Annotated in this window: 110 protein-coding genes, 1 other RNA gene, 1 pseudogene and 4 other annotated features (2 of these 116 running past the window's edge); of the genes and pseudogenes, 11 read left to right on the top strand and 101 right to left on the bottom strand. The window is 37.3% G+C overall.

The window, feature by feature from the left end; genetic code table 11:
* The 7 genes in view from yqeK to ASO14_RS05375 are tightly spaced (at most 48 nt apart) and all read right to left on the bottom strand, a layout consistent with a single transcriptional unit that may run on beyond the window.
* Positions 1 to 357, bottom strand: partial view of a bis(5'-nucleosyl)-tetraphosphatase (symmetrical) YqeK gene (gene yqeK, locus ASO14_RS05405; RefSeq protein ID WP_068452529.1) — the 5' portion only. 201 nt of this gene lie to the left of the window's left edge; 357 of the gene's 558 nt are visible here — the first part of the coding sequence; it begins with the start codon at positions 355 to 357; its stop codon lies beyond the left edge, outside the window.
* Positions 326 to 916 (bottom strand): nicotinate-nucleotide adenylyltransferase, encoded by a 591-nt coding sequence (locus ASO14_RS05400; RefSeq protein ID WP_068452527.1) that lies wholly within the window; start codon positions 914 to 916, stop codon positions 326 to 328. The genes yqeK and ASO14_RS05400 overlap by 32 nt, the downstream gene beginning before the upstream one ends.
* Positions 917 to 926: 10 nt before the next feature.
* Positions 927 to 1,232 (bottom strand): ribosome assembly RNA-binding protein YhbY, encoded by a 306-nt coding sequence (yhbY, locus tag ASO14_RS05395; protein WP_068452524.1) that lies wholly within the window; start codon positions 1,230 to 1,232, stop codon positions 927 to 929.
* Between the two features lie 5 nt (positions 1,233 to 1,237).
* Positions 1,238 to 2,071: a shikimate dehydrogenase gene (gene aroE / locus ASO14_RS05390; protein ID WP_068452521.1), complete on the bottom strand. Its 834-nt coding sequence runs from the start codon at positions 2,069 to 2,071 to the stop codon at positions 1,238 to 1,240.
* 13 nt (positions 2,072 to 2,084) lie between these two features.
* Positions 2,085 to 3,188, bottom strand: a complete 1,104-nt coding sequence (yqeH, locus tag ASO14_RS05385) for a ribosome biogenesis GTPase YqeH (RefSeq protein WP_068452519.1) — start codon at positions 3,186 to 3,188, stop codon at positions 2,085 to 2,087.
* Positions 3,188 to 3,709, bottom strand: a complete 522-nt coding sequence (locus ASO14_RS05380; protein ID WP_068452516.1) for a YqeG family HAD IIIA-type phosphatase — start codon at positions 3,707 to 3,709, stop codon at positions 3,188 to 3,190. Before ASO14_RS05380 ends, yqeH begins: the two co-directional genes overlap by 1 nt.
* A gap of 48 nt (positions 3,710 to 3,757) precedes the next feature.
* Positions 3,758 to 4,543, bottom strand: a complete 786-nt coding sequence (locus ASO14_RS05375) for a phosphatidylserine decarboxylase (protein WP_068452514.1) — start codon at positions 4,541 to 4,543, stop codon at positions 3,758 to 3,760.
* A gap of 99 nt (positions 4,544 to 4,642) precedes the next feature.
* Here ASO14_RS05375 and pssA point away from each other — a divergent pair, with 99 nt between their 5' ends.
* Complete coding sequence (pssA, locus tag ASO14_RS05370; RefSeq protein ID WP_068457299.1) at positions 4,643 to 5,167, top strand: CDP-diacylglycerol--serine O-phosphatidyltransferase; 525 nt, start codon at positions 4,643 to 4,645, stop codon at positions 5,165 to 5,167.
* A gap of 160 nt (positions 5,168 to 5,327) precedes the next feature.
* On the opposite strand, the gene mtnN is transcribed toward pssA, so the two are convergent.
* From mtnN to cymR, 20 genes are all read right to left on the bottom strand, one after another.
* Positions 5,328 to 6,020, bottom strand: a complete 693-nt coding sequence (mtnN, locus tag ASO14_RS05365) for a 5'-methylthioadenosine/S-adenosylhomocysteine nucleosidase (protein ID WP_068452512.1) — start codon at positions 6,018 to 6,020, stop codon at positions 5,328 to 5,330.
* Positions 6,021 to 6,095: 75 nt separating this feature from the next.
* Complete coding sequence (locus tag ASO14_RS05360) at positions 6,096 to 6,740, bottom strand: DUF1510 family protein (RefSeq protein WP_068452510.1); 645 nt, start codon at positions 6,738 to 6,740, stop codon at positions 6,096 to 6,098.
* A gap of 213 nt (positions 6,741 to 6,953) precedes the next feature.
* Positions 6,954 to 7,430, bottom strand: a complete 477-nt coding sequence (gene greA, locus ASO14_RS05355; RefSeq protein WP_068452507.1) for a transcription elongation factor GreA — start codon at positions 7,428 to 7,430, stop codon at positions 6,954 to 6,956.
* Between the two features lie 103 nt (positions 7,431 to 7,533).
* The gene (gene udk, locus ASO14_RS05350) at positions 7,534 to 8,172 is read right to left on the bottom strand and encodes a uridine kinase (protein ID WP_068452504.1); all 639 of its coding nucleotides are present in this window, start codon (positions 8,170 to 8,172) and stop codon (positions 7,534 to 7,536) included.
* 1 nt (position 8,173) lies between these two features.
* Entirely contained in the window at positions 8,174 to 9,448 is a 1,275-nt protein-coding gene (locus ASO14_RS05345) for a peptidase U32 family protein (RefSeq protein WP_068452498.1), read from the bottom strand.
* A gap of 13 nt (positions 9,449 to 9,461) precedes the next feature.
* A complete protein-coding gene (locus tag ASO14_RS05340; RefSeq protein ID WP_068452496.1) occupies positions 9,462 to 10,391 on the bottom strand; it encodes a peptidase U32 family protein in 930 nt (309 codons plus the stop codon).
* A gap of 5 nt (positions 10,392 to 10,396) precedes the next feature.
* A complete protein-coding gene (locus ASO14_RS05335) occupies positions 10,397 to 11,029 on the bottom strand; it encodes an O-methyltransferase (RefSeq protein ID WP_068452494.1) in 633 nt (210 codons plus the stop codon).
* 207 nt (positions 11,030 to 11,236) lie between these two features.
* Positions 11,237 to 12,361, bottom strand: coding sequence for an endolytic transglycosylase MltG (mltG, locus tag ASO14_RS05330; protein WP_068452489.1), 1,125 nt, complete (start codon positions 12,359 to 12,361; stop codon positions 11,237 to 11,239).
* Positions 12,362 to 12,531: 170 nt separating this feature from the next.
* Positions 12,532 to 12,801 carry a DUF1292 domain-containing protein gene (locus tag ASO14_RS05325; protein ID WP_068452485.1) on the bottom strand — a complete coding sequence of 90 codons (270 nt, stop codon included), beginning with the start codon at positions 12,799 to 12,801 and terminating at the stop codon, positions 12,532 to 12,534.
* 25 nt (positions 12,802 to 12,826) lie between these two features.
* Complete coding sequence (locus tag ASO14_RS05320) at positions 12,827 to 13,105, bottom strand: DUF1292 domain-containing protein (RefSeq protein WP_068452481.1); 279 nt, start codon at positions 13,103 to 13,105, stop codon at positions 12,827 to 12,829.
* A gap of 36 nt (positions 13,106 to 13,141) precedes the next feature.
* Positions 13,142 to 13,420, bottom strand: coding sequence for a DUF1292 domain-containing protein (locus ASO14_RS05315; RefSeq protein WP_068452478.1), 279 nt, complete (start codon positions 13,418 to 13,420; stop codon positions 13,142 to 13,144).
* Positions 13,421 to 13,434: 14 nt separating this feature from the next.
* Positions 13,435 to 13,854, bottom strand: coding sequence for a Holliday junction resolvase RuvX (ruvX, locus tag ASO14_RS05310; protein ID WP_068452475.1), 420 nt, complete (start codon positions 13,852 to 13,854; stop codon positions 13,435 to 13,437).
* Positions 13,854 to 14,123, bottom strand: coding sequence for an IreB family regulatory phosphoprotein (locus tag ASO14_RS05305; protein WP_068452472.1), 270 nt, complete (start codon positions 14,121 to 14,123; stop codon positions 13,854 to 13,856). The genes ruvX and ASO14_RS05305 overlap by 1 nt, the downstream gene beginning before the upstream one ends.
* Before the next feature lie 264 nt (positions 14,124 to 14,387).
* Positions 14,388 to 17,045, bottom strand: coding sequence for an alanine--tRNA ligase (gene alaS / locus ASO14_RS05300; RefSeq protein WP_068452469.1), 2,658 nt, complete (start codon positions 17,043 to 17,045; stop codon positions 14,388 to 14,390).
* A 71-nt stretch (positions 17,046 to 17,116) separates the two neighbouring features.
* Positions 17,117 to 17,338, bottom strand: a binding site (T-box leader).
* Between the two features lie 57 nt (positions 17,339 to 17,395).
* The gene (locus ASO14_RS05295; protein WP_068452466.1) at positions 17,396 to 18,181 is read right to left on the bottom strand and encodes a GNAT family N-acetyltransferase; all 786 of its coding nucleotides are present in this window, start codon (positions 18,179 to 18,181) and stop codon (positions 17,396 to 17,398) included.
* Positions 18,182 to 18,289: 108 nt separating this feature from the next.
* Positions 18,290 to 20,755 carry an SF1B family DNA helicase RecD2 gene (gene recD2, locus ASO14_RS05290; RefSeq protein ID WP_068452463.1) on the bottom strand — a complete coding sequence of 822 codons (2,466 nt, stop codon included), beginning with the start codon at positions 20,753 to 20,755 and terminating at the stop codon, positions 18,290 to 18,292.
* Positions 20,756 to 20,772: 17 nt separating this feature from the next.
* Entirely contained in the window at positions 20,773 to 21,438 is a 666-nt protein-coding gene (locus tag ASO14_RS05285) for a tetratricopeptide repeat protein (RefSeq protein WP_068452460.1), read from the bottom strand.
* 16 nt (positions 21,439 to 21,454) lie between these two features.
* Complete coding sequence (gene mnmA, locus ASO14_RS05280; RefSeq protein ID WP_068452457.1) at positions 21,455 to 22,576, bottom strand: tRNA 2-thiouridine(34) synthase MnmA; 1,122 nt, start codon at positions 22,574 to 22,576, stop codon at positions 21,455 to 21,457.
* Between the two features lie 18 nt (positions 22,577 to 22,594).
* Positions 22,595 to 23,740, bottom strand: a complete 1,146-nt coding sequence (locus tag ASO14_RS05275; RefSeq protein ID WP_068452454.1) for a cysteine desulfurase family protein — start codon at positions 23,738 to 23,740, stop codon at positions 22,595 to 22,597.
* A 14-nt stretch (positions 23,741 to 23,754) separates the two neighbouring features.
* Positions 23,755 to 24,174 carry a cysteine metabolism transcriptional regulator CymR gene (gene cymR, locus ASO14_RS05270; protein WP_068452451.1) on the bottom strand — a complete coding sequence of 140 codons (420 nt, stop codon included), beginning with the start codon at positions 24,172 to 24,174 and terminating at the stop codon, positions 23,755 to 23,757.
* A gap of 131 nt (positions 24,175 to 24,305) precedes the next feature.
* Between cymR and ASO14_RS05265 the strand changes: the two genes are divergently transcribed.
* A complete protein-coding gene (locus tag ASO14_RS05265) occupies positions 24,306 to 25,592 on the top strand; it encodes a replication-associated recombination protein A (RefSeq protein ID WP_068452447.1) in 1,287 nt (428 codons plus the stop codon).
* A 30-nt stretch (positions 25,593 to 25,622) separates the two neighbouring features.
* On the opposite strand, the gene ASO14_RS05260 is transcribed toward ASO14_RS05265, so the two are convergent.
* From ASO14_RS05260 to ASO14_RS05230, 7 genes are all read right to left on the bottom strand, one after another.
* Positions 25,623 to 26,861, bottom strand: coding sequence for an ABC transporter permease (locus tag ASO14_RS05260; protein WP_068452444.1), 1,239 nt, complete (start codon positions 26,859 to 26,861; stop codon positions 25,623 to 25,625).
* A complete protein-coding gene (locus ASO14_RS05255) occupies positions 26,854 to 27,753 on the bottom strand; it encodes an ABC transporter ATP-binding protein (protein ID WP_068452440.1) in 900 nt (299 codons plus the stop codon). The genes ASO14_RS05260 and ASO14_RS05255 overlap by 8 nt, the downstream gene beginning before the upstream one ends.
* Before the next feature lie 130 nt (positions 27,754 to 27,883).
* The gene (locus ASO14_RS05250) at positions 27,884 to 29,293 is read right to left on the bottom strand and encodes a phytoene desaturase family protein (RefSeq protein WP_068452437.1); all 1,410 of its coding nucleotides are present in this window, start codon (positions 29,291 to 29,293) and stop codon (positions 27,884 to 27,886) included.
* A complete protein-coding gene (locus ASO14_RS05245) occupies positions 29,290 to 30,375 on the bottom strand; it encodes a glycosyltransferase family 2 protein (protein ID WP_068452434.1) in 1,086 nt (361 codons plus the stop codon). The genes ASO14_RS05250 and ASO14_RS05245 overlap by 4 nt, the downstream gene beginning before the upstream one ends.
* Positions 30,369 to 30,977 (bottom strand): 1-acyl-sn-glycerol-3-phosphate acyltransferase, encoded by a 609-nt coding sequence (locus tag ASO14_RS05240; protein WP_068452431.1) that lies wholly within the window; start codon positions 30,975 to 30,977, stop codon positions 30,369 to 30,371. The genes ASO14_RS05245 and ASO14_RS05240 overlap by 7 nt, the downstream gene beginning before the upstream one ends.
* Positions 30,958 to 31,689, bottom strand: a complete 732-nt coding sequence (locus ASO14_RS05235; protein WP_068452428.1) for a carotenoid biosynthesis protein — start codon at positions 31,687 to 31,689, stop codon at positions 30,958 to 30,960. The genes ASO14_RS05240 and ASO14_RS05235 overlap by 20 nt, the downstream gene beginning before the upstream one ends.
* Complete coding sequence (locus tag ASO14_RS05230) at positions 31,676 to 33,226, bottom strand: phytoene desaturase family protein (RefSeq protein ID WP_068452425.1); 1,551 nt, start codon at positions 33,224 to 33,226, stop codon at positions 31,676 to 31,678. The genes ASO14_RS05235 and ASO14_RS05230 overlap by 14 nt, the downstream gene beginning before the upstream one ends.
* A 206-nt stretch (positions 33,227 to 33,432) precedes the next feature.
* On the opposite strand from ASO14_RS05230, the gene ASO14_RS05225 reads away from it, so the two are divergent.
* Complete coding sequence (locus ASO14_RS05225; RefSeq protein WP_068452422.1) at positions 33,433 to 34,323, top strand: MerR family transcriptional regulator; 891 nt, start codon at positions 33,433 to 33,435, stop codon at positions 34,321 to 34,323.
* 488 nt (positions 34,324 to 34,811) lie between these two features.
* Here ASO14_RS05225 and ASO14_RS05220 read toward each other — a convergent pair whose 3' ends face one another.
* The 14 genes and pseudogenes from ASO14_RS05220 to hisS all read right to left on the bottom strand — a co-directional run bounded on the left by ASO14_RS05220 (position 34,812) and on the right by hisS (position 50,453).
* Complete coding sequence (locus ASO14_RS05220) at positions 34,812 to 35,576, bottom strand: tRNA threonylcarbamoyladenosine dehydratase (RefSeq protein ID WP_068452419.1); 765 nt, start codon at positions 35,574 to 35,576, stop codon at positions 34,812 to 34,814.
* A gap of 133 nt (positions 35,577 to 35,709) precedes the next feature.
* Positions 35,710 to 36,405, bottom strand: coding sequence for a glucosamine-6-phosphate deaminase (locus ASO14_RS05215; protein WP_156422333.1), 696 nt, complete (start codon positions 36,403 to 36,405; stop codon positions 35,710 to 35,712).
* Between the two features lie 12 nt (positions 36,406 to 36,417).
* On the bottom strand, positions 36,418 to 36,867 hold the full coding sequence (locus tag ASO14_RS05210) for a BadF/BadG/BcrA/BcrD ATPase family protein (RefSeq protein WP_068452415.1): 450 nt from the start codon (positions 36,865 to 36,867) through the stop codon (positions 36,418 to 36,420).
* A gap of 268 nt (positions 36,868 to 37,135) precedes the next feature.
* Positions 37,136 to 37,460, bottom strand: a pseudogene (locus ASO14_RS05205) (PTS sugar transporter subunit IIB).
* 754 nt (positions 37,461 to 38,214) lie between these two features.
* Entirely contained in the window at positions 38,215 to 39,924 is a 1,710-nt protein-coding gene (gene ptsP / locus ASO14_RS05200) for a phosphoenolpyruvate--protein phosphotransferase (protein ID WP_068452411.1), read from the bottom strand.
* 1 nt (position 39,925) lies between these two features.
* Positions 39,926 to 40,195 (bottom strand): HPr family phosphocarrier protein, encoded by a 270-nt coding sequence (locus tag ASO14_RS05195; RefSeq protein WP_068452408.1) that lies wholly within the window; start codon positions 40,193 to 40,195, stop codon positions 39,926 to 39,928.
* Positions 40,196 to 40,214: 19 nt separating this feature from the next.
* Positions 40,215 to 40,931, bottom strand: a complete 717-nt coding sequence (locus tag ASO14_RS05190; RefSeq protein WP_068452405.1) for a sugar isomerase domain-containing protein — start codon at positions 40,929 to 40,931, stop codon at positions 40,215 to 40,217.
* 4 nt (positions 40,932 to 40,935) lie between these two features.
* Positions 40,936 to 41,658, bottom strand: a complete 723-nt coding sequence (locus ASO14_RS05185) for a GntR family transcriptional regulator (protein ID WP_068452402.1) — start codon at positions 41,656 to 41,658, stop codon at positions 40,936 to 40,938.
* 13 nt (positions 41,659 to 41,671) lie between these two features.
* Positions 41,672 to 42,829 (bottom strand): N-acetylglucosamine-6-phosphate deacetylase, encoded by a 1,158-nt coding sequence (nagA, locus tag ASO14_RS05180; protein ID WP_068452399.1) that lies wholly within the window; start codon positions 42,827 to 42,829, stop codon positions 41,672 to 41,674.
* A 73-nt stretch (positions 42,830 to 42,902) separates the two neighbouring features.
* On the bottom strand, positions 42,903 to 44,846 hold the full coding sequence (nagE, locus tag ASO14_RS05175) for an N-acetylglucosamine-specific PTS transporter subunit IIBC (protein WP_068452396.1): 1,944 nt from the start codon (positions 44,844 to 44,846) through the stop codon (positions 42,903 to 42,905).
* Between the two features lie 184 nt (positions 44,847 to 45,030).
* Positions 45,031 to 46,830, bottom strand: a complete 1,800-nt coding sequence (locus ASO14_RS05170) for a hypothetical protein (RefSeq protein WP_068452394.1) — start codon at positions 46,828 to 46,830, stop codon at positions 45,031 to 45,033.
* An 89-nt stretch (positions 46,831 to 46,919) separates the two neighbouring features.
* Positions 46,920 to 47,102: non-coding RNA, 6S RNA (gene ssrS / locus ASO14_RS05165), on the bottom strand.
* A gap of 276 nt (positions 47,103 to 47,378) precedes the next feature.
* Positions 47,379 to 49,166 carry an aspartate--tRNA ligase gene (gene aspS / locus ASO14_RS05160; protein ID WP_068452392.1) on the bottom strand — a complete coding sequence of 596 codons (1,788 nt, stop codon included), beginning with the start codon at positions 49,164 to 49,166 and terminating at the stop codon, positions 47,379 to 47,381.
* Positions 49,167 to 49,181: 15 nt separating this feature from the next.
* The gene (hisS, locus tag ASO14_RS05155; protein WP_068452390.1) at positions 49,182 to 50,453 is read right to left on the bottom strand and encodes a histidine--tRNA ligase; all 1,272 of its coding nucleotides are present in this window, start codon (positions 50,451 to 50,453) and stop codon (positions 49,182 to 49,184) included.
* A 75-nt stretch (positions 50,454 to 50,528) separates the two neighbouring features.
* Positions 50,529 to 50,772 (bottom strand) — a binding site (T-box leader).
* Positions 50,773 to 51,018: 246 nt separating this feature from the next.
* Here hisS and ASO14_RS05150 point away from each other — a divergent pair.
* Positions 51,019 to 52,617, top strand: coding sequence for an N-acetylmuramoyl-L-alanine amidase family protein (locus ASO14_RS05150; RefSeq protein WP_068452388.1), 1,599 nt, complete (start codon positions 51,019 to 51,021; stop codon positions 52,615 to 52,617).
* Between the two features lie 51 nt (positions 52,618 to 52,668).
* Here ASO14_RS05150 and dtd read toward each other — a convergent pair whose 3' ends face one another.
* The 13 genes from dtd to ASO14_RS05085 all read right to left on the bottom strand — a co-directional run bounded on the left by dtd (position 52,669) and on the right by ASO14_RS05085 (position 67,942).
* Positions 52,669 to 53,106, bottom strand: a complete 438-nt coding sequence (gene dtd, locus ASO14_RS05145; protein ID WP_068452385.1) for a D-aminoacyl-tRNA deacylase — start codon at positions 53,104 to 53,106, stop codon at positions 52,669 to 52,671.
* Between the two features lie 18 nt (positions 53,107 to 53,124).
* Positions 53,125 to 55,320, bottom strand: coding sequence for a RelA/SpoT family protein (locus ASO14_RS05140; protein WP_068452382.1), 2,196 nt, complete (start codon positions 55,318 to 55,320; stop codon positions 53,125 to 53,127).
* Between the two features lie 177 nt (positions 55,321 to 55,497).
* Complete coding sequence (locus ASO14_RS05135; RefSeq protein ID WP_068452380.1) at positions 55,498 to 56,010, bottom strand: adenine phosphoribosyltransferase; 513 nt, start codon at positions 56,008 to 56,010, stop codon at positions 55,498 to 55,500.
* 7 nt (positions 56,011 to 56,017) lie between these two features.
* Positions 56,018 to 58,354: a single-stranded-DNA-specific exonuclease RecJ gene (recJ, locus tag ASO14_RS05130; RefSeq protein ID WP_068452377.1), complete on the bottom strand. Its 2,337-nt coding sequence runs from the start codon at positions 58,352 to 58,354 to the stop codon at positions 56,018 to 56,020.
* Between the two features lie 103 nt (positions 58,355 to 58,457).
* Positions 58,458 to 59,201: a prepilin peptidase gene (locus tag ASO14_RS05125; protein ID WP_068452374.1), complete on the bottom strand. Its 744-nt coding sequence runs from the start codon at positions 59,199 to 59,201 to the stop codon at positions 58,458 to 58,460.
* A gap of 13 nt (positions 59,202 to 59,214) precedes the next feature.
* Complete coding sequence (locus ASO14_RS05120) at positions 59,215 to 59,997, bottom strand: hypothetical protein (protein ID WP_068452370.1); 783 nt, start codon at positions 59,995 to 59,997, stop codon at positions 59,215 to 59,217.
* Positions 59,994 to 61,532, bottom strand: a complete 1,539-nt coding sequence (gene pilM / locus ASO14_RS05115; RefSeq protein ID WP_068452367.1) for a pilus assembly protein PilM — start codon at positions 61,530 to 61,532, stop codon at positions 59,994 to 59,996. The genes ASO14_RS05120 and pilM (ASO14_RS05115) overlap by 4 nt, the downstream gene beginning before the upstream one ends.
* 85 nt (positions 61,533 to 61,617) lie before the next feature.
* A complete protein-coding gene (locus tag ASO14_RS05110) occupies positions 61,618 to 62,058 on the bottom strand; it encodes a prepilin-type N-terminal cleavage/methylation domain-containing protein (protein ID WP_068452364.1) in 441 nt (146 codons plus the stop codon).
* 63 nt (positions 62,059 to 62,121) lie between these two features.
* Complete coding sequence (locus ASO14_RS05105; RefSeq protein WP_231726982.1) at positions 62,122 to 62,586, bottom strand: prepilin-type N-terminal cleavage/methylation domain-containing protein; 465 nt, start codon at positions 62,584 to 62,586, stop codon at positions 62,122 to 62,124.
* Positions 62,587 to 62,675: 89 nt separating this feature from the next.
* Positions 62,676 to 63,881, bottom strand: a complete 1,206-nt coding sequence (locus tag ASO14_RS05100; RefSeq protein WP_068452359.1) for a type II secretion system F family protein — start codon at positions 63,879 to 63,881, stop codon at positions 62,676 to 62,678.
* Positions 63,878 to 64,921 carry a type IV pilus twitching motility protein PilT gene (locus tag ASO14_RS05095; RefSeq protein ID WP_068452357.1) on the bottom strand — a complete coding sequence of 348 codons (1,044 nt, stop codon included), beginning with the start codon at positions 64,919 to 64,921 and terminating at the stop codon, positions 63,878 to 63,880. The genes ASO14_RS05100 and ASO14_RS05095 overlap by 4 nt, the downstream gene beginning before the upstream one ends.
* 16 nt (positions 64,922 to 64,937) lie before the next feature.
* Positions 64,938 to 66,596 carry a GspE/PulE family protein gene (locus tag ASO14_RS05090; RefSeq protein WP_068452354.1) on the bottom strand — a complete coding sequence of 553 codons (1,659 nt, stop codon included), beginning with the start codon at positions 66,594 to 66,596 and terminating at the stop codon, positions 64,938 to 64,940.
* Positions 66,597 to 66,613: 17 nt separating this feature from the next.
* On the bottom strand, positions 66,614 to 67,942 hold the full coding sequence (locus ASO14_RS05085; RefSeq protein WP_068452349.1) for a VanW family protein: 1,329 nt from the start codon (positions 67,940 to 67,942) through the stop codon (positions 66,614 to 66,616).
* A 221-nt stretch (positions 67,943 to 68,163) separates the two neighbouring features.
* Between ASO14_RS05085 and ASO14_RS05080 the strand changes: the two genes are divergently transcribed.
* From ASO14_RS05080 to ASO14_RS05070, 3 genes are read left to right on the top strand one after another with little or no spacing between them, the layout of a single operon-like run.
* Positions 68,164 to 68,622 (top strand): type IV pilus modification PilV family protein, encoded by a 459-nt coding sequence (locus ASO14_RS05080; RefSeq protein WP_068452346.1) that lies wholly within the window; start codon positions 68,164 to 68,166, stop codon positions 68,620 to 68,622.
* Between the two features lies 1 nt (position 68,623).
* Positions 68,624 to 69,106 (top strand): type II secretion system protein, encoded by a 483-nt coding sequence (locus tag ASO14_RS05075; protein WP_068452343.1) that lies wholly within the window; start codon positions 68,624 to 68,626, stop codon positions 69,104 to 69,106.
* A gap of 3 nt (positions 69,107 to 69,109) precedes the next feature.
* Positions 69,110 to 70,912 (top strand): pilus assembly PilX N-terminal domain-containing protein, encoded by a 1,803-nt coding sequence (locus ASO14_RS05070; RefSeq protein ID WP_068452340.1) that lies wholly within the window; start codon positions 69,110 to 69,112, stop codon positions 70,910 to 70,912.
* An 87-nt stretch (positions 70,913 to 70,999) separates the two neighbouring features.
* Here the strand turns inward: ASO14_RS05070 and ASO14_RS05065 are convergent, their stop codons facing one another.
* From ASO14_RS05065 to ruvA, 9 genes are all read right to left on the bottom strand, one after another.
* Complete coding sequence (locus ASO14_RS05065; RefSeq protein ID WP_068452337.1) at positions 71,000 to 72,685, bottom strand: S8 family peptidase; 1,686 nt, start codon at positions 72,683 to 72,685, stop codon at positions 71,000 to 71,002.
* 113 nt (positions 72,686 to 72,798) lie between these two features.
* Positions 72,799 to 75,084: a protein translocase subunit SecDF gene (secDF, locus tag ASO14_RS05060; protein WP_068452334.1), complete on the bottom strand. Its 2,286-nt coding sequence runs from the start codon at positions 75,082 to 75,084 to the stop codon at positions 72,799 to 72,801.
* 169 nt (positions 75,085 to 75,253) lie between these two features.
* The gene (locus tag ASO14_RS05055; RefSeq protein WP_068452331.1) at positions 75,254 to 75,550 is read right to left on the bottom strand and encodes a post-transcriptional regulator; all 297 of its coding nucleotides are present in this window, start codon (positions 75,548 to 75,550) and stop codon (positions 75,254 to 75,256) included.
* A gap of 16 nt (positions 75,551 to 75,566) precedes the next feature.
* Positions 75,567 to 75,725, bottom strand: a complete 159-nt coding sequence (locus ASO14_RS14960) for a hypothetical protein (RefSeq protein WP_156422332.1) — start codon at positions 75,723 to 75,725, stop codon at positions 75,567 to 75,569.
* A gap of 286 nt (positions 75,726 to 76,011) precedes the next feature.
* The gene (gene yajC / locus ASO14_RS05050) at positions 76,012 to 76,290 is read right to left on the bottom strand and encodes a preprotein translocase subunit YajC (RefSeq protein WP_068452329.1); all 279 of its coding nucleotides are present in this window, start codon (positions 76,288 to 76,290) and stop codon (positions 76,012 to 76,014) included.
* Between the two features lie 45 nt (positions 76,291 to 76,335).
* Positions 76,336 to 77,481, bottom strand: a complete 1,146-nt coding sequence (tgt, locus tag ASO14_RS05045; RefSeq protein WP_068452320.1) for a tRNA guanosine(34) transglycosylase Tgt — start codon at positions 77,479 to 77,481, stop codon at positions 76,336 to 76,338.
* 3 nt (positions 77,482 to 77,484) lie between these two features.
* Positions 77,485 to 78,531 (bottom strand): tRNA preQ1(34) S-adenosylmethionine ribosyltransferase-isomerase QueA, encoded by a 1,047-nt coding sequence (gene queA / locus ASO14_RS05040; protein ID WP_068452317.1) that lies wholly within the window; start codon positions 78,529 to 78,531, stop codon positions 77,485 to 77,487.
* 19 nt (positions 78,532 to 78,550) lie between these two features.
* Positions 78,551 to 79,555, bottom strand: coding sequence for a Holliday junction branch migration DNA helicase RuvB (gene ruvB, locus ASO14_RS05035; protein WP_068452314.1), 1,005 nt, complete (start codon positions 79,553 to 79,555; stop codon positions 78,551 to 78,553).
* A gap of 13 nt (positions 79,556 to 79,568) precedes the next feature.
* Positions 79,569 to 80,189: a Holliday junction branch migration protein RuvA gene (ruvA, locus tag ASO14_RS05030; RefSeq protein ID WP_068452311.1), complete on the bottom strand. Its 621-nt coding sequence runs from the start codon at positions 80,187 to 80,189 to the stop codon at positions 79,569 to 79,571.
* 192 nt (positions 80,190 to 80,381) lie between these two features.
* Here ruvA and ASO14_RS05025 point away from each other — a divergent pair, with 192 nt between their 5' ends.
* Positions 80,382 to 80,915, top strand: a complete 534-nt coding sequence (locus ASO14_RS05025; RefSeq protein ID WP_068452306.1) for a transcription repressor NadR — start codon at positions 80,382 to 80,384, stop codon at positions 80,913 to 80,915.
* A gap of 37 nt (positions 80,916 to 80,952) precedes the next feature.
* Here ASO14_RS05025 and pheA read toward each other — a convergent pair whose 3' ends face one another.
* The 17 genes from pheA to pilM (ASO14_RS04940) all read right to left on the bottom strand — a co-directional run bounded on the left by pheA (position 80,953) and on the right by pilM (ASO14_RS04940) (position 93,325).
* Positions 80,953 to 81,822, bottom strand: coding sequence for a prephenate dehydratase (gene pheA, locus ASO14_RS05020; protein WP_068452303.1), 870 nt, complete (start codon positions 81,820 to 81,822; stop codon positions 80,953 to 80,955).
* Between the two features lie 15 nt (positions 81,823 to 81,837).
* Positions 81,838 to 82,293, bottom strand: a complete 456-nt coding sequence (locus tag ASO14_RS05015; protein WP_068452300.1) for an ACT domain-containing protein — start codon at positions 82,291 to 82,293, stop codon at positions 81,838 to 81,840.
* A 20-nt stretch (positions 82,294 to 82,313) separates the two neighbouring features.
* A complete protein-coding gene (obgE, locus tag ASO14_RS05010) occupies positions 82,314 to 83,603 on the bottom strand; it encodes a GTPase ObgE (protein ID WP_068452297.1) in 1,290 nt (429 codons plus the stop codon).
* A 3-nt stretch (positions 83,604 to 83,606) separates the two neighbouring features.
* Positions 83,607 to 84,143, bottom strand: a complete 537-nt coding sequence (locus ASO14_RS05005; RefSeq protein WP_068452294.1) for a Spo0B domain-containing protein — start codon at positions 84,141 to 84,143, stop codon at positions 83,607 to 83,609.
* Positions 84,144 to 84,303: 160 nt separating this feature from the next.
* The gene (gene rpmA, locus ASO14_RS05000) at positions 84,304 to 84,597 is read right to left on the bottom strand and encodes a 50S ribosomal protein L27 (RefSeq protein ID WP_068452291.1); all 294 of its coding nucleotides are present in this window, start codon (positions 84,595 to 84,597) and stop codon (positions 84,304 to 84,306) included.
* 13 nt (positions 84,598 to 84,610) lie between these two features.
* Positions 84,611 to 84,952 carry a ribosomal-processing cysteine protease Prp gene (locus ASO14_RS04995; protein ID WP_068452288.1) on the bottom strand — a complete coding sequence of 114 codons (342 nt, stop codon included), beginning with the start codon at positions 84,950 to 84,952 and terminating at the stop codon, positions 84,611 to 84,613.
* A gap of 22 nt (positions 84,953 to 84,974) precedes the next feature.
* Entirely contained in the window at positions 84,975 to 85,283 is a 309-nt protein-coding gene (gene rplU, locus ASO14_RS04990; protein ID WP_068452285.1) for a 50S ribosomal protein L21, read from the bottom strand.
* Between the two features lie 13 nt (positions 85,284 to 85,296).
* Positions 85,297 to 85,369 (bottom strand) — a sequence feature (ribosomal protein L21 leader region).
* A gap of 156 nt (positions 85,370 to 85,525) precedes the next feature.
* Positions 85,526 to 86,323 carry a septum site-determining protein MinD gene (gene minD, locus ASO14_RS04985; protein ID WP_068452281.1) on the bottom strand — a complete coding sequence of 266 codons (798 nt, stop codon included), beginning with the start codon at positions 86,321 to 86,323 and terminating at the stop codon, positions 85,526 to 85,528.
* 1 nt (position 86,324) lies between these two features.
* Complete coding sequence (locus ASO14_RS04980) at positions 86,325 to 86,996, bottom strand: septum site-determining protein MinC (RefSeq protein WP_068452278.1); 672 nt, start codon at positions 86,994 to 86,996, stop codon at positions 86,325 to 86,327.
* Positions 86,997 to 87,014: 18 nt separating this feature from the next.
* Positions 87,015 to 87,542, bottom strand: coding sequence for a rod shape-determining protein MreD (gene mreD, locus ASO14_RS04975; protein ID WP_068452275.1), 528 nt, complete (start codon positions 87,540 to 87,542; stop codon positions 87,015 to 87,017).
* On the bottom strand, positions 87,542 to 88,444 hold the full coding sequence (gene mreC, locus ASO14_RS04970; RefSeq protein WP_068452271.1) for a rod shape-determining protein MreC: 903 nt from the start codon (positions 88,442 to 88,444) through the stop codon (positions 87,542 to 87,544). The genes mreD and mreC overlap by 1 nt, the downstream gene beginning before the upstream one ends.
* Before the next feature lie 16 nt (positions 88,445 to 88,460).
* Positions 88,461 to 89,480, bottom strand: a complete 1,020-nt coding sequence (locus ASO14_RS04965) for a rod shape-determining protein (protein ID WP_068452268.1) — start codon at positions 89,478 to 89,480, stop codon at positions 88,461 to 88,463.
* A gap of 93 nt (positions 89,481 to 89,573) precedes the next feature.
* Positions 89,574 to 90,266: a RadC family protein gene (radC, locus tag ASO14_RS04960; RefSeq protein ID WP_068452265.1), complete on the bottom strand. Its 693-nt coding sequence runs from the start codon at positions 90,264 to 90,266 to the stop codon at positions 89,574 to 89,576.
* Entirely contained in the window at positions 90,263 to 90,832 is a 570-nt protein-coding gene (locus ASO14_RS04955; protein WP_068452262.1) for a hypothetical protein, read from the bottom strand. Before ASO14_RS04955 ends, radC begins: the two co-directional genes overlap by 4 nt.
* A 221-nt stretch (positions 90,833 to 91,053) precedes the next feature.
* Positions 91,054 to 91,755, bottom strand: coding sequence for a hypothetical protein (locus ASO14_RS04950; protein ID WP_068452259.1), 702 nt, complete (start codon positions 91,753 to 91,755; stop codon positions 91,054 to 91,056).
* A complete protein-coding gene (locus ASO14_RS04945) occupies positions 91,755 to 92,348 on the bottom strand; it encodes a hypothetical protein (protein ID WP_068452256.1) in 594 nt (197 codons plus the stop codon). The genes ASO14_RS04950 and ASO14_RS04945 overlap by 1 nt, the downstream gene beginning before the upstream one ends.
* Complete coding sequence (pilM, locus tag ASO14_RS04940; protein ID WP_068452253.1) at positions 92,345 to 93,325, bottom strand: type IV pilus biogenesis protein PilM; 981 nt, start codon at positions 93,323 to 93,325, stop codon at positions 92,345 to 92,347. Before pilM (ASO14_RS04940) ends, ASO14_RS04945 begins: the two co-directional genes overlap by 4 nt.
* Before the next feature lie 360 nt (positions 93,326 to 93,685).
* Between pilM (ASO14_RS04940) and ASO14_RS04935 the strand changes: the two genes are divergently transcribed.
* The gene (locus ASO14_RS04935; RefSeq protein WP_068452250.1) at positions 93,686 to 95,230 is read left to right on the top strand and encodes a hypothetical protein; all 1,545 of its coding nucleotides are present in this window, start codon (positions 93,686 to 93,688) and stop codon (positions 95,228 to 95,230) included.
* Positions 95,231 to 95,301: 71 nt separating this feature from the next.
* On the opposite strand, the gene ASO14_RS04930 is transcribed toward ASO14_RS04935, so the two are convergent.
* Positions 95,302 to 96,546, bottom strand: coding sequence for a bifunctional folylpolyglutamate synthase/dihydrofolate synthase (locus ASO14_RS04930; protein ID WP_068452247.1), 1,245 nt, complete (start codon positions 96,544 to 96,546; stop codon positions 95,302 to 95,304).
* A 95-nt stretch (positions 96,547 to 96,641) separates the two neighbouring features.
* Between ASO14_RS04930 and ASO14_RS04925 the strand changes: the two genes are divergently transcribed.
* Together ASO14_RS04925 and ASO14_RS04920 are read left to right on the top strand one after the other, a co-directional pair.
* On the top strand, positions 96,642 to 97,508 hold the full coding sequence (locus ASO14_RS04925) for an ATP-grasp domain-containing protein (RefSeq protein WP_068452244.1): 867 nt from the start codon (positions 96,642 to 96,644) through the stop codon (positions 97,506 to 97,508).
* A gap of 7 nt (positions 97,509 to 97,515) precedes the next feature.
* Positions 97,516 to 98,337 (top strand): ATP-grasp domain-containing protein, encoded by an 822-nt coding sequence (locus tag ASO14_RS04920; protein ID WP_068452242.1) that lies wholly within the window; start codon positions 97,516 to 97,518, stop codon positions 98,335 to 98,337.
* A gap of 141 nt (positions 98,338 to 98,478) precedes the next feature.
* Here the strand turns inward: ASO14_RS04920 and ASO14_RS04915 are convergent, their stop codons facing one another.
* From ASO14_RS04915 to ASO14_RS04855, 13 genes are all read right to left on the bottom strand, one after another.
* Positions 98,479 to 101,127 (bottom strand): valine--tRNA ligase, encoded by a 2,649-nt coding sequence (locus ASO14_RS04915; protein WP_068452239.1) that lies wholly within the window; start codon positions 101,125 to 101,127, stop codon positions 98,479 to 98,481.
* Positions 101,128 to 101,193: 66 nt separating this feature from the next.
* Positions 101,194 to 101,407: a binding site (T-box leader), on the bottom strand.
* 100 nt (positions 101,408 to 101,507) lie between these two features.
* Positions 101,508 to 102,800, bottom strand: a complete 1,293-nt coding sequence (gene hemL, locus ASO14_RS04910; protein ID WP_068452236.1) for a glutamate-1-semialdehyde 2,1-aminomutase — start codon at positions 102,798 to 102,800, stop codon at positions 101,508 to 101,510.
* Positions 102,801 to 102,802: 2 nt separating this feature from the next.
* On the bottom strand, positions 102,803 to 103,786 hold the full coding sequence (hemB, locus tag ASO14_RS04905) for a porphobilinogen synthase (protein WP_068452233.1): 984 nt from the start codon (positions 103,784 to 103,786) through the stop codon (positions 102,803 to 102,805).
* A 1-nt stretch (position 103,787) separates the two neighbouring features.
* The gene (locus ASO14_RS04900) at positions 103,788 to 104,546 is read right to left on the bottom strand and encodes a uroporphyrinogen-III synthase (RefSeq protein ID WP_068452230.1); all 759 of its coding nucleotides are present in this window, start codon (positions 104,544 to 104,546) and stop codon (positions 103,788 to 103,790) included.
* Positions 104,536 to 105,468 (bottom strand): hydroxymethylbilane synthase, encoded by a 933-nt coding sequence (gene hemC, locus ASO14_RS04895; protein WP_068452227.1) that lies wholly within the window; start codon positions 105,466 to 105,468, stop codon positions 104,536 to 104,538. The genes ASO14_RS04900 and hemC overlap by 11 nt, the downstream gene beginning before the upstream one ends.
* An 18-nt stretch (positions 105,469 to 105,486) precedes the next feature.
* On the bottom strand, positions 105,487 to 106,317 hold the full coding sequence (ccsA, locus tag ASO14_RS04890; RefSeq protein WP_068452224.1) for a cytochrome c biogenesis protein CcsA: 831 nt from the start codon (positions 106,315 to 106,317) through the stop codon (positions 105,487 to 105,489).
* Positions 106,318 to 106,403: 86 nt separating this feature from the next.
* Positions 106,404 to 107,768 carry a glutamyl-tRNA reductase gene (gene hemA / locus ASO14_RS04885; protein ID WP_068452221.1) on the bottom strand — a complete coding sequence of 455 codons (1,365 nt, stop codon included), beginning with the start codon at positions 107,766 to 107,768 and terminating at the stop codon, positions 106,404 to 106,406.
* A gap of 145 nt (positions 107,769 to 107,913) precedes the next feature.
* On the bottom strand, positions 107,914 to 108,519 hold the full coding sequence (locus ASO14_RS04880; RefSeq protein ID WP_068452218.1) for a precorrin-2 dehydrogenase/sirohydrochlorin ferrochelatase family protein: 606 nt from the start codon (positions 108,517 to 108,519) through the stop codon (positions 107,914 to 107,916).
* 62 nt (positions 108,520 to 108,581) lie between these two features.
* On the bottom strand, positions 108,582 to 109,163 hold the full coding sequence (yihA, locus tag ASO14_RS04875; RefSeq protein ID WP_068452215.1) for a ribosome biogenesis GTP-binding protein YihA/YsxC: 582 nt from the start codon (positions 109,161 to 109,163) through the stop codon (positions 108,582 to 108,584).
* Between the two features lies 1 nt (position 109,164).
* Positions 109,165 to 111,492: an endopeptidase La gene (gene lon / locus ASO14_RS04870; RefSeq protein WP_068452212.1), complete on the bottom strand. Its 2,328-nt coding sequence runs from the start codon at positions 111,490 to 111,492 to the stop codon at positions 109,165 to 109,167.
* 108 nt (positions 111,493 to 111,600) lie between these two features.
* On the bottom strand, positions 111,601 to 112,869 hold the full coding sequence (clpX, locus tag ASO14_RS04865) for an ATP-dependent protease ATP-binding subunit ClpX (RefSeq protein ID WP_068452210.1): 1,269 nt from the start codon (positions 112,867 to 112,869) through the stop codon (positions 111,601 to 111,603).
* A 208-nt stretch (positions 112,870 to 113,077) separates the two neighbouring features.
* Positions 113,078 to 114,364: a trigger factor gene (tig, locus tag ASO14_RS04860; protein WP_068452206.1), complete on the bottom strand. Its 1,287-nt coding sequence runs from the start codon at positions 114,362 to 114,364 to the stop codon at positions 113,078 to 113,080.
* 105 nt (positions 114,365 to 114,469) lie between these two features.
* On the bottom strand, positions 114,470 to 115,343 hold the 3' portion of the coding sequence (locus ASO14_RS04855) for a tetratricopeptide repeat protein (protein WP_068452203.1). The gene runs 125 nt beyond the window's last position; only the last 874 of its 999 coding nucleotides appear in the window; its start codon lies beyond the right edge, outside the window; it ends in the stop codon at positions 114,470 to 114,472.

Below are 115,343 nucleotides of genomic sequence, written 5' to 3'. Positions count from 1 at the left end.
CAAGTTACTTGAACCTGCTCGTCCTGTCGTATGATAGCGAATCGCATGCAACACATCTTCATCTTCAATATGAAATTCTGTTTTTGCCACGTAAGCTCCAACAGGCCCATGCCATAATTCATGATGATACGCTAACAATGTAGGATCCATTTGCTGTTCTTCAATCACCTGTTTCATCCAATCGCGGTTGGCATACTTACATACATCATGTAGAATACCCGCAATCTCTGCCTTCTTTACATCTTCACCAAAACGTGCTGCGAGTTTCATCGCCGTATCAGCCACACCAATCGTATGAATATAACGTTTTTCAGGCATACGGTCTTTAATGGCTGCTAGTAGCTGTTGTCGTTCCATATAACCCTTCCTCTCGTATATAGTGTTCGACTTTCTGTGGTAACAGATAACGAACGGACTGATTATTTTTTAGACGTCTACGTAAAAGAGTAGATGATACATCGATAATTGGCGCTGCTACATGTATGACTGGTAATTCACTTTTACCCTCTGTTCCTGGGCGATCAACACCAACAAAATGAACGAGTTTAAGTAAATCCTCAATGCGATACCATGTATGAAGCGAATCGACCATATCGCCTCCGATGATAAAATAGAAATCACAATCTGGCTCGCGTTCTTTTAAAACTTGCAACGTCTCAAAGCTATACGACTTACCGCCTTTTTGAATTTCATACGGTTCAAGTTTAAACTTGGCATGATCTTCAATGGCAAGGGCTGTCATGTGTAAACGTTGTTCGCCTGTCGCACCATTCGGTTCTTCTTTATGCGGCGGAATCGCATTTGGCATAAAACGTACTTCGTCTAAGTCAAGTGCTTGTAATACTTCATTCGCCATCAATAAATGTCCAACATGTGGTGGATTAAACGTGCCTCCCATAATTCCTATTTTCTTCATCATCTTCACCCTACTTTGCTTTTGGTAATTCAATGCGACGGTTTTCGCGTTTTGGTGCTTCTTTATAAAGCACGACTGTTAAACCGATTAATTGAACTAATTCTGCATCTGTTCCTTCTGCTAATTCAGCTGCTACATCGCGCTTATCGAATTCACAGTTATCTAAAATACGCACTTTAATTAACTCACGTACGCGTAAAGCTTGTGTAATTTGCACGAGCATCGCTTCATTTACGCCGCCTTTACCTACTTGGAAAATCGGGTCTAAATGATGTGCCTCTGCACGTAAAAAACGTTTTTGTTTACCTGTTAACATAATAATTAATTTCCTCCTAAATGTGTCAACAACTGCTCTTTCACAGCTGTTGGGTCGGGACTTTGCTTCGTCCAATATTCAAAGGCAAGGGCACCTTGATGAATGAACATACCTAAACCCGATACAATCGTTGCACCCTTGTCTTGTGCTACCTGTAATAAAGGCGTCATTAATGGATTATACACAATATCTGCAACAATTGCTGATGATTTTAACTTTTCAAGTGAGAAAGGTATCGTCACCTGACTATTTTTCATACCAGCAGGTGTTGTTTGAATCAGAATCGCGTACTCATCCAATTGTTCACTTGCTGTATTTAACGAAATCGCTTGTGCTGGAATTGTTAATTCAGCGCAAATTTGCTGTGCTTTTTCAACTGTACGATTACAAATCGTTACATCTGTATAGCCTATTGACTCAAGTGCAAACGCAATTCCTCGCGCTGCACCACCAGCCCCAATCAACAATACCTTTTTATGTCTTTTCGCATCGCCAATGACTTCTTCTAACGAACGAACAAATCCTAAACCATCTGTATTGTAGCCCTTTAAACGTCCATCTTCTAAGCGAACAACCGTATTGACTGCGCCCATTTTTTCAGCTGTTTCATCTAAAGCATCTAAAAATGGTCGAATTTTTTCTTTATGTGGAATCGTCACATTAAAACCGCTAATTCCAAGTAATTTCATCGAAGCAACAGCCGCTTCTAAATCTTCTTCTTTCACATGAATCGGCAAATAAGTCGCGTCGATTCCGAGTTGTTGAAACCATTCATTATGCATCATTGGCGATAAAGAATGTCCAATTGGATCTCCAATGACTGCGTACCACTTTTTCATGTCAAAATACCCCCTAAATGAGTGACGGACGAACTTGTACTTCTACGCCTTCTGGTGCATAAGCTGCAATCACGACATTTGGATCTTGTACAGTAATCCAACCTAAACCTGAAAAGACGATATCTGTTTTACCTTCTTTAATCGAAAATTCATGACGTACTAAACGAGGAAGTTGGTCGATGAATTCAGCAGTTGGTGGTGCTAATAATTCACCTTTGTGATTCTCATACAATTCATCTGCCTTTTCTAATTTTGTACGGTGAATTGTTAAATCATTCGCTACATAAACTGTGAAGGCTGAACGCTCTCCTTTGATAAAGTCAAAACGTGCTAATGCACCTACAAACAATGTTTGCTCTGCATTCAACTGGAATGTTTTCGGCTTGATTTCTTTTTTTGGCATAATATATTTTAATTCAGATGAATCTAAATGATGTGCCATTTGATGATGATTAATAATTCCTGGTGTATCATAGATTCCTTTTTCGTCATCCAGTGGAATTTCAATCATATCAAGCGTCGTTCCCGGGAAGTGTGATGTTGTAATCACATCGCCATGCCCTGTAGCCGTCTTAATAATGCGATTAATGAATGTTGACTTCCCTACATTCGTACAACCTACCACATATACATCTTCTCCACGTCGGTATGTGTCGATTGCTTCCATCGCTTCATCCATACCAAGACCTTTATGTGCACTCACAAGTAATACATCAACTGGTTTTAAGCCTAACTTCTTCGCTTCTTGCTTAATCCAATGTACCACTTTTTTCTTATTCACAGACTTCGGCAATAAATCCACTTTATTCGCAATTAATAATACTGGATTCGAACCAACGAATCGGTGTAAACCTGGTAACCAACTACCATTAAAATCGAAAATATCAACGATTTTTACGATTAGACCATTCTGTGTACCTAAGCCATTTAAAATGCGTAAAAAATCATCATCTGTTAAAGAAACAGGTTGAATTTCGTTATAATTTTTCAAACGGAAACAGCGTTTACAAATTACGTCTTCCTTTTCTAATGAAGATGCAGGTGCATAGCCCGGTGCTTTTGGATCCTCTGTTTGTATTTCTGTTCCGCAACCAATGCAGTGTAACTTTTCTTCCATTATGATTGTTCCTCCCAAGTTGGTATTCCTTTTTTGTCTAAATACTTATAGACTCTTTTTTCAATCGCACGATTAAACTTCGTCACAAAACCATCTGAGTTCGCGACTGGTTTGACAAGCATCGTATAAATTTTCATACGATTTGCGCCCATCATATCCGTTAACATTTGATCTCCTAGCATTAATACTTGATTTACGGGTAAATGTAAAGTAGATAATGCTTCTTTAAAAGCGCCTGTCAATGGCTTACGCGCACGGTAAATATAAGGCAACTCAAGCGGTTCTGCAAATTTTTTCACGCGATCTTCCGCATTATTTGAAGCAATGATGACACGAATGCCTGCTTCTTTCATTGTTTTCAGCCACTGTTCGACTTCAGGCGTCGCTAAAGCACGATCCCATTCAATTAAGGTATTGTCCAAATCTGTAATGATTCCTTTAATACCTAAAGCTTGTAACTTTTCAGGTGTTAAATCTAAAACAGAACCGACAAATTCCTTTGGCATAATTAATTTATACAAATGATGTTCTCTCCATTTTCAATTGATTTTTCATTTTACCTCATAAGATTATAACATATTACAAAAGGCTTCTCCCACCTGTATATGTGCACCTTGTTGAACATTTGGTAAAAATTCAACGGATTTTTCTTCAAATAACATTACAACGGTTGAACCGAATGCAAAATAACCAATCTCTTCGCCTTTTGCCCATCTAGTAGATGTATTGGTTAATTGAATGGTATTAACGAACATCGCACCTACTTTAATGACTGCCACTGTATCATCATATTTTGTTTTTAGTTCTGTGACCATACGGTAGTTTCCTGAAATCGGCTTTCTACCATACTTTAAACCGGCTTGATTTACAGGATAGCTATTATTCCCTAAAATGTATTGGCGCTCAATTTGACCATCTACAGGGCTGTGTACGCGGTGATAATCTGCAGGACTTAAATAGAATACAATATATTGCCCATTTTTGTAGCGCTGTGCATTGTCATGTTTACCTAGAAGCTCATCTAATTGATAAACCTGCCCTTTTACAGTAATGGATGTATTTTGTGTAATAACACCGAATGATTCAATTTTAGAATCTGCTGGACTTGTCATCACATCTAAGCGACCATCAACCGGACGAGCACTCGATTTTAGCTCTCTCGTAAAAAATTGTTGTAAAGTTGGGAAAGAATCGACTTTTTTTGAAACTTCCTGGGTATTAATATCGTATATATGGATATATGACTGGATGAATCGTTTGCTAATTTTGGAGTTCATCATTGTTTTTAAAAGATGCGATGACCACTTCTTATTCGTGAGTTCAATCGCAGTTTGGTACAGTTTCTTTTTGAGCATAATTATGCCTCCGATTTTTTTAATGATTTACAGTTGATATCTTAAAGACTTATAATAGTCTAATATTGAATAAAATTAAAGGAGTGTTGTCCATTGAATATGGTGGATATCACAGTAAAGAAGATGAAAGCAAATCTAGCGAACCTCATCACCCTTGGAAACATCTCATTCGGTGGTGCAGCGCTAATGGCTACAATCAATGAATCATACGGTTACGCGGTCTTATTTATTCTTATTGCTGCTTTGCTGGATCGATACGATGGTAAAGTCGCACGAAAATATAATCTAGAATCAGAGCTTGGTAAACAACTCGATTCGATGAGCGACATTATTTCGTTTGGTGTAGCACCTGCAGTATTAATGTATGAAGTTGAATTGACCGCTTACGGTAACTTAGGCATGGTCATCGCGGTATTATATATCGCTTGTGGTGCATTCCGACTTGCTCGATTCAATGTTACTGAATCAAATGGTTATTTCACTGGACTACCGATTACGGCTGCCGGAGCAATCTTAACCATCTCGTTTTTCTTCTCGCCATGGTTATCAACGGCTTTCTATGTCGTATTGTTCCCATTACTTGCGATTTTAATGATTAGTAATTTCTCATTGAAGAAAGTGTAAATAAAGCGAAAGTTATGCCTCTTAGGTGTGACTTTCGTTTTTTTGTTATACTATTCTATTGTATCTTCTTTCCATTATTTATACGAAAGAAAATTGAATTTGTTTCATGAAAGTTCACAAAAAAATGAGCCACGTCTTTTCAGTACGTGACCCCATTATCTTATAAACTTTTAATTGTTTCTAATACAACTTGTGTCGAATGCTTTGCAGCTACTGGTAAAAATTCATCAAAGCTAATATTCGATTCTTTACCTGCGATATCCGATAACGCACGAATCACAACGAATGGTGTACCGAATTGATAACATACTTGTGCAACTGCTGCTGCTTCCATCTCAACAGCTTTCATTGTTGGGAACTGCTTACGAACGACTTCCACACGTACAGGATCATTCATGAATGCATCACCTGTTGTAATTAAGCCCGTCGCTGCTTGGTGTTCACCAATCTTTTGAACTGCTAATTCTGCTGCTTGCATTAAGTTTGCATCTGATTTGAATGCAGGTGGCATTTGAGGTACTTGACCAATCTCATAACCAAAGATTGTTGCATCAACGTCGTGATGGCGTACTTCATCTGAAATAACGATTGCACCTACTTCTAAATTCTCATCATATCCACCAGCTGAACCTGTGTTAATGACAACATCTGGTTTGAACTCATGTAAAAGAATTGTTGTAGACATGGCTGCATTCACTTTACCAATACCACTCTTTAAAAGGACTACATCTTTACCTTCGTATGTACCTTCTGTATATTCTGAGTTTGCAATGACTGTTGTTTTTGGATTTGAAATGGCTGCACGTAGTAACTCCACTTCTTCTTCCATTGCACCGATTACGGCAATTTTCATCGTTTGTTCCGCCTTCCATAGAAAAAATACGTTCTATCTTACATTACAGACTATTTGAAAATCCGTCAATGCCAATTAATAAGCACCTTGTAGTTGATTTAGCACTTCTACTTTTTCTGGTTTCCATCCTTTTTTTGCTACCCATTTTAAAGATACACGATATTTTTTCGTTTGATCTTTTGAAGATACTGTGATAATTGATGCATCTGCTGATCCATTACCTTTCGCATACCAAAGAATCCAGTCTTCTTCTTTAAGACCTGTAATATTTTGAACAGCTTGTAATTTTTCATTCCAGTCAACTGTACCCGCACTATAACTTGATACGTGCATTGTTGTACCATCATCTTGTTGCGCTGTTTTATATGGCTTCCATTCCTTATCTTCAATTACTTCATCAACAATTGCCTCATCTGATTTTGATACTTTAACCGTATCACTTTTTTTCAGTTCTTCCACATCTTTTACGACAGTTGGTTTAACTGTTTTTTTCTTTTTAACAGGTTCTTCCTCTTTAGGCGTCTCTTTTTGGGGTTGAGCTGTTACAGCTTCTTTTTCTGGCTCTTTCGCCTTTTGTTGTTCTTCACCGCCCGAAAAAATAATACCAGCTACTAAAATAATTAAACCGACAACAAGTGCGATTAAATAATTTAAAATACGGTCGCCTTTTTGTTTACTCGTCATATGTTTTTTTGAACGATATCTTCTTTGTTCTTCCATACTTTCACCTCTTAGTTACCGTCATAATAGCATATTTAATGAAAATATGCTTTCTGTTTGAATACGTTGTTAGCAAATTGAAATATTTTAAAGGTTGCATAACATATTTTACATTCATAAGACGTTTTTTTAGATAAAGAGTTCTTTATTAAAAAAGACTGAGACCTATGTGTTATAAAACACAATTTGTCCCAGTCTTTTTTCTATTACTTCTTATTTAATCGATACGATACGAACGTCCATATCGCCACCAGGTGTATTGATTTTTACTACATCATCAACCTTACGACCTAGTAAAGCTTTAGCGATTGGTGAATCGTTTGAAATACGTCCTTCGAATGGATCTGCTTCTGCTGAACCAACGATTGTGTATTCTTCTTCATCTTCGTCTGGAAGTTCTACGAATTTTACTGTGCAACCGATTGTTACTGTATCGCGTGCATCTGAACCTTCTTCGATAATCATCGCATTACGAATCATTGTTTGTAATAAAGAAATACGTCCTTCTACAAAACCTTGCTCATCTTTTGCTGCATCGTATTCCGAGTTCTCAGAAAGGTCACCGAAACCACGTGCGATTTTAATGCGTTCTACAACCTCTTTACGTTTTGTCGTAATTAGGTACTCTAATTCTTCTTCTAATTTTTGCTTACCCGCTGCTGTCATTGGGTATTGTTTTTCGTTAGACAATACAATCCACTCCTTAAGTACGATATAAAAATACTATGTCGCCATTCGTAACGAACGCGACATAGTGATTTCTCATTAACTTCTGTTAATCATTACCATGATATTACACAATGGTGTCAGATTCAACAATTGTTTTTATTTTTGTAACCATTAAATCGATTGCGACTTCATTTTGACCGCCTTCTGGGATAATAATATCCGCATAACGCTTCGTCGGTTCGATGAATTGATTATGCATTGGACGAACAACTGATAGGTATTGTTCAACAACTGAATCAATTGAACGACCACGCTCATTAATATCACGTAAAATACGACGAATGATGCGTAAATCTGAATCGGTATCAACGAATAATTTAATATCCATTAAGTCACGTAAACGTTCATCTGCTAATACAAGAATACCTTCTAAGATAATTACGTCTTGTGGTTCAATATGCTCTGTTTCTTTTGAGCGTGTATGCAAAGCATAATCATAGATTGGCTTTTCAATTGGCTCACGATTCAATAACTTTTCAATATCTGCAATTAATAAATCGGTATCGAATGCATTTGGATGGTCATAGTTTGTTTCAAGACGTTGTTCAAACTCCAAATGACTTTGATCTTTATAATAATAATCTTGTTCAATCACGACAAGGTTATGGTTTTTAAATACTTCATGAATTGCGTGTGTCACACTCGTTTTACCAGAGCCTGAACCTCCTGCAATTCCAATGACAACCGGTCTCTTTTTTGTCATCTTAGCGCATCTCCTTACGAATCATATCATGTGCATTCACTTTATGCTCACATTTGAAACGAACAATTTGTAGTGGATGTCTTGCTGCATCCAATGATTCGCCTTGTTCATCAAAGATTTCTTCTACAACGATTGTAAAGTTCTCAATCGCTGGACCGAAGAATTCGATTTCGTCGCCTGGTTTGAAGTAATTACGTTGTTGCAATGTAACCATTTGTGTTTCTTCATCGTAATCAAGTACCATACCACAGAAGTCGTAGTTTGTTTGTTTACCATGAACGCCAAACATTTGTTGTTCATAACTTGGTTCGCCTTCGAAGAATGAAGAAGCTGTTTCACGATTTGCACATTTATCTAATTCTTCTAACCATTCACGTTTGATGACAAAGTTTTCTGGGTCTGCACAATAAGCATCAATTACTTTACGATACACCGTTACAACTGTTGCGATATAGTGAATTGACTTCATACGACCTTCTACTTTTAATGAGTCGATGCCTAGTTCGATAATTTTTGGAATCGATTCAATTAATTTTAAGTCTTTTGGACTCATCGCAAATGCTTCTTTTCCTTCTTCGAATAACGGCTTTTCTTCGCCATCTTCTACTGCATATAAATCATAATCCCAACGACATGATTGGCAGCAACCGCCGCGGTTTGAGTCACGCGCTGTCATATGGTTTGATAATACACAACGTCCTGAATAAGCGATACACATCGCACCATGTACGAATGATTCGATTTCGATATCTACTTTTTCTTTCATTAATTGAATTTCTTCAGCACCTGTTTCACGTGCTAATACAACACGTTCTAAGCCCTGTTCTTTCCAATATTGAACTGCTTTCCAGTTCGATAGAGATTGTTGTGTACTTAAATGGATTTCAAGCTTTGGTGCGACTTCTTTACATGTTTCGATAATTAATGGGTCAGCTACGATAATTCCTGTAATGCCAACGCCTTCTAATGCTTGTAAATAATCTTCTAAACCGTCCATATTTTCATTATGCGCAAAAATATTTGTTGTTACATAGATTTTCGCACCATAACGGTTAGCAAATTCAACACCTTCTGCCATCTCTTCGATTGAGAAGTTCCCTGCATTTGAACGTAGTCCAAACTCTTGTCCACCGATAAATACCGCATCTGCTCCATAATGTACGGCAATTTTTAATTTTTCCAGATTCCCAGCAGGTGCTAACAGTTCTGGTTTCTTCGTAATGACACGCTTGCCATCAATGATTTCTGAAATACGATCATTTATAATAGTCGTCATGTTACGTCTCCTCCTAATAAACTGTTTCTTTGAAGTAGAATCCAGTATCTAACGGACGTAATTCTGGTTGAATCTCTTCAATTTTTTCAAGTAAGTCTTGCTTCATATCTTCGTATGCATCTTCTGACTCCATGTACGCATCAATCGCTTGACGGTAGCAAGCTGTTACTTCAACTGCATAGTCATCTGAGCATAGAACCGAATCAAATTTAAATGAATCAACGCCTGCTTCAAATAATTCATTCAGTTCATCAATAATACATACATCATTCGGACTGTAAATGTGTGTACCATTTAAATCTTCATAGATTGGGTATTTATTTTCACGTTCTTTATCATGTAAAAACATATTTTTCGCTTCTTTACGATTTTCAACTTCCATCGCTTTATCTTGGAATAAGAAGTAGTTGCCTAAAAGCGGACGTTTTGATTGGAACATACATGTCATACCATGCACAAGTACTTCAATCTCAACTTCTGCGTTTTCTTTAATCTCTACAACTTCTTCCATGCTTAATTCACGAGCTAAATACGCGCGTGTTGCACCGCGTTTACCCCAGTAATTCGCTTGGAACCAGTTTGTAGAAATTGTTTCTGCATCCCAGTGAAGTGGAATTTCACAATTTGCTTCTCGGCGTGCAATAATAACAGCTGGATCGCCGAATACGATACCGTCTACATGTAATTCCGTTAGTTTTTCCATATAAGGAGCTAAATCATCGACACGATCATTATGATAAATCGCGTTCATTGCAACATAGACTTTTTTGCCTGCTGCATGAATCATTTTTGTTGCTTCTGCTACTTCTTCAATTGAAAATTCGCCTGCTAAACGCAAACCAAATTTTTGTTCACCAATTAAAAAAGCATCTGCACCAGCTTCAATCAAACGTGCTACGTGTTCAACTGAATGGGGTGTTACAAGTAATTCTGGTTTTTTCATGTTGGTCACCTCTTAATACAAATCAATAAACCATCGCCTACTGGGAAGAAAGTTGATTGATATTGCTCATTTTGAATAATCCATTCCGCAAATTGATGAAGGTTTCGAATCATCGTTCTTTTACGTTTTGGTACATCTTTCATGTCTAAATCTGATAGACCGTGCATATACATATTATCAATGTATAAAATGCCCCCTTGTTTGACAAGTGGACTATATTGATCAAAGAATTTTTGATATTGGCCTTTTGCCGCATCAATAAAAACAGCATCAAAAGATGGATATTTGCTTGCAATGTCCACTTCTAACGCGTCACCCTCGATTAATGTGATATTTTCTTTTACATCGGAACGTCCGATAAATGCTTTTGCATATTCAATGCGTGCTTCATCTCTTTCAATCGTTACAATATCAACATTTGGTACAGCTTGTGCCATACGAATTGCTGAGTAACCAATCGCGCTACCTACTTCTAAAATTGATTTCGGTTGTTGAATTCTTAGTAACTGTAATAAGTTTTCAATCGCTGAAAGCTGCATAATCGGTATGTAATTTTCAGCCGCAAACTGTTCCATTTCAATTAAAAGTTCATCTCGTTTAGGTATGAAGGATTGAATATAGGCATCTGAAATTTCCATCTGCTATTCCTCCTTAATTATATACAAAACACACTTTATCCTAACATAAAAGTATTTTAAAATCTAGATTTCAACCTTGCAAATCCATAATTTCATGCTTTTTCGACAAAGTTTTGAAAAGAAAACAACATTAAAAAAATCTAGACGATGTTCATTCATCATCTAGATTTTTATATTAACGCTATCTATGAGGCTAAAATAGCATCATTATTTTTGCGATTTGATGTACTTGGCTACATTATTTTGATGCTCTGAATACGTTTCAGCAAAGTGATTATTACCATCTTTATCTGCAACAAAGTATAGATATTTTGTTTTCGCAGGGTCAACCGTTGCATCAAGTGATGCACGTCCTGCATTCGCAATTGGGCCTGGTGGTAGACCTTTATTCAAGTACGTATTATACGGGTTTTTCACTTCTAGATCTTTATACAGCACGCGGTCTTTATGCTCACCAAGCGCATATAAAACGGTTGGGTCTGTTTGAAGTGGCATACCTTGCTCAATACGGTTATTGAATACACTTGCAATCGTTTCACGGTCTGTTTGTGCTGTCGCTTCACGTTCAAGAAGTGAAGCAAATGTTAAGAACTCGTGCGGTGTCATGCCTAATTCTTTTAATTGCGGTTCATATGAACGAACAATCGCATCTGTTTGTGCAATCATCTTTTCAACAATTTCTTCTAAAGTTGGTTTCTTCGTGAAGAAATCATACGTAGATGGATATAAGTAACCTTCTAACTTGTAGCGAATATCTTTTCCATTGATATCTTTCGTTACTGTTTCTGGATACTTCGCTTTCATCTCTTTAATGAATTTTTCATTCGTTACGAGTTTCATAAACTCTTTTGATGTATAGTCTGTATTTTTCGCGATAATATTACCAATTTGATCGAGCGTTAATCCTTCTGGTATCGTAATTTGTAAATCTGCTTTACGATATACTTTACCCGTTTTTAACGATTTGATAATATCATCAATCGACATAGATGGTGGAATTTGATACGTTCCAGCTTGGAAACCAGAAGCATTTTTAAACTTTGTATAATATTTGAAGATTTTCGCATTACGAATAACGCCTTTATCTTCTAAAGTTTGTGATATCGTATCAATATTCGAACCGATTGGCAATTCGATTTTTACTGCTTTTTTATTATCTGGATCTACTGGTTTTAAAGCATTTGAAATATAAAAATAACTACTAATACTCCCAATTAATGCAATAGCAATAATAGCGATTCCCACGTACATCACAATTTTTCGGACTATTCTTTTTTCATGGCGTTGCTCTTGTAATCTCTTTAATTGATCATCGGGCAATTTTGGATCCACACATAATCCTCCTTCATATCACTCTCATCCTGACTCTTATGTAAAGTCACAACATGTTCATATTACTTGATTCTCTCTTTTTTTTCAAAAATATTTTATACGATTCAAAAAATCCGCCCCTATTATCTGCACTTTTCATAAGCACAAAACAATATTGGACGGACTTTCTTTTACAGACTCATAATTGTATTGACTACTTCTTCAATCATTGCCCATTCTTCTTCAGTTTCGATTTCGTATAATTGCTCGCCGCTACCATCTTCATTTTCGATGACTTCTGCTGCTTCAATTTGAATATCGTCTTCTTCTGTATCTTCATAAAACACGATATACGTTGAATCTGAATCGTCTGGTTCAATGCGCGTTAGAATCGTATAGACAACCTCATTGCCATCTTCATCTAATTCCGTAAAGAATTGACCACTATAATCTTGAGACATGAACATTCACCTCGTTTTGTAAGGACTATTCTTCTTCGTCAGCTAGCTCAGATAAGACGCTCTCGATGAATTCCCATTCTGCATCTGAATCGCTCTCGATTCCAACTAAACGGTCGCCTTCTTCGTCTTCTACAACGATTGCTGCTTGTACTTCTACAGGCTCGTCTGAATCGCTATGTTCTGCAAAAAGAACGTATTCTTTTTCGAATTCTTCTGAGTATACGCGTGTGATGACAGCATATACGATTTCGTTTCCGTTTTCATCAATTGCTACAATATGTTCATGGTTGTGTTCTTCTGACATATTAAAAGCCTCCCTTATGGTTGTTGAAATAGTGAATTATTCTTCGTCGTCTAATTGCTCAAGAATGTCTTCTAAGTAAGCCCATTCTTCTTCTGATTCGATTGGTTGTAATTCGCCATCTTCACCATTTTCTGCTGGTGTGAATGATGAAGCCATGATTTGTACATAACCTTCTTCATCCTCTGAACCGATTTCGCTGTATAATACGAAGTTTTTACCAAATTCTTCTGATTCTACGATTGTAAGAATCTCACAAAGAATTTCGTTCCCTTCCTCGTCTACTACTGTAATTGTGTTTTGTTTTTCATTTGTCATACTCTCATTCTCCTCTAAAAAGATTTGCGGTCTAAATATCCTTGTAAAATCATACTTGCAGCCATCTTATCAATGACCTTTTTACGATCTTTACGACGAACATCCGCTTCAATTAGCACGCGTTCTGCGGCCATCGTTGTCAGTCTTTCATCCCATAGTGTAACGGGAAATCCAAACTCCTGCTCTAACAGTGTAGCATAACGCTGTGATGCTTCTCCACGCGGACCCACTGTATTGTTCATGTTTTTTGGAAAACCAACGACAAATTCCTTCACATCGTATTGTTTTACGAGTTCACGAATTCGTTCCATACCAAACTTTTCATTCTCTTCGTCGATTTTAATCGTTTCAATCCCTTGAGCAGTCCAGCCAAGTGCATCGCTTACAGCTACTCCGATTGTTTTAGAACCGACATCTAAACCCATTACTCTCATTATTTTGCCTCGTTATTCTTTTTAATATAAAATTTCACAAGCTCTTCTAAAATTTCATCTCGTTCAAGCTTGCGAATCTTTGTACGAGCATCTTGATGACGTGGAATATATGCCGGATCGCCCGAAAGCAAATAACCCACCATTTGATTGATTGAGTTATACCCTTTTTCTTCTAGTGCTGCATGAACATGAAGCATCGTTTCGCGAACTTCTTGTTCCATAGGTTCTTCGGGAAAATTAAATTTCATCGTTTGATCAAACTTACTCATGCTAAGCACCTCACAGTAAAGTTAAGTAGTGTACTACTCTTTCAACTAGTATAACTTATTCCCTGTTCGTTTGAAACTCATTTTGCCCATTCGCTATGAAATAATTACTAGTGGCAAGAAAATAAGGTTTAAAAAGCATTGTTTTCCTGTTTGTTCCACCGTTTTTGGCTACTTATTTTTATAACGTCATCTGTTTTTACTACATCATAGAAAAAAGCCAGTTCTCAAACAGTTGCCTAAGAACTGACTTCTTCTATTCATTAATTATTTTGCTAATGTTTCATAAACAGATGCAAGTGCTGCATCCAGTTGATTCGCATCTTTTGCACCAGCCATCGCCATATCTGGGCGACCGCCACCTTTACCACCACATTGTTCTGCTACTGCTTTGACAATGTTTCCTGCATGGTATTCTTTTCCTGCGATTTCTTTTGTTACACCTGCACATAGCATTACTTTATCGTCTGCTACTGCACCTAAAACGATCACCGCATTTGACATTTTCGCTTTTAAATCATCCATTAGTTGACGTAATTGGTTATTATCTTTCGCTTCTACGCGTGTTGATAATACTGTTACACCATTGATGTCTTTTGCATTCGCTAGAATATCACCTGCTTGTGCTGCTGCCATCTTCGCTGATAATGATTCATTTTCACGTTGTGCATCTTTTAAATCATGTTGTAATGATTCAATACGTGCTGGTACGTCTTTTGGATTTGATTTTAAAGCGTGTGCTGCTGCTTCTAATGTGTGTTGTTCTTCCTTCACTGCAAAGTATGCTGCACGACCTGTTACAGCTTCAATACGACGTGTTCCAGCGCCAATACCGCCTTCTGAAACAATTTTGAATAAACCAATTTCAGATGAACGTTTTACGTGAATACCACCACATAATTCGATTGAGTAATCTGATACTTGAACAACGCGTACAACATCACCATATTTTTCACCGAATAATGCCATTGCGCCCATTGCTTTTGCTTCGTCAATTGGCATTTCTTCGATGATTACTTCGATATCATCCCAAATTTTTTCGTTTACTGCACGTTCAATTGCTTCAATTTCTTCTTTTGTTGTTGCACCGAAGTGTGAGAAGTCAAAACGTAAACGATCTGGACCTACATATGAACCTGCTTGGTTAACGTGGTCACCTAAAATATCTTTTAATGCACGTTGTAATAAGTGTGTCGCTGTATGGTTTTTCACGATTAAGTTACGTTCTTCGCGATTTACGCTTGCAATCACTTCATCTTCTACATTCATTTCACCAGACTCTACTACAACTGTATGCAATGACTGACCGTTTGGTGCTTTTTGTACGTCTTTTACAAACGCTGTGAATGCATCATTTGAAATCGTACCGTGGTCCGCTACTTGTCCACCCATTTCTGCATAGAAAGGTGTTTCAGTTAAAATCACAAGTGCTTCTTCACCTTCAGAAACAGTTTTTACTTCTTCGCCGTTTGCAACGATTGCTGTAATAACTGTTTCTGTTTGTAATGTATCGCCACCTACGAATGTAGAAGCTTGTTTTAAGTTTGCTAACACTTCTGATTGTACTTTCATTGAGTCAACATCTTGACGTGCTTCACGTGCGCGTGTACGTTGTTTTTCCATCTCAACTTCAAAGCCAGCTTCGTCCACTGTCATCCCAACTTCAGCAGCGTACTCTTCTGTTAATTCTACTGGAAAACCGTATGTGTCATATAGACGGAATGCATCTGCACCTGGAATAACCATTTCGCCTTTTTCTTTTTGCGTTGCAACAACTTCGTTGAAAATTGCTAAACCATCATTTAATGTTTCGTGGAAGCGCTGTTCTTCATTTTTAATTACACGTTGAATGAACGCTTCTTTTTCTTTTACTTGTGGGTAGAAATCTTGCATGATTTCACCAACAGTTGGTACTAATTCAAACATGAACGGTTTTTCGATACCGATTTGTTTTGCATAACGTACTGCACGACGTAATAAACGACGTAATACATAACCGCGACCTTCATTTGATGGAAGTGCGCCATCACCAATTGCGAAAGCAACCGTACGAATATGGTCAGCGATGACTTTGAATGGTGTATTTACATCTTCTTCTGTACCAAAAATTTCACTTAATTCAATTTCGCCAGGACGCATGTAGCGACGGTTTGCGAATTTTTCAATTGTTTCAATGATTGGCATGAATAAATCTGTGTCATAGTTTGTTGGAACATCTTGCATAACCGACGCAACACGCTCTAAACCCATACCTGTATCAATATTTTGCTTTGGTAGTGGTGTATATGTGTGATCTGGATTATGGTTGAATTGAGAGAATACTAAGTTCCAGATTTCTAAGTAGCGTTCGTTTTCGCCACCTGGATATAATTCTGGATCTTTTGGGTCGTTTCCGTACATTTCGCCGCGGTCATAGAAAATTTCTGAGTTTGGACCCGATGGACCTTCACCGATATCCCAGAAGTTTCCTTCTAAACGAATCAGACGTTCTTCTGGAATGCCAATTTCGTCTTTCCAAATGTTATATGCTTCTGTATCTTCAGGGTGAATCGTAATAGATAATTTTTCACCGTCGAACCCTAACCATTCTTTTGACGTTAAGAATTCCCATGCGTAATGAATTGCTTCTTTTTTGAAGTAATCACCGATTGAGAAGTTCCCTAACATTTCGAAGAATGTATGGTGACGTGCTGTTTTACCAACGTTTTCAATATCGTTTGTACGAATCGCTTTTTGTGCATTTACGATACGTGGGTTATCTGGAATAACCGAGCCATCAAAATATTTTTTTAATGTAGCTACACCTGAGTTAATCCATAATAATGACGCATCATTAATTGGAACAAGTGGCATACTTGGTTCTTGTTTGTGCTGTTTTTCAACGAAGAATTCGATATACTTACGACGAATATCTGAAGCTTTCATGTGTGTTTCCTCCTAAAATTTAAATGCGATGAAGTGCTTTTCAAACAAAATAAAAAGTCCCCATCCCTATGGAAAGGGACGAGAACTGTCAATTCGTTTTCGTGGTACCACCCTAATTTATAAAAAGTATCAAGCAACACTTTTTATCTCTTAGCACTATAACGTAGTGAACGGCAGGGATTAACTGCACTCTGGAATAGCTTTCCGTTATCAATCGTGAAGGTTTTTTCAGCCATGAAACCTCTCTCTTAACACAATCAGTATAACGTACTCTTTTCCGTCATCGTGTTCAATTATTCTACTGCTGATTATAAAATAAAGTCGCTTAACCTGTCAATGCCCGCATCCTATTAAAAGTTATGCATTCCCCAGTAACCAATCGGTTCAAATCCAATGCGCTCGTAAATCTTTCCTGCTTTCGGGTTATCGTAGAACAAACAAACTACCTTATCTTCTGCTAGTAATTCCTCACACATTCTATAAAGAAGTGCTGTCGCATATCCTCTTTCTACATAATCAGGATGCGTCGCTACACCGACAATCATCGCTGACTGTAAATTTTCCGCTGCCGTTGAGGCAACCGAAACAATTTGATCATCTTCCCAAAGCGCATACGTACGACCTGTTTGATTTTCAATCGTTCGAACCATTTGTTCCTCTGTTGTCGTACTATTTGCAAACTCTGGTATTTGTTGTAATAATGCACGGTGCTGTGGAATATCTTCTACAGTTGTTTTACGAATTGTAAAACGGTGTGGTGGTGCTTCTCCGATTAGTGCTGTACATTTTGCATAGTGCATCTTACCTGAGCGTTTAGGCGTTTTTTCAATTAAAGGATATAAAGACGTTAAAATATCGTACATACCAGATAAACCTAACAGTTGTTCATCTGTATTCACAATACGAGCGAAGCCTTCTACATCATATGTTCCTTCTGCATACATCACATACATATGGTCGTAGTTTAAAAGCAGTGCAATCAACTGCTCATCTTGAAATTCCCCGTAAAGTTGTTGTATGTCAGAGTCGTATCCATACGCCTCCAAGTCACCAATAATGAATAAATTCTCTGCTGGCTTTTTTCCAATCAACTGCAGTACTTGTTGATGGTCTTGTTCTGTCAATTGTCGAATCATTTCATCATCCCCTTTTAAAGTTCCAACGATTATATCACCACATGGATTAAAATGGAAATAAAAACACCTAAATCGATTTATAACAAATCAACTTAGGCGTTCTTCAATTTATTCATTTTCTAGTAACTCTTGTTGTACTTCAATTAAAAAATCACTTGGTTTACAACCATCCATACCAATCATTGGCGAGATGTCCATAAAATTGTCCATCGTTAGAACAAATGTATTGCGTTGAATCATCTCATCATTCGTTTCTTCTACTTCTACTTTTTGTTCAGTAGCTTCTTTTTCAGCAATTTGTTCAGATGTTTCACCAAGGCGCATCGCAAGTGTTGTCTGCCTTAAAACATCTGCATCATTTTGAATACCACGTAAAAATGTATCGGGTTCTCCGCACAAAATCAAAAAGTTTTTCGCACGTGTCAGACCTGTATAAAGAAGATTCTTTCGTAACATCTTGGCATAACTTCTTACAACGGGCATGATGACCATTGGGAACTCACTACCTTGTGATTTATGAATCGAACAACAATAGGCAAGTGTAATTTGATTTAGATCGGAGCGTTCATACGTTACTTCAATACCATCAAATGACACGATGACAACGTCTTGTTTTTCCGTCGTCTCTTTCGCTTTTAAAATCGAAATAATTTCGCCCATATCCCCATTAAAGACATTACTATTCGGCTGATTGACAAGTTGCAACACTTTGTCGCCAATACGGTACGTTGTGTCACCAAAGACAATCTCTTTCGTCTTCGCATTCTTTTTCGGATTGACAAACTCTTGAATCATTTTGTTCAATGCATCAATTCCGGCATCTCCTCTATACATCGGCGCTAGTACTTGGACATCGTGAATTGAGAATCCTTTTTTAAGCGCGGAACCAATCACTTGTTGAACGACGCTCGCAACTTGATTCGTATAGGCAGGGATAAAGGAGCGGTCTTTTGTTTTCTCGGTTAAATTCGTCGGTTGCTCTCCCATTTTCATCTGATGCGCCAACTCAATAATAGACGAGCCATCTGCTTGACGATACACATCGGTTAATTCGACCGTTGGAATCGCTTTTGAAGCGAGTAAATCTTTTAGCACTTGCCCCGGACCTACAGGCGGTAGCTGATCTTGGTCACCAACGAATACAATTTGACAGTGGTCATTTAATGCACGTAGTAATTGATGTGCGAGCCACGTATCAACCATCGACATCTCATCGACAATAATTAATTTACCACCGATTTCTCGTTCTGTTTCTTCGTCTTTATCTTGTCCATTAAAGCCAAGTAGACGGTGAATCGTCTGTGCAGGTAAGCCTGTCGATTCACTTAAACGCTTCGCGGCACGACCTGTTGGTGCAACAAGAATAATGGGGAATTCTTCGTCTTTTTTACTATATTCTTTCGGATCAAGTGATAATCCATGTAACTCTGCAAATACATCAACAATCCCACGTACAACGGTTGTTTTCCCTGTACCTGGTCCCCCTGTTAAAATCATAACCGCACTATTAATAGCTGTCTCAATCGCATGGATTTGTGTCGTCGCATAGGTCACACCAAAGCGTTCCTCTGCGTCACCAATCCATGTGCGAATTTCAGAAAGTGGAAATGCTGATTGTTGCTCATTCTTCTCTTTTAACTGCAAAATCTTTGACGCAATTCCCACCTCTGAATAATAAAGAGACGGTAAATAGAGACGTGTCTCCTCACCACATAACTGTCCATTTTCACCAAGACGAATAATCGCTTGTGAAATCTCTTCGTAAGTGAGTTGGATAGGCTGACTTTGTTCCAAAAGAGCTTTTGCTTGTGGAATAACCTGTTCAGCAGAGACATAGGTATGTCCTTCTGAAATCGATGCTTGATTAATAATATGTAACACTGCTGCTTCAATACGGTCTGGATGCTTTCCTTCAATTCCTAAAATAGCGCCTAAATCATCTGCACGCTGAAAACCCACTCCTTCTACATCTTGAATGAGTCGGTACGGATTTTCTTGTAAGAGTTGAAGTGTATCATCTAAATAGAGCTGATAGATTTTGATTGCTAATTGTGCGCCAAAACCCCATTCGCCTAATTTAATCATAATACGGTCCATCCCTAGATTTTGTTGGAGTACAAGTCGCAATGTCTCTTTCTTTTCTTCATTTAAACGCGGAATACCATCCAAAGATGAAGGATCTTGAATGATGACCTTAATTGCATCCGCTCCCAATTGATCGACAATGATTTTTGCTGTTCGTTGTCCGATTCCTGGGAATAAATCGCTTGATAAATACGAGATGACACCTGCTTCAGTTGCAGGAATCTCTTTTTCAAATGTTTCTGCTTTGAATTGTGTGCCGTATTTCGGATGGGTTGTCATACGCCCTGTAAAACGATAGAGCGCATCCTCTACTACCTTTGGAAAATATCCAGCGACAATCACTTCTTTTTCTTGGTAATCTGTATTCGTCTCTTGAATTTTCACTTTCACAATTGAAAATAAATTTTCTGCATTATGAAAAATAGAGACGACAGGTCGACCTACTACGAAAAATGGTTCATTCGCAAATAGTGAAAGATTTTCAGTCAACACTGTCCCCTCCTTTTTTATTGGTTATTCTTCTTTTGCTCAAGCATATCGTAAATATAACGCGCTTGATCAAATTCAGGTTGTAATGTGTAAGCTTGTTTTAAATGATACTGTGCATCTTTAATATTATCTGTAGAAACTGCAAATAATACACCTAAGTTATAATGTGCATCTGCATTATTCCAATCTTCATCGATAATATGACGCAGTTCTTTTTCTGCTTCTTCAAACATTTCTAATGAACACATTAAAATCGCAAATGATAAACGAATTTGTAAATCCTCTGGTGCTAATTCTGCTGCACGCTGTAAATAAGGAAGTGCTAGTTTCGTATTCCCACTTGCTTCAAGTGATTTTCCAAGCATGAAGTAAGCATCTGCCCCTTCAATGCCTTTACGAATTGAACGCTCATAAATTTTTGCCGCTTCTTCAAAACGCTCATTATTGTAATAAAGATTCGCTAAACCATAATAAGCAGTCGCTGCATCTTCATCCAATGTAATAGCTTTTTGGAAAAAGCGCTCTGCACGTTCTGTATCATCCATTGAAGCGAGTAGATTACCGAAGTTAATGTAGCCAATCGCTTCTTCAGGATTTGCTTCGATTGCTTCAGTAAATGCTTTTGCTGCATCTTCAAAACGCTTTTCTTGCATCGCTTTGATGCCTTCTTCATTATGATTCACAAAAATCCAACTCCTATTACCCTACATATGTTAATTTTTCACCGTTTTTAAATACTTCATCAATTGTACCGCCACCGATACACTCATCACCATCATATAATACAACCGATTGTCCTGGTGTAATTGCACGTGTTGGTTCTGAGAATGTCACAGACCAATCACCATTATCTAGTAATGTTACATCTACAGGCACATCTGTTTGACGGTAACGGAACTTCGCTGTGCAGCTAAAGTGCTTGTCGAATGTACGATTCGTTGTAAAGCTTGTTTTCACAGCCGTTAAGCTTGTTGAATATAACAAGTCGTTATGGAAACCTTGTCCAACTAATAAAACATTACGCTCTAAATCTTTACCAACTACAAACCAAGGCTCACCGTCTCCACCGATTCCTAAACCATGACGTTGACCTAATGTGTAATACATTAAACCGTCGTGTTTACCCATCACTTTACCATCAAATGTTTCCATATTACCTGGTTGTGCTGGTAAGTACTGGCTTAAGAATTCTTTGAAGTTACGTTCACCGATGAAACAGATCCCTGTTGAGTCTTTTTTCTTCGCTGTCGCAAGTCCTGCTTCTTCTGCAATTTCACGTACACGCGGTTTTTCTAAATCACCGATTGGGAACATAACATGTGATAATTGTTCCTGTGATAATTGATTTAAGAAGTATGTTTGATCTTTATTATGGTCCACACCACGTAACATTTTCACGCCATCTTCTGTTTGTTCAACGCGTGCATAGTGACCTGTTGCAAGATAGTCTGCACCTAACTTTAATGCATGTTCTAAAAAGGCTTTAAATTTAATCTCTTTATTACACATTACATCTGGATTTGGTGTACGTCCTGCTTTATATTCTTCTAGGAAGTATGAGAATACTTTATCCCAGTATTGTTTTTCAAAATTGACAGCATAATAGGGAATCCCAATTTGATTACATACTTTAATGACATCTTCATAGTCTTCCGTTGCTGTACATACGCCATTCTCATCTGTATCATCCCAGTTTTTCATGAAGATACCGATAACATCATAGCCTTGTTTTTTTAATAGGTACGCTGCTACAGACGAGTCAACGCCACCCGACATCCCTACGACAACACGTGTTTTTGAGGGGTCTTTTACTTCATTCATTTTCTTCTCACCTGATTTCTATACATTCGCTAATCTTTGTACAATATCTACTGTACGTTTTGCAGCTTCTGCTACTGTATCATCTGTTAGCCCATATCCGAAACTAAAACGAATCGAATTACGCAATTCTGCAGAATCTTTTCCAAACATCGCAACTAAAACATGTGATGGATCAATTGAACCTGCTGTACATGCTGAACCACTTGATACCGCAACACCAGCCATATCTAAATTGACAAGGAATGACTCTACATCCATTCCTGCAAAGCTTATATTCAATACATGCGGTAGACCATTTTCGACTTGCCCATTAACTTTAAAATGAATCCCACTCGCTGTAAAGATGTCTACTACGATTTGTTGATATTTTTTCAACTGTGTACGTTTTTCATCCATTGTTGCCTGTGCAATTTCGACTGCCTTAGCAAACCCAACAATCCCTGGAATATTTTCTGTACCCGCACGACGTTTACGTTCTTGCTCCCCACCTAAAATCAGTGGTTGCAAAGGCGTATGTTCTCGTTGATATAAAAATCCGACACCTTTTGGACCATTCAACTTATGCGCTGAAGCAGATAATAAATCAACTTTTAACTCGTCTACATTGATTTTTTCAAGTCCAAATGCTTGCACTGCATCCGTATGGAATGTCGCTTGATGTTCAGTTAATAATGCACCAATTTCTGCAATTGGTTGTATAGAACCTACTTCATTATTACCTGCCATAATCGTAACGAGAATCGTATCTGCGCGAAGTGCTTGTTCTACATCTGCAACTGATACAACTCCCTGTTCATTAACAGGTAAATAGGTCACTTCAAAACCTTCTGTTTCAAGCTGTTCACATGGATGTAATACCGCATGATGTTCAATTGCTGTTGTAATAATATGACGACCTTGCGCTTTTTTCGCATAGGCTGTTCCGCGAATCGCTAAATTATCTGCCTCCGAGCCACCACCCGTAAAGATGATTTCATTATCTTTGGCTTGAATAGATGTTGCAATCACATGACGTGCATCATCTAAATATTTTCGTGCATGGCGACCAAGCTGATGGATACTTGATGGATTACCAAATACCTCTGACATCACTTCTGTCATCACTTGAATCACTTGTGGATGCATCGGTGATGTTGCCGCATGGTCTAAATAGATTTCGTTCATGAAAAAAATCTCCTTTAAATATAGAACATAAAGTTTTCATCTGTGTTTTCGTCTGTATATTTCGCTAAATCTTCCAGACTTGTTGTATCCAAAACTGTTTTTACAGCATCGCGAATACGCATCCATAACTCACGTTGTGGTGGTGCTTCATTTTCGATTCCTTCTACAGGTTGAATCGGGCCTTCTAATACTTTAATCACATCTGCTGTTGAAATCAAATGTGGTGGCTTCGATAACATATAACCACCGTAAGCACCACGTACACTCTTGACTAAACCCGAGTTACGAAGTGGTGATACTAATTGCTCTAAATAAGCTTCTGATAAATGATTATCTGCGGCGATTTGACGCAGTGGAATTGGTCCTTGTCCGTACTGTTTTGCTAACTCAATCATAATTGTAAGCCCATAACGGCCTTTTGTTGAGATCTTCACTCGTATGCACCTCATCTAAATTATAAATTCTTTATCGTTAAATTATAACATATTACCACCCATCGTACTTGGTTTTGCTATACTATTATTTATTATGTAACATTCTTATTTAAGGAAAGGAGCAGATGATTATGCCGAATGAACCGCTTGCCTACCGTATGCGACCACAAAATATAGAAGAAATTGTTGGACATGAAGACGTGATTGGACCTAACACGCATCTCTATAAAATGATTCAAAAAGGACATGTACCGTCTATGCTCCTCTACGGAAATCCAGGTATTGGCAAAACATCAATTGCTTATGCTATTGCAGGAAGTGTATCTATTCCTTTCTTTGCATTAAACGCCACACGCGCTGGAAAAAAAGATGTCGAAGGAATTGTAGCGGAAGCTCATTTTTCAGGTCAAGTGATTTTATTTTTAGATGAAATTCATCGTTTTAATAAATTACAACAAGATACGTTACTGCCACATGTCGAAAATGGTTCGATTATTTTAATTGGTGCAACGACCGAAAATCCATTTCACGACGTGAATCCCGCCATCCGTTCTCGTTGTGGTGAGATTAAACAATTAAAACGACTGACAACTAAAAATCTAGAACAATTAATCCGACAAGCATTACAAGACGAAAAGCGTGGGCTTGGGCGTTATAACATTCAAATCACAGAAGAGCAAATTCACCAAATTGCACAGGCTGGGAATGGAGATGCGAGAAAAGCATTAAATTTATTAGAGTCTGTTTACTACGCTGCTGATGAAGAAGATGACGTAGCAATCGTAACAGATAAATTAGTCGCACAACTCGCTGAAAAGATTGGTTTATATGGAGATGCGAAAGGTGATCAATTTTATAATTTATTATCCGCTTTACAAAAATCCATTCGCGGTAGTGATGTCAACGCCGCACTTTATTATTTAGCGCACTGTTTAGAAAATGGCGACTTAATCGCAGTGAACCGAAGACTACTCGTCATTAGTTACGAAGATGTCGGCTTAGCTGACCCACAAGTCGGACCTCATGTGTTAGCAGCTGTTCAATCGGCTGAACGCCTTGGTATGCCAGAAGCACGCATTCCACTTGCGCAAGCTGTCATCGAAATGTGCCTCGCTGAAAAATCAAACTCTGCGATAAGTGCCATTGACGCCGCAATCCATGATATCCATACAGGCAAAACCGGCGACATTCCTATGCACTTACGTGACACACATTATAGCGGTGCAGCAGAACTTGGAAATGTCGGCTATCAGTACCCGCATAATACACCAATCGGTACATTCGGTGGTTGGGTGAATCAACAATACTTACCTGACGAACTCGTAACACGCGAATACTACACACCTGTTATCGCAGGTAAAGAACAACGCATGGCTACCATTTACGATAAATTAAAATCATTCAAAAAGAAAAAATGAGAAACAGCCATGCGCTGCTTCTCATTTTTCTTATGTCGTTACTTTTAAGACGGTTTTAATTTTTTGCATAATCCCACCAGAGCTATATGTGAGAACACTTCGTTTATAGAATGTCACACTAATTGTGAAGAGTAGTGCAACTGTAGCGAATAAAATAGCGAGTGAAATCCATACCGATACAGTTGAAATATCCGTCGCACCTAAACGTAATGTCATAAGCATACCTGATGTAAATGGAATATACGAGAATACTTTAATAAGTAAAGAATCTGGATTCGAAATACCTGAAAGCATCACGTAAAAACCGATTAACATAATGAATACGCCTGGCATCATTACTTGTGAAGCTTCTTCTACCTTTGATACGAGTGAACCTGCAAGCGCACCAATTAATAAGAACAGGATGATTGATAATAAGAAGAAGAGAATGACATAGATAAAGTAAGTAGCTGGTAGTTGACCGAGCATCTCTTGTAAACCATCTGTCACTGATTTCTTCGCTGTGAATTGAATGAGAATATATGCACCGACTGCTAAAATCGCAATTTGCGTTAAGCCTGTTAAAAATACACCAATTAATTTAGAGAATAAATGTGTAGATGGCTTAACACTCGCCATTAATACTTCTAATACACGAGAGCCTTTTTCAGAAGCAATATCGGTTGTAATCATTGATAAATAACTTGTGACGAATAAATAGATTAAAAAGCCCATAATATATGCAATTAGAATACCTGCTGACTTTTCTTCAGCTGTTTTATTCGATGTTTTCTCTTGTAAATCGACTTGTTTTACAACTGTATTCGTCTGTAAAATTTTCGCTGCTTGCTCAGCTGATAAATTTAATTGTTGTACACTATATACTTTTCCTGCATTTTCAGCAAGTGCATCAATTTTAGATTGAACTTGTAAATCAAGTGATTTCGCTGTTGCAAGTTCAACAGCTAATTGTTGATCTTTTGATGTTAAATAAACTGCTGCATCGTATTTTTCCTTTTTGACAAGTGCATCTACTTCTTTTTTCGATTCTTTGACAACTTTGAACTTCACTTCTTTATCCGAAGGGAATTGTTTTGCTAAATCAAGTTTTGTATCATCTACCAGTGCGATTGTTACATACTTATTGTCATCTGTAAAAATCCCTTTAATACTTGACCAGTTCACTGCTACTGCAATAATAGCTAAATATAAAAGCGTTAATAATATAAAGGACTTCGACTTAATCTTTTGAAGATAAAGTTGCTTAATGAGTAGTCCAAGTTTATTCATTTGGCGCACCTACTTTCAATTTAAAGATTTCATCGAGCGATAAATAGTCCATACTGAATTTGTCCATATAAGAACCTTCACTAATCGCTTGGTATAATGCTTCACCATAACTTTCGTCTTGTAGATATAACGTGTAACCATCTCTCGTCTGCTCCACACGTTCGACACCTTCCAATACTTCAAGCTCTGGTTTTGTTTTCGCCGTACGAATACTCAGTTTGATTTTTCCGTATAGCGCCTTTAACTCTTGTAACCCACCTGTATAAAGCGAAGCACCTCTTTTTAAAATACATAAGTGGTCGCATAGTTCTTCGACATTATCCATTTGATGACTTGAAAATAAAATTGTCGTTCCTTGCTTTTTTAAGTCTAAAATCGCATCCATTAATAACTGACGATTCACAGGATCTAGCCCACTAAACGGCTCATCCAAAATTAAAAATTCTGGTTTATGAATAAAACTCGCAATCAGTTGTACTTTTTGTTGATTCCCTTTTGAAAGTGTCTCTGCTTTATCATTTCGCTTATCTGTCAGCTCAAATCGTTCTAACCAGTACTGAATTTCCGTCGTTAATTCTTTTTTTGATTTCCCTTTTAACATACCGAAAAAGTAAAGCTGTTCTTCTACTTTCATTTGCGGATAAATGCCACGTTCTTCAGGTAAATAACCTAAAAAATCCCGCTCTAGCTTATGTACCGATTTTCCTTTCCATAAAATTGTTCCTTCTGTCGTATCTTGAAGATTTAAAATCATACGGAAAGTCGTTGTTTTACCTGCACCATTTTGACCGATTAATCCGAAGACTTCTCCTTCATTAATCGTGAAATCTAGTGCATTGACAGCAACAAAGTCTTTATACTTTTTTGTTACCTGTCTCACTTCTAGTGTCATGGAACACACTCCTTTTCATGTTATCTATTTATTATACAGAATAAATAAGTAAAAAGTTTCATTTATTTCCAACGTGGTTGTAAAAAATAAAAAGTAGGACACCGTTTACTACGATATCCCACTTTATACATCATACTTCTTGTCGCTCCTGTATAATACGCTTCGCTACTTCATAACCACCTTTTACAACAATTGGTGAACCACCACCTGGATGAACGGTTCCACCTACATAGTAAAGGTTATCTAGTTTCAAATCGTGGTTCGATGGTCTAAAGAAACTTCCCTTCCATGTATTCGAAGCTTGTCCATAAATTGCTCCTTGTCTAACAGCAAATGTGTCCGCAATATAATGCGGTGGCAAAGCTTTTCGTTCAACAATTTGTTCTTCTTTAATCCCCCATTTCTGAAGGGCATCATCCACTTGCTCTACTAAGCCATCTTGTGAGGCATAAAGATTTGCGGGTGCGTTAACCAAAACGAACAGTGCTGGTAATCGACTCGAATCAGATGCATATGGATAACAACCATAGACACTCGGCTTACGCGCATAATTCCCTTCACGTAATGTCTTAAATTCGGCTACATAATCATTACTAAATAATAAATTATGATGATGTAAATCAACCGGCTCTTTTAACGCGATGAGTTCTACGTAAGCAGAAGTTGAAAGTTCTCGCTTCGGTATTTTTCGACCTAGTAAAGATTGCATGACATCATAATCCATATCACTCACAAAAATATCCGCTTCATAACGCCCTTTTTCTGTTTCGCAAAAGCGAATTGTATCGCCGTCCATCGCGAATTTCAAAACTGGTTCATTTAGATGAAGTTTAACACCTTGTTCGCGTAATACACGTTCAAATGTTGCCGCAATATTCGGTGGTCCACCCTCTAAAAAATAAGTTCCTTCAACTAACTCAAAATAGGCAATCATCGCAAATGTCGCAGGCGTTTCATATGGAGAAGAACCGATATATGTCGCAAAGCGATTGAATAACTGTCGAATTTTCTTATTAGGGAAATAATGACCTAAAAATGCATCTAATGTTTGAAATGGACGAGCTGCCATTAAATTTTTCATTAATGAAGCCTTTGTATAATCTTTTACATTAAAGAATGTTTTATTTAAAAAAGCTTTTTCACTTAGATGAAATAGACGTGTAATCTCTAAAATAAAAGCTGGATAATTTTCTGCACTCACTGGATCAATAAGCGCAATTTGACGCTGCATCTCCGCTACGTCTGTTGTAAATGTGATTGTGGCATCTTTAAAGCGATGTGCAGTCGGTTGTTCCACTCGCTGAAATGGTAAGGCTTCTTTTGGCTGTATAAAAGGCGCTAGTACATCCCAAAAGTAACGTGGCATTGTAAGCGTGTTGGGACCAAAATCAAATGTATGCTCACCGAGTTGAATTGATTGCATCTTGCCGCCTAACCAACTATTTTTTTCGAAAACTTTCACATCGTAATGCGTACTTAATGTGAGTGCAGTCGCTAAACCACCTAAACCACCCCCCACAACAATCGCTGTCGGCTTCATAATATACGTCCTTTCCAATAAGTATTTTTTTGTCTAACTGTTCGAATCATTGTTGTGATGAGTAATACACAATAAACGATGGCACTAACAGGCATAAGTAGCGTATAGATATTCAACTTTTTCGCAAGTAAATCACTAATTAAACGCATGAGTGTAATACAAACGAGCGGCACTAATAATACATACTTTGTTATAAAAACCCCATAGATTGCCAAACCTACTGGACTGACAAAGTAAAGAAAATAGAATACGACTAAAAAAATGCCTGTTAGATAAGAATGATTAATTCCTCTAAAACAGTTTTTTTGAAACCCTTGCCATGTTTCTTGGCGATTCGCATACATCGCGCAAGATACGAAGTCGGTAATATTATAGAGCATGGCTTTTTTATCATGATGCTTTAAAATACGAAATAATGCCACATCCTCTACTACCGCATCTTTTACAGAAGCATGTCCTCCAATTTCTTCGTACACTTCTTTTCGAATTGCAATAAATGCACCACTTGCAGCGGTTGCCGCTACCATACGTTGATGATTCGCAAGTGCGATTGGTAGATGGAAATAAACAAAAAAATGAAGCAATGGCGTTAACAGACATTCCAACACATTGCTCGCTTTAAAACGAGGAAAACCCGTTAATGCATCAATCGGTTGTGTAAACATCGTTGCCACTGCTTCTAATGTTTTCTTTTGAAGCGTTACATCTGCATCAATCCAAAGGAGTACATCACCACTTGCTTCATCTGCTAATACTTGGCATGCATGTGGTTTACCACGCCATCCTTCTGGTAAAGCTTTTCCTCGAATCATGCGAAAGCGTGTATCTTCATGTAATCGCTCTTCGATTAACTGCGCTGTGCAATCTGTTGAATCATCATCATATAGAATAAATTCTGCATTTTTATACGTTACATTTTTCAAGCTCATCATTAATTCATGTACATGTGTTTCTTCATTTCGTAGTGGCACTAACACACTTATTTTTAAATCATTATGCTGTGCTACTCGTAATTTCTTCAAAAATTGAATATTGAAAATCAGCCAAATAAGTCCGATTAAAAAAGGTATGGTTATTACCATAAGCGTACAAACCCTTCTTCTTCTTTTGCAATTACTTGTGCTTTTAAACAATCTAAATAATATGTCATACCTTCTTGAATCGATGTTCGCTTACTTGCCGGTTGATAATCCATCCGACAAGCTACTTCACCTTTTAAACCGTCTGCATATGAATAGTAAATTGAAATATATAAAATCCCATGTTGAGGGAATTTACTTATTATTTTGTCCATACCTGGTTGAATCGTCAAAGGTCGCTTTTCCTGATGTTCTTCTACACCTTGCGGAAAAAGTGTAATCGTATTCGTTTTAGCTAGTGCATACATCTGTTTGATTTCAGATACTTTAATCGGCTTTGAGATAGGAAATGTTCCAATCCCCTTAAACAAAGGAAACTTTTTCAAGCCCTCTGCACTCATACCTGCGACAATGTTTGAAGGCAAATAGCCTCGCTTGAATAATTCAAAAAGAACGAGGCTATCATAAAAACTACTATGATTGACAACGACCATACACGGTTCTTGAATCGTTGTCAGATTGACTTTCATCGTTTGAAACATTCTTCGCATCATGAAGCGCTGACCAATTTGAAAGAATAATAAATTAGATTTTTTGCGAATCATTTGCAGCACCCCTTATAAATTGGAGTAGTAAAAAACCAATCACTCCAACGAAAAATGCTAAGTATAGTTTGGATAAAATAGCAATCCATAAGAATAAAATAACGATGGTCCAAAAGACGACACGCATTTGTTTAATCATGTTGACGCTCGGCTCGTTTTTACGCGTACGTGGTAATAATAATTGTAAAATAAAAGCAACGACGAACCAGCCAATAAAGTTACTCGCTGGTATTCCATAATACGCGCTATTGTCCTCCCAAATCCAATACTGCTTTGCAACGAAAGCAACAGGATCAAGAATTAAGTCTAAAAGAACGACATAGAGAGCTGCAAAGAAAGCGCGAGAAAAACGATGTTTTAGACGAATCGTTAAAGCATGACCTGCCATAACCATAACAATCCATGCAAACCCTATGCCGATTGGAACACCGAATAATAATGGTGGAAAACGATCGGTATAATCATAATTACCAAAAAAGACATTAAAATAGGCACTTAATCCTTCCACACTAAACGTAACAATCCAAATAAAGATGGAAATGAGTAAACCTTTTCCGTTCCCAAAAGCATGCATTGCATAGCGAACTGCAATTAAGCCAGCAAGAATTAAGAATACACTATTTGCCCACTCCAACCATGGTGGAATGAGGCTGAATCCAACGAGGATACAGCCAATTGTAAACCAAACTAGATATAGCCTATAAACTAGCATGACTCAATTCCGTAATACGATAATCTAATTCTTGTGGTAGCGGCTTGATTGGGAATGTTTTTTGTCCATCTCGCTCTAACATTAAGTTCGCTGTAATACGTGCGGATTCAATAATGATCGGTAGACCACTGCCTGGGTGCGTTCCGCCACCTACTAACCAGCAATTCTCGTATGGTGCAAAGTGATTGTGAGGTCGGAATGTCATCATTTGATTTAATTGGTGTCCAAGGTTAAATGTTGCACCTTTATACACATTCATTTTTTCTTCCCAATCGATTGGCGAATAGATTAATTCCTCTTCGATGTGTGAAGCTAAATCTGTTAGACCAAGACGTTCTTCAAGTGTTGCAATTAATAAATCACGGTATTGTTGCTTCACTTCATTCCATTCAATCTCACTGAAGTTATTTGGAACAGGTGCTAATACATACAATGTCGATTTACCAGCTGGTGCTAGCGTATCGTCTGTTACCACTGGATTTTGAACGTAGATTGACATATCTTTTGAAATCACTTTTGTACCAGAGATTTCTTCCATGTTTTTGCGGTAATCTTCAGCAAATAGGATTGTATGATGTTGTAAATCATATTGTGTATCGATTCCTAGATACAACATGAATGTTGAACAAGAATATTGTTTTTTCTCAATTTTTTGTGGTGACCACTGACGTTTTTTCGGTACATTTAATAGCTTTGTTAAAGCATAACCGAAGTCAGCATTGATGACTACATCGTCACAATGAAGGAGTTGTCCATCCTCTAAACGGATACCTTCAATGCGCTTTTTATACTGTACAACTTCTTTAATTGGTGTATTTAAATGAATTTTTACGCCTTGTTCTTCCAATACTTTCGCCATCGCTTTTGTTAATTGATTTAAACCACCTTTTAAGTGATAAATTCCGTAAGCTTGTTCGATATACGAAAGAATCGAGAATGCACCAGGGCAATTCCACGGTGACATACCTAAATATTTTGATTGGAATGTAAATGCTAGCTGTAATTGTTCATCATCAAAATACTTTCCTAATTTATCCATTAAAGATTTACCAAATTCTAACTCTGGTAGCGCTTTTAATGTTTCAGGAGCTAATAAATCCGTCACGCTGTCCATCTTACGTTGTAAAAGTGGCGCAAGTGCTTCTAGCTTTTTATGTGTTTCTTGTAAATAGCGTGTATAACCTTCTTCGTTACCTGGGAAGGTTTTTGAGATTGTTTCAATCATTTGATCGTAATCTGAACTTACAGTAAAACGCTTGTCCGCATAAACCAACTCATAAAGAGGTGATAGTGCGACTGGCTCTACATAATCTTCTAATGTACGACCTGTTAATTCAAAAATTTCACGTACTAAGTACATCATATTTAAAAACGTTGGACCGCGATCAAATGTATAATCACCTAATTGGATAGAACTTGTACGTCCACCAACAAAGTTTTCTTTCTCAAATACTTCTACATCATATCCTGCATGCGCTAATAACATGGCTGATGTTAGGCCCCCTGGACCTGCACCGACTACATAAATTTTTTTCATTTATATTTCCCCCTGTAAAGGATTAGTTGAGTATAATTGCAGCATTTTTACATATCATTCCTACTGTATTAAATATACCAGTAAGTATAATTAAATTTATACCGTTAATTCATTTTTGTCAAACCTTATTTAATAAAAGGTTGGACAAAGTTATAAAAGCGTCTATAATGACTAGTACATACTTCATTGTGAGAGGAGTTGATTCCATGGATGATTTTTCTCAAAATTACTCTATATCTAGCGTTGAAGCGATTACTGGGATTAAAAAAGAAACATTGCGTAAGTGGGAACAACGCTATGACTTTTTACATCCGACACGACTAGAGAATGGTTATCGTCAGTATTCACAGCAACAAGTAGAGTTTTTATGTTTATTACAAAGTCAATTGCAACAAGGCATTTCATTAAAAAAATCTATTCAGTATGCAACTGAGCAAACTGAAAAAAGACCATCTACACCTTCTCTTGTCGAACCTTTTCTTTACCAATTACTCGCCTATGGAGAAGAATGTGACGAAGAAGCTTTTTCCATCACATTACATCAAGCTCGTCAAACACTTGGTTTGACCGTTTACTTGCAACAACTTATTCGACCTTTTTTACAAGAGGTTGGAAGGCGTTGGATGACAAAACAATGGTCCGAATATCAAGAAAAATTCGTATCTACAATTATTCAAAATCATCTTGTTGAAGTGAAACAACAAATCCCTGTTTCTAAAAATGCACCACTGGTGATTGGCGCTTGCTTACCATACGAAAACCATGAACTACCTTTGCACATTCTACTCTTACAAATTCTATTAAAAGGTTATCGCGTATTTTTAATTGGACGTTCACCAGCAGCAGGTACAATCGAGGACTTTGTAGATAAATTACACCCAACTGTTGTACTATTATCAGCTACAACTCATATACCGTTGGATCAGCCAAACTATTTATATGAATTGGATGAGTTCGCCAAAAGGCGTCCAAAAATAACTTTCTTCTTAGGTGGTACAGGTGCTAATCAACTGATTGAAAGAAAACCTTTGACAACCATTACGATTACACATACGCTTGAACCGATTTGGAATGCATTAAAAAAGACTACTTCTTAAAAATCGAATCTTCTTAGAGGGTTCGATTTTTATTTACATTTTCTCTGCTTCGTATGTAATGGTATAAAACTATTTTGTCCAACCTTTGCTCAAGTAAGTTGTATAATACAAAATAACGTATTATTCAATTATCTATTCGACTAGTTTTCGCTCCACACGCACACAACCTCATTCTTCTTACTCTTTAAAACGTACCCCTTTTTAAATTCCTCTAGTCCTTAATTCAGTTATAAAGAAAAAGACATAAAAGATATGTACATATTTATACATATACCCCTTAATTATACAAAAAAGATTGTTTTTTCATGTAATCATACTTCCAAAAACAATTCTTTCAATTAATTATGAAATTTTTTTACAAATATTAAAGACTCATACTGTTCAAGTGTACCACTTATTTCCTTAAAAAGAATTTATTTCGTCTTATTTACAGTAAATCAAAAAAAGCTTCCGACGATTTGAATTATTCGTCGAAAACTTTTTATAATTTATTGATTTTTTACTGTTGCAATATGAATCGGTGATAAAATATCACGTACTACCCAACTCGCTGCAATCAAACCTACAGATGATGGAACGAATGCATTAGATGATGGTGGCATTTTCGCTTTACGAATAGCTGCATCTGGATTCCCAACTTCTCCTACAACATCTGGACGAATCACAATCGGGCTTTCATCTGAGAAAATAACAGGCACGCCCTTTTTAATCCCCTCTTTACGAAGTTTTGTACGAATGACTTTTGCAAGTGGATCTGTATGTGTTTTAGATATATCTGCAATTTGGAATCGCGTTGGATCCATCTTATTCGCAGCACCCATACTTGAGATAATTGGAATATCACGCTTTAAGCACTCTTTCATAATATGAATTTTATATATTACTGTATCTGATGCATCAATAACATAATCTGGCTTGTAGCTGAAAAATTCTTCATATGTTTCTTCTGTATAAAACATGTGTAAATCATGTACTTCACAATCTGGGTTGATATCTGCGATACGTTCTTTCATGACTGCTGATTTTGAGCGTCCGATTGTTGACATATATGCGACTAACTGACGGTTAATATTTGTAATATCCACATCATCTTTATCTACTAAAATAATACGACCAATTCCAGAACGTGCGATGGCTTCTGCTGCGAATGAACCTACTCCACCTACACCTAGAATAGCGACTGTCTTATTTTTTAATAACTCAATACCTTCTGTACCCACTGCTAACTCATTACGAGAAAATTGATGTAACAAAATAACCCACTCCGATATGTTTTTTGTAAGTATTCCTACTTAATTACTCTGAAAAAAATATACAATGTAACGCACGTAATTGCAAGTAAAAATCCAAACAACTCGAACGCATAACGAATTGTTTGGATTCTTTTTAAATCGTTAAATCAGTTAAGACAATCACATTTGCATGTTCTTGTAATGCTGTAACTGGAACATCGATTGTTTTTTCACCATGAATAAATGCTTCAAGTGCAGCACGTTTTTTTTCACCTACTGCAATCAGTACAATTTGTTTCGCACGAAGAATAGATGAAATCCCCATCGTAATCGCTTCTGTTGGTACTTCATTAATCGAATGGAAAAAACGTGCATTCGCTTCACGTGTCGACTCTGTCAATGTTACAACATGTGTAGGCGCATCGAATGGCGTCCCCGGTTCATTAAAACCAATATGCCCATTCTCTCCAATTCCTAGTAGTTGAAAATCAAGTGTTGTTGCTTGCAATTTTTGTTCATACGCTTTAGCTTCTGCTTTTGCATCTTTAGCTTCACCATTCGGTAACGTCGATTTTGCAAATGGCTTTTGATTAAATAAATGCTTTTTCATAAAAGATACATAACTCTCTGTATGTGTCGCAGGTAATCCTACATACTCATCTAAATTAAAGCTTTCACATGTAGAAAAATCTAAATCACTCGCACAAATTTTCTCATATAAAGGAATCATCGTTCCTCCAGTTGCCAAACCAAATGTTTTTGCGCCATTTTCTTTTGCTTCTTTAAAAAGCTCCATACCTCTTGTGTATAATTCATCTAAATTCGAAATTACTTCTAATTTGATTGACATAGTTTACTCCTTTTAATGTGTTTTTAACTCTTGCGAAAACTGTTTCAGAAATGTATAAGCAAGTGTACGTTCAATTCTTTGCAAAGCGCCAATAACCGCACCTCCAACGGGCGAGACTTTTGGTGCAATAAAAACATAGGGTAATTGTTTTTTCGCAATAATAATTGACAATAACTCCTCATATAATTCAAAATTTGTAAAAACGCCACCCATTAGTACAACGGGAATAAACATTCCTTTTTGCCATTCTGTTTGTTTTCGACACGCTTCGATTGCCTCAATAAATTGAGCACAAGATGTCTCAATAATTTCTCTAGCTATTGAATCTTTTTGAAGTGCAGATTCTTCCACATATCGACTTAAAGAAGCAATATATGTGCGTGGGTGCTCTTGTGAATAAACACAATGGACTAATTCGGGCACATTTTCAACACCACAATGCTTTAAAACTTTTGTTGTCAATATCGTTTCAGGTCCTCGTTCTTGCAATATGTACAATGCCTAGTTTTCGAAGTGTATCTGCATATAAAGCGATACACGCGTCACTCTCTATTATAATCGAAACTTCATCACCATAAAACCTTTTGAAAATAGAATAGACACTTTTTTCTAATCCCATTTCCATTACTCCAACATGCCTAGCAAAATAACTTTTAACTAAATGAAAAACAACAGGATTTCGCTCTTGTAAAAAGTGGAAATTTAACTGTCAACTCTAACATGTGACGATTTAATTTTCACAAAGTTTCTTCATTAGATGAAGTGCTTGATTTAATACATTTTCACCGTTCATCATACCGTAGTCGGACATGCTAATAACATCTAGCGGAATACCTGTACCTGCTAACTTTTTATCGAAAGATGATTTTAAGTAACGGACTTGTGGTCCAAGTAACAGGACATCAATTGATTTGTTGTCCATTGTTTTTTTACTTCATTTTCTGCAATGGCAAAAATATCTGCCTCCATATTTTGTCTCTGTGCTACTTTTTACATTTCGTTACGAGTAAATTTGTACTCATCCCTGCTACGCATACCAACATAATCGTTTTCACTGTGCAACTCCCCTTTGAAATGTAAACGTTTTCTTGATTTGAACATAGCATTTATTGATATATACCACAACTTTTTTCACATTTTAACTATTAATTGCATTGGTACATTTAGATAAAATAATACTATCAAAGCTTTGAATTTAAGTGGTATAGTCCAATTTTCTCCTTATTTAAAATACTCATTGAAAAGACAATTACTTTTCGGAAAGAGTTGATTTATTTCTGAAATAATCTCACCATCTACTTGTACACATTGGCGATAAAGAAGTTGTTCAATTGGGTCATAACCAGCAACTAAAGAAGCCAAATGTTGGATTGAAATCGTCCATAAGCGTGTAGTAGGTTTTATTATTATTTCTCAACAGATCCTTTATGGATAGGAAAAACACCTTCATTCCAAAGTGCAAATGTACCCAGAACTTGTATATAAAAAGAAATATTTTTTTGGTAATGTCAGTTATGTAAAAAAAGCATATACATCTACAATACGGAGCATCGTTTCTCGTTTTCGTTGTTGTTTAATTTGTGGTTTAGTAAATGACAACATAAATTTCTGTTCTATTGATATAACACCTCTTACTTTATCAATACTAGAGGCATGCGAAAAAACATAACGCTAAATTGCTTCTTCTACTGAATAGTAATCATGGACTGTAAAGTGTAAATTTCTATAAAAACCCCCTCGATGTTTTAAAAAAAGCCATCCGAAAATAGCGATACAATTACCCTATTTTCAAGATAGCTTTTATTTAATTTATAATAGATTTTCAATTACATAATTTTCGATGTCAGCTGATGTCGTTAACGTTAAAATATGATCAATGTGTTTTTTCATTTCAGCTTTTGATAACTTCGAAATTTGAGCACGTGCATGTAAGATAGATGAAGCACTCATCGAGAATTCATCTAAACCAAAACCAAGCAAGATTGGGATGGCAATCTCGTCTCCTGCCATTTCACCACACATGCCAACCCATTTACCATTTGCATGTGCAGCATCTATTACATTTTTAACTAAACGCAAGATTGCTGGATGGTAAGGTTGATATAAATAAGATACTTTTTCGTTCATACGATCAGCAGCTAATGTATATTGAATTAAATCGTTCGTACCAATCGATAAGAAGTCAGCCTCTTTTGCAAATAAATCTGCAATGACTGCAGCAGAAGGAATTTCTACCATCATACCCACTTCAATATCATCTGATACTTCGAACCCTTCCTCAATTAATTCAGCTTTTACTTCCATTAAAAAGTTTTTAGCTGTACGGAATTCATCGAGTGTCGCAATCATTGGGAACATAATCTTTAAATCCCCATGAATACTTGCGCGTAATAATGCACGTAATTGCACACGGAATAATGAGCGCTCTTCTAAGCATAGACGAATTGCACGATATCCTAAGAAGGGGTTCATTTCCTCTGGAAGCGTTAAATAACTCAGTTCTTTATCCCCACCTATATCAAGTGTACGAACTACTGTCTTACGCCCTTCCATTTTCTCAAGAACTGTTTTATATGCTATATACTGCTCTTCCTCGGACGGAAAATCATTACGGTCCATGTATAGGAATTCGGTTCTAAATAGACCTACACCATCCCCACCATTTGCTCTCACAACCTCCGCATCATCTGGTCTACCTATATTCCCTGCAATTTCGACGTGATGACCATCTCGATCTACACTTGGTTGGTCAATATAAGCACGAAGCGCCGCTTGTTCTGCTTCAAAGGCTTCTTTCTTTTGCTCATATTCGTTTACAACTTCTTGCGTCGGGTTGAAGATTGCAATACCTGTTGAACCATCTAATACAACCATTTCATTATGTTCAACAGATGTGGTCGCGATTTTTGTACCAACAATCGCAGGTATTTCAAGCGTACGTGCTAAAATAGCGGAGTGCGATGTACGTCCACCGATATCTGTTATAAAACCTTGTACAAATTGTTTGTTCAATTGTGCTGTCATAGATGGTGTTAAATCATCTGCAATAATAATGACGTCCTCTGCAATAGTGGTTAAATCTGGTAAATCAACTTCAAGTAGCTTAGCGAGAATACGTTGCGAGACATCACGAATGTCGGCAGCACGCTCTTTCATATATTCATTATCCATTGATTCAAAAGTAGCTATAAATGTGGAAGCCACTTCATCTAGTGCAGCTTCAGCATTTACACCTTTATCAATTTTACTTTCTATTGTCATACGCATTTCTGGATCTTGTAAAACAAGTAGATGTGCAGAGAAAATTTCAGCATTTTCTTTTCCAAACTTTTCAATAGCGTGATTACGAATCAACTCTAACTCGATTTTTGCAAGATCGATTGCGCGCTGTAATCGTGCTTTTTCCTCTGAAAAATCTTTTATTTCGTACTTATCAAAGGTTAAGTTTGGTTCTACAAGGCGGTAGGCTTTAGCAACGGCAATACCATTTGAAACGCCAATTCCTTTAATCTCCAACATACTATACCTCTACTCCAATACCTTCTTCTAGAATTACTGCACCTGCTTTTTCTACCGCTGCCTCTTCATCACTACCATTTGCTGAAATTGTAATAATTCCATCTGCTGGAATTCCTAATGCCATAACACCCATAATTGATTTTAAATTTACTGAACGACCATCATATGTTAATTGAACATCCGATGAGAACGGTGTTACCGCTGATACTAATAGTGTACATGGACGTGCATGTAAGCCTTCTGAGCTTGTAATTTTATATTGTTTTTCCATTCTAAAAACCTCCATTTAATTAAAAGTTAATACGGTGTTCATATTGCTTCATATAAAATGCATTTGTATTTCCTTCTTGTTCAACGTTATTACTCACAAAAATAGGAAACGTTTTTTTGTCATCGTGAAATAATTGCACAACGCGCACAATGACTTCATTTAATAATGTAACGCCTGCAAGAGTTGATACTGGACCATAACGCAAACCGTTTTGCTCCATAATACCATCACCAAGTGGTACATGTGTATTTAATACCACATCTGCATAGGTTTCTAATCTTTTTTTTGTTGGATGTTTAGAAGATTGTTCACAATATGCTAATGATTGCAGTGTTATCACAGGTATACCCTTTTCTTTTGCTCGTAAAGCTATCTCAATCGGTACAGCATTTTTTCCACTTGTTGAAATAACAATAAGTACATCATGAGATTGAAATTCAAAATGCGACCAATATTCTTCGATGTGCGAAAGGTCCTTTTCATTTTCTGAAGATATTTCTGCACCTTTATGCAACATGAGTGGTTCGATGCATACAGCTTTAGCTGGTACTAAACCACCTGCTCGGTAATAAGCCTCTTGAGCAATTAATTGCGAATGACCACAACCAAACAATTGCAAAATGCCCCCTTGTTCAATAGACTGATAAATTATATTTGCAGCTTGTTCGATTGCTTGTTGCTCTTGTTCTTCTAGTACTTGAAGAAGATTCGCCACTTTTTGCAAATAGATGCTCATTCTTTCACCTCTGAATTTCACTAATAAATTTATAACGATCTGCTCGATAAGAAGAACGTACCAATTCAAATGGTCTTCCATCCGTTAAGTAACTAATACGCTTAATCATTAGTACAACTGCAGATGGATCAATTTGAAGATACTTACTATCCTCTTTTGCTACAATAGAAGCTTCCATCTGCTGAATCGCGTTCCCAATTTTCAAACCATATGTGTCTTCTACCAAACGATAGAGCGAACCATTAAATGATTCTTCTGTTAAATTAGGTAAAGCTCTAACTGGAATATACGTACGTTCGATTGCCATCGGTTGCTCATCTGCATTACGAATTCGCACGATGAAATATACTTCTTCGCCTTCTTCTAATAGTAAATCTCGTGCTATATCAAATGGTGGTTGTTGTTTTTCAAACTTAATTAATTTATTACTTGGCACTAAACCTCTCGCACGCATATCTTCTGTGAAACTCGTCAAACCGTTCAATGGCTGTTCTAATTTAGGTTTTGATACAAAAGTACCTCTCCCTTTTTCACGATACAATAAGCCATTTAATACAAGATTTGTGATTGCTTGGCGCACTGTCATACGACTTACTCCAAAAATCACAGATAATTCTCTTTCTGAAGGAATTGGCTCTCCCACTACATATTCACCCGAATCGATACGTCTTTTTAGTTCTTCTTCAATTTGGACATAGATTGGAATATGTGAACTTTTGTTTACCAAAATACATCATCCTTTACATTTTGTGCGCTTCAAAGACAACTTTACCTTTTTTAATAGTCTTTTGTACAATCAAATCCTGGTCTAATAAGACAAAATCTGCATCTGCACCAACACAGATTTTCCCTTTATTTAATTCGTTCAACTGTTGCGCTGCATTTGCTGATGACATAGCTACAAGTTCTTCCATTGTACAGTTTGTTAATTGTTTCATATGTCTAAGAGCTGCATCCATTGTGAGCACACTGCCTGCTAAAGCACCATTTGAAAGGTGTGCTCCTGTTTCTGTTACATGTACTGTTTGACCACCCAAATCATAGTCACCATAAGGGACACCCTTTGCACGCATTGCATCTGTAATTAAAATAATGCCAGATGCACCTTTCATACGATATGCTAATTTAACTGCTTGTTCGTGACTATGAATAAAATCGACAATTAACTCGACTTTAATCGCATCCAGTAATAAACTTGCTCCCACCACACCAGGTTCTCGGTGATGGAATGGTCGCATCTGATTATAGAGATGTGTTCCTTGTGTCGCACCATAATTTACTGCTTGTTCCACCTCATCGTACGTTGCATCAGAGTGACCAATCGATACAATGACTCCTTCTTTTGAGACCGCCTTCACAAATTCAAAACCATTTTCTACCTCTGGTGCTACCGTAATTTCCTTTATTTTATTTCCACTTAGTTGCTGCCATTTTCTAAAGAGTTCAATAGATGGTGGAATAATATATTCTTCTGGTTGTGCACCTACACGATGAATGGATATAAATGGCCCTTCTACATGGACACCTAAAACTTCTGCTTCATCTTCTGTATTTTCAAAATGTGCAATGGTTTGTAGTGCTGATTCAATGGCTTCTATTTTTTGTGTCATTGTTGTGGCTAAAAAACTTGTAACCCCTTCTTTGACGAGTGATTTTGCCATCGTATGCAAAGCATCTTCGGTAGCATCCATTGTATCTACACCGGCAGACCCATGGATGTGTAAATCGATGAACCCTGGAAATAGATACTGATTTTCTCCATCTATTTCTTCAGTTGTTTGTTGCGTTAGAGATGAACCAATAGCTATAATTTTTCCCTCTTGAATCACTACATCTTGATTTTCAAATGACTGATCGGCATTGACAATATGCACGTTTTTTATTTTGACTGTAGACATATGTGCTTTATCATCCTTTCTATTTAAGTAAAGGACAATGCAGGAGAAGTTTCTCCCGCATTGTAGTGATTAATTATTTTGCATCAATAATACTTGCTGTACCTGCTTCTTGATATCCTGATTTTTTCAGCGTAACTTCTTTTCCTTGTGAATTTGTGAAGACAACTGGCGTTACGAGCGATGGAACTTGTGAGCGAATCGCTTCAATATCCACATTCATTAATTTGTCGCCTCGTTGAATAAATTGATTAGCTTCTACAAATATTTCGAATCCTTCACCATTTAATTTTACAGTGTCTAAACCAACATGAATGAGAATTTCCATCCCATTATCTGCTTGAATACCAATCGCATGTTTTGTTGGGAATACCATCACGACTTTACCGTCAACCGGTGATTGAATAACACCGTCTTGAATATCAATACCAAATCCAGGTCCCATTGCTCCAGACGCAAATGCTTGATCTGGAATGTCTGCAAGTGGTAAAAGTTTACCTGTAATCGGCATTTCAAAATCTCCTGGAATGAACGCTTCATTCTCTGTTGGTGCATCTTCTTTTAATGCTGTAATTTCAATAGATTCATCTTTTAATGGTGGATTCCCAGCTTTTATTCGATTTTTAATTGCTTCTGCTAGGAACTCAACAGATGTTCCAATAATCACTTGTACATTGGTTTTACTAATTTTCATAACACCACGTGCGCCATATTTTTTTAATTCTTTTTCATCTACTTTTTCTGAATCTTTTAATGTCATACGAAGACGCGTTGTACAATAATCAACTTGTTGAATATTATCTACGCCACCTAATCCTTCGATAGTATGATACGCTTTGGCTTCTAATACTTCATCTCCAGACATACCTACCATATCTGCTTCTTCTTCCTCATCTTCACGTCCTGGTGTTTTTAAATCCAGTTTGCGAATTAAGAAGTAGAAAATAACAAAGTAAAGTGCACCGAAGACTAAACCAAGAGGTATCAGTAATAATGGATTTTCAGCTAACCTATAATTTAAAAGATAATCAATAAAGCTAGCGGAGAAACCAAAACCATCACGGAAGCCTACAATGTAAGCAACAGCAAGTGAAATACCTGTTAATACGGCATGAATTCCATATAAGATTGGTGATAAGAACATGAATGAGAATTCAATTGGTTCTGTTACACCTGTTAAGAATGCTGTAATACCAATCGATAAGAACATACCTGCTACAAGCGGACGTCTTTTCTTTTCTGCTGCTAAGAACATCGCTAAACATGCAGCTGGTAAACCAAACATCATAATCGGGAAGAAACCAGCTTGGAAATGTCCTGCTGTTGGATCCGCTGCTAAGAAACGTGGAATATCACCTTTTACAATATTTCCTGCTGTTGTCGTAAATGTTCCAAAATCAAACCATACGACTGTATTAATAACATGATGTAAGCCTGTTGGTATTAATAATCGATTTAAAAAACCATAAATCCCTGCACCAAGAGGCCCTGCACCTATCATCCAATTCGCTACACTATCCAGTAGTGCTTGAGGGTAGCCCCATAACACACCTAAAATTGCCCCTAAAATTGCCATGACAATCGATGTAATGATGGGAACAAACCGTCGACCACCGAAGAAGGAGAGCCATTCAGGGAATTGAATATTACGGAATTTATTATAAAGTAGACCTGCTGTCACCCCTGAAATTACACCACCGAACACTCCCATATCTAGTTTGTCATTAACGGACCCTAAAACAGCTACAAGTACTAGCTGTGCAATCAAACCGGCTAAAGCCGCAGCACCTGCACCGTCAACAGCTAATCCCATCGCAATACCAACAGCAAAAATAATGGGTAGATTGCCTAGAATTGCATTACCTGCAGCTACCATAATAGCAGCTACGTATTGAATCCATGCAATGTCGATATGCCCTAACATATCATCCGAGCCGAATCGTACTAGTATTGCAGCAGCTGGTAATGTCGCAATTGGAAACATTAAAGACTTACCAATTTTTTGTAAAAAAGCCAACATGTTTATCCCACTCCTTTGTTAAAATTTTCTTCTTGGTATAGTTGTCTATACCAATTATAAAGCGTTTTCACAGACTTGAAAACCCCTTTATATAATTGTTCTTTTCCCTTTATAATTGGTATGAAACAAAAAAACAGATTATCGTTGCTAAAATAGCTTTTTTCGATAACCTGTATAGTTAAAATTATTTTTGAATTTTTTGTAAAAGCGGGTGAATAACGAAGTGAATCATCTTCGCTTCATTCGGATCACCTTTTGCACAAAATTGATGCGTTGGGAAGGAGTAGGGTTCCATCTGCATTTCAATATACTTCTGAACGAATGGATTTGCTTGAATTGCTTGCATCGCATACTCTTCTTCATCCAGTTGGTATGCCAACATGAAAACCCATGTTAACCATCTAAACAAAGCCGTGTCTTCAATGGCTGTTTGTAATAAATCTTCTAAAATTTTTGGTTGATCAATTAAAAAGTGTAAGCACGCATAGAAATAATATAGTATTGTATGCTGCCTTAACTCATTGAATGGAATGTCTGACAAAATGGCTAACGCTTCCTCAAAACGTCCTTGTTGATATAATAATGTAGTTTTGAGTAAATAAATCCGATTGCGATTCAACATTGTAATTGGATAGTCTTGTAAAATAGCTAAACGTTCATCAGCTGTTTCATATTCCGATAAAATAATTTGGGCATCATGATTATTCGGGTCATAGTTTAATGCTAAACGTGCTAGTTCATATCTCTTACGTTCGCCATCTTCTAAAAAAGCTTCGTATGCATACTTTTGTGCTTTTTCATGTTTTTTAATTGGTTTATATGGAATATGTTCAAGCTTTTTTTCCATACGTTTTTCATCTAAATCATTTGTAAAAATCATTTTTTCTAAATGTTTATGCATTTGCCATTGTTTGAATTCATCCATTGTTGCGTCTGTACCAACAAAATAAATAGCTTGTCGAATTTTATCAAACATAAAAACATCAAAATCTTGTTCAAAATACATCGAAATTTTCTTACTATAACGTGCAATTGTACTTGGTGATACATCAAAAATCGTACCAAGTCTTTTTTGTGTGATGACACGTGGAACAAAGTCGTAGCGCATACCAAAATCAAGAACTGCTGCAATTAATGCCTGTTTTTTTCGCACATGCTCAATACGCTGTTCTTCCATGAGATAGTTGAAAAATAGACATGTCAAACGATCACTCTTTACATCTAAATCAAGAAATAACATGTCTAAATTAACAATAAGCTGAAGTACTTCAACATTCATTCCTTTTTCATCTGGTTGTAATACTGGGTTTTCTGTAATCAAGTCTAATAGACAATCCAATAAACTTTCTTTAAAAAAAGCTTCTAATTCTTCATGCTTCGATTGTTCGAAGCGATGGAACCAACTATCTAACAAAATCTCTTGAGAAGCTTCTAAAATAATAGCACTACTTAGTAGTCCATAAAAACGCTCATTTACACCTGGTACGACATGTCCTAAAATCAAATTACCTTCTACTTGATCTTCCAAATCAACATCGGCTAAATAAATACATTCACCTGTCCAAATATGTTCAGCAATCACATAGTCTTCATAGAAAAACTTCATTCGACCAACAAAATAATAAGGTGTTTGCCAACTAGATAAAATGAGATGTGTTTTTGGTTGGACAATCGCTTTCATCTGCTCGATTAGATGATACCCCCACTCCAAACGATTCTCAGTAAAGAAATAAAGATCCGTCAATAAATGTTGGAGTGTGGCAGAATCAATTTGCTCTTTAAAACATTGAAGACGCTCTATACCAACCCACTGTTGAAGCGCAATCAGTTCTTCTGCAGTTGGATGTTCAGATAGAAAAGTTTGAACAACTCGGCCTTTAATCGCTGTCCAATGTTTTTCAAGTGTATTATTTTTTTTAACGAAACAACACATACTCGCTTTCTTGCCACTCTGACAAGGACATAGTAGTTCTTCGTATGCCACGTAAGTCACATCCTCCCATTTATTCAATATAAATAAAAAAACTCCGATTCAATATGGAATCAGAGTTTTGAAATGTGTCAATATTAAATACAAATCCCGATTGTGCCGTCCATTAATGCATCGTTTGAACCCGCTCTCCGCAGGTGGGTGTTCGCACTCTAGAAAAATCATGTTCTCCGAAAAGACATACCTTTTCCTAAAGAATATAAAACTCCCTTATCATTAGTGTTCGGTTAAAACTGATGTATGTGTGACGAACACATCAGGATTTGTATTACAGATAATATAACATAAGCAATCTGTATATTTCAAATCATAAGCATCTTCTATCTGTTCCATTTTATCCCTTTATTATATCACTATAAGTACTAAAGGGAAATAATTCCTTTTAAAAATTCAAAATAAATTCATACTTCAACTATAGTTATTTATTTCCCTGTTTTATGTCTTCAAAACAATATTGTATATACTTTAGTAAGTGATTAAAAGTCTAGAATTTAAAAAAGAACTTTGGCATGAATTCATACCAAAGTTCCTCTCATTTTTAATTAATCTTCGTCTGCTAATGTTTTTACACGGATGTGTAATTCATCTAATTGTGCAGTTGATACATCAGAAGGTGCATCTGTTAATAAGCAGCTTGCTGATGCAGTTTTAGGGAATGCAATTGTATCACGTAAGTTATCGCGACCTGCAAGTAGCATGATGAAACGGTCAAGACCGAATGCTACACCACCATGTGGCGGTACGCCGAATTCAAATGCATCCATTAAGAAACCGAATTGTTCTTGTGCTTGTTCTTCTGTGAAACCAAGTAATTTGAACATTTTTTCTTGTAATTCTTTTTCATAAATACGTAATGAACCACCGCCAAGCTCGTAACCGTTTAATACGATATCGTATGCTTGTGCACGAACTTTACTTGGGTCTGTATCCATTAATTCTAAATCTTCATCGAATGGACGAGTGAATGGGTGATGTGCTGCTGTGTAGCGACCTGCTTCTTCATCATACTCAAGTAATGGCCAGTCTGTAATCCATAGGAATGCAAATTTAGACTCATCGATTAACTCTAAATCTTTACCTAATTTTTTACGAAGGGCGCCTAGAGCATCTGCCACGATTGCTGGCTTATCTGCTACGAATACTAATGTATCACCAGGTTCTGCACCCATACGTTCCATTAATTTTACGCCGTAATCGTCTTGGAAGAACTTACCGATTGGACCTGTTAAGCCTTCAACACCTGTTTCTGTCACTTTAATCCATGCAAGACCTTTTGCACCGTAACGACCAACAAATTTTGTTAATTCATCTAAGTCTTTACGAGAGTATTTGTCGTTTGCACCTTTGATATTTAAACCTTTTACTTGTTTACCATCTGCAACAGTTTGTGCGAATACTTTGAAACCACAACCATCTACAACATCTGATAACTCGATTAATTCTAAACCGAAACGAACATCTGGCTTATCTGAACCGTAACGTGCCATTGCTTCATCGTATTTCATACGTTGGAATGGACGTGGGATGTCTATGCCTTTTACTTCTTTCATTACTTTTTGAATTAAACGCTCATTGATTTCTAAGATTTGCTCTTGATCTAAGAAGCTCATCTCCATATCGATTTGCGTGAATTCTGGTTGACGGTCTGCACGTAAGTCTTCATCACGGAAGCAGCGTGCGATTTGGAAGTAACGCTCGAAACCTGACACCATTAATAATTGTTTAAATAATTGTGGTGATTGTGGTAAAGCATAGAATTCACCATCATGTACACGTGAAGGTACAAGGTAGTCACGTGCGCCTTCTGGTGTTGATTTTGTTAAGATTGGTGTTTCAACTTCTAGGAAACCTTCGTCTTGTAAGAAGTTACGTACCACTTTCGTTACGTCTGAACGTAGTTTGAATGTGTTATACATAACTGGACGACGTAAATCTAAGTAACGGTATTTTAAACGTAAATCTTCATTTACTTGAATACGATCTTCGATTTGGAATGGTGGAGTTTTTGCTTTGTTGATTAATGTTACACGGTCAACATACACTTCAATCGCACCTGTGTCTAAGTTCGGGTTCACCATTTCTGGTGTACGTGCGCGCACTTCACCTTCTACTTCGATAACATATTCACTACGGAATGAATCAGCAAGATCTAGTGCTTCTTGTGAGTTCTCTGGTGTGAATACAACCTGTGTTAAACCTGTACGGTCACGTAAGTCGATGAAGATTAATCCACCGAAGTCACGACGGTATTGTACCCAACCTTTTAATACAACGCGTTCGCCTACGTTTTCTGCACGTAGTACGCCACATTCATGTGTTCTTGTAGCCATTATTTTATCCCCCAATTATTGTTTATGTGTTAATAAGTAATTGACAACATCATGGAATGGTACTTTTTCTTGGTCACCTGTTTCCATGTTTTTAATGTTGACAGCTTGTTCTTCTAATTCAGAACTTCCTAAAACCATCACATATTTTGCTTCAAGACGATTCGCTGCTTTCATTTGTGCTTTCATCTTACGACCTGCATAGTCGATATCTGCTGAAATACCACGCGCGCGGAATGAACTTGCAAATTCAACTGCTTTTAGTTTCGCTGCATCGTCCATTGTCACGATATATAAATCAAGTGCATTTTCTGTATCAAGTGTTACTTCCTCTGCTTCTAAAGCAAGTAATAAACGTTCAATACTCATCGCAAAACCGATACCTGGTGATTCAGGCCCACCAATTTCCTCAACTAAACCGTTGTAACGACCACCACCACAAAGTGTTGTAATCGCACCGAAGCCTTCTGCTGTACTCATAATTTCAAATGTTGTGTGATTATAATAATCTAATCCGCGCACTAAATTTGGATCAACAACATAGTCAATACCAAGTGCATCTAAGTACATTTTCACTTGTTCAAAATATGTGGCAGATTCTTCATTTAAATAATCTGTTAGTTTAGGTGCTGAAGTAGTTAATGGATTCTCTGCATCTACTTTACAATCTAAAATACGTAGTGGATTTTGCTCCAAACGTTTTTGACAGTCTGAACAGAATTCTCCAATATGTGGTGCAAAGTGATCAATTAATGCTTGGCGATGTGCTTGACGTACTTCTTGATCTCCAAGTGAATTAATGACTAATTTTAAATGCTTTAATCCCGATTCTTGATAGACACGCATCGCTAATTCGATAACTTCCGCATCAATTGCCGGGTCTTTTGAGCCAATCGCCTCTACACCAAATTGAACGAACTGACGATAACGACCTTTTTGTGAACGCTCATAACGGAACATTGGTCCTAAATAAGATACTTTAACAGGTTGGTCAGGATTACCAAACATCTTGTGTTCCACATATGCACGTGAAATCGATGCAGTTCCTTCAGGACGTAATGTCATTGAACGACCACCACGATCTTCGAATGTGTACATTTCTTTTTGCACGATATCTGTTGAATCACCTACACCACGTTGGAATAATTCTGTTGATTCAAACATCGGTGTACGAATTTCTGGATAACGATAGACATTTGTTAGATGGCGCATAACACCTTCTACTTTTTGCCATTTTTCCACTTCACCTGGAAGTATATCTTGTGTTCCTCTTGGTACTTTAAAACTCATACGATTTAACTCCTTTCACTTCATTTTGCCTGAATGATTGTGCGCAATATAAAAAGCTCTCGCCTCTTGCATTACGCAAGGGACGAGAGCTGTATAAGCTTCCGCGGTTCCACCCTAGTTGATTTATACAAAATCGCATAAATCCTCTCAAATTCGGATAACGGCCGACTCCGTTCTCCCCTACTATGATTGCTCATTTCGAAAAGAAACCTCTCGAGTGTTATTCATCTACTCGTACTATTGAAAAAGATTTCAGCCACGTCTTTTTCTCTCTAAAACAGTCTATAGAGTTGACTACTTGCTCGGTCATAGGTGATATATAATTCATTTCAGATTAACTAATATGATAGAGTTTTCCCTACCTTCTGTCAACATCTATTTACGTAAATATAAACTGACTTATCTGACGAATCCCCAATTTCCTAAATAAAAAGAGCAATAAAGTGAAGCTATTTACCTAATTTTGAATATATACATAAAAAATATTATTAAAAATACATTTTTTTAAAGTTATTATAGCTTTTTAGTACCTAAAGCATATACAATGTAAGAAAGGAGGAGAATTATGGTCAACTTTATTCAAAAAAGTAAAAAATTAGGTATCGCTCTGTTGCTACTAATTGCAACAATTTTAACCGCGTTACCAGCAACAAGTTCTGCCGCAACAACGACACAGTACAAGGTTAACACATCCAGTTTAAATGTTCGTTCGGGTCCTTCAACGAATTACAAAGTCGTTTTCACGTTGAAGAAAAACACCGTCGTAACGAAACAAGCAACAAAGGGTTCTTGGTTTAAAATCAAATCAGGTTCAAAGACTGGCTATGTTTCTTCTAAGTACTTAACGGCAGTGAAAAAAGTAACAGTAAGTTCTGCAACATCAACACAATACAAGGTGAATGCTTCAAGCTTGAATGCCCGTTCTGGTCCTTCAACAAATTATAAAGTCGTGTTCACATTGAAAAAGAATGCAGTCGTAACAAAGCAAGCAACAAGCGGTACATGGTTCAAAATTAAATATGGTTCGAAGACAGGTTATGTATCTTCTAAATATTTAACTGCGATTAAATCATCTGAAACATCTACATCTTCTACACCTGCAAAAACTACATACTTCTATGTAACAGAACAAACGGGTCTATCACTTCGTTCTGGTGCTGGCGTAAACTACAAATCATTAGGTGTAACCGTTCCTTTTGAAGCAAAAGTAAAAATCCTAAAAGAAAACAAAAATAATTGGATTCAAGTTACGTACAAAGGTAAAACAGGTTGGATTAATGCCCATACAGCTTATGGTTTTAAATCAACAACAAGTTTCGCTTTCACTTCAGTGAAGGTGACAAAAACAACATACCTTGTTATGAAAGGTAATTCATTAAATGTACGTAAAATGCCAAATGTAGCAGCTCCAAAAGTAGCATCTATTGGCATTGGCTTCACAGGTAAAGTACTTCGTACATCAAATAATAACTGGGTTGAAATTGAATATAGCAATAGTAAACGCGGTTGGGTATCTGCTAATACAGATTTAAGTATTTTAACAGATAAAATCGATCAAGTTGGTAACCCAAGTAGCAAACCATTAAAAGGTTTGAAATTCGTAATCGATGCTGGACATGGTGGTAACGATTCAGGTGCTGTTGGTACAGACTTAAATGGTAAACGTGTAACAGAAGCTGAATTAACATTAAAATCGGCAAAAGCAGTACAATCTAAAATCGAATCACTTGGCGGCACAGTGTTTATGACACGTACAGGTACAGGTGCACTTTCTTCTGACAAAGTAACCGATTTAGGTTTACGTGCAAAAGCGGCAGCAAAATACGGTGCAAACGCATTTATTAGCTTACACTATAATTCAGCAACACCTGCTGCTGAAGGAATCGAAACACTTTATTACAAAGCCGATTCAAAAGAATTCGCAAGTACAATTCATAAAAATGTAATGGAAGCTCTTAAAGAAGAATATAATGGTATTAAAGACCGCGGTCCAAAATTCCAAAATGTTATGGTATTACGTGAAAATACAGTATTTGCTACATTAGTAGAACTTGGTTTTATCTCTAATAAAACTGAATTAACACGTATGAACACAGATAAATACCGTGCAACGATTGCAGAAGGTATTGCAAACGGCGTATTGGAATACTACTTCGGTGAATAATAATATGTATGAAAAAACGAGGCTTGGGCATATGCTCAAACCTCGTTTTTATTATGCTTCTAGCAGAATCGTTGTTGGTCCAATATTCGTTAATTGAACATCCATCATCGCTCCAAAAATACCTGTTTCAACATGCATACCTAAGCGGCGAAGCGTGTCGTTGAATTCTTGCCATAGAGGTTCTGCAATTTCTGGGCGTGCAGCTTCTGTAAAGCTCGGACGATTCCCCTTTTTCGTGTTGGCATAGAGCGTGAACTGTGAAATAGATAGAATCGCACCTTGTTCATCAACAATGGAACGATTCATCTTCTCCTCTTCATCTTCCCAGATGCGTAATTTCACAATTTTATTCGCCAATGCCTCTACTTGTTCTTTTGTATCACTTGCTGTAATGCCAACAAGTAATACGTATCCACGATTAATCTGTCCAACAATTTGACCGTCTACTGTCACTGAAGCTTGTTTTGCTTTTTGTAATACAACCTTCAACTGTTAACAGCTCCCTACTTAATTATTCACACGTTGTACCGAATAAATATCTTGAATCGACTTGATTCGGTCAACTACTTTTAACATATGATGAATATCACGAATTTGTAACGTTAAATGAATCGTCGCCATCTTATCACGATTTGCACGTGCATTCACTGCAAGAATGGATGTTTTTGTTTCAGATACAACTGCCATTACTTCAGCAATAAAGCCTGGACGATCATAACCTGTTACTTCAATATCCACCGAATATAATTTAGAGTCTTGTTGTAATGCCTGACTCCACTCTACTTCTATTAAGCGGTCCTGTTCATCTGCTGTCGCAACATTTGGACAATCTGCTCGGTGAACCGATACGCCACGTCCTTTTGTAATAAAACCAACGATTTCATCACCTGGTACGGGACGACAACAACGCGATAGACGAATTAATAGATTATCCAAACCTTTGACAACAACACCCGTTTCAGTTGGCTTCGTATCTTTTGGCGTGTTCATCTCTTTCGTGATTTTTTCCATCTGTTCTTCATGGTCACGCTGTTTACGGATTTTTTCTGCTAGGCGATTAACAACTTGTTGTGCTGTCATACCATTAAAACCAACTGCTGCAACTAAGTCTTCTTCTGTCGCATAGTTCAATTTTTCACAAACACGTTTGAAGTTTTCTGACGTTAGTACCTCTTTTGGATCGAAGCCTTGTGCCTTAATCTCTTCTTCAATTAGGCGCTGTCCTTTTTCTGCATGATCTTCACGCGACTGCTTTTTAAAGAACTGCTTAATTTTATGTTTTGCTTGTGAAGATTGGGCAATTTTCAGCCAATCATGCGATGGACCGAATGACTGTTTTGACGTCATAATCTCGACGATATCACCTGTGTGTAGTGGCGTGTCTAAAGGTACCATCTTACCGTTTACTTTCGCACCAATCGTCTTGTTACCGATTTCAGAATGGACACGATACGCAAAGTCAATTGGTACAGAGCCGGCTGGTAATTCTAATACATCGCCTTTTGGTGAGAATACATAGACCATGTCAGAGAATAAATCGAATTTTAATGATTCCATAAATTCTTCCGCATCCGATGATTCATTTTGGAATTCTAAAATCTCACGGAACCATGATAATTTACTATCAATATTTTGTTGTTCCGGCTGTACACTTTTTCCTTCTTTATAAGCCCAGTGCGCTGCTACCCCGTATTCAGCGATATTGTGCATCTCAACCGTACGAATTTGAATTTCAAGTGGATCGCCGTATGGGCCAATCACTGTCGTATGTAATGATTGGTATAGATTTTGTTTTGGCATCGCAATATAATCTTTAAAACGTCCTGGCATCGGCTTCCATAATGTATGCACAATCCCAAGTGCTGCATAACAATCCTTAATACTCTCTACAATAATACGAACAGCTAATAAATCATAAATTTCGTTAAACTGCTTATTTTGCATCTCCATTTTACGATAAATGCTATAGATATGTTTTGGTCGACCTGAAAGTTCCGCTTCAATACGAATATCATCTAATTGATCGCCAATTTCCTCCATTACTGAATTTAAGTATTGTTCACGTTCAACACGTTTACGCTTCATTAAATTCACAATACGATAATATTGCTGTGGGTTCAGATAGCGAAGTGCTGTATCTTCTAGCTCCCACTTAATTGTCGAAATCCCTAAACGATGTGCAAGCGGTGCGAAAATTTCAAGTGTTTCTTTTGAAATGCGGCGCTGTTTTTCAATCGGTAGATGTTTCAACGTACGCATATTGTGCAAACGGTCAGCTAATTTAATTAAGATGACACGAATATCTTGCGCCATCGCTACAAACATTTTGCGATGGTTCTCTGCTTGCTGTTCTTTTTTTGATTTATATTTAATTTTCCCTAGCTTTGTTACACCGTCCACTAACATCGCTACTTCTTCACCAAAATGCTCCACTAAATCTTCTCGCGTATAATTCGTATCTTCTACAACATCATGTAAAAAACCAGCCGAGACAGTTTCAGGATCCATTTGAAGCTCTGCTAATATACCTGCAACTTGTATAGGATGAAGAATATACGGCTCTCCTGAACTGCGGAATTGCTCTCTATGTGCTTCCTCCGCTAAATCATATGCTCTTTTTACAAATGCCACATGTTCTTCGTTCATATAAGAGGTAAGCGTTTCAAAAACCTCTTCCACTGTCATCACTCGATCTTTCGCCATGTTCAGCTCACCCTATTTCATAAATTTACCGATTAAGATATAAGAATAATTGTATAAAATAACTACCTATCTTGTAAAGGTTAAGTACATGAATTTCCTTGCTCCTTCACCGAATAGTGAAAAACCCGTTCAAAAAGTCGAAACTCTTTGAACGGATTTTTTTAAAAGACGTAAATATTAGTATTCCATAAGAGAAAAAATGTCATATCCTGTGATTTTTTCGCGTCCTTTTAATTCTGTTAATTCGATTAAGAATGCACAACCGACAACTTCGCCACCTAATTGTTCAATTAGTTTGATTGAAGCTTCTACTGTACCGCCTGTCGCAAGTAAATCGTCAACGATTAATACTTTTTGACCTGGTTTTACAGCATCACTATGCATTGTTAATGTATTTGTACCATATTCCAAGTCATACTCTTGTGAAATCACTTCACGTGGCAACTTACCTGGTTTACGAACAGGAGCAAAGCCAATTTCTAAAGCATAGGCAACCGGGCAACCTGTAATGAAACCGCGCGCTTCAGGGCCTACGATTAGTTCAGCACCCATTTTTTTCGCATAATCAACAATTTGGTCTGTCGCATATTTGTAAGCTGGGCCATTATCCATAATTGTTGTAATATCTTTGAATGAAATGCCTTCTTTTGGCCAGTTTTCAACAACTGTTACGTATTTTTTTAAATCCATGGTTTCCTTATTCCTCCTCAGAAACTGATTGTTCTTGTCTACACAAGTCTAACCAATCTCTTAAATCCATATATTGGGCGTACAAGAGTTTTTGTTCTAAAGCTACTTGTTCCTTGCGTTCCTTATAGATTGTTGCAGACTCGATTGCACGCTTATCTGGATTATCTATAATTTTCGCAAGTCCATTCTCTATTGTAACAAATTTCAGCTCAAAAAACACCTGTGTCATGAAAATCAACATCGCACGACTCCAACCTTTATGTTTAGCTAAATCATTTAGATGTTGACGTAAATGAAATTCACGACGTTTTTTCAAAAAACTATAGTACCAGATGAATTGTTCACGTGTTGGCATCCCTTCAAACAGGTGTGAATTCGCTACATGAAAATGCGCATACACACGCATCGGTTGAACCGTTTGTAAAATATGCTTCACTTGTTGTTCATGCTTTGGTAAATCTAAAAAGACAATATATGACGTATACGTAGATAATTCTTCTTCCTCGTCATAAAGCGCAATTTCTTTTGGAATAAGTGTTGTAAAATAGTCGACTGTTTCACGCTTGAACGCGATAAATGTTGTTTCTTCAATCGGCATTTTTTGAAGCCATTTTGAGATTTTATTACCACCACGCAAGTCAAATAATTGCCAATCATCTGTGTGTACATCTGAGATTAATAACTGCGCTTTTTTATGATTATTCCACTCATTAATTTGCAAATCGCCCGCAAATGATAGCTCAATTCCTTTTGTTAATTCATCTGCTAAATACCCCTTATGAAAACCAATTGCATCCAGTGTATGTTTACCATCGCCAAGCTCCATCTTCACATGGTCTTCATTCGCACCAATTTTACGCATGGATTGGATCGACGTTTTCGGAATACCGTACATTGGTTTTGTAAATCCAACACCATACGGAGCAAGTGTGCGAACTGCCTCAATCGCTGAAACATCAATTTCTGACACATCGACAGGAACATCAATTTCTAAAATCGGAATCAAGTCTTCTTCTGTTAGACAGACCATTGCCTGCTCATGAAGTCGTTCACGTAATTCATCAACATCTTCCATCGCAAGTGTCATACCTGCTGCCATCGGATGTCCGCCAAACGCAGGAAGGATATCGCGATTTTTGTCGAGTTCTAGATACATATTAAATCCTTCAATACTACGTGCTGAACCTTTCGCAATTCCTTTTTCTAGATCAATACCAAGCACAATCGTTGGCTTGTAATAGCGCTCGACTAAACGAGAAGCGACAATTCCTACTACCCCCGGATTCCATCCTTCTTCTGCGACAATGAGGACACGTGAGTCACGAATTTCATCGATATTTTCAACCATATCAATCGCTTGTTTCGTCATATCTGCCACAATATCTTTTCGCTCTTTATTTTTCTCATCGAGCAATGTCGCCATTTGCATCGCAGTGTCGGCATCTTGCGTCATTAAAAAGTCGACTGCTTCTGTGGCATCGCCTAATCGACCAATCGCATTTAGGCGAGGACCGAATGAAAAACCGAGCGTTTCCTCTGTAATTTCTTCAAGTGCAACATCTGATACCTTCGCTAATGCTTGTAGCGATACGTGCTGTGTGCGCTGTAAATGTTCTAACCCACGCTTCACTAAATAGCGATTCTCATCATGCAGTGGTACTAAATCGGCTACTGTACCAATCGCTACAAACTCCACTAAATGCTCTGGGAATCGTCCAAGTAAGGCATGCGCTAGTTTGAACGCGACACCAACACCTGCTAACTCACCAAATGGATACTGCCCTTCTGGAATACGCGGATGAATGATGACATCTGCTTCTGGTAAAGTTCCTGCTGGTTCATGGTGATCTGTCACAATAACATCTAACCCTAGTTCTTTTGCAACAGCAATCGGACCATTCCCCGCAATCCCATTGTCGACTGTGATGATGAGTTGAATACCATCTTCTGCCGCCTGTCTAAATAATCGCTCTGAAGGCCCATAACCGTCGATAAAACGGTTCGGAATCACATGTGTAACATTTGCCCCTAACTCGACTAGAGCGCTCTTTAACACCGTCGCACTCGTAATACCATCACTATCGTAATCGGCATATACGAGAATCGACTGTTGTTGCTCAATAGCTTGTCGAATACGTTCTACTGCCTCTTTCATACCATGCATTAGAAAAGGATCGTGTACTACTTGTTCATCCATATGTAAAAAAGCTTGTGCTTCCTCGACTGTTTGAAAGCCGCGTGCCACTAAAATTTTGGCCGCAAGTGTCGGTAACTGTAAAGCTTGTTGAAATAACGTCACTAATTGTTCATCTGGCTGTTGAATGCGCCATCTTTTATTTGTCATATTCTCACTTCCTCATCTACTCATTATAACGAAAGTCATGGACGAATAGATACCATTTGATATAAAAAGAGCGCATCTTTTCCGAAGAATCGATGCGCTACGATTATGTAAATAGATGTAAATACCAATTGAAAATGGCCTCACCATGAAAGTAAACGATTAATGTTGCCACCGCAATCGATGGTCCAAACGGAATCGTCTTACCGAATCCACGTCGTAAAATGATGGAGACGATGAGACCAATAAGTGCTGCAAAGAATAAAGATAAGAATGTTAGTTTAAGCCCTAAAACTAATCCCAGCACAAAATACAGCTTAATATCGCCACCACCCATACCGCCTTTTGAAAGAATGGATAGTAACAATAATAAACTAAAACCAAATACAGCACCTAAGATAGCATCCCACCACGGTTGTAATGGTGAAATGATGCGCATGATGGCAATTAAAGTACCAAAAATTAATAATACGCGGTCTTGAATAATCGTATAGAGTAAATCAGATACGGTAATAATCGCTAATAATGAAATCAGTAATAGTGCTACAACCAGTTCTTTTGAAAACCCAAGTTGCGCATAAGCATACGCAAAGAGAACACCCGTTAATGCTTCAATAATGACGTGAAAAGGTCCATATGTTGCACCGCATGTACGACACTTCCCACGTAAAAAGAGATAGCTAAAAACAGGTACTAAATCACGCGCAGTAAGAGGTGTCTGACAGCTTTCACAGTGCGACCCTGGTCGAACAATCGACTCCCCTTTTGGCCAGCGCATACCAACTACATTAAAAAACGAACCACATACTAACCCGATTAAAGCGAATACGATTGTGTAATACAGTTCCAAACTTCATCACCTACTATTTCTGATCTTTTGCATAAAATGTCGTAATCTGTACGTTTGCTTGTACAGGGTATTCAGCAGGTGTATCTTCTGAATTGGTTGCTGGATCCGTTGTTTGCTGTTCGACAGCCGCTTCTGGATTCGCAATCTCATAATCAACCGAGTCAATCTTCATTAAACGCGGATAGCGCTCGATATTTTGTAAAAATTGACGCACATCTGCTATATCTTCACCCGATACAGTGAACGACACAGTAATTAACTCCATGTTACCAAGAATTTCTCCATTGGCAAGGTCAGATGTTGGTGTTTCTGTCTTCGTTTCGTCTGTTTCCTCTTTTTTCGCCTCATCTTCTACTTGTTTTTCAGCTTCTTCGGTTGTTTTTGTCGGCGTATTTGGATTAGACGTATTTTCTTCATTTGATGCATCACCTTGAAGCGTATCTTTTGCAGAAGCATCGTAGTTATTAAATGCGACACTACTCACTTCTGTTGCTGTTTGTCCTTCAAACTGCTCTAGCATACGAATCAACTGACTAATATCACGATTTTTTGGTACTTTCATACGCAATTCCGCATCGCTTCTTTTTGATGCTTCCGCGTTCTTTTGATCTTGCTGCAATTGAATACGTAAATTCGATGCTTCATCTACTAACTGTACATTTTCAGCTTTTAAAGCATCTCGCTCCGACCATTTTGGTTCTAATATATACGCATAAATACCATAAACAACTGCGCCTACTAGACAGATTGCAAGAAGGATGAGAATGAGTTGCTGTCTGTTTAACTGTTTTTTCATGACTCCTTCTCTCCTTCAATTAATTTGGCTAAGTTTAGATCAAGCGTTAACTGCGCTTTGTGACGCGGTACACTCGTCGCAGCGTTCGGTAATGCTACTGGATTCACTTCAATTGTTGTGACTTTAATATCTGTAAATAACGGATTCGTCTGTAACTGATCGACATAATTTGCGACCTGTGTAAATGTTTCATATTGAATATCGACAGTCGCTTGATTTGCACTAAATGTAAAGTTCAGCTCATATTCATACGGCTGTAAATCTTTTCGAATGGCATCCATGACCGGCGTCACAGGATAGGCAAGACGTTCAATCACTTTTACTGCCGCATCCAATGAATTTTGCTTCTCTTGTTCATAAGCTGCTACTTTTGCTTTTTCATCATCAACAATCGCTTGATTCGCTGCTTTTTCTTGCTCTAATGCTTTAATTTCTTTCGAGATGGATGCATTCCAAATCGCAATACTCGCAATCAAAATTGTCACGACAACTGCTGCTCCCCAAATCCACACTTTCTTACTACCTTCAGCTTTGAATGATGGAAGTAAGTTAATGTTTGGAATGGCTGATAATAATTCATCTTTTAATGCTAAGCCAACTACTTCCGCATTACTCGCATGTAGTGCTGGGAACTGTTCTTTAACGCGACTATCTTCCAATGTATAAATCGGAACATCCATCTGACTCTCTAACATATTTTTTATGTATGTAATTTCAGGACAATCCCCTAGTAATATAACTTGCTCGACATTCTGTTGATCTTTATTAATCGAGAAACGATAGAAGTTCATAATACGATTCATTTCAGCTAAGGCTTCCATTAAATCCATTTGATACTCACTTGTACTTCCCTTATACGTAAATGTTAGATGGTCGCCTTCTTCTGTTGGCTCCCACTGTACTAATTCCGTTTCAATCGTATGATAACGAATGAATTCAAGTACACCCTTATCATAAATCGATAGCGATAATTCATTAATCGATACTGCAACGGTCATCGTAATACGATCCACAAATTCCGGGAAGATTTGTTCTACCATACGCAATGTCGCAAGTGCGCGTGCATCGGCAGCGATTGGCTTTAATCCTGCATCGTATAAAATCCCTTGAATTTTTCGAATCTCGATGCCGTTTGTCGCAAATAATAGTGCCTGTCCTTCTTCTGGTAAATCGACCACGTCAATGACCGGTTCTTCAAATGGCAAATGTACCGACTGCCCAATCTCAAGTTCAAAATATTCTTTAATCGCAGCACCACTTAAATCAAGTGGATAATCGACTTTACGCATCGTTAATGCATTATCAGGCACCGTAAAAATAACCGATTGCCCTTTTAATTTAGATTCTTTTACAATTTGTTTAATTAATTCAAATACACCGACTTCATCAACAATTGCGCCGTCTCGAATCAAGTCTTTTGGTAAGTCTTGCTCAATTAAGATTGCTTTCGTTAAATCTTGCTCATGATATTGAAATAATTGGATTTTATAATCATTATATGTCAACGCAACCTTTTTCTTCGAGCCCAATTTCATCATGATTGCCTCCTACTTTTCTAAATCAAACCAACACTTCGGCACGAAGCCGTCTAAGGACGGCTTCTAAACGAAAGGCTGGTTACTATTTGTTACCCATAGCTTTAGCGATATCAGCCTGTGTTGCTGTAGTTTTTGGTGTATCTTGCTTAAATAGTTCTTGAGAATATTTTTTATTTAAGCCAGAAAGGTTAGCATACGTAATTGTATAAGTTGCACCTGATTTTTCTACTTTATCACTAGTATCTAAAGTTACACCTTCGACATAATCTTTTAATTGATCTGCTGTACATGTTGCTGTTGTACCACTCGCTGTACATGCACCATCGGCAATTGCTGTCTTAGCACCTGCGACAATTGTTGTTGCATCAGATAAGATAGCTTTTGATTTTGAGTTCGAGATGATATTTCCAATTGCTGGGATTGCGATTAACGCGATGATTGCTAGAATAACGATAACAGCTAGTAACTCGATTAACGTTAAACCTTTTTCATTTTTTAATTTCTTATTTAGTAAGTTTCTCAATGAATAAACCTTCTTCCGATAAATTTTACTTTTCAATCATACTATTAAAGGTGAAATAAATTCTTATTCTCCACCCATTGCTTTAGCAATTGCTTTATTTGAAGCAGTTTTAATTCCTGTAGTAGATTCTGTCCCACTTTGTGCTTTAGTTAATATTTTTGTATACTTTTCATTTAATGTTGCAAGAGGAGCGTAAGTAATAGTATAAGTATCTCCTGATTTTACAACTTGATCACCAGTAGTAGTACCATCGTTCATTGGTACTTTTAATCCTTCAACATAATCTTTTAATTGATCTGCTGTACATGTATTTGCTGTACATGCACCGTCTGCAATTGCTGTTTTTGCACCTGCGACAATTGTTGTTGCGTCAGATAAGATGGCTTTTGATTTTGAATTCGAGATGATGTTGCCGATTGCTGGAATAGCGATTAATGCGATGATTGCTAGAATAACGATTACGGCTAGTAGCTCGATTAGCGTTAAACCTTTTTCATTTTTTAATTTCTTATTTAATAAATTTCTCAACGAAATTCCTCCTCTTGCTTTTTTACCCTTGTTGAAAGTACGTTCGTTTGTCATTGTACGTTCACCTCCCTTCAAGGTGATCATTTATTTTAGATTTGTTCGTATAGACTTAACATTGGCATCATAATCGCTGCGACGATGAAGCCGACAATCCCTGCTAATAAAACAATCATTAATGGTTCAATGAGTGACTTTAGGGCATCAACCGTACGGTCCACGTCATCTTCATAAAACTCAGCTACTTTTTCTAACATATAGTCGAGTGAACCTGTCTTCTCACCAATGAGAATCATCTGTGTTACAAGGGGTGGGAATACCCAACTTTTTTCTAATGGTTCTGCGAGTGAACTTCCGCTTTCAAGCGACTTCTTCGCCTCACGCAATACTTTTTCAATAATTGGATTGGCTGAAATTTTCTCCACAATCGTCAGTGCATTTAAAATCGGTACAGAACTACTAAAGAGCGAGGCAAGTGTACGCGTCATGCGCGCAATCGCGGCTTTTTGTAATACAGGTCCGAAAATCGGTGTTTTCAGTAACACATAGTACACACCAAAATAGAATTGCTTGTTATTTTTAAATAGGAAACTGAACACTGCGATGATTGCAATGAGAATTCCTAAAAATAGCCACCAATACGCTTTTAGGGCATCACTCAGTCCGAGTACGAATACAGTAATCGGTGGTAAATCAGCACCAAAGCTCGCAAAGTTCTGTGTAAACTGTGGTACAAGCCATAACAACATGAATGCACCAACACCTAAAATTAAGATAATGAGCATAATCGGATACATCATGGCTGATTGGATTTTCTTTTTTAATTTGAATGTCTTTTCATAACTGCCTGCTAAGCGATCTAACGTATCGTCCATGTTCCCTGTCGCTTCCCCTGCTTTCATCATGTTGACGAATAATGTAGGAAATACTTTCGGGAACTTGACAGCAGACGTTGAAAAGGCAATACCAGCACGAAGGTCGTCTTCTACTGTATAGAGTGCTTTTTTTAATGCCTTACTCTCCGTCTGTGCTGCCAAGATATGAATCGACTCGACAATCGAGACACCTGCACGTATCAAGGTCGCAAACTGACGACAAAAGATAACAAAGTGCTCCATTTTAACTGCATTTCCAATGGTTAAATCCAGATGAAGAATACTGCTCGATTCTTTCACTTCACGCGGACTAATACCTAAATCACGAATCTTCGCGATTGCCTGTGTTTTACTCTCTGCTTCCACTGAGCCCTTCTTTTGTTCACCAAGTTTTGAGCGCCCAGAATATTTATAAACGGTCATCCTAAATCACCTGTACGCATAAACGTCTGCGCTGTTTCGAAGTCGATTTTACGCTCTGTCAGTAATTGTTGAATCGATGTATCAAGCGTATGCATCCCTAGCGAACGCGATGTCTGCATAATATTCGAAATTTGGTGAACTTTATCATTTCGAATTAAGTTCGCAACAGAAGGGGTTTGAACTAACACTTCTGTCGCTGCGATACGCCCTTCCGTATCAATACGACGGAATAGACGTTGCGATACAATTCCTTGTAAGACATTGGCTAATTGAACACGAATCTGTCCTTGTTGATGTGGCGGAAAGACATCAATAATTCGGTCGATTGTTGTCGGTGCACTACTCGTATGAAGCGTCGCCATAACTAAGTGACCTGTTTCAGCAGCTGTAATCGCTGTTGAAATCGTATCCAAATCACGCATCTCTCCGACTAAGATGATATCGGGGTCTTGACGTAATGCGGCTCTTAATCCATTGGCGAAACTTTTCGTATCTGAACCAACTTCACGTTGATTGACAATGGATTTTTGATGACTGTGTAAATATTCGATTGGATCTTCTAATGTAATAATATGTTTCGCTTGATTTTTATTAATAAAATCAATCATGGCAGCAAGTGTTGTCGACTTACCTGAACCTGTTGGACCTGTTACAAGAATAAGTCCTTGTGGCTTTTCGCATAAGCGATATAATACTTGCGGCATATTTAATTGCTCAATCGTCGGAATCGTTGAGTCAATCTTACGTGCAGCAAGCGTCAAACTATTGCGTTGATGATAGGCATTCATACGAAAACGACAGCGGTTTTGAAGTGAGTAGTTGAAGTCGAGTTCACGACGCTCTTCGAATTCCGCCAGTCGAAATTCAGGAATAACAGATTTCACCATACGCTCTAAATCATCTGGCAATAACTTTTCTTCTCCATAAGCTTGTAGTCTTCCATTCACACGAAAAGTAGGTGGAATTCCGACTGTAATATGTAAATCGGATGCATTCATCTCATCAGCTTTCGTTAATAATTCAATCATGTCTTTAGACATCTTTGCACCCTCCTACTTAATCTGTGACGACGCGAATGACTTCTTCAATGGTTGTCAAACCGTTCAATGCTTTTTGTAAGCCATCATGTACGAGTGGCTCATATCCTTTTTTCATCGCATTTTGTAAAATTTCATTTGAAGCGGCACCTACTAAAATGAGTTGTTTCGCTTCTTCATCTAATTCAAATACTTCATGTAGCGCAATTCGACCACGATAGCCTGTATGGTTACATGCTGGACATCCTGCTCCTGCATGCACCTGTGTAGAATGGAAACCATATTTTAATAACACAGCTTGTTCCGTTGCAGTGACATTACGTGTACGACCACAATCTCGGCAAACACGACGTACAAGACGCTGTGCTACAATGCCTTCAAGTGAAGACGTAATCAAATAAGGCTCAATCCCCATATCTTTTAAACGATCAATCGACTCAATTGCACTATTCGTATGCAGCGTACTAAATACTAAGTGACCTGTTAATGAAGCACGTGTCGCCATTTGAGCTGTCTCTGTATCACGAATCTCACCAATCATAATGACATCGGGATCTTGACGTAAGATGGAGCGTAAACCAGCTGCGAATGTTAACCCGACTTCTTCACGCACTTGAATTTGGTTAATACCTTCTAATTGATACTCCACCGGATCTTCAACCGTAATAATATTTAGCGCTTCATCATTCAAATCATTCAATGTTGCCGATAACGTAGATGATTTACCAGAACCTGTTGGACCCGTAATAAGAACGATACCATTCGGCTTACGTATCATACGCTCAAACTTCTGTTGATTCTGTTCCGAGAATTTCAAACCACTAATTGAGATTTGTGCATTCTTCGTATCCAATACACGCATTACAACTTTTTCGCCGTAAATGGTTGGCAATGTCGATAGACGGATATCAATCGCTCGCATTTGCGCTTGAATTTGAATACGCCCATCTTGTGGTAAACGACTCTCCGTAATATTCAAATTCCCCATAATTTTTAAACGGGCAATGACCATATTTTGCATACTTTTCGGTAATGAACGTTCTGTTTTCAACATACCATCTACACGAAAGCGAATGCGGAATTCGTTATCTTGCGGGTCGAAGTGAATATCACTCGCCCCTTGTACAACTGCATCGTTAATGATTTGATTCACAAGTACAACAATCGGTGAATCTTCTGCCACAATGTCAGAATTGTCTTCTTCCGTTGTACCAACTAAATCACTGAGTGCCGCATCCATCGTTGCTTGTAATTCATAGTATTTACTAATCGTTTTATTTAAATCTTGTTTTGTCGCGATACAAGGCTCAATACGGAACCCTGTCAACATACGCAATTCTTCAATCGCAAAGTAATCCATTGGATCTGCCATTGCCACAAATAATTTGTTTTTCTCTTTTCGTAAAGGAACGAGTAAATAACGTTTCGCAATTTCTTTTGGTACTAATTGTATGATTTCCGAATCAATAGGGAACTGCCCCAAGTTCACATGAGGTATTCCTAACTGAAATTCAAGGACTTCGATTAACGTTTGTTCGGTTACGAGCTGCTCCTTAATCAATACATCACCCAGTCGTTCATTCGGTTGTTTGATTGTAAGTGCGTGTTGTAATTGATCTTCCGTTAATACATTCGCTTCGACAAGTAAATCACCTAGTCGCTTTCTTCCTTGTTTCACTGATTGCGCCCACCCTTCTATTTTTCAACGGAATAAATGTAATAGTAATAATCTTCATCTTCTGAATAATCCACAGTCGCATTTTTCAATTCATCTGCTGTTGGCTCATTCGGCGGTGGCGTTGGTGTTACTACATCGTCCTCTGTCGGTACTTCTGTTATATCTTCATTTACTTCAAATGAACCATCCACTGTCAGATTCTGTGTCACTGATTCTTCCACAATCACTTCTTCATTCGACGTTTCAATCACTTCATGGATTGGCGCGTAATAATTATTACTCATTAATGTTCGTTTTGTTTCGCCCTTCTCTGTTCGAATTTGGCGATATACAGAGATTGTTAATCCATCTTTCGCTTGTTGCACAGACTCTGTCACATCTGCTCCTAGCGATTCGTTATAACGATAAATCACACCACTCGGAATCGATTCCTCGTCTGCTGTGTATACTTTTACATCTGCCTTTTTCTCTCCTGCTGCTATGTAAAACTTCACATTCAATGTATTTCCTTCTACTTCTGCACGCATCTTAATCGAAGAATCACGTGACACAATGAACTTTAAATCATACTGCTTAGACGGTTTAATAACAGCTTCCATTCCTGGATTTGTATAGTTTTGCTGTAAAAGTGCTTGATGACGTTCCGCAATTTCAAATCCTGATTGTAATGCATTTTGATAAAGTGCAGATGCCATAATACTCCCTAAACGAATACTCTCTGGCACGCCAACTTGTTGGAAGAATGACAATTCCTGATTTGGCTTCACTAATACACCATTCACATTTTTCGTCATTTGCGTAATCGACTCTACTTCATCTTCCTTCAAATTGATAGAAGCAGATGAGATTTCAATACCTTCTTCAAACGAAAAATCTTTTCGTTCAATTTTTAACGGTCGATTCGGTAAAAGCGCAACTTGTTTCAGCAACTCTTTCATTTGTAAATCCGTTTCGTCCCCTAAAATCGGCTGTAGCTTTTGACGTAAGTTTTCTGTTTCGTTCACTACTAGGTCAACAGACGCACTTGGTGTAGGAGACCAAAAGTCATACCATGGTTTATCAATCTTTTTCAATAAATCATTAACAGATTGCTGTACATCAAAATTAAAATCTTCGCCCGACACCGTCACTTCATTTCGACCAATCTGGATGATAATATCGTTCTTTTGCCACACATCCACAATTTTCTGCGTTTCTTTTCGCATCTCTTTTTGCGACATCCCACTTACATCGACTGGACCAATTTTCGCCTGACTACCACTCGCTTGTACTGATAATGTATGTATGAAAAATAGCGTCATAGTACCTAAAATCGTAAATATGACGATTCTCTTAAATAGACTCATGTTGAATCTCCTTTAAATGCTTTTTATATGGAAAATATAACTAATATTTGCTTTAATAATTATAATATAACTCAAAAAAATGGAAACTTCCATAACTATTAGCATATTTTTAAATTTTTTTGTGACAAAATACGAAAACGAATAGTGTTTTTTGACTATATTTTTATTACACACTATAATAATAAGGATATATTAGGAAACTACATGTTGGGGGAATTAAGATGCCATATAATAATGAAAAAGGATTTTCACTCGTAGAAGTAATGGCTGCTTTTGTACTAATTAGTATCATTTTGATTTCTTTTTTTACACTGTTCTTTAAAGGCAGAGAAACAACGGTCGAGTCGAAGAAGACAATTGACGCTACATACACTGCACAACAAGAGATGGAGTCGATTTATGCAACAACGAAACAAGCTTCTAATGCAAGCATGAAAAACATTTTATCTACATTACAATACCAAATGAAAAGCTGTACAAACCCATCTAAGACGATTTACACAAATAACACAAAATATAAAAATGAAGTGGTCGTTGTGGAAGTATTTAAAAACGCAAAAATTGATACATTACGCAATGTGATGGTGTCGGTATATGACCAGAAAAAAGTGACAGATCCATGCCAATCAAAAGTGAATCCGAAAGCACAGATGGAGAATATTATGAGAGCAGGTGATTAATATGAAAAATGAAAAAGGCTTTACACTTGTCGAAGTATTAGCAGTGATTGTCATTTTGGCGATTGTCGGCTCCATTCTATTCAACTTGCTCACCTCCTCCAACAAAGAATATAAATCACAAGTAGACGATACAACGAATTTGAATGAACTCTCTTTTATTATGAAAGAAATCACACGCGATTTTAGAAAAACAAAAATTGTCGACATTCAAAATAATCAGGTTGTATTTAAAACAAAAGAAAATAATCAAGAAAAAGTCATTGCGACCTACACAAAAACAGGCGATACATTAAGTAAAAACGGCTCACCTTATCAAACGAAGATTCGTTCATTCTGTGTTCAAAGTACGAAAGAACCTTCAAAACGAACACCAGACTGCCTGAGTACATCAAAAACACCGAGTGCACAGGAAGGAATCTATTTAAATATCGAAAATACGAACGGCAAAAGAGTGGAAACGACACTTTATTCTAGAGGAGGATAAACGATGCGAAAATATGTAAAATCGAATGATGGCTATGCCCTTGTCATTGCCCTACTCGTTATTACCGTTGTCACTGTACTCGGACTCGGTATTTTAACAACGACGAGCTCATCGAAGAAATTATCGGAAGAAGAAAGTAAAGACCAAACAGCATATTACATTGCGGAAGCAGGACTGAATCAGAAGAAAGAGGAATTGAAGGATGCGAAAGTGATTTATGATGATTTTGTTAATTCTTCGGAAGTAAAAGGCCAAAAATTAACGAAAGAGCAGTTTGTCAGCAAATTAAGAACATTTGTGGAAGGACGACTCTCAGATCTATTAAAACCAGTTGAGTACGGTACAGATCTATTCAAACGAAAGAACGCGAAAGCAAATGTGAAAACAGTAATGACCGTTTCAGAAACTGAACTTAAATTCACGATTACATCAACAGGAATTATCAAATCAAACGATTCCACAAACGAAAAGAAACGAACAGTTCAGTCGGTGGATAGTTATAAGTTAACAATTACTGAAAAACCAGCCGAAGAAGAATTTAGTTTTTCTAAATATGCCATTCATGCTATAAATAATTTAGACTTATCAAATGGTAGCATTATAGGCAATTTAGGTTTTTCTGGTCCTCAGCCGTCAGATATTAAATATCCATTTACAAGTAATTCAGGAAGCGTTTCTTATACTGGTTCAACATCCGGCACTACTTACAGACCTTGTAGCTGGTGGAAAGAGAACAATATTTGTGGGGACTCTTCTTATCAAGGAATTTCAACTGCAATAAAAAATAAGGATGTCACTTTCAATGATTCTAAAATGCCTAAAATCCCTGACTTTCCAATAAATAAATTTATTTCATTAAATGACATTACAAACCCAAATTTACCTAATAATATTCAACAAGGTATCCCTAATAAAAATCCTATTCCTTCTGGAAATTACAAAGTTAGTACCCAAGATTTTTATAAAAATTCTTTGAATATTGGTAAAAATAATGTGAATTTTTACATTGAAAAAGCAGATTTTGATTATAGAGATATTAATATTGAGGGTGAAGGAAATATTTCTATTTTTTCAAATTCATTTTCCAAGGGTAGCGGTAATATAAATTTCTTTGGCAATTCAATAAATATTTACACAAAAGGTAACTTTTCTCTTTCCGGTTCTGCAATTTTAAAATCAGCGAATAACATTAATATTTATTCCGCAGATGAATTTTCTCAATCAGGTAGTGGTCATATATCTAATGCTAAAAATTTAAATATATATTCTAATAAAGTTACATTCGGCTCTAGTTCCACAATGAATATGACAGAAAAAGTAAATATTTTTGCATATGACTCTCTAAAATTAAATAATACTACTACAATAAATAGTAAAGAAACTAATATTTACTATACTGGAAATAATAAACCTACAATAAATGGTGGTTTTGAAAATGCTGTTAATTTAGATTTTTTATATGCGCCTATTGATATAAATGGAGGGATAAAGCTCTCTGGGAATATTATATTACGAGGAGATAATGATATCGCTAAAAAAGATGTTAGAATCAGTGGAGGAAGTTCTACAAAAACTCCCCTTTATTTTTATGCTCCAAAATTTAATATTAATGTAAGTGGTGGGGGTGAAATTACGGGGGCTCTTATAGGGAACAATATAACTATGTCTGGTGGTACTAAAGTAATTTATCAAAAACCAAATATAGATAATGATAATTCTGGTACAGGTGGGGGGGCAAATGGTCAAATCGACTCCTCTTTAACACCAAACTCTGATAGTGGTTCAGTCGAGGTTAATAATCCTTAAATAATTGAGAAGAAATCTCCTAGCGAGGTTTCTTCTTTTTTCATATCAAAAAAACCGACTTCAGCATCTCATGCCGAAGTCGATTTTTTATTTCACTACATATTTCACAATGACGGGTTTCACTGTTTTGTTTTTCGTTGTGCGTACATTTTTCGGATCAAGTGTCATGTAATACGTGCCTTTTGCGAGTGTTTTCGTCGCTTTCACTGTTGTATATTTACCTGAGGCACTCGTCGAGAAGGTGAAGCCTGATACTTTCGCACCGTCTTTATATACTGCATATGCCGATGTACGAACTGTCGACTTTTTCACTGGTGTTGCCCATATCCATGTCGATGTTTTTTTAGTTTTCAATGTTGTATAATTCGTTGCTTTGATTCGACTTGATTTTTGAGTACTTGAAACAATCGTTGCGCCGACTTTTTTACGGTATACTTCAACACTTGTTTTTTGTGCTTTCGTTAATTGATTTGTAACGGTATAGAGTGGAATAAATTCCGTTACATAATGAACTGTTTTTTTATTATTCATATTTTGAACGATTGTTTTAATTTTGGATTGATTCACACGAACATATTTAGCGGCTGCTGATTCAACTGGTTGTACACTCGCTGTTAAAATTTTAGACGAAAATTGTGCGAGTCCGTAACCATATATTGAGTCAGGTCCTTTTACGCCTAAATCTATTGCATTTGCATAGAGGCGATTTTCTAGTTGTTTCGCAGATTCTTTTGGATACGCTTGTTTTAATAATGCGAGTAAACCTGTCACATGTGGCGTTGAAAACGATGTGCCTGAGCCGGTAGATGTACCGCCACTGTATGCAAGTGATGTAATATCCGTTCCCGGTGCTACAAGGTCTAATACACTCCCCGTATTGGAGAAGTAAGACAACTTTTTCGTCTTTTCAACTGAACCAACTGCTACAACACCTGGGATCGCAGCTGGATAATCAATTTGATTTTTCCCGTCATTCCCTGAAGCTGCAACGACCATTACACCTGCATCCAATGCTTTTTTCACTGCGATATATAATGGATTGTCGCTTACTTTTTCATTCGGTAATAATAAATCCGCTTGAGAGATTCCCATCGAAATATTTAAAATATTGACTTTTTGTTGGATTGCATAGTTGATTGCTGTCATGAAGTCGATTAAATCGGCTCCGTCTTTTCCGTCAATATTATAACTATATAATTCAACACCAGGTGCCACACCAATTACATTGCCCGCTTTTCCTGGTTGTGCTGCGATAATACCTGCAACAAATGTACCATGTGATGTAGCACTCGATGCGTATGTAATCTGACTTGAGTCAGAAATAATCGTTTTGCGCTGCACTTTTGGAAGGGCTGCATGATTGGCTATACCTGAGTCGATAATTCCTACTTTAACGCCTTGACCATCCAGTCCTTTTTGCCATGCATTTTGAACAGTGATTAATTGTTGGTTCCAATTCGTTGTGAAATTTGCGAATGGTACAGGAAGTCCAACATCTTGTGTGCGTAATTTTCGTGTACCTGTATGTACAACCTCGATTTGTTTAGAAGCTTCTAATTTTTTAATTTCTTCTTTTGAAAATGTTCCCACTACTGCATCAATCGCATCTAATTTTTTTGCGTCTTCCACTTGATCTAAAATTAGTTCCTTCCCTGCTTCTGATTTATAAAAAACAGATACGTGTTCTACCTCTGTTGCGGCATGGGCTGAAATTGGCTGAAAACCAAGCCATGCTAGAAAGAGACTGCCGACTAGAATTTTTGTATATTTCACTTGAATCTCCCCTTTCTCTATCCGAATTATATCATCAGATGGATAAATTGAATATATTTTTCTACACAAAAAGCACTAACTTATTTTCATAAGCTAGTGCTTTAGTCTAAATATTATACTTGTGGTTCATCTGAACCCCATTGACGTTTTTTCTTCTCTACATTCACTTTACCGCCATGCTTTTTCATTTGGCGTACTTTTAATACATACCAAATCTGTGCTGCGATGTAAATAGATGAATACATACCTGTTACTAAACCAATTAGTAACGCGATTGAGAAGTTTTCAATTGACGGTGCACCAAAGATTAATAATGATACCACAACAATGATGACTGTCATTACAGTATTAACCGAACGACCTAATGTTTGACGTAATGATTTGTTGACAATATTAGCTAAATCATCTGGTGTTTTAATAACTTTTGCACGATGTAAGTTCTCTCGAATACGGTCAAACGTAACAATCGTATCATTAATTGAGTAACCAACAATCGTTAGAACTGCTGCGATAAAGGTCATATCGACTTCTAATCGGAACAGACTGAAGATCGCTACCATGAAGAATACATCATGAATTAGTGAGGCAATCGCACCAATACCCATGCGCCATTCGAAGCGAATTGCTACATAGATAATGATTCCGACTGCTGCAATCGCAAGTGCATACATCGCATTACGTGCAATCTCTTTACTTACGTCTGGCGATACAGAACTTACAGAAGCTTTATAACCAAATGCTTTGTCTGCGGCTGCGTTCATTTTTTGGACATCTTCTTTTGAGAAGTCTTTATCATAACGAACAGCTGCATATTCTGATTTGTCACCACTAATGACAATATTTTTAGATGGGAAGCCTGTTTTATCTAAGAATTTCTCTACTTCTTGTGTTGTCAACTTATGTTCAGATTGTAATTGAACACGCGCACCACTTGAGAAGTCGATCCCTAAGTTTAGTTTAAAGATTCCTAGAACGACTAAACCAGCTAAAATAAGAACAGCTGAAATCGTGAAGAAACGCTTACGTGTGTGAACGAAGTCGAATCGGTCGAATTTCGTTTTTAAATCGAGTGTATCAAAGCCTTCTTCAATGCCATGAATACTTGATTTTTTCACACCAAACCATGTTTTCTTATTATCTAAGTAACCACTGTTTACAAGTAAGCCAAGTAATACACGTGTACCCCAAACAGCTGTTAAGAAGCTGACTAAGATTGTAATGATTAATGTTGTTGCGAAACCTTTTACTGTACTTACACCGAAGATGAATAATACGCCTGCTGCTAATAATGTTGTAATGTTCGCATCAAAGATTGCAGAGAATGAGTTTTTCGAACCTGCTTTGAACGCTTGTTTTACAGACTTACCAACACGAATTTCTTCTTTTAGACGCTCGTACATGAGGATATTCGCATCGACTGCCATACCTACCCCTAATACTAAAGCGGCGATACCTGGTAATGTTAATACAGCATTAATCATGTCTAAAATCCATAATGTGATGAATGTGAAGACACTTAATGTCACGATTGCGACAGCACCTGGTAAACGGTAAACAACTAACATAAAGAAGAAGATAGCTAAAACACCAATGATACTAGCCAGTACTGTTGATTTTAAAGCATCTTGGCCAAATTGCGCCCCTACTGATGTTGAGTACACTTCTTTTAATTGAACAGGTAATGAACCTGCATTTAAAATACCTGCTAAATCCTTTGTTTCTTGTACAGTAAAGTTACCTGAAATTTGAACATCTGTTGTGTTCAGAGGATTTTGTACAGACGCAGCTGAGATAAATTTAGGCTTTTGACCAGCAGCTTCTTTTTTGGCTTCTTTTTCATACGTATCACCTTTTTGGTAATCTAACCAGATGACCATTAAGTTTTGACCAGGTCCACGTTGTGAAAGGTCTGTTGTGATTTCGCTGAATTTTTTCGCATCTTTTAATTTTAATGATACGATTGGTTGATTCGTTTGAGAATCGAAGCCATCACTTGCTCCACCTTGTTTTAAATCGCGACCATCTAATAATAGCTTATTATTAACGTCGCGGAATGTTAGGTTCGCTTGTGTTGCTAATAGCTCTCGTGCGGCATCTTGATCTTTAACACCAGCTAACTGCACACGAATGCGATTACCACTCTCAATTTGAATACTTGGCTCACTCACTCCAAGCACGTTGACACGTTCTTGAATGGCCGTTACAGTGGCTTGTAAATCTTTTTCTGTAATGGGCTTAGCACCTTTTAAAGGTTCTACTTGATAAAGAACTTCAAATCCACCTTGTAAATCAAGACCTAGATTAATGTTCTTTACGATGCCTTCTGTTGTCGCTCCCATTGTTGCAAATAATGCAATGACAACAATGAAGAAAGCAACAATTCGACTTCTCAATTTCATGTATAAATCCTCCCTGAACATTTAACACATCGCTTGTTCTTAAATGCAGTAATATAATACCAATATATTATTACTATAATGGAATAACGTCAATTTGTCACCGTTATTCGTAACAGGTCTATTATGAAACAGTGCTTTCCTGCTGTCAAACCTTCTCAGTAAATTTTTTCTAACTTTCGAGCAATGCGGCAATTTCTTCTTCTTCTAATTCAGCAAATGGTGTCATTTTATATGATGTTTGCTCAATATATGTACAATATTGCTGTTTTGTTAAAGCTAGTAAATCACTGACCATCTGGTGAATATGCATTTCTTCCTCTGATTCCACATCACACCATTGTTGATGAACAAAATAGTGCCATATAACAGATGGATTCGGTTGCTCCACACCTTGAGCCTGTAAATCTTCACACTTCATATTTAAAACCGTTTGCAACTTCTGAAACAATGATTCGAATGGCATCATGTAAAATGCGCCTCCTCTACATTAGAAATACACGGACTGTCCAAATAAGCATTGCCACGATTAATATGGTCATAATCACATAGCCTAAAAAGCGTAAACGTTTTTCAGACTTTGAAACTTTTGCATAGGTTTGGCTATCCGCCATCTTTCGTGGTCTTTCATCTTTTGTAGGCATAAAACATTCGCTCCTTCAAACGTGAGTTGATTCTATTATTTCACATTTTTCAGATAAAAGCGATTCATGACCTATCTATTATGACCTTTATACCATCTTTATTATATTACACCTTTAATTCCAATTTATTCAAACAAAAAACAGTCTGGGACAAAATATTTCACTTCCCGTTTTAACGTTTGCAACGAAAAACTGGAACCGCGCCACAGCGCGATTCCAGTTTTTCTTATGCTCATATGGAATAGTGTTTTTACACTTATGTCCCAGCCTGTCTTTTATACACTGATTATTCAGCTGCGTCGTCTTCTACAACACGACCAATTGCTGCACGCTCAAAACGCATTTTTGTACCGTCTTCTAATACAACTACTGCTGTTTTATCGTCAATTGCATCAATCGTTGCATGTAGTCCCCCGATTGTAATAATCTTGTTCCCACGTGATAAAGCTGCTTGCATTTCTGCTGTCTTTTTACGCTGCTTTGACGCTGGACGGATTAACATGAAGTACATTAACGCAATGATAATGATCAATGGTAAGAAGTTACCTAAAGCTCCAAAATCCATTCTTCTATTCCCCCTTTCTCTTTCTCATTCATTATTATACAAGAATCAGAAATTTTTTGCATTCGGTTTATTAAACCCGTATTGTTCAAAGAATTCTTCGCGGAAGTCTCCTAAACGGTCTTCACGAATTGCTTGACGTACTTGACGCATTAAGTTTTGCAAGAAGTGCAAGTTATGTGTCGAAGTTAAACGGATACCGAATGTTTCATCTGCCTTAATTAAGTGACGAATATATGCCTTCGTATAGTTTTTACATGTGTAGCAATCGCACTCTGGATCAAGCGGTGTAAAGTCTTTTGCATATTTTGCATTTTTCACGACAACACGACCTTGGCTTGTCATGCACGTACCGTTACGTGCAATACGTGTTGGTAATACACAGTCAAACATATCAATACCACGAATCGCACCATCGATTAATGAGTCTGGTGAGCCAACACCCATTAAATAACGTGGCTTATGCGAAGGTAGTAATGGCGTAGTATATTCTAACATGCGGTTCATAATTGGTTTTGGTTCGCCAACTGATAAACCACCAATTGCATACCCTGGGAAGTCCATAGAGACTAAATCTCTTGCAGATTGTTTACGTAGCTCTTCGAATTCTCCACCTTGTACAATACCGAATAGTCCTTGATCTTGTGGACGTTCATGTGCTTCTAAACAACGTTCTGCCCAACGAGAAGTACGTTCAACAGAAGCTTTCATGTATTCGTATGTTGCTGGGAATGGAGGACATTCATCAAAAGCCATCATAATATCTGAACCAAGTGCATTTTGAATCTCCATTGCTTTTTCTGGACTAAGGAACATTTTGCTACCATTTAAGTGGTTGCGGAAATGTACCCCTTCTTCTGTGATTTTGCGCATATCGCTTAATGAGAATACTTGGAAACCACCTGAGTCCGTTAAAATCGCACGGTCCCAGTTCATAAACTTGTGAAGTCCGCCTGCTTCCTTAATAATCTCATGTCCTGGGCGTAGCCACAAATGATAAGTGTTACTTAAAATAATTCCTGCGCCCATTTCTTTAATTTCTTCTGGTGCCATCGTTTTTACTGTTGCTTGTGTACCTACTGGCATGAAAGCTGGTGTTTCAAATGAACCATGTGGGGTATGCACAATCCCTAGACGTGCTCCCGTTTGTTTACATGTTTTAATCAGTTCGTAGCGAATTGGTTGTTCTGACATAAATTAATTTCCTTTCTTTTGTGGACGAATGAACATCGCATCACCAAAGCTGAAGAATCGGTATTTATTTTCAACAGCGATTTTATAAGCATTCAGTACGTTTTCACGACCTGCTAATGCACTAATCATCATCACTAAAGATGATTTTGGTAAATGGAAGTTTGTAACCATTCCGTCGATTGCTTTATATTCAAAACCAGGGTAGATAAAGATTTTTGACCAACCTGACTCTGCGATAATTTGACCATTATTATTTTGCGCGACTGTTTCAAGTGTACGTGTAGATGTTGTACCTACTGCGATGACACGTCCACCGTTCGCTTTTGTATCATTGATGATTTGAGCTGTTTCAGCTGGTAAGTTATAAAACTCCGCATGCATATCATGTTCTTCAATCGTTTCAACACTTACAGGACGGAATGTACCAATCCCTACATGTAAAGTTACAAAAGCAACTTGTACACCTTTTGCACGAATGGCATCTAAAATTTCATCTGTAAAATGCAGACCGGCTGTCGGTGCTGCTGCTGAACCTAGTTCTTTTGAATAAACCGTTTGATAGCGCTCTTGGTTATCTAACTTCTCATGAATATAAGGTGGTAGAGGCATTGTACCTAACTTTTCTAAAATCTCGATGAAGATGCCTTCATAATTAAACTTGAAAAGTCGACCTCCATGCTCTAACTCACCTGTACATTCAGCTGTTAATAGTCCATCACCAAATGTGACAACGGTTCCCACTTTAATACGCTTAGCGGGCTTCACTAATGTTTCCCATTCGTCATCAGCTGTTTGCTTAATGAGTAGCACTTCAATATGTGCACCTGTCTCTTTCTTTTCACCGATTAAACGAGCAGGTAGTACGCGTGTATCATTTAAAATTAGGCAGTCTCCTGCTTCTAATTCTTCCACAATATGCGGGAAGTGATGATGTTCTACTTCACCTGTTTCTTTATCTAATACCATCAATCGACTTGCAGCACGATTTTCAAGTGGTACTTGTGCAATTAATTCTTCTGGTAATACATAATCAAAATCTTCTAATTTCATCGTTACTTCCTTCTTTTCATTAAGTTTCTGCTGGATACGCATATCCGAAATGTGTATAAGCAAGTGCTGTAACCATACGACCTCTTGGTGTTCGTTGAATGAACCCGATTTGCATTAAATAAGGTTCGTACATTTCTTCAATCGTCATAGATTCTTCCCCAATACTTGCAGAGATCGTATCTAAGCCTACAGGACCTCCTCTAAAGCGGTCAATCATTCCCTCGATTAATTTGCGGTCAATATGATCTAAACCGAGTGGATCGACTTGTAGAAGCTCTAAAGCAGTCTGACAGAGTGATACCGTAATCTCACCGTCTCCTAAAACCTGTGCATAATCACGTACACGCTTTAATAGACGGTTTGCAATACGCGGTGTTCCTCTCGAGCGTCTGGCTAGTTCGTTCGCTGCTTGGTCATGAATGGAAACACCAAATAAGTCCGCACTTCTTTTTACAATTTCGGCAAGTGAGGGTTCATCATAATAGTCCAACCTTAATAATACACCAAAACGGTCGCGAAGTGGTGCAGATAATGCGCCTGAACGCGTTGTTGCACCAACTAATGTAAATGGTGGTAAATCAAGGCGGATGGAGCGCGCTGTCGGACCTTTTCCAACTACGATATCGAGGCAAAAATCTTCCATCGCTGGATATAGCACTTCTTCAATCGCACGCGGTAGACGGTGAATCTCATCAATGAATAACACGTCTCCCGGTTCTAATGAACTGAGAATCGCAGCTAAATCTCCTGGTCGTTCAATTGCCGGTCCACTCGTCATCCGAATATTAACACCCATCTCATGTGCAATAACTGCCGCAAGCGTCGTTTTCCCAAGTCCAGGTGGTCCAAATAATAGTGCGTGGTCGAGCGATTCTTCACGCATTTTTGCCGCTTCAATAAAGATGCGTAAATTCTCTTTTACTTTTTGTTGTCCAATATAACTATCAAGCGTTTGAGGTCTTAATGAAAGTTCTAATTGTTCATCTAATTCTGTAGACTCACCTGATACAATCCGTTCCTCCATCAATCTGCACCTCCTATTTTTGTTTTAATAATATTTTGAGCGCTTCCTTCATGTAAGCTTCTGTCGTATGTAATTGCTCATTTTCATCTAGTTGTGGCTTCACTTTTGCAAGTTCACGCTCTGAGTAACCAAGTGCTGTTAAAGCAAGCATCGCTTCTTCAAGTTCATGTTTATTCGGATTCACGCCAAATAACGGTAATTCATCTTCTGTGCTTGGTAATTCTACATGTTCAAGTAATGCATCTAACTTTCCTTTTAAGTCCAGAATCATTTGACGTGCTGTCTTCTTACCGACACCTGGGAACTTAATCAAGAAAGCTTCATCTTCTTGTTCAATCGCCGTGATTACTTGTGATGGATGTCCACTTGCAAGAATCGCAAGTGCCCCTTTTGGTCCAATCCCTGACACTTGAATCAACTTACGAAATAGCTCACGCTGTTCAAGTGACGTGAAGGCAAATAGTTGCTGTGCATCTTCTCTTACACTTAGATGTGTAAATACTTGAATTTCCTCATTTGATACATGAAAAGCATAAGGGTTTGGTGTATTCAATTGCCAGCCTACACCTGTCACCTCCACTACAATGTATTCGGGTGTTACACGCGTAACAGGTCCCTTTATATAATCATACATACACGAATTCTCCTTTTCATAGCCTTTTGCATTATAGCATAATCCGTCGTGTGCTAAAAACAAACACACATTCCCATAGTAGCTATCATACCACAATTCACGAATGCTTTCGAACGATTATAAGGTGATTCATTTTTAAAAATATATGATATGATTAACAGCGTAAAAGCATTCAATCGAGGTGTTAATCATATGAAAAAATTATTAGGTGAAGAACGTCGTGAAGCCATTATTACGATTCTGAAAAATGAACAACGCCCTGTCACAGGGACAGCACTTGCGAAACGAACAAATGTATCGCGTCAAGTGATTGTGAATGACATGGCGCTCTTAAAAGCAAAGGACGAACCAATCATGGCGACAAGTCAAGGTTACGTCTATTTATCTGAACATCCAAATCATCGTGTGTTTGAACGCGAGATTGCGAGCTTCCATACACCGGAACAAGCAGAAGATGAACTGAATACACTTGTTGATGCAGGGGTAACGGTTAAAAATGTAACGGTAGAACATCCCGTATATGGTGAAATTACGGCATCGATTATGGTATCAAGTCGTTATGATGTGCAACAATTTATTCAAAAAGTGACCGCAACTGAAGCAAGCCTTCTAATGAATTTAACAGAGGGTGCTCATCTACACGTGATTTCAGCTGATGATGAGAAAAAATTAGATGCAGCGATTGAACAATTACATCTAAAGGGTTATCTATTACCTGAAGCATAATAAAAAACGAGGCGAGTGTTTCCACTCTACCTCGTTTTTATTTTTGTTGATACGTATAATAACTACCTAATGACTTAACCGAACAGCCAAGCGCTCTCAATTCTTCCATCGCACCCATCATTAAAGGTGCATGCTCGTCTTCTAGTAAGTCAACGATGAAGAAATAATCACCAAGTCCTGTTTTTAATGGACGAGATTCAATCTTACTTAAATTGATTTGACGCCATGCAAACACAGATAATACTTGATGCAATGCACCCGAACGATCATTTGGTAACTTAATCATCAACGTTGTTTTAATTGGTCCCTGATCCGCTTCACGTTCAATACGGTCATTACGCTTCGATAATACAAAGAAACGTGTATGATTAAAATGGAAATCATGAATATTTTGTTCTACAATTGCCAAATCATACTGTTTCGCCGCTGCAATATTCGCAATTGCTGCGATATTATTCTCTGGATGTTCTGACACATATTGTGCCGCTGCTGCTGTTGAAGTCGTTTGACTTAGTGGTACAGAACGATAATGGTAATGCAAAAATTTATGACACTGCGCAAGGGCGTGTGGGTGCGAATATACGCGCTCCATCTCACCATAATGCGCTGCATGATCTTTATGTACCATTAAATGCTGCTCAATCGGCGACAAGACCTCTGCCGCAATATACAAATCTGCCTCATGGAATAAATAATCAATCGTCAGTGGTACTGTACCCTCTAAAGCATTCTCTACGGGTACCACTGCACGATCAACTTGTCCTGAGTCAACTGCTTCAATACATTCTGGAATTGTCTTAAAAGGGATTGTCCAATCGTTTGGAAACAATTCTTTTGTCGCCAACTCCGTAAATGTACCCTCTGGGCCTAGATAAGCCACCCGATTCTCCCACTCTTTTGATTCCAACACAAAAGCCCCCTCTTATAACGCGCCTGAACTAATCACTTCTGCTGATTCAACAAAATCAAGTTTTTTCAGACTTTGTAATAAGTCGTCTAAATCAACATCCATTGCAGTCACGTCTAAGGACAATGTTACATTGGCTCTACCTTGAATCGGAATTGTTTGATGAATAGTCAATACATTACAATGTGTATCGGTAACTGTAGAAAGAAGTCTAGCTAATGTACCTTTACGATCCTCTAATTGCAAGAACACTGTTAAAATGCGTTCTTGAACAATTGAGTGAAAGGGGAAAACAGCATCTCGATACTTATAAAAAGCACTCCTAGATAAATCAACCTGTTTCACAGCATCCCAGATAGATGAGACGCTTCCTGATTGTAGCAAATGTTTAGCTTGCAACGTTTTGTGCATCGCATCTGTTAAAACATCTTCACGAACTAAATAATATCTTTGATCCGCTACATTTTTCATCTTTTTCCCCCCTGAATCGTTTATTCTACAAATTCAAATTCAAATTTTAAGATACGAACGGTATCGCCATTTTCAGCACCTTGTTCACGAAGCTCATCATCGACACCCATACCACGCATTTGGCGTGCAAAGCGACGAATTGATTCTTCACGACTAAAGTCTGTCATTTTGAATAGACGTTCGATTGTGTCACCACTTAATACAAAAGCACCGTCATCGTCGCGTGTTACAACGAAATCTGGTCCTTTAATTTCATGTTTGTAAAGTACTGTAGCATCTGTTTCTTCCTCTTCATCATCGTGTAGTAGGAACTCAGGTGTTACTTCTAGTAATTCATACACTGCATAAAGTAGTTCTTGTAAACCTTGACGTGAAACAGCTGAGATTGGGAAGATTTGAATATCTTCTCCTACTTTCTTTCTAAACTCAGCTAAATTTTCTTCTGCATCTGGCATGTCCATTTTGTTGGCTACAACAATTTGTGGACGTTCAGTTAAGCGTAAATTATATTGCTCTAACTCGCGATTAATCGTTAGGTAATCTTCGTATGGGTCGCGACCTTCCATCGCTGACATATCAACTACGTGTACAATAACACGGGTACGTTCGATATGACGTAAGAATTGGTGTCCTAAGCCCACACCTTCAGAAGCGCCTTCAATTAATCCTGGTAAGTCAGCCATTGCAAATGATTTGCCATCCCCGACTTGAACCATTCCTAAGTTTGGTACAATCGTTGTAAAATGATATGCACCAATTTTTGGTTTTGCTGAAGATACGACTGATAGTAAAGTAGATTTACCTACACTTGGGAAACCAACTAAACCAACATCAGCTAATACCTTTAACTCTAATATAACATTAAGTTCCTGTCCTGGCTCTCCTTTTTCAGAAAGTTCTGGCGCAGGATTTGCAGGTGTTGCAAAACGTGAGTTACCACGTCCACCGCGTCCACCGCGTGCAATGATTGCTTCTTGTCCGTGTTCTACTAAGTCGGCAATAACGCGACCTGTTTCTTCTTCTGTTACGACTGTACCTGGTGGCACGCTAACAACCATTGGCTTTGCACCGCGACCATGTGCGTTCTTGCTCATACCGTTCTCACCTGGTTCAGCTTTGAAGTGACGTTTGAATCGGAAATCCATTAACGTACGAAGTCCTTCATCTACTTTGAAGATAACGGCTCCACCGTTACCACCATCGCCACCTGCTGGTCCACCATTTGGAACAAATTTTTCTCGACGGAACGCGACCATACCATCGCCACCGTCACCGCCTTTAACATAAATCTTTACGTGATCGACAAACATTATTTACTTTCCCTCCTTACTTCCTATGACACGATAACGCCACACTGTATCTGAATACTCCTCATGGATTACACTTAAATCTTCTGATTGAATCGGGATTGAAAAATCGCTTTTTTCAAAATGTCCCTTCATCTCGACTGCAATCTCCACTTTTTGTTTCGTAGACATCACATAGATATGACAATTTTGTTCAACAAACGGGTCGATTGTTTCATGTACAGACTGTAGCGAGCTCTCTAAATAATTACGCAGAGGAACGTCCCACTCTGTTGGAGCGCTATCGGAAATATCGCTCTCCATTGTAATCGTTATAGAAGGAAAACGCCACTGACATGTCTGAAGCCATTCGATTAAATGCGCACATTTCAGTCCATTTATAATTGAAAATCGTTGATATTTTGTTGAGAGTTGGTCAACAAGTTGATTGGCTTCTTCGACATGGTCTAGAGCCAGATTCATTTTGATTAATTGTAATTGATTTAAAAAATCATGTTGAATGTGCCGAAGCACTTCATTTACGGATAGTGGCTGATCTATCACAAGTAAACACTCCTTTAGCGAGATGTTCTTGTTGTTAGTATAACAATTTTTTATGAAAATTTCTCTATTGAGCGAAAAAAATTCGGTATTTGCATCTGAAGCAAACACCGTTTTTTCACCACAAAAAAGGACTGCATTACTGCAGTCCTTAACTTTTAAATTAAGCTTCTTGTGCTACAGGATACACGCTAACTTTCTTCTTATCGCGACCGTAACGTTCGAATTTAACAATGCCGTCTACTTTAGCGAATAAAGTATCATCGCCACCACGACCAACGTTTTCACCTGGGTAAATTTTTGTACCGCGTTGACGGTATAAAATTGAACCAGCAGAAGCGAATTGACCGTCAGCACGTTTAGCGCCTAAACGTTTTGACTCTGAATCACGACCGTTTTTTGTAGAACCTACACCTTTTTTAGATGCGAAGAACTGTAAGTCTAATTTCAATAACATAATGTTCCACCTCCTACAGCATTTTATATTTTAATTCGATATAATCTCCATAACTAGCAACCATCGTATAAAACTGGGTTACCATTGTTTGAAGAATTGTTTGCAGTTTTGCGTCTTGTTCAGGAGTTAAATCGGCAGGATCCACAACGACTGATAAATAGCCGCCTTCTTCACCTTGCTCGATTCCCGGCGTAATTTGAAGTAGTTGTCCAATCGCATTTGCACTACCAAAGGCAATAGCAGATGCGCCTGCACAAACTAAATCATGACCAGGTTCACCTGAATAGGCATGTCCTGAAATTTCAAAGCCATATGATTCTCGATTTTCATTACTATGAATTTCTACTGTAATCATAACTTTTTCACCTCACTAATAATTAAGCGTTGATAGCTTCAACTACTAGTTTAGTGTAAGGTTGTCTATGACCTTGCTTACGACGGTAGTTCTTTTTAGCTTTAAGTTTGAAAACAGTAATTTTCTTTTGACGACCTTGTTTTTCAACTTTAGCTGTAACTGTTGCACCAGCTACGAATGGAGCTCCAACTTTAACGTCGTCACCACCAACGAAAAGAACCTTGTCAAAAGTTACCACTTCACCAGCTTCAGCGTTGATTTTTTCAACGTAGATTTCTTGGCCCGCTTCAACTTTGATTTGTTTACCACCTGTTTCGATAATTGCGTACATAACTGCACCTCCTCAATAGACTCAGACTCGCCTTCAAAGGTGATCTAAAAGATACTTGAACCTCGTCAGTGCGGTTGTAGCACGGGTGCTACATAACATATGAAATAATACCATACGGTTTTAAAGTCGTCAAGTTACTTTCGTATAATAACGTATATTCTTCTATTTATAACAACTAAAATTTTTTATTGTACGAAAAAAGCGAATTTCTAAACCTAAAACGGTGAAATTCGCTCGCATCTTTATTTTGAAAATAAAGCTTTAAATTTAGTGAAGATTCCTTGCTTTTCTTTTTCTAGTGTCATTAATGGTACAGACTCACCCATTACACGTCTCACGATATTACGATAAGCTTTCCCCACTTGTGTAGATGGTTCTAACACAATCGGTTCCCCCTTATTCGAAGATGTAATAACGCGATCATCATCTGGAATAATACCAATTAAATCGAGTGATAGATGCATTGTAATCTCATTAATATCAAGTGTTTCGCCGCGATCCATCAGGTGCGTACGAATACGATTAATAATTAATTTGGGTGGCTCGATATTTTCTTGCTCTAATAAGCCAATAATGCGATCTGCATCTCGAACAGCTGAAATTTCTGGCGTTGTCACAACAATCGCTCGTTCAGCACCCGCAATTGCATTGCGGTAACCTTGTTCAATTCCTGCTGGGCAGTCAATTAAAACATAGTCAAATTGTTCTTTTAACTCATCGATTAAATCTTTCATTTGTTGCGGGTTAACCGCATTCTTATCCGCTGTTTGTGCAGCAGGTAATAAATATAGTAATTCTTCAAATCGCTTATCTTTTACAAGTGCCTGATGAACTTTACATCGTCCTTCAATCACATCGACTAAATCGTAGATAATACGATTTTCTAACCCTAAAATAACATCTAGGTTACGTAGTCCGATGTCTGTATCGACTAAACAGACGGACTTCCCTTGCAGTGCCAATGCAGTCCCTAGATTGGCAGTGGTTGTTGTTTTACCAACTCCACCCTTACCGGAAGTAATTACAATAGCTTCTCCCACATTAGCTTCCTCCCTTAAACGTAGACAAATTCGGTCTAATAATACGCAGTTCTTGAAGCCTTTTAATGCCAATTGTCTCGTCATCAAGTAAATAAGCACATTCCATTTCTGGTGTTTCAGCCAACTCTTGCTTTTCATTCGTCATGATTTCAAGAACATGACCAATTGCTAAATGTGTAGCGGATAAAAATGACGCTCCAATAACTGCCTCACAGTTGCCATTTTTCCCTGCATGTGCTCTTCCTTTTAACTTTCCTAAGACATAAATACTTCCGCCTGCTGTAACTTGTGCATTCGGATTTACATCTCCAACAATGACAAGATCTCCTTCTGAACTGACAGTTTGACCAGAGCGTACGATGCCAATATATGTAGAAGACTGACTTTCCATTATACGCTGGTTCGATTCTTCAATCGTAATGACGTCACTTTTCACTTTCGATACGCGAACATTCAATGCTTCCTGTACTGCTTGAAGCAATTCATTCATTTGTTCATCTGTACAATAACGGTTTCCGATTGCAATCTGGACCTCTACTTGTTCATCAAGACGATCTTCTGCAAGCTTTCCTTCCAATTCACGCAATAATTCCTCATAGCCACATTGGTCGTCTAATTTGAGGACAAAACCTTCTTTTGTCCCCTTTAGACTGACAAGTTGTTTCGTTGTCAAAAAAGCCACCTCACTCCATTAAATTATTGACTGATTTGCTTTTTCTAGAACCCTTGCTTCAAGTAAGTACTTAAACGTCCAACCAAGCATAATTAAAAATACAGAGTTGGCAATCATTGTCGGTACTAAACGATGATTTAAAAATTCTGTAAAAGAAATATCAGTATAACCTATGAGTAAGAAAAATTGATGCAACGCAATTTCCAGAAGTGCTACGAGCAATAATGATAATGTTGTTGTGACAACTAGATGCTGATGTATATATTTTACTGTAGAACCAGCAATAAAACAAATGAACGGATAAAGGAAAGTGTACAAACCGATAATATCAATGTAAAAAATATCGTACACGAGTCCAAAAACAAGTCCATAAATCATTGCGCGCTTCTTATCATAATAGATAGAGAGGAAAATTAAATAAAGAATAACAAAGCGAGGAACTAAATATTCTCGTTGACCATTAATATCAATCGGTGAAAAAAGTGAGAATTCTGTTTCTAAGAAGAATAGAATGACGGCGACAGCAGGAATTAAATACTTCGCCATTACTTGTCATTCCCTTCTGAAGAAAGGTTTTTATTCGTAGCATCACCGTCTGAACCATCCACTTGGATTGCTTGACGTTTTGCAATAACTACGTGATCAATCATTTGGAAATCAGCTGCTGGTTTAACATACGCTAATTTTGTTAGACCGAAATCATCCGTTGTCACTTTTGTTACTTCTCCAATTAAAATACCTTTAGGGAAAATACCCCCTAAACCAGAAGTTGTTACTTTATCACCTTTTTTAATTTTCAATTTTGAATCAATACGTTTTAGCATTAATTCGCCTCTTTTTGCATCATAACCTTCAATTAAACCACGCGCTTCTTTGCCTTTACTTGAGACAGTAGCCGATACGCGGTAATTTGTATTATTCGTTGATAATAATTCTACTTCTGATGTGTAAGGTGTTGTTTGAACAACCTTCCCAACTAAGCCCTCAGATGTTAAAACAGCCATGTTATTTTTCACGCCATTTGAAGATCCTTCATTTAGAATTAACTTTTCTTCCCATTGGTCAGGATTTCGCGCGATAACATTCGCTTGAATTGGATCATATACACGAAGATCCGTTTTTTTATCTAATAACTTTTGAAGCTTTTTATTTTCAACTTCTAATTCATTTACTTCTGCTTGAAGTGTACCAAATTCTTCTAATCGTGATTTAAGACGCTTATTCTCATCATATGTGTTCAATAAGTCATCTACACTATTAATAAGCCCTGTAACATAACCAGCCGGCTTAGCAACAATATTCTGTCCTAAGCCGACTGTATCTTTAATAATTTGTTCAGGGAGTGATACCTTATCGCGATCGCTTAAGGTCCAACTGATCAATGCCACTAACAGAATGACTCCGATAAGAAGAAATATTAATCGTTTATTCGATAAGAATTGTGGCATTGCCGATTCCCCTCCCTTAAATTGTTTGCTGTTGTTTTAATGTATCGATTTGGTCTAATGACATACCTGTCCCAATCGCTACACAATCTAATGGATTTTCTGCAATAAATACAGGCATGTTTGTTTCATCACTAATTACTTTATCTAAGTTGCGAAGTAATGCTCCGCCACCTGTTAAGACAATACCGCGCTCCATAACATCAGCTGAAAGCTCTGGTGGTGTTTGTTCTAAAGTTTTCTTTACACCATCAATAATTGCTGAAATCGATTCACGTAATGAATCTGCAATTTCAATAGAAGAAATTTCGATTGTTTTTGGTAAACCTGTTACAAGGTCACGTCCACGAATCTCCATTTTTTGCTCTTCATCCATTGAACTTGTCGCAGAACCAATCTCCATTTTAATTGTTTCAGCTGTACGCTCACCAATTGTTAGGTTATATGATTTACGGATGTATGCAATAATCGCTTGGTCCATTGCATCACCTGCTACACGTACAGATTCACTGATTACAATACCACCAAGTGAGATTACTGCTACTTCTGTTGTACCGCCACCGATATCTACAACCATACTACCTGTAGGTTCTGATACTGGTAAATTTGCGCCGATTGCTGCTGCAAATGGTTCTTCAATTACGAACGCTTCACGAGCACCCGCTTGACGTGCTGCATCAATTACTGCACGCTTTTCTACTGACGTAATACCATATGGTACACATATAACAACGTTTGGTTTTTTGAATGAACTACCTACTACTTTTAAAGCATTTTGTAAGTAATGCTTAATCATTGTCGTTGTGATATCAAAATCTGCAATAACGCCATCTTTCATTGGACGAATTGCTACGATTGATCCTGGTGTACGACCAATCATATTTTTAGCCTCGTTACCTACTGCTACTGTTGTGTTTGTTTGCGTATTTTTCGCTACAACAGATGGTTCACGTAGTACGACACCCTTCCCTTTAATAAATACAAGTGTGTTTGCTGTGCCAAGGTCAATACCGACATCTTTTCCACCTAATCCGAACACGTTAATTTCTTCCTTTCCTTAGCCGTTTATAATAACTAGCTGTCATAAAATCATACGTTTCATTATAACGGAAAAATATAAAAAGGAACAGTATCAGAAGAAACCTTTTCCTTTCATACTAATATACCGATAATCGCCTATGATAATATGATCTAGTAAATCAATTCCAATAATTCCTCCGGCTTCTGCTATTCTCTTCGTTACTTCTATATCTTCAGGGCTTGGAGTTGGATTTCCTGACGGATGATTATGCGCGCATATAATTGATGCTGCCGAGCGCTTTACTGCTTCACGAAAAATCTCTCTCGGATGAACAATGCTCGCATTTAAGCTACCGATAAAAATCGTCTGCTTATGTATGATTTCATTTTTCACATTGAGAAATAGAACGACAAAATGCTCTTGCATTAACTGTGCTAAATCAGACATTAGATAGTCTGCTGCATCATCTGGATGTTTCACAACCGTTCGCTCTAAACGATTCGGAAGATGACTTCTTCTTCCTAGTTCAAAAGCCGCCAATAAATACATCGCTTTAACGCGACCAATTCCATCAACTGCTTGCAGTTCTTCAATTGTGGCATGCTTCAAATTGAGTAATGTTTCAAACTGATTTAATAATCGTGTTGCAATATCAAGAACAGATTCTTTTTTCGTTCCTGAGCCAATTAAAATCGCTAATAGCTCATGATTCGAAAGTTGTTCTGCACCAAACAAAACCAATCGTTCTCTCGGTCGTTCTTGTGTTGCTACTTGTTGGATACAATGATTGACTTCTTTCATCATGACATCACCTCATCAAGATGTTCCATTTCCGCCAACTTTCTCAACATCATTTCAACCCTTTGGAATGGCAACTCAATTGCATGCGTGAAAATATATTCACTACCGTCTTTACAAGTTTGCCCTTCTCCTACCCTATTATAACTAACATCATCTAAAAAAGGTTCCTTAGTTTGAATATATTTTTGAAGGTTTTTTATTTGCGGCTGTAAAGAACGAACAGGCGTTTCATAAACATCAGTTAAAATATATTGACGATATTTAAGTAAAATCATTGTCGTTACTTTTGTTTTTGCAAAAGGATGTTTTTTTACATAAAATAACCATTGTTCATACGTAAGCTTTTTCTTTTCTACTTCAAAAAAGTGGTGATAGGCTAAACGATATACATCATAAATACCTGTTAGTAATTGGTATAAATAAAGATGTACTTCACTTACTTGTTGATGTTCATGTATATACTCATTAGGCAATTCAAATGTTTGATATGACATATATTCAAAATATTTTTGCCATATCCCCTTTTCATAAGGGTTAGAACTTATAATATGGATTGGTGTGGGGTTCATATAATTCCTCCTTTTTCCATAAATTATAGCGTATGGTTAAAAAGGACTCTTTGTACTATTCACTTTATTTACCAAAAACAATCCTTTATTTAACTCTTTTTTTATAAAAAAACTCATTTTTCTTTTTAGATTTAAAATAAAGCGACTTTCACAAAAAAAGTACACCCTTGCATCATCTAGATTAATGACGGGTGTACTTTTATAAATGCGCATAACATCAATTATTTACTCACGGTCTTTTGCTCATTCGCTACTTTAGTTGTTTCTTTTTTACTTTTTGTTTCTACATAAAATGTTGTCGCTTGTATTTTCGCTGTAACTAAACCTTCTTTTTCATTCGTATTTTCATACTTAACTGCATCCACAATGAACAAACGCGACAATTTTTCTATTTTATTAATAAAGCGATTCAAATCTTTTACATCATATGCACTCACAGATAAATCCATTGTTATTAACTTCAAGTGTTCTGGCTTTTTCTGATTTGCTAACGGAGAAATTGGTAATTCATTCCCATCTACTTGGAATAGCTCTGCTTCTGTTAGACTCGTGCTCTTTTCATCAAGCACCTCTTTGGTCTCTTCTTCATAGTTATTAAAACGAATATTTGTTACAGCTGCTGAACTTGCATACTCCACTTCATCTAAAGCATCTACAATACTTTGTAAATCCGCATTTGCAGGAATTTTCGATTCAAGTGACTTCATCGTACGTGCACGTTCAACTTCTTTTTTTGCTTGACTTTGTTCAGTCGATAATTTAGTTAAGTACTTTTGTTGTTCAGTATATTTTTGATTAAGTGAATCGTATAAAACCATTTCTGGTTTCAACACATAGTAGTATAATCCCACACCAATCGCTATAACGAGGAGAATGGATAATGTGTACACAAATGAATTATTTTTCTTCTTTTTTGCACGCATTATTTCGCACCCCCCGTTTTAATAGTTGCTGATGGATTTAATGTCGTAAGAATAATCGCTTTGTACTGTGCATTCTCATTCAATGTCTGTTCTTCACCAACATTATCCACATCTACTTTTGTAAAAGTCGAAGCTGAATCAAGTTTTACTGTTTTGAAGATTGCCTCATTATCTAAATTACGAACAAATGTCGAAGCTTCATTTAAATTATCAAAATACACGATAAATTCAACCTGGCCATCTTTATAATCTAACCCTGCTAATTCACCAGAACCTGTCATATATTTATTAGCGACTTCAATAATATTTGATATAGGTGTTTGGTATTTCTCAGCAAATTGTACAGACGTTGCAATCGCATAAGATGGATTACTTTGTACTTGTGTTAACGTTTTTTCTTCTGTTTGAATTTGTGTCGCTAACTGATCAGTTTTCTTCTCCATTTTCGCAATATCATTACTTAACAAATAATAGTTAATACCATAAAAAATAATTACAATAAACAATAAAATAATGATGATTAGTTTCATTAAACTATTTTTTCTTTTGGGTTGATACTGATCTTGCGGCAGGAGGTTAATATTTGGAATCATACCATCGAAGCCTCCTTCATCTCTAATCCAAGTAAACTACAATGTTTTAATTGATACGTTGCAAAAACTTCCCCTACTTGTTCATCTGTTATTTGAACTACTTCTAATGGGAATTTCACGCGCAATAACTCTGTAATCTCTGGCAACATTGGATGATCACCTAATACAATGAGTTGTTGAACTTGCTTCATTCCTTTATTTAAAGATATTTCGTAAAACTGGCATATATGTTGAATTTCAACGAATGCATGGCTGAGTTCATCCATATACATTTCAATATGATTAGACAATGTATGTGTAAAACTGTGTGCTTCTTGTTCTTTTAACATCCAATCTGACTGTGTTGTTGGAATTGTATGCGTACGCAATAATTTGACATGATGATTTTCAACAATCGACATTGTCACTTCATTGATGGACCAATCTAATATCATCGATGTTTTTTCAGTATAAGAAGGCATTACTTTTTCTAATGTACGTAAGTTTGCTAAAGATTTAATATCGACAACTTCTGGTATTTGACCTAGTGATTCCACAACTTCAATAATTTTATCGACTTCATTACGCTCTGTTGCAAAAAGCATCGCCTCACCATCCGTTGGATCTTCATCATAAATATCAACAACAGGAGTTTCGAATGCTAAATGAATTGATTTACCAATTTCTTTAAATATATAATCATCAACTTCGTCAAATGTTGTTAAATTCTCTGGAATAATAATTTGTTTCATTTCAACATCATGATTCGGTACAATAACACGTACATGATACTTTTTAATTTTTAAATTTTTTAAAGGGGTTTTTAAAGCGCGATAAAAAGAATCTGGATCTAAAATACGTCCATGTTGTACGATTCCTTCCTGTAGAGGAATCTGATATGTAATTCCCTTCCTCAAATCGTTTCCTACAACCGCTAACATACTTACCATAAAGTCATTATAAACAATAGACAAAGTCTTTTTCTTATTGCCTAACATTTTGGGTACCTCCTCTTTTTCTCTCTTTTAATTATACATTCCACATGTTACTACTTGGATACATACCCTATTTTTTTACATAACAAATACATTTTAAGGAAAAAGATAGAATTTATTTTTTTCTTTCATACGTTTTTTTATTATAATACTTTTAGTTTGTAAAATAAATATATTGCCCTAAAAATTAACAAGATAGCTATTGAGTACACTTTTTGTAAATTGTATGATAATTACATTAAAAAAACGATTATTACTATAATACATCAAAAAAAGAGCTAAAATAGAAAAAAATGGGTATATTATAAATAACATGACTTTTTACATACACAGAAATCAAATTGATTAACCGGGGTGAATTACGTGAGAAAAACAAACAAGCGACCTTTACAAAAAAAGAATGGGTCGCTCATTGCAATTTTATTAATTAGTCTATTCATTATTTCTGGCTTCATTGTGAACAAAGCAGTGGAAGGAAAACAAATTCCTCTTGTCACAACAAAAGATACGAAAGGAAGCTATCTAGTTGCAAATGAAGGATTAGATTATGCACGACTAGAAATTAAACAACAGATGGTAAAAATTTATCAAGATGTTCAAAAACGATACGAGCGATTAAGTCCATCTGAAAAAGCAGCCTTTGATGTAAAAGAAATTTCTCTTTATAAAATTCAAACTTTATTAAACCGTAAATCAGGTATCCCGAAAACATGGGACACACATCAAAAAGTAGATGATATACAGCCGACCTCTACCACACTCATTATAAAAGATTCAAAACCAAATCAATATACAATTCAATCGACTGGACGTATCGGTGGAGAGCAGACAAAATTAAAGCAATCCCTTCAATTAGACTTAGAAATTGATACAACGATGAGGCAAGGTCGCTATGAGCCACCTTATGCCATTCATGCATCTAAGGAAATTGTTGTCCAGAATGCTTCAAAGGTTTGGGGATTAATGGCGAGTAAAAATCCACGCAATATTCAAATAGATGGTTCTTCTTGCCAATATGAAATGACCAGAACAAATTATTTAAATGAATGTTTTAACGATGGGAATACAGAAGCATCGGATTTAAAAATTTGGAATGAACAAAATTTCAATAATTTTTTACCAACCTTCCCAACGAATGAATTAAAAACAATCGATGAACAGCCATATAATGAAGAAGAAAAATATGTAACTGAAATTATCCCTAATCCAGACCCTGAAAAAAAAGATAAAAAAATCAAGTATTATTACTTACAAAATGGTGTCCTAACCGTAACCGATAAAACGCAAGAAGACTTCTCAATCGAAACACCTTATCAATTCACTTCTTCTGAAGAACGTCTTCAAGAGTTAACACTGGACGGTGTAGATACTTATATTGATATTGGCGACGGTGTACAAACTTTACGATTAGATACACTAAATTTAACTGGTGGCGCAAAACTTCATATTTTAGGCAGTGGAACACTCAAATTATTCATTCAAAAAATGGGTGAATCTGAAGGTAAGATTATAGCAGAAGAAGCAAAAGTCGCTACTTATTTTGATGGGGATGCTGCTTTAGAATTCTCGAAAAATTTCCGTAGTAGTGGTTTTATTTATACTAAAAAAGCAGATGTCACTTTACGAGCAAACACGTATAAAGGCAATATTTTATCGGGTGGTAAACGTGTAGTCATGAATGGTGGGAAAACAAATATAGGAAAATTATTACTCGCACCGAAAGCGAATATTGAATTGAAAGACAAGACAAACTTTAAAGGTTCTATTCTTGGTCAAGCCATTGTCGTTACAGACTCAAATGTGCAGCATAAACCGTTAAAAGACAATGTTAATATTCCGATTCAATATGCAGTATATGATAAACCGAAACATTTTGCTTTGTACGGACAAATTAAACAGTTTGAATAAAAGACAAAAAGCCAACATCGTGCTACAAGCGTGATGTTGGCTTTTCTTACATTCAGTTAGAATAAAATTCTTCATTCTAATACTTGCTGTAAAATCGAACGCCACTGCGCTAAAAGATAGAGTGAACCTGTTACGACTACAGACCCTTCTTTTTGCTTCTCTTGAACAGCTTGTAAAACAGATGATGCAATTTGTTTGTGCTTTGCATGACTTAACTTCATTAATTCTTCTGGTTGCATTAATCGATCTTGTTCACGCTCAACTGCTACAAAGATAAAATCATCTGACACTTGTTCAAGTTCACGCAATACCGCTTCTACATCCTTATCTTTTAAAATCCCAACAACCATCGTCACTTTTTCGCCTTTCAATACTTGTTGAATGGTTTTTCGCAAGCTCCTTGCACTTGCTGGATTATGCGCTCCATCTAACCAAACATGTGAAGCAAGTTGTTCAAAACGCCCTTCAAGATTAGTAGTTGCTACAGCTTGTTGAACTCTATCTTCTACTAATTCAATATGCAGTACTTTCGCCACCTCTATAAATGCTTGAATCGCGAGTGCCATATTCCCTTTTTGGTGTTCGCCTTTTAAGCTTGGATGTAATCCTGACATACAGATTACTTCATTCGACCACGTATCATCTAACACTTTAAAATCTTTGCCATTTATTTTAATCGTTGCTTGTTGCATATGCGCTTCTTCTTCGATTACTTTTTGTGCAGTTTCAGGCATTTCACCTATTACAGCATAGCCATTCTTTTTAATAATCCCAGCTTTATGCCATGCAATCTTTTCTAGTGTATCACCTAAAAAATTCGTATGCTCTAATGCAATACTTGGAATGACTGATACAATGGGCTCTACCACATTCGTACTATCAAAACGCCCACCCATACCACTCTCGATCATCGCAAGGTCTGGTTTAGCTTGACGAATGGCAATAAAAGCGATAACTGTTAATAATTCAAATTCTGTCAATAAGCCACTTAGCCCTGCTTCTTTCGCTTCTTCGAACGCTCGATTCATCCGCTCAGGTGTAATCGATTGTCCATTCAACCGAATTTGATCGTGGACATTTTCGATACAGGGTGACATAAATGTTGCAGTCGTCAAACCATGTTCCTGTGCGATTCGTTCGATCATGCGAATTGTAGAACCTTTGCCATTCGTACCTGCGACATGGATGGTTGGTACAGCAAGTTGTGGATTACCTAACTTCTCCATCGCTACTTGAATCGCTTCAAGACCAGGCTTAATCTCATTTGCACTCTCAATTTTATATGTATTTTGATATTCTTCAAACATTGGAATCATGGAATTTTCCCTACCTATTCATTTTCTACGTAATTCGTGCTAAAATTTGTATTGATTGTTTTTATTATAACACTGTTATTCGGAGGTTTGAACGTATGAAGACATGCTGGATTATTTACAATGGTAGTCTTGTATCGGATAAATTTTTAGATCAAGCAAGACTCATGGCTGAAGCCTGTCAAAATCATGGCGTTCAACCGTTTATTTATAAAAATTATGAAATTCAAATGCATTCCGCTAAAAAGCTAGAACAAGCACCTGATTTTGTCATCTTTTTAGATAAGGATATTTTGCTTGCTACGTATTTAAAAAATCAAGGAATTCCCGTTTTCAATGACCCTGAAGTGATTGAAACATGTGACAATAAAGCAAAGCAATACATACAATTAGCCAAAGCAAATATTCGTATGCCAAAAACGATTATTGCGCCGAAAGTCTACCCTAAATTCACAATTCGTGAAAGTGGTTATTTTGAAGGTGTATTAGAAGAACTTGGACTACCCCTTATTATTAAGGAGGCGCATGGTTCATTTGGTATGAAAGTGTATTTAATTGAAACACAAGAAGACTTTTTCGAAAAGGTAGATACACTACGTGGTGTTGACTTCATCTTCCAACAATATATCGCATCAAGCTATGGACGTGATATTCGTGTCAATACGATTGGTGATGAAGTCGTCGCTGCGATGTATCGTCACTCTGAAACAGATTTCAGAGCGAATATTACAAATGGTGGTAAAGCTGAAACGATTACATTAACAAAAGAACAGGAACAATTAGCGCTCGCAGCAGCCAAAGCTGTTGGTGCTGACTTCGCTGGTGTTGATTTACTGTTTGATGAACAAGACCAGCCACTTGTATGTGAAGTCAACGCAGCTTCACATATTCGAAACATTTACAATGTAACAGGTATTCACGTGGGCGATGCATTCGTTCAGCATATTTTAAAAAAGTTAGGATGAGAAGATTTTGAAACGCGCATATCTTGTATATGACGCAGCTGATGCAAAAGTGAATATGGCCTTTATCAATCAGCTCGTCGTATCTGCAAAAAAACAGATGATTGACTTGCAACTTGTGCTGTTAAATGACTTCTCTGTTCCAGAATTAGTCGAACATTGCCAAGATGCTTGTTTTGTATTTTATCGTGCACGTAACTGTGACTATGTTACTTCATTGGAACAAGCAAATATTCCGGTTGTAAATAGCAGTCACGTAAACGCACTCGCAAATAATAAATATATGACTTTACAATTTGCTCGAACACTTGGCATTCCAACTGTTCCACTCTATCAACAAGCTTCAGATTACGAGTATCCACTTGTATTTAAAACAATTGATGGACATGGTGGCTCAGAAGTCATGCTTTGTCAGGATGAACAAGAGTTAAATGCTTGTCAAAAACAGTTTGAAAATCGTTTAACACTGGTTCAACCTTATATTGAATCCAATGCGACAGATGTTCGCGTTTGGGTGCTCGGTAACCGTATTATTGGTGCGGTTAAACGTCAAGGTCGTGCTGATTTTCGTTCGAATGTCACATTAGGTGGTTCGATTGAAAAATATGAACTTGATTCACTTCAAATGGACCATGTACTTGCGATGCAAAAAGCCATTCGTAGCGATTATATCGGTATGGACTTCTTACTACTAGAAGACGGTACATGGCTATTGAATGAAATTGAAGACCCTGTAGGTGCTCGTTCATTCTATGATTTATTCGATGAATATTTACCTGATTTACTGATGGATTATTTAGTGAATCATTATGTAAACGTAACAATTTATTAAAAAAAGATACTGAGATAAAACATTTCATTTTCTTTTTAGAGTTCGCAACAAAAAACCAGAATCGCGCCACAGTGCGATTCTGGTTTTTATTATGCTCATATGAGACGGTGTTTTTACACATATGTCCCAGGCTATTTTTTATTACATTTCTTTTAGTTCTGCAATACGTTTTTGAACAGTTGCTTGTTTTTCAAGATAGTCTGCTTCTTTTTCACGCTCTGCTGCAACAACTGCTTCAGGTGCGCTTGAAACAAATTTCTCGTTGTTCAATTTACCTTGAACACGTTTTACTTCTTTATTCCACTTGTCTAACTCTTTTTCAAGACGTGCAATCTCATCTTCTAAGTTAATTAAACCTTTTAGTGGTAAGAATAACTCTGCTCCTGAAATAACTGCTGACATCGTTTTACCTTCTGGTTCTACGTTTAAGCCAATTGTTAATGTTTCTGGGTTACAGAATTTTTCGATATATCCTTTATTCGCTTCAAGTACAGCTAATTCTACATCTGATTTTGCTGAGATGAACATTGGTACTTGTTTGCTCATTGGTGTATTTACTTCTGCACGAATGTTACGAACTGCATGGATAATATCCATTAATAACTGCATGTTTTTCGCTTCTTCTTCAAAGTGAAGATCTTCGCGTACTGTTGGCCATGCTGCATTTACGATTGTGTCGCCTTCGTGTGGTAAGTGTTGCCAGATTTCTTCTGTGATGAATGGCATTAATGGGTGTAATAGACGCATCGTTTGATCTAATACGTAAGCAAGTACTGAACGAGTTGTTTTCTTCGCTGCTTCATCTTCACCGTATAATGGTAATTTCGCCATCTCGATATACCAAGAACAGAAATCATCCCAGATGAAGTTATTTAAGTAACGACCTACTTCACCAAACTCATACTTCTCAGCAAGCTCTGTTACTTTTTCGATTGTTTCATTTAAGCGTGTTAAAATCCACTTATCTGCAACTGATTTTTCACCTGTTAAATCAATCTCATCATATGTCATGCCTTCCATATTCATTAATGCAAAACGTGAAGCATTCCAAATTTTGTTTGAGAAGTTCCAAATCGCTTCTACTTTTTCAGTTGTATAACGTAAATCTTGACCTGGTGATGAACCTGTTGCTAAGAAGAAGCGTAATGAGTCTGCACCGTATTCTGCGATGACGTCCATCGGATCAACACCGTTACCAAGTGATTTCGACATCTTACGACCTTCACCGTCACGTACTAAACCATGAATTAATACGTCTTTGAATGGACGCTCTCCTGTGAATTCAAGTGATTGGAAAATCATACGAGATACCCAGAAGAAGATGATGTCATAACCTGTTACAAGTGCACCTGTTGGGAAGTAGCGTTTGAAATCTTCTGATTCAACGTCTGGCCACCCCATTGTTGAAAAAGGCCATAATGCAGATGAGAACCATGTATCTAATACGTCTGCATCGCGTGTCCAGTTTTCTTCATCAGCTGGTGCTTCTGTACCTACATATAATTCACCTGTTTCGTTATGATACCAAGCTGGAATTTGATGTCCCCACCATAATTGACGTGAAATACACCAGTCATGGATATTCTCCATCCAACGTGTGTACGTATTTTCAAAGCGTTGTGGCACGAAGTTTACTTTTTCGTCTTCTTTCGCTTGTAAATCAAGTGCCTCTTTTGCTAGTGGTCCCATTTTAACAAACCATTGTTTTGATAAATATGGTTCAACTACTGCACCAGAACGCTCTGAGTGACCTACTGAATGTAAGTGATCGACGATTTTAATTAATACACCTTGTTCTTGTAAATCTTTTACGATTTCTTTACGGCATTCAAAGCGGTCCATACCTGCATATTTACCAGCCATATCATTCATCGTACCGTCGCCATTCATCACCATAATGCGCTCTAGGTTATGACGATTACCTACTTCAAAGTCATTCGGGTCATGTGCTGGTGTCATTTTTACAACACCTGTACCGAATTCCATGTCTACATAGTCATCTGCAACGATTGGTAATTCACGACCTACGATTGGTAGAATTGCCGTTTTACCGATTAAGTGTGCGTAACGTTCATCATTCGGGTTTACTGCAATCCCTGAGTCACCTAACATTGTTTCTGGACGTGTTGTAGCGATTTCTACTTTTTCGTCGCTATCTTTGATTGGGTATTCCATATGGTAGAATGCACCTTGTACATCTTTATAAATTACTTCGATATCTGAAAGTGCTGTTTGTGCTGCTGGGTCCCAGTTGATAATACGTTCACCGCGGTAGATTAGGCCTTTTTCGTATAATTTTACGAATACTTCTTTTACCGCATCTGATAAACCATCATCTAATGTGAAACGTTCGCGTGAGTAATCTAATGCTAAACCTAGTTTCGCCCATTGCGCACGAATTGTTTCAGCATATTCTTCTTTCCACTCCCATGTTTTCTCTAGGAATTTTTCACGACCTAAATCGTGACGAGATACGCCTTGTTCGCGTAATTTTGCTTCTACTTTTGCTTGTGTTGCAATACCAGCATGGTCCATACCTGGTAACCATAATGCATCATAACCTTGCATACGCTTCATACGAATTAAGATATCTTGTAATGTTGTATCCCAAGCGTGACCTAAATGTAATTTACCTGTTACGTTTGGCGGTGGAATTACGATTGAGTACGGTTCTTTATCACTCTCTGGTTGTGCTTTAAAGCAATCTTTTTGTAGCCACCACTCGTAGCGACCTGTTTCAACAGCTTGTGGGTCATACTTCGTTGGCATTGAAATTTCTTGTTCTGACATGTTTTCGTCCTCCTTCATTTCTTGACCATCCATTTTGGGCATAAAAAAAATCCTTCACATCCTTAAAAAAAGGACGAAAGAATTCGCGGTACCACCTTTATTCCAGCACAGTTGACTGGCACTTCATTGGATAACGGTCTCTAAACCGAATTTCGCTACTAAAATCTGTTCACGAAATTTGCTCATGGGCTACCTTCAGACATCTACTTGAGAAACTTTCACCAACCGTTTCCTCTCTCGACAAGTAAAAATGCTTACTCCTCCCAATCATTGCAATTGTTTATTTGAATAAGCTAATTGTATCTGAATTTATAGCTTTTAGCAATACAGTGCATAAAAAAACTTCGACACATATACTGTGCCGAAGTATCTCTTAAAAATTAACGACGTAATTGCTTAAATACTTTTTGGAAAGCTGCAATTGTTTGGTCGATATGTTGTTCTGTATGCGCTGTTGATACGAATACACCTTCGAATTGTGATGGTGGTAAGAAGATTCCTTCTTGTGCCATTAAACCATAGTATTCAGCGAATAATTCTAAATCAGATGTTTTCGCTGTATCAAAGTCGATTACTTTTTCATTTGTTAAGAAGTAACCAATCATTGAACCTGCACGATTCACTGTATGTGGAATATTGTATGTTTCAGCTGCTTCTCTAAAACCAGCTTCTAAACGATCCCCTAATTTTTCAAAGTGTTTATATGAATCCTCTGTTAAATGTTGAATCGTTTCAAGTCCTGCTGTCATCGCAAGTGGGTTACCTGATAGCGTACCTGCTTGATAGATTGGACCAGCTGGTGCGATTCGTTCCATAATATCACGACGACCACCGAAAGCACCTACAGGTAGTCCTCCGCCGATTACTTTACCAAGACATGTTAAATCAGGTGTTACACCGTAGTAACCTTGTGCTGAATGGTAGCCTACGCGGAAACCAGTCATGACTTCATCAAAGATTAATAGAGAACCTGCTTTTTTCGTCAAGTCACGTAAACCTTCTAAGAAGCCTGGAAGCGGTGGTACACAGCCCATATTTCCAGCAACCGGTTCAACGATTACTGCTGCAATCTCTTCACCGAATGCTTCAAATACTTGTTGAACTGCTTCTAAATTATTATAAGGAACTGTTAATGTGTTTTGTGCAATTGACATTGGAACGCCAGGACTATCTGGTAAACCAAGTGTCGCAACACCTGAACCCGCTTTGATTAATAGTGAATCACCATGTCCATGATATGAACCTTCAAATTTCAAGATTTTATCGCGACCTGTGAAACCACGTGCTGCACGAATGGCAGACATTGTAGCCTCTGTACCAGACGATACCATACGAATCATCTCAACAGAAGGTACACGACGAATCACTTCTTTCGCTAATTCGTTTTCAATACGTGTTGACGCACCAAATGATGTACCTGTTGTAGCAACTCGTTGAATCGCTGCTACTACGTCTGGATGTGTATGACCGATAATGAGTGGACCCCAAGATAAAACGTAGTCGATATAATCATTGCCATCGACATCTGTAATAATCGCTCCATGACCTTTTTCCATAACGATTGGCTCTTGTTTAACAGCTTTGAACGCACGAACAGGACTATTTACGCCACCAGGCATTAAATCTACTGCTTCTGCAAAAACTTTACGTGATTCTTCAAAAGAACGTGTCATCTCTATTTCTCCTCCAACCAACGTGCCGCATCTTTTGCATGGTACGTCATGATTAAATCTGCACCTGCACGTTTCATACTTAGTAATGTTTCTAAAACCGTTTGCTTTTCATCCATCCAACCATTTAATGCTGCTGCTTTGACCATTGCATATTCGCCTGATACATTGTAAGCAACAACTGGCATATCATGGTTATTACGTACATCACGTATAATATCTAAATACGATAATGCTGGTTTAACGATTAAGAAATCAGCGCCTTCTTCAACATCTGAAGCTGCTTCACGCATCGCTTCTAAACGATTTGATGGGTCCATTTGATACGTTTTACGATCACCAAACTTTGGTGCCCCATCTGCTGCTTCACGGAAAGGTCCATAGTAAGCAGAAGCATATTTTACTGCATAGGACATAATCGGTGTATCTTCAAATCCAGCTTCATCTAATCCTTTACGAATCGCCGCAACAAAACCATCCATCATGTTTGAAGGTGCGATAATATCAGCACCTGCTTTTGCTTGTGAAATAGCTGTTTGTGCTAATAAATCAAGTGAAGGATCATTTAAAATACGTTCATCTTCTGACACAACACCACAGTGACCATGCGATGTATATTCACATAGACATGTATCTGCAATGACCATGACTTCAGGATAGTTCTCTTTTACAAAGCGAATCGCTTTTTGAATAATCCCATGATCATGATAAGCTTCTGACCCAACTGCGTCTTTCTCAGCAGGTAAACCGAATAAAATAACAGAAGGAATACCTAGGGCAACAACCTCATCCATTTCCTCATGTAAACGATCTAATGAGAATTGATAAATTCCCGGCATAGAAGCGACAGGGTTTTTAACATTCTCGCCTTCCATTACAAAAATAGGGTAGATGAAATCTTCTTTATGTAGATACGTTTCTTTTACCATTGCACGCATCGTTGCATTTTGTCGTAAACGTCTGTGTCTTTTAAATTGTAAGTTTGTCATATTAAGATTCCTTTCTTCTTGCGATTTCTTCAATTACCTGTTGCATCGTGTATGTTTTTGGCTGGATAATATCCCATGCACCAAGTGCGATTAATGCTTTTTCGGTTACATGACCAATCGCTGCCACTTGGATTTGTTCCCAATCGTGTAGAGGTAATATTTCCTCAGCATACACACGCACAGCCGAGGGACTTGCAAAAACAACCGTACAATTTTTATGTTGAATTTGCTCTTTCAATTCTGGAATTGACTTTTTTGTTGGACGTGTTTCATAAATTGTCCATGTTTCTACTCGACATTTGAGACCATTTGGAATCGTGTCTTTCGCCATCGAACCTCGCATAAATAGACAGGTCGTTTCAGGCTGTAAAAAACGATTAAACTCTTTCACCATTGTATCTGCACTATACGTTGTCGGAACAAAGTGAATTGAAAAACCTGCCATTTCTAAAGCTTCGGCTGTTTTTTCACCCACAACTGCAATTCGCTGTTCTATCCACAAACTTGCATCCTGTTCGTATTGTTCCATTTTTCTAATGAATGCGTGTACTGCATTTTGACTTGTGAAAATTAGCCAGTCTACTTGCTGACTACGCTGCAAAAATAAGCCATCATCATTTGACTGTACATCGGCCACTTCAATCAAAGGTAAATGAAGTGCTTCTCCACCTAGCGCCTCGATTTGTGACTGAGCTTGACCTGTAATCGAGGTACCTGTTAACACAATGGTATCATGTTGAAGCGGTTGATTATTGCTCATTTTGCTCCGCTTTTACTTTTTGAATCAATTCATACGCACCTTGCTCAGTCAGTTGTTTTGCTACTACTTCTCCTACTGTTTTTGCATCTGTGTGTGTGGCTTTTTCATGGTAGAAGACAGAAGCATCTGGTGCAGCAACAAGTCCTTCAAAATGTAATTGCCCTGCTTCATATGTTGCGTATCCAGCGATTGGCACTTGACATCCACCATCCATCGCTGCTAAAAAAGCACGTTCTGCATGTGCTGTTTCCCAAGTCGCTTGGTCTGTCATTTTTGCTAATGCCGCTAACAATTCGGCATCATCTGCTCGACATTCAATTCCTAACGACCCTTGTCCCACAGCAGGTACACAAAGATCAGTTGATAAATATTCAGTTACAACATCATCTGACCAACCAAGTCGTTTTAAACCAGCAGCAGCCAAAATAATCGCATCATATTCGCCAGCTTCTAATTTAGCTAAACGTGTGTCTACATTTCCACGAATCCATTTAATCGTTAAGTCTGGGCGTGCTTTTAATAATTGAGCACTACGACGTAAGCTTGATGTACCGACAACCGCACCTTCTGGTAAATCCATGAATTTTACATGATTTTTTGAGATGAAGGCATCACGCGCATCTTCACGTTTTGGAATACATCCAATAACTAAACCTTCTGGTAAAACCGCTGGCATATCTTTCATACTATGTACAGCGAAATCAATCTCTTGGTCGAATAAGGCTTGTTCAATCTCTTTTACAAACAAACCTTTTCCGCCAACTTTTGATAACTGTACATCTAAAATACGATCGCCTTTTGTCACAATCTCTTTGACCTCAAATTCAAACGGTGCACCTGTTTTCTTTAATTCTTCGATGAACCAATTTGTTTGAGTTAAGGCTAACTTACTTCTTCTTGAACCAACAATAATTTTACGCAAAATAATCCTACCCTTCTGTTAATACCAAAAATGGAAACCTGATAAGCTACTTCCTAAAAAGAAATTAATAATAACCAATAAAAAGGCACATATGTTGACCCATGCCAATCGAATTGAATGTAGTTGATCGCGACGATTCAATAACACAATCATACAATAGACAAACAATGTAATAAATGAACCGATGATTTTTACATCAAATACATTTAAATTATCGACGGTGATATAAGCCCACATAAACCCTAAAATCAGACTGATAAAAAGAATGGGAATCCCAATTACCATTGCCCAATTTGAACTACTTTCTGCTTGTCCAAGCGATGGTAGCCTCGTCCACTGCTTCGTCCATTTTTTCTTTTTTAATACATTGTATAAAATAACGTACAATGTCGAAAAGACAAAAGATAATGAAAAAGCAACATAAGACAAAATCGCAAACATCACATGAATAAATAATAACTCAGAAACTAAATTCTCACCTACAGGTGATTGCGCCACTTGGTTTGGTGCAAATGTATGAATAACCATAAAGATAAACCCGAGAATATTAATAAAGAATACAGGTAAATCGGCTCGATAAACACAATGCAGTAAAATCGAGATGGATACTAATAACCAACTATAAAAATAAATCCCTTCAAATAGTGTCAGAATCGGGAATCGATGCATTTGAATAATATATACAATTAAAAAAACTGATTGTAAAATCCAAACAACCGAAACAAACCAAAAAGCGATTCGACGTGACTTTGCATCTTTTTTTAAATAATCTACAAAGTAAAAAATTATCCCGATTGCGTATAGCACAACGATTGCTTCGTGCAATCGGGTCATTGCTAAATCGGTCATATACGACGCTCCTTATATATCATGAAAAAAACGCTCTCGCATCTATATTTTAACACATAGATACGAAAACGTTCTTAAATCAGCTCTTAAAAAGTAAATTTAGGTTCTGCAACGACTTCTTCTGCTACTCGTTTTTGATAGCGCTCTTCTGATTGTAGTTGCTGTTGCTCAATTTGAGCCTGTGTATCTTCTTCAATCCCAAAAATACGTTGGAACAGTTCCAATTGCTTCGCTGCATTTGGAGAACCTGCCAATTCTTTTGCTTGTAGAATTGGTTCTTTTAATAATTGGTTGACGATTGATTTGGTATGCTTACTTAAAATTTTTCGTTCACGATCTGTTAAATTCGGCATTTTATTTTCAATACTTTGCATTGTTTCAGCTTGAATTGTCGCCGCTTTTTGACGCAATGCTGAAATAACTGGAACAACGCCAAGTGTTCCCATCCAATCTTTGAATTCATGGATTTCTGTATCAATCATCTGTGTAATTTCGTTAGCAGCACGTTCACGTTCTGCTAGGTTCGCTTCGACAATTCCTTGTAAATCATCAATATCATATAAGAAAACACTTTGAAGTTCACTAATTTTCGGATCAATATCACGTGGTACTGCGATATCTACCATAAATAGAGGCTTCCCTTTGCGCATCTTCTCCACATAACGCATTAAATCATAATCAATGACATAATCTTTTGCACCAGTTGATGTAATCAAAATATCTGCCTCAAGTAATGTACATTGTAATTCTTGCATCGACTTCGCTGTACCTTGGAATTTATCAGCCAGTGTTTCTGCCTTTTCCATCGTACGATTGACAACAGTTACTTTTCCTACACCACTACCATATAAGTTTTCCATAGCAAGTTCGCCCATCTTACCAGCACCAAGAATTGCGACATGTGTTTTGTCCAGTGTATTGAAAATTTTCTTTGCAAGCTCAACAGCTGCATACGATACAGATACTGCATTTTCACCAATCGCTGTTTCGCCATGTGCTTTTTTCGCAAATGTTACACTTTGTTTAAATAAACGATTAAACAATGTCCCTGTTGTGCCAATTTGTTGTGCCTCTAAGAAGCTATGCTTTACTTGACCAAGAATTTGTGTTTCTCCTAGAACCATTGAATCAATTCCAGAAGTCACTTTGAATAAGTGTTGCATCGATTGATCATTTTCACGAATGTAAAGATGATTTTCGAATTCTGCAACCGGCATATTAAACCAATTCGCTAAAAATTGTTTAATATAATGACGACCAGTATGTAGTTGATCAACGACAGCATACACTTCTGTACGATTACATGTCGAAACAATTACATTCTCTAATATACTTTTTTCATTTTGTAATGCTCGCATTGCCTCAGCTAGTGCTTCTTCTGTTATTGAGAATTTTTCACGAACTTCGACAGGAGCTGTTTTGTAGTTCAAGCCTACTACAATTGTATGCATGACGTCATACACCTCTCACGTTCTATAATTATCGTCTATGATTATACCATACTCTGTCACTTTATATTTACAAAGTCTTATATAATTGCGATTACTGTCATATTTATATACAATCCAGCATATTTCCAGAATCATTTTAACAAATTCAGTTACGTTCTTCAAACAGGTTGTTTACAAATTGTTGTAATGTCTCGTTTCTCTCTTCGTCTGTCATATGAACATATATCTCATTCGTCACTTCTTCAAGTACTTCTTTTTGTCCTTTATACTGCACGCGTACATGCTGTAAAAAAGCAATGTAGCTTTCATAATGCGCATCAAACTGTTGTGACAACTGCTTTTTGATTTTCCTAGAAAAAATTGGACTTGCACCGTTTGTTCCAATACTTAAAACAAAATCACCACGCTGTACAACTGCCGGTAGTACTCCATTCCCTTTTTTTGCGTCATCTACTCGACAAATAATTGCTTGGCTATCTTGTTGAATTTGTTCGTTCACTGTCGTTTGATTCGTTGCAGCTATCACCAATTCATATTGTGCTGCCTCACCTAATTCATACAATCTTTTATGTAATGATATTTGTTGTTCCGTTAAATAATGTTCAAATTCAGGTAATAGTTGTTGCGCAATCACCGTAACTTGTCCTCCTGCTTCTACAAGTGTACGACATTTTCGATAAGCAATCTTACCACCGCCCACAATTAAAATGCGAATCTGTTCACTATTCAAATAAATTGGTATTTGTCCCATAGCAATCCCCTTTTTAGATGTGAAAAAGCAGATCAAGTGGTATCACTTCATCTGCTTGTTCTTTACATACGTTTTTCAATTTCTGCCCATGCTTCGTCAAATCCCATACCTGTTTCAGATGAGAAAAGAATGAGTGGATCAGATGGGTCCATATCAAGTGTCTCTTTTACCACTTTTTTATGTTGCGCCCATTTTCCTTTTTTCACTTTATCTGCTTTTGTCGCAATGATAATGCAAGGAATGTTGTAATGCTTTAAGAAATCGTACATCATGCAATCATCGTCTGTTGGTTCATGACGTAAATCAACAATCTGCACAACCGCTTTTAATATTTCACGACTTGTAAAATATTCTTCAATCATTTTTCCCCATGCTTCACGCTCTGATTTTGATACTTTCGCATAACCATAGCCTGGAACATCTACGAAAAATAGTTGTTCTTCAATTTTATAAAAGTTTAGTGTTTGTGTTTTACCTGGTTTTGATGAAATACGTGCTAAACTTTTACGACCAATCATCTTGTTAATAAAAGATGATTTACCGACATTTGAGCGACCTGCAAGTGCAAATTCTGGATACCCGTCCTCTGGGTACTGATTTGGTCGAACTGCACTGATGACCATCTCGACATTATGGACTTTCATGTTATTCTTTCCCTCCGTCTAACGCTATTTTCAATACCTCGTCAGCGCTTGACACTAGCTTAAATGTTAGCTCTTTTCGTACACTCTCTGGTATATCTTCAATATCCGCTTCGTTTTTCTTTGGAACGATAATCGTTGTTAAACCAGCGCGGTGCGCACTTAACGACTTCTCTTTTAAACCACCGATTGGTAGAACACGTCCGCGAAGTGTCACTTCACCCGTCATACCAACTTCTTTACGGACGGGTGTTTCCGTAATCGCTGATACAAGAGCTGTTACCATCGTTACACCTGCTGATGGACCATCTTTTGGTACAGCGCCTTCTGGTACGTGAACATGAATATCATGCTCATCAAAGTAAGATTGCTCTACCTTTAATAAGTCTAATTTAGAACGGACAAAAGATAAAGCAGTTTGTGCAGATTCTTTCATCACATCACCTAATTTACCTGTTAAGATGAGTTTTCCTTTACCTGGTGTAATCGATACTTCGATTTGTAATGTATCGCCACCAACTGTTGTGTAAGCAAGACCTGTTGCTACACCAATTGGATTTTCTTCTTCCATTTGACCATGCGACACTTTACGTTTACCTAAGTAGTCCGCTACATTTTTCGCTGTAATAACAACTCGTTTCTTTTCTTCCATGACGATTTGCTTCGCTGCTTTTCGACATACGGATGCAAGTGTACGCTCTAACCCTCGAACACCCGCTTCTCGCGTATAGTAACGAACGATTTCCGTTAAACCATCTTCTCTAAATTGAATTTGTGATTTTTTCAAACCGTTTTCTTCAATTTGTTTAGGTGCTAAATGGTTTTTCGCAATTTGAATTTTCTCTTGTTCTGTATAACCGCCAATTTGAATGACTTCCATACGGTCATAAAGCGGTCCTGGAATACTACTTAAATCATTTGCTGTCGCGATAAATAAAACATTTGATAAATCGTATGTTTCTTCAATATAGTGATCACTAAATGTGTTATTTTGCTCTGGATCTAACACCTCTAACATCGCTGATGAAGGGTCTCCGCGGAAATCATTCGACATTTTATCAATCTCATCTAGTAAAAATACAGGGTTAATCGTTCCTGCTTTTTTCATTCCTTGAATAATACGTCCTGGCATAGCACCAATATACGTTCTACGGTGACCTCGAATTTCTGATTCATCACGTACGCCACCTAATGAAATACGCACAAATTCACGATTTAAAGAAGTCGCAATCGATTTAGCTAATGATGTCTTACCTACTCCTGGAGGTCCAGCTAAGCAAAGAATCGGTCCACGTAGTGAATCTTTTAATTGTGTCACTGCTAAATATTCTAAAATACGATCTTTTACTTTTTCAAGACCATCGTGATCATGGTCTAAAATATCTTTTGCTTTTTTAATATCTTTACGATCTTTTGTCTTTTTAGACCAAGGTAAATCAATCAACCAATCTAAATAGTTACGAATGATACCACTTTCAGCTGCTTGTGCTGGCAAACGTTCATAGCGCTTCAACTCTTTTAGTGCTGCTTTTTCAGCATGTTCAGGCATTTTTGCTTCGATAATTTTTTTCTTTAATTCATCAACCTCAGATATTTTACCTTCTGTTTCACCCAATTCATCTTGAATCGCCTTCATTTGCTCACGTAAATAAAAATCTTTTTGAGATTTTTCAACGGAACGTTTCACTTTTGTATGGATTTTTTTCTCCACATTTAAAATTTCCTGTTCATTAAAAATACGTTGAACAAGAATTTCTAATCTTTTTTGAACGTCAATTGTACGTAAGATTTCTTGTTTTGCAACCATTTTCAATGGCAAATGACTTGCAATAGTATCAGCTAGTAGACCAGGCTCTTCAATTTCTTCTGATGTTTCAATGACTTCAGGAGAAATTTTGCTTGAAGCTTTCACATAGCGTTTAAAAGCATCTAATAAAGTACGCATCAACGCTTCTAATTCAACAGTTAATGTCGGATCGTCTTCAAATACTTCTACATCAACTACCGTCATTTTTTCTTCTTCGATATAATCAATAGCTTGCGCACGACAAATACCTTCTACTAATACACGTGAGGCGCCATTTGGTAGCTTGATTAATTGCTTAATTTTCACGAGTGCGCCCATACGATAAAAATCATCTGAGTCTGGTGATTCTTTTGCAATTTCTTTTTGTGTTACAACATATAGGATACTGTCATCATTTAGCGCTTGTTCTACAGCTGCAGTTGATTTTTCACGACCCACATCAATATGTAACAGCGTTTTAGGATAGATTACTAGACCTCTTAGAGGCAGCAATGGAATTCGATACGTTCTCAATTTTGTTGTCATGCAAACTTGCACCTCCACATAAACTTTAACACTTTATTCATTAAAAAAACTGACTTCAAAACAGTGCAATATAAGCACTCCATCGAAGTCAGCTAAAATCCTTTTAAATTAGGCTGATGTTTTTTCGTTATCTGAATCTTTCACTTCAGTGCCATCTTCTAATAAAAGTTTTGGATGAGCCTTTTCAGTAAGTGTTTCTTTCGTAATTATACATTTCGCAATGTCATCACGAGATGGTAATTCAAACATCACATCAAGCATTACATTCTCAATAATCGAACGTAATCCACGAGCACCTGTTTTACGTTCAATCGCAAGTTTTGCAATTTCGTATAATGCATCTTTTTCGAACTCTAATTGTACATTATCCAATTCAATCATTTTTTCATATTGTTTTGTTAATGCGTTTTTAGGTTCTGTTAAAATCTGTACAAGTGCATCTTCGTCTAATTGCTCTAAACTTGCCAATACTGGTAAACGACCGATAAATTCTGGAATTAAACCAAATTTTAATAAGTCTTCAGGAATCAGATGTTTCATTAAGTTTTTATCATCTGTTTCTTGTTTATCCGCAGTACCGAAGCCGATTACTTTTTGACCCATACGACGTTTAATAATTGACTCGATTCCATCGAAAGCTCCACCTACGATGAATAAGATATTCGTCGTATCAATTTGTAAAAATTCTTGGTGTGGATGTTTGCGACCACCTTGTGGCGGAACGCTTGCAACCGTACCTTCTAGAATTTTTAGTAAGGCTTGTTGAACACCTTCACCAGATACATCACGTGTGATTGATGGATTTTCAGATTTACGTGCGACTTTATCGATTTCATCGATATAGATAATGCCACGCTCTGCTTTTTCGATATCATAATCCGCAGCTTGAATTAACTTTAAAAGAATATTTTCAACATCTTCCCCAACATAACCTGCTTCTGTTAATGAAGTCGCATCTGCAATGGCAAATGGCACATCAATAATACGTGCAAGTGTTTGAGCTAGTAATGTTTTACCACTACCAGTAGGTCCGATTAAAACAATGTTTGATTTAGATAATTCTACGTCGTCCACTTTACTTTTTGAGTTGACGCGTTTGTAGTGATTATATACCGCAACAGATAGGGCTTTTTTAGCACGCTCTTGTCCAATTACATAACTATCCAAAGTACCTAAAATTTCTTTCGGTGTTGGAATGTCTTTCAGTTCAATTTCTTCTTCTGTTCCTAACTCTTCTACAACGATTTCTGAACATAAATCAATACATTCGTCACAGATGTAGACACCAGGACCAGCTACAAGTTTACGTACTTGCTCTTGTGGTTTCCCACAGAATGAACATTTTAAATTACCGTTTTCATCATTAAATTTGAACAATTATTTCACCCCTATTCAAGCAACAATATTACAAGACTCTATTAATATTATCAAACATTACGTCTTGCTTGTCTATTATTAACTCTTTTTTTCTGTGTTATGTACAGGTTATTTTTTAACTATGATAAAAACAAGGTATGGGAAGTCCATACCTTGCTCCATTCGTGCATCGTATTTAAGCAAATTCGACTTACGAACTTGTTAAATCTTACTCAGAAATTTTAGCTTGGTCAACTAAGAACTCAACTGTATTTTGGATTTTGATGTCGTGTTCTAAGATGCTAGTACCGCCTAAAGCAGCTTTGATTTGTTCAGCGTCCATGTTGAATTGTGCTGACATTTTTTCTAATTCTGCTTCAAGAGCTTCTTCTGTTACTTCAAGAGCTTCAGCTGCTGCGATTGCTTCAAGTACTAATGAAACGCGTACGCGGTTTTCAGCGTCAGACTTCATTTGCTCGCGTAATGCTGCTTCGTCTTGACCAGAGAATTGGTAGTAAAGATCAAGATTCATACCTTGTGTTTGTAAACGTTGTTCGAATTCTTGTAACATACGGTTGATTTCTGTTTGAATCATACCGTTTGGAATGTCGATTTTAGCATTTTCAGCTGCTTTTTCAACTAATTCGTCACGTAATGCAGTTTCAACTGACATTTCTTTTTCAGCTTTCGCTTGTTCAGTTAACTTTGTACGTAATTCATCTAAAGTTTTTACTTCAGCATCGATTTCAGTTGCTAATTCATCGTTAAGCTCTGGAAGTTCTTTTGCTTTTACTTCGTGAACTGTCACTTTGAATGTAGCTGGTTTACCAGCTAATTCAGCTGCATGGTATTCTTCTGGGAATGTAATTTCGATATCTTTAGATTCGCCAGCTTTTACGCCTACTAATTGCTCTTCAAATCCTGGGATGAATGAACCAGAACCGATTTCAAGTGCGTAGTTTTCGCCTTTTCCGCCTTCGAATGCTTCACCTTCGTGGAAACCTTCGAAATCGATTACAGCAGTATCGCCGTTTTCAATTGCAGCATCTTCTTTAACTACAAGTTCAGCAAGACGTGCTTGGTGACCTTCGATGATTGCATTGATTTCTTCTTCTGTTACTTCAGTAGAACCTTTTTTCACTTCTAAGCCTTTGTATTCGCCAAGTTCAACTTCTGGACGTAATACTAATTTAGCTGTGAATGTGAATGGTTCGTTTTTCTCGATTTTTTCGAAATCGATTTCTGGTTGATCTACTGGCTCAACACCTGCTTCGATTAGAGCTGTTGGGTAGTTTTCGTTGATTAAAATTTCAAGTGCATCTTGGTATAAAGATTCAACACCGAATTTTTTCTCGAACATTGCACGAGGCATTTTACCTTTACGGAAACCTGGTACGTTGATTTGTTTTACTACTTTTTTAAATGCTTGATCTAATGCAGCATTTACTGTTTCAGCAGGAAGCTCAACTGTTAATAAACCGTTGTTTCCTTCTTGTTTTTCAAATTTAACTGACATGAATATAACCTCCAAAAATAAATTCAAAGTGCTTTAAAAGCGTTCGTTATTACGACTTTGACAACTGTTTTAGTATATCATAGTTCTACATAGTTTCAACAGATTTCATACTTCTGGTATATCTGAAAATTTTTCAAGTTGTTGGATGAGTTCCATCACCTTGTTATCTGTTTCACTTTCATCGGATATTTCTTGTCCTAATAAAGAATGAACATAATGAATATATCCCTCTGATACCTTTTCAGCAGAAGCCCCAAACCATTCAAAAGGATAAGTAACTAAAATGTGACGTGTCAAAACATATTGTACCATTTCTAATGTGCTACTTTCCTTCTCTAGCCGTTCATTTACGATTTTTTTTACAGATTGTGTGACAGGCAGCTCATCTGGAGTAGGTAATGTCATTGGATTAACTGTAAGTGTTTGCTCAAACTTACGAATTGTTAAGTCACCATTCACCTCTTGCTCTACTAATAAGCAAAGTGCCACACTGCGAACAATCGGATGTACTTCTTCCGTTTCAATGATTGTGCGAATTTCATCTATTAAAGGTCGAACGTTCATTTCTGATAAAGATTGAAGACGATGCAGCTGTTCGTATACAGGTAAGTGTAAAAAAACATCTAATGATAACACGACCTCTGCTACTTCTTCCTCTATACTTTGTTCCGAATGCGATAACTTTAATAACTTTTCACTCAAATTATAAATACTTGTGAAACGTTCAATTGAAGAGTTTGGCACAACATTTTCTTCCAATAAAGAACGAACAATCTGTTGTACATGCTGAAAATCGCGTAGCTCCATACAAATTGATAAGTACAGCTCCATTGTTTCAATATATTGACTTGGTCCTTGTGCTAATAGAGACTCCACTACTTCTCTAGCCTGTTCAAATTGTCTTGTTTCGTGTAAACAGTAGGCGTACACATGAAGCGTATGTTCATCCATTTCCTCGTATTGAAGAATATCTTGAAAA

Origin of the sequence: Kurthia sp. 11kri321 (assembly GCF_001534765.1) — a bacterium.
Taxonomy (GTDB): Bacteria; Bacillota; Bacilli; order Bacillales_A; family Planococcaceae; genus Kurthia; species Kurthia gibsonii.
The sequence above is the reverse complement of the archived record's forward strand: the minus strand, read 5'-3'. Positions and strand labels throughout refer to the sequence as shown.

Excerpts from the sequence above, each read along its gene's own strand:
- ASO14_RS05400 (WP_068452527.1), bottom strand. The coding sequence starts at position 916 with ATGAAGAAAATAGGAATTATGGGAGGCACGTTTAATCCACCACATGTT.
- yhbY (WP_068452524.1), bottom strand. The coding sequence starts at position 1,232 with ATGTTAACAGGTAAACAAAAACGTTTTTTACGTGCAGAGGCACATCAT.
- aroE (WP_068452521.1), bottom strand. The coding sequence starts at position 2,071 with ATGAAAAAGTGGTACGCAGTCATTGGAGATCCAATTGGACATTCTTTA.
- yqeH (WP_068452519.1), bottom strand. The coding sequence starts at position 3,188 with ATGGAAGAAAAGTTACACTGCATTGGTTGCGGAACAGAAATACAAACA.
- ASO14_RS05375 (WP_068452514.1), bottom strand. The coding sequence starts at position 4,543 with ATGCTCAAAAAGAAACTGTACCAAACTGCGATTGAACTCACGAATAAG.
- pssA (WP_068457299.1), top strand. The coding sequence starts at position 4,643 with ATGGTGGATATCACAGTAAAGAAGATGAAAGCAAATCTAGCGAACCTC.
- mtnN (WP_068452512.1), bottom strand. The coding sequence starts at position 6,020 with ATGAAAATTGCCGTAATCGGTGCAATGGAAGAAGAAGTGGAGTTACTA.
- ASO14_RS05360 (WP_068452510.1), bottom strand. The coding sequence starts at position 6,740 with ATGGAAGAACAAAGAAGATATCGTTCAAAAAAACATATGACGAGTAAA.
- udk (WP_068452504.1), bottom strand. The coding sequence starts at position 8,172 with ATGACAAAAAAGAGACCGGTTGTCATTGGAATTGCAGGAGGTTCAGGC.
- ASO14_RS05345 (WP_068452498.1), bottom strand. The coding sequence starts at position 9,448 with ATGACGACTATTATAAATGATCGTATTTCAGAAATCATTGATGGCAAG.
- ASO14_RS05340 (WP_068452496.1), bottom strand. The coding sequence starts at position 10,391 with ATGAAAAAACCAGAATTACTTGTAACACCCCATTCAGTTGAACACGTA.
- ASO14_RS05335 (WP_068452494.1), bottom strand. The coding sequence starts at position 11,029 with ATGGAAATTTCAGATGCCTATATTCAATCCTTCATACCTAAACGAGAT.
- ASO14_RS05325 (WP_068452485.1), bottom strand. The coding sequence starts at position 12,801 with ATGTCTCAAGATTATAGTGGTCAATTCTTTACGGAATTAGATGAAGAT.
- ASO14_RS05320 (WP_068452481.1), bottom strand. The coding sequence starts at position 13,105 with ATGTCAGAAGAACACAACCATGAACATATTGTAGCAATTGATGAAAAC.
- ASO14_RS05315 (WP_068452478.1), bottom strand. The coding sequence starts at position 13,420 with ATGACAAATGAAAAACAAAACACAATTACAGTAGTAGACGAGGAAGGG.
- ruvX (WP_068452475.1), bottom strand. The coding sequence starts at position 13,854 with ATGAGAGTAATGGGTTTAGATGTCGGTTCTAAAACAATCGGAGTAGCT.
- ASO14_RS05305 (WP_068452472.1), bottom strand. The coding sequence starts at position 14,123 with ATGAGTAAGTTTGATCAAACGATGAAATTTAATTTTCCCGAAGAACCT.
- alaS (WP_068452469.1), bottom strand. The coding sequence starts at position 17,045 with ATGAAAGCTTCAGATATTCGTCGTAAGTATATCGAATTCTTCGTTGAA.
- ASO14_RS05295 (WP_068452466.1), bottom strand. The coding sequence starts at position 18,181 with ATGATTCGACAATTGACAGAACAAGACCATCAACAAGTACTGCAGTTG.
- mnmA (WP_068452457.1), bottom strand. The coding sequence starts at position 22,576 with ATGAATGAAGTAAAAGACCCCTCAAAAACACGTGTTGTCGTAGGGATG.
- ASO14_RS05275 (WP_068452454.1), bottom strand. The coding sequence starts at position 23,740 with ATGAACGAAATCTATTTAGACCATGCGGCAACATCACCGATGCATCCA.
- ASO14_RS05265 (WP_068452447.1), top strand. The coding sequence starts at position 24,306 with ATGCCGAATGAACCGCTTGCCTACCGTATGCGACCACAAAATATAGAA.
- ASO14_RS05260 (WP_068452444.1), bottom strand. The coding sequence starts at position 26,861 with ATGAATAAACTTGGACTACTCATTAAGCAACTTTATCTTCAAAAGATT.
- ASO14_RS05255 (WP_068452440.1), bottom strand. The coding sequence starts at position 27,753 with ATGACACTAGAAGTGAGACAGGTAACAAAAAAGTATAAAGACTTTGTT.
- ASO14_RS05250 (WP_068452437.1), bottom strand. The coding sequence starts at position 29,293 with ATGAAGCCGACAGCGATTGTTGTGGGGGGTGGTTTAGGTGGTTTAGCG.
- ASO14_RS05245 (WP_068452434.1), bottom strand. The coding sequence starts at position 30,375 with ATGGTAATAACCATACCTTTTTTAATCGGACTTATTTGGCTGATTTTC.
- ASO14_RS05240 (WP_068452431.1), bottom strand. The coding sequence starts at position 30,977 with ATGATTCGCAAAAAATCTAATTTATTATTCTTTCAAATTGGTCAGCGC.
- ASO14_RS05235 (WP_068452428.1), bottom strand. The coding sequence starts at position 31,689 with ATGCTAGTTTATAGGCTATATCTAGTTTGGTTTACAATTGGCTGTATC.
- ASO14_RS05230 (WP_068452425.1), bottom strand. The coding sequence starts at position 33,226 with ATGAAAAAAATTTATGTAGTCGGTGCAGGTCCAGGGGGCCTAACATCA.
- ASO14_RS05225 (WP_068452422.1), top strand. The coding sequence starts at position 33,433 with ATGGATGATTTTTCTCAAAATTACTCTATATCTAGCGTTGAAGCGATT.
- ASO14_RS05215 (WP_156422333.1), bottom strand. The coding sequence starts at position 36,405 with ATGTCAATCAAATTAGAAGTAATTTCGAATTTAGATGAATTATACACA.
- ptsP (WP_068452411.1), bottom strand. The coding sequence starts at position 39,924 with ATGTTGGAGATTAAAGGAATTGGCGTTTCAAATGGTATTGCCGTTGCT.
- ASO14_RS05195 (WP_068452408.1), bottom strand. The coding sequence starts at position 40,195 with ATGGAAAAACAATATAAAATTACAAGCTCAGAAGGCTTACATGCACGT.
- ASO14_RS05190 (WP_068452405.1), bottom strand. The coding sequence starts at position 40,931 with ATGAGCATCTATTTGCAAAAAGTGGCGAATCTTCTTCAAGTACTAGAA.
- nagA (WP_068452399.1), bottom strand. The coding sequence starts at position 42,829 with ATGTCTACAGTCAAAATAAAAAACGTGCATATTGTCAATGCCGATCAG.
- nagE (WP_068452396.1), bottom strand. The coding sequence starts at position 44,846 with ATGTTGGCTTTTTTACAAAAAATTGGTAAGTCTTTAATGTTTCCAATT.
- aspS (WP_068452392.1), bottom strand. The coding sequence starts at position 49,166 with ATGGCTACAAGAACACATGAATGTGGCGTACTACGTGCAGAAAACGTA.
- hisS (WP_068452390.1), bottom strand. The coding sequence starts at position 50,453 with ATGAGTTTTAAAGTACCAAGAGGAACACAAGATATACTTCCAGGTGAA.
- ASO14_RS05150 (WP_068452388.1), top strand. The coding sequence starts at position 51,019 with ATGGTCAACTTTATTCAAAAAAGTAAAAAATTAGGTATCGCTCTGTTG.
- ASO14_RS05140 (WP_068452382.1), bottom strand. The coding sequence starts at position 55,320 with ATGGCGAAAGATCGAGTGATGACAGTGGAAGAGGTTTTTGAAACGCTT.
- ASO14_RS05135 (WP_068452380.1), bottom strand. The coding sequence starts at position 56,010 with ATGGATTTAAAAAAATACGTAACAGTTGTTGAAAACTGGCCAAAAGAA.
- recJ (WP_068452377.1), bottom strand. The coding sequence starts at position 58,354 with ATGACAAATAAAAGATGGCGCATTCAACAGCCAGATGAACAATTAGTG.
- ASO14_RS05120 (WP_068452370.1), bottom strand. The coding sequence starts at position 59,997 with ATGAAAAAACAGTTAAACAGACAGCAACTCATTCTCATCCTTCTTGCA.
- pilM (WP_068452367.1), bottom strand. The coding sequence starts at position 61,532 with ATGAAATTGGGCTCGAAGAAAAAGGTTGCGTTGACATATAATGATTAT.
- ASO14_RS05100 (WP_068452359.1), bottom strand. The coding sequence starts at position 63,881 with ATGACCGTTTATAAATATTCTGGGCGCTCAAAACTTGGTGAACAAAAG.
- ASO14_RS05095 (WP_068452357.1), bottom strand. The coding sequence starts at position 64,921 with ATGTCTAAAGACATGATTGAATTATTAACGAAAGCTGATGAGATGAAT.
- ASO14_RS05085 (WP_068452349.1), bottom strand. The coding sequence starts at position 67,942 with ATGAGTCTATTTAAGAGAATCGTCATATTTACGATTTTAGGTACTATG.
- ASO14_RS05080 (WP_068452346.1), top strand. The coding sequence starts at position 68,164 with ATGCCATATAATAATGAAAAAGGATTTTCACTCGTAGAAGTAATGGCT.
- ASO14_RS05075 (WP_068452343.1), top strand. The coding sequence starts at position 68,624 with ATGAAAAATGAAAAAGGCTTTACACTTGTCGAAGTATTAGCAGTGATT.
- ASO14_RS05070 (WP_068452340.1), top strand. The coding sequence starts at position 69,110 with ATGCGAAAATATGTAAAATCGAATGATGGCTATGCCCTTGTCATTGCC.
- secDF (WP_068452334.1), bottom strand. The coding sequence starts at position 75,084 with ATGAAATTGAGAAGTCGAATTGTTGCTTTCTTCATTGTTGTCATTGCA.
- ASO14_RS05055 (WP_068452331.1), bottom strand. The coding sequence starts at position 75,550 with ATGATGCCATTCGAATCATTGTTTCAGAAGTTGCAAACGGTTTTAAAT.
- ASO14_RS14960 (WP_156422332.1), bottom strand. The coding sequence starts at position 75,725 with ATGCCTACAAAAGATGAAAGACCACGAAAGATGGCGGATAGCCAAACC.
- yajC (WP_068452329.1), bottom strand. The coding sequence starts at position 76,290 with ATGGATTTTGGAGCTTTAGGTAACTTCTTACCATTGATCATTATCATT.
- tgt (WP_068452320.1), bottom strand. The coding sequence starts at position 77,481 with ATGTCAGAACAACCAATTCGCTACGAACTGATTAAAACATGTAAACAA.
- queA (WP_068452317.1), bottom strand. The coding sequence starts at position 78,531 with ATGAAATTAGAAGATTTTGATTATGTATTACCAGAAGAATTAATTGCA.
- ruvB (WP_068452314.1), bottom strand. The coding sequence starts at position 79,555 with ATGGAGGAACGGATTGTATCAGGTGAGTCTACAGAATTAGATGAACAA.
- ruvA (WP_068452311.1), bottom strand. The coding sequence starts at position 80,189 with ATGTATGATTATATAAAGGGACCTGTTACGCGTGTAACACCCGAATAC.
- ASO14_RS05025 (WP_068452306.1), top strand. The coding sequence starts at position 80,382 with ATGAAAAAATTATTAGGTGAAGAACGTCGTGAAGCCATTATTACGATT.
- ASO14_RS05015 (WP_068452300.1), bottom strand. The coding sequence starts at position 82,293 with ATGAAAAATGTAGCGGATCAAAGATATTATTTAGTTCGTGAAGATGTT.
- obgE (WP_068452297.1), bottom strand. The coding sequence starts at position 83,603 with ATGTTTGTCGATCACGTAAAGATTTATGTTAAAGGCGGTGACGGTGGC.
- rpmA (WP_068452291.1), bottom strand. The coding sequence starts at position 84,597 with ATGTTATTGAAATTAGACTTACAGTTCTTCGCATCTAAAAAAGGTGTA.
- ASO14_RS04995 (WP_068452288.1), bottom strand. The coding sequence starts at position 84,952 with ATGATTACAGTAGAAATTCATAGTAATGAAAATCGAGAATCATATGGC.
- rplU (WP_068452285.1), bottom strand. The coding sequence starts at position 85,283 with ATGTACGCAATTATCGAAACAGGTGGTAAACAAATCAAAGTTGAAGCG.
- mreD (WP_068452275.1), bottom strand. The coding sequence starts at position 87,542 with ATGGCGAAGTATTTAATTCCTGCTGTCGCCGTCATTCTATTCTTCTTA.
- mreC (WP_068452271.1), bottom strand. The coding sequence starts at position 88,444 with ATGCCACAATTCTTATCGAATAAACGATTAATATTTCTTCTTATCGGA.
- radC (WP_068452265.1), bottom strand. The coding sequence starts at position 90,266 with ATGATGAAAGAAGTCAATCATTGTATCCAACAAGTAGCAACACAAGAA.
- ASO14_RS04955 (WP_068452262.1), bottom strand. The coding sequence starts at position 90,832 with ATGAACCCCACACCAATCCATATTATAAGTTCTAACCCTTATGAAAAG.
- ASO14_RS04950 (WP_068452259.1), bottom strand. The coding sequence starts at position 91,755 with ATGCGTGCAAAAAAGAAGAAAAATAATTCATTTGTGTACACATTATCC.
- ASO14_RS04945 (WP_068452256.1), bottom strand. The coding sequence starts at position 92,348 with ATGATTCCAAATATTAACCTCCTGCCGCAAGATCAGTATCAACCCAAA.
- pilM (WP_068452253.1), bottom strand. The coding sequence starts at position 93,325 with ATGTTAGGCAATAAGAAAAAGACTTTGTCTATTGTTTATAATGACTTT.
- ASO14_RS04930 (WP_068452247.1), bottom strand. The coding sequence starts at position 96,546 with ATGATTCCAATGTTTGAAGAATATCAAAATACATATAAAATTGAGAGT.
- ASO14_RS04925 (WP_068452244.1), top strand. The coding sequence starts at position 96,642 with ATGAAGACATGCTGGATTATTTACAATGGTAGTCTTGTATCGGATAAA.
- ASO14_RS04915 (WP_068452239.1), bottom strand. The coding sequence starts at position 101,127 with ATGTCAGAACAAGAAATTTCAATGCCAACGAAGTATGACCCACAAGCT.
- hemL (WP_068452236.1), bottom strand. The coding sequence starts at position 102,800 with ATGACACGTTCTTTTGAAGAATCACGTAAAGTTTTTGCAGAAGCAGTA.
- hemB (WP_068452233.1), bottom strand. The coding sequence starts at position 103,786 with ATGACAAACTTACAATTTAAAAGACACAGACGTTTACGACAAAATGCA.
- ASO14_RS04900 (WP_068452230.1), bottom strand. The coding sequence starts at position 104,546 with ATGAGCAATAATCAACCGCTTCAACATGATACCATTGTGTTAACAGGT.
- ccsA (WP_068452224.1), bottom strand. The coding sequence starts at position 106,317 with ATGACCGATTTAGCAATGACCCGATTGCACGAAGCAATCGTTGTGCTA.
- hemA (WP_068452221.1), bottom strand. The coding sequence starts at position 107,768 with ATGCATACAATTGTAGTAGGCTTGAACTACAAAACAGCTCCTGTCGAA.
- ASO14_RS04880 (WP_068452218.1), bottom strand. The coding sequence starts at position 108,519 with ATGGGACAAATACCAATTTATTTGAATAGTGAACAGATTCGCATTTTA.
- yihA (WP_068452215.1), bottom strand. The coding sequence starts at position 109,163 with ATGAAAGTCCATAATGTCGAGATGGTCATCAGTGCAGTTCGACCAAAT.
- lon (WP_068452212.1), bottom strand. The coding sequence starts at position 111,492 with ATGACAACAAAATTGAGAACGTATCGAATTCCATTGCTGCCTCTAAGA.
- tig (WP_068452206.1), bottom strand. The coding sequence starts at position 114,364 with ATGTCAGTTAAATTTGAAAAACAAGAAGGAAACAACGGTTTATTAACA.